The 115,343-nt window shown below is 67.8% G+C and carries 105 protein-coding genes and 2 pseudogenes (1 of these 107 only partly in view); 64 read left to right on the forward strand and 43 right to left on the reverse strand.

Annotation, left to right across the window (positions count from 1 at the left end):
• The 7 genes from alaS to F1D05_RS00545 form a co-directional block, all read left to right on the forward strand.
• A protein-coding gene (alaS, locus tag F1D05_RS00515; RefSeq protein WP_185445237.1) for an alanine--tRNA ligase crosses the window boundary here: on the forward strand, positions 1-1,515 show its 3' portion. Its footprint begins 1,155 nt before the window's first position; the window shows 1,515 of its 2,670 coding nt (coding positions 1,156-2,670); its start codon lies beyond the left edge, outside the window; it ends in the stop codon at positions 1,513-1,515.
• Position 1,516: 1 nt separating this feature from the next.
• Positions 1,517-1,981 carry a Holliday junction resolvase RuvX gene (gene ruvX / locus F1D05_RS00520; protein ID WP_185445239.1) on the forward strand — a complete coding sequence of 155 codons (465 nt, stop codon included), beginning with the start codon at positions 1,517-1,519 and terminating at the stop codon, positions 1,979-1,981.
• Positions 1,982-1,992: 11 nt separating this feature from the next.
• Positions 1,993-3,168 carry an endolytic transglycosylase MltG gene (gene mltG / locus F1D05_RS00525; RefSeq protein WP_246486335.1) on the forward strand — a complete coding sequence of 392 codons (1,176 nt, stop codon included), beginning with the start codon at positions 1,993-1,995 and terminating at the stop codon, positions 3,166-3,168.
• 100 nt (positions 3,169-3,268) lie between these two features.
• Positions 3,269-4,093, forward strand: coding sequence for a shikimate dehydrogenase (locus F1D05_RS00530; protein ID WP_185445242.1), 825 nt, complete (start codon positions 3,269-3,271; stop codon positions 4,091-4,093).
• Positions 4,080-5,546, forward strand: a complete 1,467-nt coding sequence (locus tag F1D05_RS00535) for an FAD-dependent oxidoreductase (protein WP_185445244.1) — start codon at positions 4,080-4,082, stop codon at positions 5,544-5,546. Before F1D05_RS00530 ends, F1D05_RS00535 begins: the two co-directional genes overlap by 14 nt.
• A 33-nt stretch (positions 5,547-5,579) precedes the next feature.
• The gene (locus F1D05_RS00540; RefSeq protein WP_185445246.1) at positions 5,580-6,629 is read left to right on the forward strand and encodes a DUF2330 domain-containing protein; all 1,050 of its coding nucleotides are present in this window, start codon (positions 5,580-5,582) and stop codon (positions 6,627-6,629) included.
• Positions 6,630-6,702: 73 nt separating this feature from the next.
• The gene (locus tag F1D05_RS00545) at positions 6,703-7,422 is read left to right on the forward strand and encodes a prepilin peptidase (protein ID WP_246486336.1); all 720 of its coding nucleotides are present in this window, start codon (positions 6,703-6,705) and stop codon (positions 7,420-7,422) included.
• Between the two features lie 98 nt (positions 7,423-7,520).
• On the opposite strand, the gene F1D05_RS00550 is transcribed toward F1D05_RS00545, so the two are convergent.
• Positions 7,521-8,642 (reverse strand): ADP-ribosylglycohydrolase family protein, encoded by a 1,122-nt coding sequence (locus tag F1D05_RS00550; protein ID WP_185445248.1) that lies wholly within the window; start codon positions 8,640-8,642, stop codon positions 7,521-7,523.
• Between the two features lie 146 nt (positions 8,643-8,788).
• On the opposite strand from F1D05_RS00550, the gene F1D05_RS00555 reads away from it, so the two are divergent.
• Positions 8,789-8,995, forward strand: coding sequence for a hypothetical protein (locus F1D05_RS00555; protein ID WP_185445249.1), 207 nt, complete (start codon positions 8,789-8,791; stop codon positions 8,993-8,995).
• Between the two features lie 104 nt (positions 8,996-9,099).
• Here F1D05_RS00555 and F1D05_RS00560 read toward each other — a convergent pair whose 3' ends face one another.
• Positions 9,100-10,245, reverse strand: a complete 1,146-nt coding sequence (locus F1D05_RS00560; protein WP_185445251.1) for an FAD-dependent oxidoreductase — start codon at positions 10,243-10,245, stop codon at positions 9,100-9,102.
• A 135-nt stretch (positions 10,246-10,380) separates the two neighbouring features.
• Here F1D05_RS00560 and aroC point away from each other — a divergent pair, with 135 nt between their 5' ends.
• The 3 genes from aroC to aroB are packed head-to-tail and all read left to right on the forward strand — an operon-like array spanning position 10,381 to position 13,240.
• Positions 10,381-11,586: a chorismate synthase gene (gene aroC, locus F1D05_RS00565; RefSeq protein ID WP_185445253.1), complete on the forward strand. Its 1,206-nt coding sequence runs from the start codon at positions 10,381-10,383 to the stop codon at positions 11,584-11,586.
• On the forward strand, positions 11,583-12,092 hold the full coding sequence (locus F1D05_RS00570; protein ID WP_185445255.1) for a shikimate kinase: 510 nt from the start codon (positions 11,583-11,585) through the stop codon (positions 12,090-12,092). Before aroC ends, F1D05_RS00570 begins: the two co-directional genes overlap by 4 nt.
• Positions 12,089-13,240: a 3-dehydroquinate synthase gene (aroB, locus tag F1D05_RS00575; protein WP_246486337.1), complete on the forward strand. Its 1,152-nt coding sequence runs from the start codon at positions 12,089-12,091 to the stop codon at positions 13,238-13,240. Before F1D05_RS00570 ends, aroB begins: the two co-directional genes overlap by 4 nt.
• Before the next feature lie 24 nt (positions 13,241-13,264).
• Here the strand turns inward: aroB and F1D05_RS00580 are convergent, their stop codons facing one another.
• From F1D05_RS00580 to F1D05_RS00590, 3 genes are all read right to left on the reverse strand, one after another.
• A complete protein-coding gene (locus F1D05_RS00580; protein WP_185445257.1) occupies positions 13,265-14,221 on the reverse strand; it encodes a hypothetical protein in 957 nt (318 codons plus the stop codon).
• The gene (locus F1D05_RS00585) at positions 14,218-14,823 is read right to left on the reverse strand and encodes an RNA polymerase sigma factor (RefSeq protein ID WP_185445259.1); all 606 of its coding nucleotides are present in this window, start codon (positions 14,821-14,823) and stop codon (positions 14,218-14,220) included. Before F1D05_RS00585 ends, F1D05_RS00580 begins: the two co-directional genes overlap by 4 nt.
• Before the next feature lie 216 nt (positions 14,824-15,039).
• Positions 15,040-17,178: a HelD family protein gene (locus F1D05_RS00590; protein ID WP_185445261.1), complete on the reverse strand. Its 2,139-nt coding sequence runs from the start codon at positions 17,176-17,178 to the stop codon at positions 15,040-15,042.
• Positions 17,179-17,268: 90 nt separating this feature from the next.
• Between F1D05_RS00590 and F1D05_RS00595 the strand changes: the two genes are divergently transcribed.
• Positions 17,269-17,922: a TetR/AcrR family transcriptional regulator gene (locus F1D05_RS00595; RefSeq protein ID WP_185445263.1), complete on the forward strand. Its 654-nt coding sequence runs from the start codon at positions 17,269-17,271 to the stop codon at positions 17,920-17,922.
• Positions 17,923-18,258: 336 nt separating this feature from the next.
• Positions 18,259-18,702 (forward strand): type II 3-dehydroquinate dehydratase, encoded by a 444-nt coding sequence (gene aroQ / locus F1D05_RS00600; protein ID WP_428995048.1) that lies wholly within the window; start codon positions 18,259-18,261, stop codon positions 18,700-18,702.
• A 759-nt stretch (positions 18,703-19,461) separates the two neighbouring features.
• Here the strand turns inward: aroQ and qcrB are convergent.
• The 4 genes from qcrB to F1D05_RS00620 form a co-directional block, all read right to left on the reverse strand.
• Positions 19,462-21,000, reverse strand: a complete 1,539-nt coding sequence (qcrB, locus tag F1D05_RS00605; RefSeq protein WP_185445268.1) for a cytochrome bc1 complex cytochrome b subunit — start codon at positions 20,998-21,000, stop codon at positions 19,462-19,464.
• Between the two features lie 185 nt (positions 21,001-21,185).
• On the reverse strand, positions 21,186-22,295 hold the full coding sequence (locus tag F1D05_RS00610; protein ID WP_185445270.1) for a glycoside hydrolase family 53 protein: 1,110 nt from the start codon (positions 22,293-22,295) through the stop codon (positions 21,186-21,188).
• A gap of 15 nt (positions 22,296-22,310) precedes the next feature.
• Positions 22,311-23,891 (reverse strand): glycoside hydrolase family 53 protein, encoded by a 1,581-nt coding sequence (locus tag F1D05_RS00615; protein WP_246486338.1) that lies wholly within the window; start codon positions 23,889-23,891, stop codon positions 22,311-22,313.
• A gap of 12 nt (positions 23,892-23,903) precedes the next feature.
• Positions 23,904-25,940 carry a beta-galactosidase gene (locus F1D05_RS00620; RefSeq protein ID WP_185445272.1) on the reverse strand — a complete coding sequence of 679 codons (2,037 nt, stop codon included), beginning with the start codon at positions 25,938-25,940 and terminating at the stop codon, positions 23,904-23,906.
• 157 nt (positions 25,941-26,097) lie between these two features.
• Here F1D05_RS00620 and F1D05_RS00625 point away from each other — a divergent pair, with 157 nt between their 5' ends.
• The 5 genes from F1D05_RS00625 to F1D05_RS00645 all read left to right on the forward strand — a co-directional run bounded on the left by F1D05_RS00625 (position 26,098) and on the right by F1D05_RS00645 (position 31,682).
• Positions 26,098-27,399 carry an ABC transporter substrate-binding protein gene (locus tag F1D05_RS00625; RefSeq protein WP_185445274.1) on the forward strand — a complete coding sequence of 434 codons (1,302 nt, stop codon included), beginning with the start codon at positions 26,098-26,100 and terminating at the stop codon, positions 27,397-27,399.
• Positions 27,396-28,322: a carbohydrate ABC transporter permease gene (locus F1D05_RS00630; RefSeq protein WP_185445276.1), complete on the forward strand. Its 927-nt coding sequence runs from the start codon at positions 27,396-27,398 to the stop codon at positions 28,320-28,322. Before F1D05_RS00625 ends, F1D05_RS00630 begins: the two co-directional genes overlap by 4 nt.
• Positions 28,319-29,215 carry a carbohydrate ABC transporter permease gene (locus F1D05_RS00635; RefSeq protein WP_185445278.1) on the forward strand — a complete coding sequence of 299 codons (897 nt, stop codon included), beginning with the start codon at positions 28,319-28,321 and terminating at the stop codon, positions 29,213-29,215. The genes F1D05_RS00630 and F1D05_RS00635 overlap by 4 nt, the downstream gene beginning before the upstream one ends.
• A gap of 14 nt (positions 29,216-29,229) precedes the next feature.
• Positions 29,230-30,243, forward strand: a complete 1,014-nt coding sequence (locus F1D05_RS00640) for a LacI family DNA-binding transcriptional regulator (RefSeq protein WP_185445280.1) — start codon at positions 29,230-29,232, stop codon at positions 30,241-30,243.
• Positions 30,244-30,335: 92 nt separating this feature from the next.
• Positions 30,336-31,682 carry a TIGR01777 family oxidoreductase gene (locus F1D05_RS00645; RefSeq protein ID WP_185445281.1) on the forward strand — a complete coding sequence of 449 codons (1,347 nt, stop codon included), beginning with the start codon at positions 30,336-30,338 and terminating at the stop codon, positions 31,680-31,682.
• A gap of 30 nt (positions 31,683-31,712) precedes the next feature.
• Here F1D05_RS00645 and F1D05_RS00650 read toward each other — a convergent pair whose 3' ends face one another.
• Entirely contained in the window at positions 31,713-32,492 is a 780-nt protein-coding gene (locus F1D05_RS00650; protein ID WP_246486339.1) for an EamA family transporter, read from the reverse strand.
• Between the two features lie 207 nt (positions 32,493-32,699).
• On the opposite strand from F1D05_RS00650, the gene F1D05_RS00655 reads away from it, so the two are divergent.
• Positions 32,700-33,197, forward strand: a complete 498-nt coding sequence (locus F1D05_RS00655; protein WP_185445282.1) for a MarR family winged helix-turn-helix transcriptional regulator — start codon at positions 32,700-32,702, stop codon at positions 33,195-33,197.
• A 4-nt stretch (positions 33,198-33,201) separates the two neighbouring features.
• Positions 33,202-34,410 (forward strand): methyltransferase, FxLD system, encoded by a 1,209-nt coding sequence (fxlM, locus tag F1D05_RS00660; protein ID WP_185445283.1) that lies wholly within the window; start codon positions 33,202-33,204, stop codon positions 34,408-34,410.
• Between the two features lie 4 nt (positions 34,411-34,414).
• Here the strand turns inward: fxlM and F1D05_RS00665 are convergent, their stop codons facing one another.
• Complete coding sequence (locus tag F1D05_RS00665; RefSeq protein ID WP_185445285.1) at positions 34,415-35,317, reverse strand: hypothetical protein; 903 nt, start codon at positions 35,315-35,317, stop codon at positions 34,415-34,417.
• Between the two features lie 235 nt (positions 35,318-35,552).
• Between F1D05_RS00665 and efp the strand changes: the two genes are divergently transcribed.
• Together efp and nusB are read left to right on the forward strand one after the other, a co-directional pair.
• A complete protein-coding gene (gene efp, locus F1D05_RS00670; RefSeq protein WP_185445287.1) occupies positions 35,553-36,116 on the forward strand; it encodes an elongation factor P in 564 nt (187 codons plus the stop codon).
• A 23-nt stretch (positions 36,117-36,139) separates the two neighbouring features.
• Positions 36,140-36,550, forward strand: a complete 411-nt coding sequence (nusB, locus tag F1D05_RS00675) for a transcription antitermination factor NusB (RefSeq protein WP_185445288.1) — start codon at positions 36,140-36,142, stop codon at positions 36,548-36,550.
• A 269-nt stretch (positions 36,551-36,819) separates the two neighbouring features.
• On the opposite strand, the gene F1D05_RS41720 is transcribed toward nusB, so the two are convergent.
• Together F1D05_RS41720 and F1D05_RS41725 are read right to left on the reverse strand one after the other, a co-directional pair.
• Positions 36,820-37,020 (reverse strand): hypothetical protein, encoded by a 201-nt coding sequence (locus F1D05_RS41720; protein WP_281389006.1) that lies wholly within the window; start codon positions 37,018-37,020, stop codon positions 36,820-36,822.
• Positions 37,021-37,186: 166 nt separating this feature from the next.
• Positions 37,187-37,333 (reverse strand): annotated as a pseudogene (locus F1D05_RS41725) (transcriptional regulator); the annotation flags it as partial.
• 203 nt (positions 37,334-37,536) lie between these two features.
• Between F1D05_RS41725 and pyrR the strand changes: the two are divergent.
• The 8 genes and pseudogenes from pyrR (at position 37,537) to pyrF (ending at position 47,420) form a co-directional block, all read left to right on the forward strand.
• A complete protein-coding gene (gene pyrR, locus F1D05_RS00685) occupies positions 37,537-38,160 on the forward strand; it encodes a bifunctional pyr operon transcriptional regulator/uracil phosphoribosyltransferase PyrR (RefSeq protein WP_246486340.1) in 624 nt (207 codons plus the stop codon).
• Positions 38,160-39,107, forward strand: coding sequence for an aspartate carbamoyltransferase catalytic subunit (locus tag F1D05_RS00690; protein ID WP_206686019.1), 948 nt, complete (start codon positions 38,160-38,162; stop codon positions 39,105-39,107). The genes pyrR and F1D05_RS00690 overlap by 1 nt, the downstream gene beginning before the upstream one ends.
• Before the next feature lie 76 nt (positions 39,108-39,183).
• Positions 39,184-40,476 (forward strand): dihydroorotase, encoded by a 1,293-nt coding sequence (locus F1D05_RS00695; RefSeq protein ID WP_185445289.1) that lies wholly within the window; start codon positions 39,184-39,186, stop codon positions 40,474-40,476.
• Complete coding sequence (locus F1D05_RS00700; protein ID WP_185445290.1) at positions 40,473-40,964, forward strand: hypothetical protein; 492 nt, start codon at positions 40,473-40,475, stop codon at positions 40,962-40,964. Before F1D05_RS00695 ends, F1D05_RS00700 begins: the two co-directional genes overlap by 4 nt.
• 11 nt (positions 40,965-40,975) lie before the next feature.
• Positions 40,976-42,157, forward strand: coding sequence for a glutamine-hydrolyzing carbamoyl-phosphate synthase small subunit (carA, locus tag F1D05_RS00705; RefSeq protein WP_246486341.1), 1,182 nt, complete (start codon positions 40,976-40,978; stop codon positions 42,155-42,157).
• A pseudogene (gene carB, locus F1D05_RS00710) lies at positions 42,157-45,490 on the forward strand (carbamoyl-phosphate synthase large subunit). The gene carA and the pseudogene carB overlap by 1 nt, the downstream one beginning before the upstream one ends.
• Before the next feature lie 5 nt (positions 45,491-45,495).
• Positions 45,496-46,566: a quinone-dependent dihydroorotate dehydrogenase gene (locus tag F1D05_RS00715; protein WP_185445292.1), complete on the forward strand. Its 1,071-nt coding sequence runs from the start codon at positions 45,496-45,498 to the stop codon at positions 46,564-46,566.
• A complete protein-coding gene (pyrF, locus tag F1D05_RS00720) occupies positions 46,563-47,420 on the forward strand; it encodes an orotidine-5'-phosphate decarboxylase (protein WP_219732985.1) in 858 nt (285 codons plus the stop codon). The genes F1D05_RS00715 and pyrF overlap by 4 nt, the downstream gene beginning before the upstream one ends.
• 319 nt (positions 47,421-47,739) lie before the next feature.
• Here the strand turns inward: pyrF and F1D05_RS00725 are convergent, their stop codons facing one another.
• Positions 47,740-48,594: a LysR family transcriptional regulator gene (locus tag F1D05_RS00725; protein ID WP_185445293.1), complete on the reverse strand. Its 855-nt coding sequence runs from the start codon at positions 48,592-48,594 to the stop codon at positions 47,740-47,742.
• A 68-nt stretch (positions 48,595-48,662) separates the two neighbouring features.
• On the opposite strand from F1D05_RS00725, the gene F1D05_RS00730 reads away from it, so the two are divergent.
• The 8 genes from F1D05_RS00730 (at position 48,663) to F1D05_RS42445 (ending at position 53,746) form a co-directional block, all read left to right on the forward strand.
• Positions 48,663-49,706, forward strand: a complete 1,044-nt coding sequence (locus F1D05_RS00730; protein ID WP_206686020.1) for an EamA family transporter — start codon at positions 48,663-48,665, stop codon at positions 49,704-49,706.
• A complete protein-coding gene (locus F1D05_RS00735; protein WP_185445294.1) occupies positions 49,676-50,047 on the forward strand; it encodes a hypothetical protein in 372 nt (123 codons plus the stop codon). Before F1D05_RS00730 ends, F1D05_RS00735 begins: the two co-directional genes overlap by 31 nt.
• Positions 50,048-50,183: 136 nt before the next feature.
• Positions 50,184-50,555: a hypothetical protein gene (locus F1D05_RS00740; protein WP_185445296.1), complete on the forward strand. Its 372-nt coding sequence runs from the start codon at positions 50,184-50,186 to the stop codon at positions 50,553-50,555.
• A 70-nt stretch (positions 50,556-50,625) separates the two neighbouring features.
• Positions 50,626-50,940 (forward strand): integration host factor, actinobacterial type, encoded by a 315-nt coding sequence (mihF, locus tag F1D05_RS00745; RefSeq protein WP_185445297.1) that lies wholly within the window; start codon positions 50,626-50,628, stop codon positions 50,938-50,940.
• A 41-nt stretch (positions 50,941-50,981) separates the two neighbouring features.
• Complete coding sequence (gene gmk, locus F1D05_RS00750; RefSeq protein WP_246486342.1) at positions 50,982-51,659, forward strand: guanylate kinase; 678 nt, start codon at positions 50,982-50,984, stop codon at positions 51,657-51,659.
• Positions 51,660-51,687: 28 nt separating this feature from the next.
• Positions 51,688-51,993 (forward strand): DNA-directed RNA polymerase subunit omega, encoded by a 306-nt coding sequence (gene rpoZ, locus F1D05_RS00755; RefSeq protein ID WP_185445299.1) that lies wholly within the window; start codon positions 51,688-51,690, stop codon positions 51,991-51,993.
• Between the two features lie 10 nt (positions 51,994-52,003).
• Positions 52,004-53,257: a bifunctional phosphopantothenoylcysteine decarboxylase/phosphopantothenate--cysteine ligase CoaBC gene (gene coaBC / locus F1D05_RS00760; protein ID WP_185445301.1), complete on the forward strand. Its 1,254-nt coding sequence runs from the start codon at positions 52,004-52,006 to the stop codon at positions 53,255-53,257.
• A gap of 204 nt (positions 53,258-53,461) precedes the next feature.
• Entirely contained in the window at positions 53,462-53,746 is a 285-nt protein-coding gene (locus F1D05_RS42445) for a DNA glycosylase AlkZ-like family protein (protein ID WP_343066664.1), read from the forward strand.
• Here F1D05_RS42445 and F1D05_RS00765 read toward each other — a convergent pair.
• A complete protein-coding gene (locus tag F1D05_RS00765) occupies positions 53,684-54,238 on the reverse strand; it encodes a carboxymuconolactone decarboxylase family protein (RefSeq protein ID WP_185445302.1) in 555 nt (184 codons plus the stop codon). The two genes, F1D05_RS42445 and F1D05_RS00765, sit on opposite strands and share 63 nt — an antisense overlap.
• Before the next feature lie 89 nt (positions 54,239-54,327).
• On the opposite strand from F1D05_RS00765, the gene F1D05_RS00770 reads away from it, so the two are divergent.
• The 3 genes from F1D05_RS00770 to F1D05_RS00780 all read left to right on the forward strand — a co-directional run bounded on the left by F1D05_RS00770 (position 54,328) and on the right by F1D05_RS00780 (position 58,176).
• Positions 54,328-54,651, forward strand: a complete 324-nt coding sequence (locus F1D05_RS00770) for a winged helix-turn-helix transcriptional regulator (RefSeq protein WP_185445304.1) — start codon at positions 54,328-54,330, stop codon at positions 54,649-54,651.
• A gap of 180 nt (positions 54,652-54,831) precedes the next feature.
• Positions 54,832-56,025: a methionine adenosyltransferase gene (gene metK, locus F1D05_RS00775; protein ID WP_185445306.1), complete on the forward strand. Its 1,194-nt coding sequence runs from the start codon at positions 54,832-54,834 to the stop codon at positions 56,023-56,025.
• A gap of 111 nt (positions 56,026-56,136) precedes the next feature.
• Positions 56,137-58,176 (forward strand): primosomal protein N', encoded by a 2,040-nt coding sequence (locus tag F1D05_RS00780; protein WP_185445308.1) that lies wholly within the window; start codon positions 56,137-56,139, stop codon positions 58,174-58,176.
• Between the two features lie 122 nt (positions 58,177-58,298).
• Here F1D05_RS00780 and F1D05_RS00785 read toward each other — a convergent pair whose 3' ends face one another.
• Positions 58,299-59,294, reverse strand: a complete 996-nt coding sequence (locus F1D05_RS00785; protein ID WP_185445310.1) for an ArsR/SmtB family transcription factor — start codon at positions 59,292-59,294, stop codon at positions 58,299-58,301.
• An 82-nt stretch (positions 59,295-59,376) separates the two neighbouring features.
• Here F1D05_RS00785 and F1D05_RS00790 point away from each other — a divergent pair, with 82 nt between their 5' ends.
• Positions 59,377-60,600 carry an MDR family MFS transporter gene (locus F1D05_RS00790; RefSeq protein WP_185445312.1) on the forward strand — a complete coding sequence of 408 codons (1,224 nt, stop codon included), beginning with the start codon at positions 59,377-59,379 and terminating at the stop codon, positions 60,598-60,600.
• Positions 60,601-60,647: 47 nt separating this feature from the next.
• Positions 60,648-61,271, forward strand: a complete 624-nt coding sequence (locus F1D05_RS00795; protein ID WP_185445314.1) for an HAD family hydrolase — start codon at positions 60,648-60,650, stop codon at positions 61,269-61,271.
• 56 nt (positions 61,272-61,327) lie between these two features.
• On the opposite strand, the gene F1D05_RS00800 is transcribed toward F1D05_RS00795, so the two are convergent.
• Positions 61,328-62,125: a hypothetical protein gene (locus F1D05_RS00800; protein WP_246486343.1), complete on the reverse strand. Its 798-nt coding sequence runs from the start codon at positions 62,123-62,125 to the stop codon at positions 61,328-61,330.
• A 56-nt stretch (positions 62,126-62,181) separates the two neighbouring features.
• On the opposite strand from F1D05_RS00800, the gene F1D05_RS00805 reads away from it, so the two are divergent.
• A complete protein-coding gene (locus F1D05_RS00805) occupies positions 62,182-62,394 on the forward strand; it encodes a hypothetical protein (RefSeq protein ID WP_185449865.1) in 213 nt (70 codons plus the stop codon).
• Positions 62,395-62,562: 168 nt separating this feature from the next.
• Here F1D05_RS00805 and F1D05_RS00810 read toward each other — a convergent pair whose 3' ends face one another.
• On the reverse strand, positions 62,563-63,921 hold the full coding sequence (locus F1D05_RS00810; RefSeq protein WP_185445316.1) for a hypothetical protein: 1,359 nt from the start codon (positions 63,919-63,921) through the stop codon (positions 62,563-62,565).
• A 320-nt stretch (positions 63,922-64,241) separates the two neighbouring features.
• Here F1D05_RS00810 and def point away from each other — a divergent pair, with 320 nt between their 5' ends.
• From def to F1D05_RS00830, 4 genes are all read left to right on the forward strand, one after another.
• Entirely contained in the window at positions 64,242-64,784 is a 543-nt protein-coding gene (gene def, locus F1D05_RS00815; RefSeq protein WP_185445318.1) for a peptide deformylase, read from the forward strand.
• A complete protein-coding gene (gene fmt, locus F1D05_RS00820) occupies positions 64,781-65,710 on the forward strand; it encodes a methionyl-tRNA formyltransferase (protein WP_185445320.1) in 930 nt (309 codons plus the stop codon). The genes def and fmt overlap by 4 nt, the downstream gene beginning before the upstream one ends.
• Positions 65,707-67,098: an RsmB/NOP family class I SAM-dependent RNA methyltransferase gene (locus F1D05_RS00825; RefSeq protein ID WP_185445322.1), complete on the forward strand. Its 1,392-nt coding sequence runs from the start codon at positions 65,707-65,709 to the stop codon at positions 67,096-67,098. Before fmt ends, F1D05_RS00825 begins: the two co-directional genes overlap by 4 nt.
• A gap of 78 nt (positions 67,099-67,176) precedes the next feature.
• On the forward strand, positions 67,177-68,169 hold the full coding sequence (locus F1D05_RS00830) for a DMT family transporter (RefSeq protein ID WP_185445324.1): 993 nt from the start codon (positions 67,177-67,179) through the stop codon (positions 68,167-68,169).
• A gap of 34 nt (positions 68,170-68,203) precedes the next feature.
• Here the strand turns inward: F1D05_RS00830 and F1D05_RS00835 are convergent, their stop codons facing one another.
• Complete coding sequence (locus tag F1D05_RS00835) at positions 68,204-69,178, reverse strand: DMT family transporter (RefSeq protein WP_185445326.1); 975 nt, start codon at positions 69,176-69,178, stop codon at positions 68,204-68,206.
• Positions 69,179-69,388: 210 nt separating this feature from the next.
• Between F1D05_RS00835 and F1D05_RS00840 the strand changes: the two genes are divergently transcribed.
• The 5 genes from F1D05_RS00840 (at position 69,389) to F1D05_RS00860 (ending at position 75,959) form a co-directional block, all read left to right on the forward strand.
• The gene (locus F1D05_RS00840; RefSeq protein ID WP_206686021.1) at positions 69,389-70,579 is read left to right on the forward strand and encodes a cysteine desulfurase-like protein; all 1,191 of its coding nucleotides are present in this window, start codon (positions 69,389-69,391) and stop codon (positions 70,577-70,579) included.
• Between the two features lie 34 nt (positions 70,580-70,613).
• Positions 70,614-71,627, forward strand: a complete 1,014-nt coding sequence (locus tag F1D05_RS00845; RefSeq protein WP_206686022.1) for a hypothetical protein — start codon at positions 70,614-70,616, stop codon at positions 71,625-71,627.
• A 122-nt stretch (positions 71,628-71,749) separates the two neighbouring features.
• Positions 71,750-73,330 (forward strand): hypothetical protein, encoded by a 1,581-nt coding sequence (locus F1D05_RS00850; RefSeq protein WP_185445330.1) that lies wholly within the window; start codon positions 71,750-71,752, stop codon positions 73,328-73,330.
• A gap of 54 nt (positions 73,331-73,384) precedes the next feature.
• On the forward strand, positions 73,385-74,668 hold the full coding sequence (locus F1D05_RS00855) for an ROK family transcriptional regulator (protein WP_246486344.1): 1,284 nt from the start codon (positions 73,385-73,387) through the stop codon (positions 74,666-74,668).
• Between the two features lie 7 nt (positions 74,669-74,675).
• The gene (locus tag F1D05_RS00860; protein ID WP_185445332.1) at positions 74,676-75,959 is read left to right on the forward strand and encodes a glycoside hydrolase family 125 protein; all 1,284 of its coding nucleotides are present in this window, start codon (positions 74,676-74,678) and stop codon (positions 75,957-75,959) included.
• Here the strand turns inward: F1D05_RS00860 and F1D05_RS00865 are convergent.
• The 4 genes from F1D05_RS00865 to F1D05_RS41730 are packed head-to-tail and all read right to left on the reverse strand — an operon-like array spanning position 75,956 to position 78,382.
• Positions 75,956-76,801 (reverse strand): ABC transporter permease, encoded by an 846-nt coding sequence (locus F1D05_RS00865; protein ID WP_185445334.1) that lies wholly within the window; start codon positions 76,799-76,801, stop codon positions 75,956-75,958. The two genes, F1D05_RS00860 and F1D05_RS00865, sit on opposite strands and share 4 nt — an antisense overlap.
• On the reverse strand, positions 76,791-77,705 hold the full coding sequence (locus F1D05_RS00870; protein WP_185445336.1) for an ABC transporter ATP-binding protein: 915 nt from the start codon (positions 77,703-77,705) through the stop codon (positions 76,791-76,793). The genes F1D05_RS00865 and F1D05_RS00870 overlap by 11 nt, the downstream gene beginning before the upstream one ends.
• Before the next feature lie 58 nt (positions 77,706-77,763).
• Positions 77,764-78,288 carry an NAD(P)-binding oxidoreductase gene (locus F1D05_RS42715; RefSeq protein WP_206686281.1) on the reverse strand — a complete coding sequence of 175 codons (525 nt, stop codon included), beginning with the start codon at positions 78,286-78,288 and terminating at the stop codon, positions 77,764-77,766.
• Positions 78,254-78,382 (reverse strand): hypothetical protein, encoded by a 129-nt coding sequence (locus F1D05_RS41730; RefSeq protein WP_281388888.1) that lies wholly within the window; start codon positions 78,380-78,382, stop codon positions 78,254-78,256. The genes F1D05_RS42715 and F1D05_RS41730 overlap by 35 nt, the downstream gene beginning before the upstream one ends.
• A 311-nt stretch (positions 78,383-78,693) precedes the next feature.
• Between F1D05_RS41730 and F1D05_RS00880 the strand changes: the two genes are divergently transcribed.
• Positions 78,694-82,104: a family 78 glycoside hydrolase catalytic domain gene (locus tag F1D05_RS00880; RefSeq protein WP_185445338.1), complete on the forward strand. Its 3,411-nt coding sequence runs from the start codon at positions 78,694-78,696 to the stop codon at positions 82,102-82,104.
• Entirely contained in the window at positions 82,085-83,374 is a 1,290-nt protein-coding gene (locus F1D05_RS00885; protein WP_206686023.1) for a trehalase family glycosidase, read from the forward strand. Before F1D05_RS00880 ends, F1D05_RS00885 begins: the two co-directional genes overlap by 20 nt.
• 81 nt (positions 83,375-83,455) lie before the next feature.
• Here the strand turns inward: F1D05_RS00885 and F1D05_RS00890 are convergent, their stop codons facing one another.
• From F1D05_RS00890 to F1D05_RS00950, 13 genes are all read right to left on the reverse strand, one after another.
• Positions 83,456-84,304: a carbohydrate ABC transporter permease gene (locus F1D05_RS00890; RefSeq protein ID WP_185445342.1), complete on the reverse strand. Its 849-nt coding sequence runs from the start codon at positions 84,302-84,304 to the stop codon at positions 83,456-83,458.
• Positions 84,301-85,125 carry a carbohydrate ABC transporter permease gene (locus tag F1D05_RS00895; RefSeq protein ID WP_185445344.1) on the reverse strand — a complete coding sequence of 275 codons (825 nt, stop codon included), beginning with the start codon at positions 85,123-85,125 and terminating at the stop codon, positions 84,301-84,303. Before F1D05_RS00895 ends, F1D05_RS00890 begins: the two co-directional genes overlap by 4 nt.
• A 209-nt stretch (positions 85,126-85,334) precedes the next feature.
• Positions 85,335-86,678 carry an extracellular solute-binding protein gene (locus F1D05_RS00900; RefSeq protein WP_185445346.1) on the reverse strand — a complete coding sequence of 448 codons (1,344 nt, stop codon included), beginning with the start codon at positions 86,676-86,678 and terminating at the stop codon, positions 85,335-85,337.
• Between the two features lie 219 nt (positions 86,679-86,897).
• A complete protein-coding gene (locus tag F1D05_RS00905) occupies positions 86,898-87,113 on the reverse strand; it encodes a hypothetical protein (RefSeq protein ID WP_185445348.1) in 216 nt (71 codons plus the stop codon).
• Positions 87,114-87,117: 4 nt separating this feature from the next.
• Positions 87,118-88,713 (reverse strand): hypothetical protein, encoded by a 1,596-nt coding sequence (locus tag F1D05_RS00910; protein ID WP_185445349.1) that lies wholly within the window; start codon positions 88,711-88,713, stop codon positions 87,118-87,120.
• A gap of 43 nt (positions 88,714-88,756) precedes the next feature.
• On the reverse strand, positions 88,757-90,766 hold the full coding sequence (locus F1D05_RS00915; RefSeq protein ID WP_185445351.1) for a hypothetical protein: 2,010 nt from the start codon (positions 90,764-90,766) through the stop codon (positions 88,757-88,759).
• A 123-nt stretch (positions 90,767-90,889) separates the two neighbouring features.
• Positions 90,890-92,896: a hypothetical protein gene (locus F1D05_RS00920; RefSeq protein ID WP_185445353.1), complete on the reverse strand. Its 2,007-nt coding sequence runs from the start codon at positions 92,894-92,896 to the stop codon at positions 90,890-90,892.
• A 24-nt stretch (positions 92,897-92,920) separates the two neighbouring features.
• Positions 92,921-94,378: a hypothetical protein gene (locus F1D05_RS00925; protein WP_185445355.1), complete on the reverse strand. Its 1,458-nt coding sequence runs from the start codon at positions 94,376-94,378 to the stop codon at positions 92,921-92,923.
• Positions 94,379-95,127: 749 nt separating this feature from the next.
• A complete protein-coding gene (locus F1D05_RS00930; protein WP_185445357.1) occupies positions 95,128-95,817 on the reverse strand; it encodes a hypothetical protein in 690 nt (229 codons plus the stop codon).
• Positions 95,814-96,236 (reverse strand): hypothetical protein, encoded by a 423-nt coding sequence (locus F1D05_RS00935; protein WP_185445358.1) that lies wholly within the window; start codon positions 96,234-96,236, stop codon positions 95,814-95,816. The genes F1D05_RS00930 and F1D05_RS00935 overlap by 4 nt, the downstream gene beginning before the upstream one ends.
• A 42-nt stretch (positions 96,237-96,278) precedes the next feature.
• Positions 96,279-96,944 carry a response regulator gene (locus F1D05_RS00940; protein ID WP_185445360.1) on the reverse strand — a complete coding sequence of 222 codons (666 nt, stop codon included), beginning with the start codon at positions 96,942-96,944 and terminating at the stop codon, positions 96,279-96,281.
• A gap of 181 nt (positions 96,945-97,125) precedes the next feature.
• Entirely contained in the window at positions 97,126-97,785 is a 660-nt protein-coding gene (locus tag F1D05_RS00945) for a response regulator (protein ID WP_185445362.1), read from the reverse strand.
• Positions 97,782-98,930 (reverse strand): sensor histidine kinase, encoded by a 1,149-nt coding sequence (locus tag F1D05_RS00950; RefSeq protein ID WP_185445364.1) that lies wholly within the window; start codon positions 98,928-98,930, stop codon positions 97,782-97,784. Before F1D05_RS00950 ends, F1D05_RS00945 begins: the two co-directional genes overlap by 4 nt.
• Positions 98,931-99,097: 167 nt before the next feature.
• On the opposite strand from F1D05_RS00950, the gene F1D05_RS00955 reads away from it, so the two are divergent.
• Positions 99,098-99,556, forward strand: a complete 459-nt coding sequence (locus F1D05_RS00955) for a DUF6069 family protein (RefSeq protein ID WP_281389003.1) — start codon at positions 99,098-99,100, stop codon at positions 99,554-99,556.
• A gap of 13 nt (positions 99,557-99,569) precedes the next feature.
• Positions 99,570-100,226, forward strand: coding sequence for a class I SAM-dependent methyltransferase (locus tag F1D05_RS00960; RefSeq protein WP_185445368.1), 657 nt, complete (start codon positions 99,570-99,572; stop codon positions 100,224-100,226).
• Here F1D05_RS00960 and F1D05_RS00965 read toward each other — a convergent pair.
• Positions 100,147-100,911, reverse strand: a complete 765-nt coding sequence (locus F1D05_RS00965) for a FadR/GntR family transcriptional regulator (RefSeq protein ID WP_185445370.1) — start codon at positions 100,909-100,911, stop codon at positions 100,147-100,149. The genes F1D05_RS00960 and F1D05_RS00965 overlap by 80 nt on opposite strands.
• Before the next feature lie 114 nt (positions 100,912-101,025).
• Here F1D05_RS00965 and F1D05_RS00970 point away from each other — a divergent pair, with 114 nt between their 5' ends.
• Entirely contained in the window at positions 101,026-102,237 is a 1,212-nt protein-coding gene (locus F1D05_RS00970) for an alpha-hydroxy acid oxidase (RefSeq protein ID WP_185445372.1), read from the forward strand.
• A 12-nt stretch (positions 102,238-102,249) separates the two neighbouring features.
• Here F1D05_RS00970 and F1D05_RS00975 read toward each other — a convergent pair whose 3' ends face one another.
• The 3 genes from F1D05_RS00975 to F1D05_RS00985 form a co-directional block, all read right to left on the reverse strand.
• A complete protein-coding gene (locus tag F1D05_RS00975) occupies positions 102,250-103,392 on the reverse strand; it encodes a sensor histidine kinase (RefSeq protein ID WP_246486346.1) in 1,143 nt (380 codons plus the stop codon).
• Positions 103,393-103,500: 108 nt separating this feature from the next.
• Positions 103,501-104,151 (reverse strand): pyridoxamine 5'-phosphate oxidase family protein, encoded by a 651-nt coding sequence (locus F1D05_RS00980; RefSeq protein WP_185445374.1) that lies wholly within the window; start codon positions 104,149-104,151, stop codon positions 103,501-103,503.
• The gene (locus F1D05_RS00985) at positions 104,151-105,473 is read right to left on the reverse strand and encodes an MFS transporter (protein ID WP_246486347.1); all 1,323 of its coding nucleotides are present in this window, start codon (positions 105,471-105,473) and stop codon (positions 104,151-104,153) included. The genes F1D05_RS00980 and F1D05_RS00985 overlap by 1 nt, the downstream gene beginning before the upstream one ends.
• A gap of 172 nt (positions 105,474-105,645) precedes the next feature.
• Between F1D05_RS00985 and F1D05_RS00990 the strand changes: the two genes are divergently transcribed.
• Entirely contained in the window at positions 105,646-106,077 is a 432-nt protein-coding gene (locus F1D05_RS00990) for a hypothetical protein (RefSeq protein WP_185445376.1), read from the forward strand.
• Between the two features lie 40 nt (positions 106,078-106,117).
• On the opposite strand, the gene F1D05_RS00995 is transcribed toward F1D05_RS00990, so the two are convergent.
• Entirely contained in the window at positions 106,118-106,525 is a 408-nt protein-coding gene (locus F1D05_RS00995) for an NUDIX hydrolase (RefSeq protein WP_185445378.1), read from the reverse strand.
• A 95-nt stretch (positions 106,526-106,620) separates the two neighbouring features.
• On the opposite strand from F1D05_RS00995, the gene F1D05_RS01000 reads away from it, so the two are divergent.
• The 3 genes from F1D05_RS01000 (at position 106,621) to F1D05_RS01010 (ending at position 110,764) form a co-directional block, all read left to right on the forward strand.
• A complete protein-coding gene (locus F1D05_RS01000; RefSeq protein ID WP_185445380.1) occupies positions 106,621-107,265 on the forward strand; it encodes an alpha-ketoglutarate-dependent dioxygenase AlkB in 645 nt (214 codons plus the stop codon).
• Between the two features lie 131 nt (positions 107,266-107,396).
• A complete protein-coding gene (locus F1D05_RS01005; RefSeq protein WP_185445382.1) occupies positions 107,397-109,205 on the forward strand; it encodes an HNH endonuclease signature motif containing protein in 1,809 nt (602 codons plus the stop codon).
• 167 nt (positions 109,206-109,372) lie between these two features.
• Positions 109,373-110,764 carry an amidohydrolase gene (locus F1D05_RS01010; RefSeq protein ID WP_185445384.1) on the forward strand — a complete coding sequence of 464 codons (1,392 nt, stop codon included), beginning with the start codon at positions 109,373-109,375 and terminating at the stop codon, positions 110,762-110,764.
• 246 nt (positions 110,765-111,010) lie between these two features.
• Here F1D05_RS01010 and F1D05_RS01015 read toward each other — a convergent pair whose 3' ends face one another.
• Positions 111,011-111,427 (reverse strand): SRPBCC family protein, encoded by a 417-nt coding sequence (locus F1D05_RS01015; protein ID WP_185445386.1) that lies wholly within the window; start codon positions 111,425-111,427, stop codon positions 111,011-111,013.
• A 51-nt stretch (positions 111,428-111,478) separates the two neighbouring features.
• On the opposite strand from F1D05_RS01015, the gene F1D05_RS01020 reads away from it, so the two are divergent.
• A complete protein-coding gene (locus F1D05_RS01020; RefSeq protein WP_185445388.1) occupies positions 111,479-111,892 on the forward strand; it encodes a MarR family winged helix-turn-helix transcriptional regulator in 414 nt (137 codons plus the stop codon).
• 71 nt (positions 111,893-111,963) lie between these two features.
• Here F1D05_RS01020 and F1D05_RS01025 read toward each other — a convergent pair whose 3' ends face one another.
• The gene (locus F1D05_RS01025) at positions 111,964-114,834 is read right to left on the reverse strand and encodes a S8 family serine peptidase (RefSeq protein WP_185445390.1); all 2,871 of its coding nucleotides are present in this window, start codon (positions 114,832-114,834) and stop codon (positions 111,964-111,966) included.
• A 161-nt stretch (positions 114,835-114,995) separates the two neighbouring features.
• Here F1D05_RS01025 and F1D05_RS01030 point away from each other — a divergent pair, with 161 nt between their 5' ends.
• On the forward strand, positions 114,996-115,334 hold the full coding sequence (locus F1D05_RS01030; RefSeq protein WP_185445392.1) for a YciI family protein: 339 nt from the start codon (positions 114,996-114,998) through the stop codon (positions 115,332-115,334).
• The last annotated feature ends 9 nt before the right edge of the window (positions 115,335-115,343 follow it).

A 115,343-nucleotide genomic window follows, 5' to 3' on the forward strand; every position in this document is an offset into this window, starting at 1 on the left:
ACCGCCCAGCTGGCCGGCGACCAGGCGTTCCAGCTGCACGACACCTACGGGTTCCCGATCGACCTGACCATCGAGATGGCCGCCGAGCAGGGTCTGCAGGTGGACACCGACGGCTTCCGGTCGCTGATGAAGGAACAGCGCGACCGGGCCAAGGCAGACGCACGGGCTAAGAAGGCCGGCCACGCTGACACCTCCGGCTATCGCGAGCTGCGGGAGAAGGGCGTCACCGAGTTCACCGGCTACCAGGAGCTGGCGACCGACTCCCAGGTCCGCGGACTGCTCAAGGAGGGCGTGGTCTCGACCTCTGCCGAGCCGGGCGAGACCGTCGAGGTCGTGCTGGAGAAGACCCCGTTCTACGCGGAGTCCGGTGGCCAGATCGCCGACGAGGGCCTGATCGTGGCCGACGGCGTGAAGCTGCGGGTGCTCGATGTCCAGCGTCCGGTCAAGGGCCTGATCGTGCATAAGGTCGAGGTGGTCGAAGGACTGCTGCGGCCCGGGCTCGACGTGCACGCGCAGGTCGACCACGAGTGGCGGGTCTCGGCCTGTCAGGCGCACTCCGGCACGCACGTCATCCACGCCGCGCTGCGGCAGGTGCTCGGCCCGAACGCGCTGCAGAGCGGTTCGTACAACAAGCCCGGCTACCTGCGGCTCGACTTCGCCTGGTCGTCGGCGCTGGACCAGGCGACGCGCAGCGAGATCGAGGAGGTCGCGAACCTCGCCGTACGGCAGGACCTCGCTGTCTCCGCGCAGTACATGACCCTGCCGGAGGCTCGGGAGTGGGGCGCGCTGGCGCTGTTCGGCGAGACGTACGACGAAGAGGTCCGGGTCGTCGAGATCGGTGGACCCTGGTCGCGTGAGCTGTGTGGTGGCACGCACGTCAAGCACTCGTCGCAGGTCGGCGCGCTGACGGTGACGAGCGAGTCGTCGGTCGGAGCGGGTGTCCGCCGGCTCGAGGCCTTCGTCGGCATGGAGGCGCTGCACTACCTCGGCAAGGAGCGCTCGCTGGTCCGGCTGCTGTCGGAGAACCTGAAGACCCGGCCGGAGGAGCTGCCCGCGAAGGTGGCGGACCTGGCCGAGCGGCTGCGGGTCGCCGAGAAGGAGCTGGAGAAGGTCCGCGCCGGTCAGGTGCTGGCCGCCGGGGCCGAGCTGGCGTCGAAGCCGAAGGACGTCTTCGGGGTCGCGTACGTCGGCCACCGGGCACCCGACGGCGTGAACGGCGGGGACCTGCGCAAGCTGGCCCTCGACGTCCGCGGCCGGATGCCGGCCGACAAGCCGGCCGTGATCGCGCTGCTGAGCGTGAACGACGGAAAGCCGGCCGTGGTGGTCGCGCTGAACGACATCGCGCGCGAGTGGCGGCTGAAGGCAGGCGACCTGGTCCGGGTCGCGGCCGAGCAGCTCGGCGGTCGTGGCGGCGGCAAGGACGACGTCGCGCAGGGCGGTGGCACGGACGCCGGCGGTGCCGACCAGGCACTGGCCGCTGTCGAACATTCCATCGGCCAGCTCGTCACCGGCTGACATGCGCCGGGGGGTGCGGGTGGCGCTGGACATCGGTGATGCGCGGATCGGGGTGGCGAGCTCCGATCCGCACGGCATCCTCGCGACACCGGTCGAGACCGTACGGCGTGGTCCGGGCGACCTGGACCGGATCTCCAGTCTCGTCGCGGAGCTCGAGGCGTTCGAGATCGTCATCGGCCTGCCCCGATCGCTGTCCGGCGCCGAGGGACCGGCCGCGGTCAAGATCCGTGCGACCGCGGAACTGGTCCGGCAGAATGTGCTGACCCGTACCGCGGGGGAGACTCCAGGCGTGCGGTTGGTGGACGAGCGGTTCAGTACGGTGACCGCCGAGCAGCAGCTGCGAGAACGTGGAAAGAAGGGCTCCAAGCGACGGGCGGTGGTCGACCAGGCCGCGGCGGTCGTGATTCTGCAACACGCGCTCGACTTCGAGCGTGAGACCGGCAACCCGCCTGGGAGGCCCTTGTGAACGGACCATCGGTGGACGAAGACGAACGCGAAGGCCTGCACGACGACCTGGGTCTGCGCCCGGAGAGCCGGGTCGAGCGGCGGGCGAACCAGCGCCGGGCCCGGAACCGGCGCGGCTTCGGCTGCTTCGCGGGGCTCGTCTCGCTGCTGGTGGTCGGCGGACTGATCGGTGGACTGGCGTTCGGCTTCGGCAAGGGCCGCGACGCCCTGGAGAAGGTCTTCTCGGCCCCCGACTACTCCGGCACCGGTACGACGGCGGTGACGGTCGAGATCACCCAGGGCCAGAGTGCGCAGTCGATCGCGGACACGCTGGAGAAGAAGGGCGTGGTGAAGAGCGCCCGCGCCTTCGAGCGGGCCGCCCGCGACAACGCGAAGTCCCGCTCGATCCAGGCGGCGACGTACACGCTGAAGAAGGAGATGTCGGCGAAGGCGGCGCTGGAGCTGCTGCTGGATCCGGCCAAGTCGGTGCTGGTGACCCGGATCGGGTTCCCGAGCGGGCGGACCAAGGCCGAGATCACCGCCATCCTGCAGAAGGCGAAGGCGGCCAAACTGCCGGCCGGTGCGGCCGCGGCCGCGATGTCGAAGCCCTGGTCACTCGGGCTGCCGTCGTACGCGAAGAACAACCCGGAAGGCTTCCTGTACCCGGGCACGTACGACGTACCGAAGGGCGCCACGGCGTTCACGATCCTGAAGCTGATGACGACGCAGTTCGCGAAGACCTCGGCGGTGATCAACCTGCCGGCGACCGCGCAGCGCAAGAAGGTCGATCCGTACCAGGTGGTGATCATCGCCAGCATCATCACCGCGGAGACGAACCGCAAAGAGGACTACGGCAAGGTCGCCCGGGTGATCTACAACCGGCTGGCGGCCGGTGAGAAGCTCCAGATGGACTCCACGATCCACTACGTCGTCGGCCGCAACGGCAAGGTCTTCACCTCGGACGCCGACCGGCAGATGGACTCGCCGTACAACACCTACCTGCACGCCGGGCTGCCGCCGACGCCGATCAACTCGCCCGGCCGGGAGACCTTGCAGGCCGCGTTGAACCCGACGCCGGGGGGCTGGAAGTTCTTCACCCTGGTCAACCTGGACACCGGCGAGACGGCGTTCTCCTCCAGCGCTTCCGAACACCAGCAGAACGTGAGGAAGCTCCAGGCCTGGTGCGCGGCTCACGCCGGTCGGTGCTGATGACTGTGTCATTGCCGCGCCTCCGGCACGGCGGATCATGGGGCTGTCACCCCCGTCCTTCCCTCCTCGCTTTGCTCGTCAGTGCAGGACGGGGGGCCCCATGACTCGTTGTGCCGTGCTGGGCTCGCCGATCGCGCACTCGTTGTCGCCGGCGATGCACAGGGCCGCGTACGCCGAGCTCGGGCTCGACTGGCGCTACGAAGCTCACGAGGTCGGCGAGCAGGAGCTCCGGGAGTTCCTGAGCACGTTGGGCGACGACGTCCGCGGGTTGTCGCTGACGATGCCGTTGAAGCGGGTCGCGCTGGAGTTGGCGGACACCGTCGATCCGGTGGCGGAGCTGATCGGCGCCGCGAACACGATGCTGTTCGAAACCGACGGGTCGAGGTCCGCCCACAACACCGACGTACCAGGTTTGATCGCTGCCTTTGCGGAGCAGGGGATCACGGCCGCCGACACGGCCGTAGTACTGGGTGGTGGTGCCACCGCGGCATCCACGTTGGCGGCGTTGCGTGGGCTGCGGGTGTCCGAGGTGACTCTCGTACTACGGGATCCGTCGAAGGCGAACCGGTTGCTCGATCTCGCGGCCGAGCTAGGGTTGAAGACGTCGGTCGCGGACTTCGGCCAGGTCGAGCAGATCGGTGGGTTCGATCTGTGCGTGTCGACCCTGCCCGGCGGTGCCGTGGATCCGTGGGCGGAGCATTTCGCTGCCGTCGCACCGGTGGTCTTCGACGTCGCGTATCACCCGTGGCCGACCCAGCTGGCGATCGCCGCGCACCGGATCGGTACAGAGCTGTTGAACGGCCTTGATCTGCTTGTGCATCAGGCGACTCTCCAGGTGGAGATGATGACAGGTAGGTCGCCCGCACCCCTGGCGGCCATGAGGGCCGCCGCGCGTGAGGAGCTCGACGATCGTGAGCCAAATTGACCGCCGCACACTTCTGAAGGCCGGCGGCGCGCTGGCCGCCGTCGCCCTGACGAGTTGTTCCGACACCAAAGCGGCCACCGCCGGGCCGGACGGACTGACAGCCGCGGCGCCGGACTGGGCCGGCTTCACAAAAGGCCTGACCGGCAAGCTCTATCGCCCGGGGGAGACCGGTTACGCGGCAGCGCACCAGGTCTTCAATCCCAGGTTCGACTCGATCCAGCCGGCCGGCGTGGTCCGGATCTCGACGGTTGACGATGTGCGCGAGTCGATCCTGTTCGCCCGGAAGAACAAGCTGGTCTGCGTCCCCAAGGGCGGCGGCCATTCGTACGTCGGCGGCTCCACGGTCAGCAACGGGCTCGTCGTGGACGTCGGCTCGGCCCGCGGGATCAGCTACGCGAGCGGCGCGGTGACCATCGGCGCCGGCGCGAAGCTGTACGACGTGCACGCGTTCCTGGACAAGTACGGTCAGTCGATCCCGACCGGGACGTGTCCGACCGTCGGTATCGCCGGGTTGACCCTTGGCGGCGGGATGGGGATCCACACCCGGACGTACGGGCTGACCCACGACCGGCTCATCTCGCTGCAACTGGTCACGGCCGACGGGGTGTTCAAGACAGTCAGCGCGACGCAGGAGCCGGAGCTGTTCTGGGCGCTGCGCGGCGGTGGCGGTGGCAACCTCGGGATCGTCACCTCGTTCAAGATCGCCACCATCCCGGCGAACAAACTCGGCTTCTTCAGGCTGACCTGGACGGAGGCGCAGGCGGCGGCCGTCGTACGAGGCTGGCAGCGGTTCGCGCACGAGGCGCCGTCGACGGCCTGGGGCAATCTGCATATCGATGCCCAGAGCAACGGAACGCTGTCGATCCACATCCTCGGCGTCTCCATCACCGGTTCGGCAGCGGCGGCCGCGGCGCAGGTCGAGTCGTTCGTCGGGGCGAAGGCGACGACCCGGTCCGTGACGGTGAAGACGCACATGGAGGCCGTCCGCTATCTCGGCGGTGGCACGACCAGTCCGCGGACCGGTTTCCTGGCGGGTTCCGACGTACTGCGTGGGCCGATGGACGCCGCCACCATCAATGGAGTGCTCGGCGCGGTGAAGACCGCGGCCCGGGCGAAGGTGCCGGCCGCCGCGATCTTCGATCCGCTCGGTGGTCAGGCCGCGAAGGAGCCGGCAGCGGGTACGGCGTGGCCGTGGCGATCCGCGCTCGGCGTGATCCAGTGGTACTGCGGGACCGCGGCGCACCCCACCTCGGCACAGCTCGCGGCGGCGCAGAAGTTCGTCACGGCCGGGCATCACGCCGTCACGAAGGCCTCGGCCGGGGGCTACGTGAACTACGTCGAGGCCGGCCGCTCGGTCAATTCGTACTACGGCGCCAAGCTCGGCCGACTGCAGGCCGCCAAGAAGAAGTACGACTCGACCAACTTCTTCCGCACCTCGTACACCCTTTCGTAGTTAGCGGCCCGTGGGGGCGGTTAGCCTTCCGCCATGAAGCTGTGGCGGATGGTTGCGGGAGTGTTGGGGTTCGCTGCGGTCGCGGTAGGGGTGACTCCTGCTTGGGCGTGTGCGTGTGGCGGGTACCTGGCGGATGCGGAGTCGCGGGCCCGGGTGTTCGGGGAGAACGCGCTGGTCCGGTTCGACGGCGGGCGCGAGGAGATCGTGTTGTCGATGAACGTCCATGGTTCGTCGAAGAAGGCGGCCTGGATCATGCCGGTGCCGGCCGCCGCCGAGGTCAGTCTGGGGGAGCCGTACACCTTCGAACGGCTGGCGAGCCTGACCGCACCCAAGGTCGTGGTGCGCAAGACGTACTGGCCGTTCCGGGACCTCGGGATCATGGCCGGCGGCCGGGACGGCTCGGTGGGCGCCGCGCCAGGTGCCGGTGCCGGGGTCGACGTCCGCCAGCAGATGACGCTCGGGCCGTTCCAGGTCGTCCGCCTCGGTGGGACCAGCGCGACCGCGGTGACGAACTGGCTGAAGGTCAACGGCTACGCGGTACCGGCAACGCTCGCCACCAACCTCACGCCGTACATCACCGAGAAGTGGGAGATCGTCGCGGTCAAGCTCGCGCCGAAGGAAGTGACCGGCAGCCTGTCCGGGGTGACTCCGCCGCTGCAGCTGAGCTTCGCCTCGTCGCGGATCGTCTACCCGATGCGCCTGAGCAAGGGCGCGACCATGGAGCAGACGGTCACGGTGTACGTCGCGTCGTCCCATCGCGTGGACGCCTCGCAACTGCCGGATCCGTCCGTACAACCGAAGCTCCTGTACGCCGGGCAGTTGACCGACGAGCCGGAGCTGACCGGATCGCAGCACTACCTGACCGCCTACTCGGTCACGTACGCCAACCCGTCGCGAATCACCAACGACTTCGCCTTCACCCAGGCACCCAACGACGCCGAGTTCCAGCGAGTCACCTACCGCACCGAGAACCACCCCTGGCTCAGCACGATCGGGATCCTCCTTGGCATACCGCTCCTGATCGGCGTCGGCGCGGCCCTGATCGCCCGCCGCTCGGTCCGGAGGTCTGCCCGCCGCACTTGAAACCCACCGGTTTTCCACAGGGCAGGCGCTCGGGGGCCGCTGGAGAGTCCCCGATCGTCTAGGCTCATGGATCGTGTCGGCAGAGAACGCGTTGCTCGCCGCGGGTGCCGGCGTGGTGCTCTGCGGACCTTCGGCGTTCCTGCTCGGGCCCTGGCTGATGCGCCGGATCCCCGAGCCGGTGCTGGATGAGGGCGAGACCAAGACTCCGTACGCGGCGCTCGCGGGGCGTGGGTCGGCCGGCAGCTCGGCGTACTGGTGTGGCGGGGCAGCGGCAGTCGCGGGTGGACTGCTCGGGTGGAGTCTCGGTACCTCGGCGGCGCTGGCCGCGTGGTTGCTGCTGGCCGTCGCGGGAGCCGTTCTCGGGTACATCGACACCCGAACGAGGTTCCTGCCGTCGGCGATCATCTGGCCGACGTACGGCGTGGTCGGTGCGGCGCTGATCGTCGGGGCGGCGGTGTCGGGGGAGTGGGGATCACTGCGCCGGGCCGCGATCGCAGGGGTGATCGGCTTCGGAGTGTTCTACTTGCTCTGGTTCGTGTTCCCGCGCGGCGTCGGCTTCGGTGACGTCCGGCTGTCCGGGCTGCTCAGCATGGCGCTCGGCTGGCTCGGCTGGGGACAACTCGTCACCGGTCTGTACGGCGGGTTCTTCCTCGGCGCGGTGATCGGCATCGTGCTGACGCTGGCGAAGGTCTTCAAACGCCGGCAACTCTTCCCGTTCGGCCCCTTCATGCTGGTCGGCGCCCTCATCGGCGTCCTGATGGGCAGCCCGCTGGAGCACCTCTACCTCGGCTGACGAGATGCCCGAGGACGTCGCGTATGAGGCGCCCAACAGCAACACCACCGGCAAACTCGAACTCCAGCCGGACGGAGCAGCTCTCAGGGCTAGCCCGACTACCAGCCGGGGTAACGTCGGATCCAGGCGGTCTGTGGGCCATACTCGCTGTGCAGCCTGGCGGTCTGGGTGAACTCGAGGACGAGGTCGTCGGCCAATTCCAAGATGGTGCCGCGGCCTTCGACGGCGTACACGAGCTCCGCCGGGAGAGCGGTCTCTCCGTGCAGAGCGCCGAGGAGGTTGCCGCAGATCGCGCCGGTCGAGTCGCTGTCGCCCGAGTGCGTCACGGCCAGGGCGAGGGCATCGAGGAACTGCTCGGGTTCGGGATACGCCAGAGCGGCGTACACGCCGATAGAGAGCGCTTCCTCGGCGATCCAGCCGCCGCCGAGTTGCTCAACCGTGACAGGGCCACGCCCAAGGTCGCTTGCCGCCGTCTGGCGTGCGCGGGCGAGCGCAATACTGGTCTCTTCGTGGTCTGGATAGCGGGCCAGCAGTGCCTCGGTCGTATCGAGAGCGGCGTTGAGATCGGCGCCCTGGCAGAGCTGGTGAACGATCGCGGCCAGTGCGCCCGAGGCGAGCTTGCCGGTCGGATGGCCGTGCGTATATCCAGCCGCCTGCGCGGCCGCGTCGAACGCCCACTCGACGTCGAACCAGGTCGCAGGTAACAGACCGAACGGCGCGGCCCGCATGACACCGCCGCAGCCCTTCGAGTCGTTGACCGCCTGCTCGCCGAACTGCCGGATCCGATCCTCGCCGTTCCGGGCCTGGCTGAGGGCTGACAGACAGGTGTTGCCGGGCGCGCGGCGTACGTAGAGCCACTGCTCCGCCTGCAACCACCCGTCGCGTTCGCCACTAGGTGCCGACAGCAACTGAGTGTCGAGCCACCGGTCGTACGCGTGCTGCACGACCGCCACGGTGAACCCGATCCCGCGATCGGTCCGTACGCCGGCGCGGATCAGCCCCTCGACGGTGAACAACGTCATCTGGGTGTCGTCGGTGACGGTGCCCGGGGGCCAATTGGCGCCCCCGGCAACAAACTCCCGCAGCCCACCCGGATGCTTGGCGACGATGGTCCGCCCGTCATCGAACTCGATCGGCCCACCGAGCGCGTCACCGATCGCGCCACCGAGCAGGCACCCCCGCGCACGGCTCCGGTACGCTTCGTCACTCTCCCGTGTCATCGACGCCTCCCAGTCCTTGAGCAGTCGCACGAGAGTAGCGGGGTAGTGCTAGCGCTACCCCCAAGACGGGTCCCAAAGCCAGTTCTTCCGGCGCCGCCGGCTTCTACGGTCGTAGTACAGAACAACCGGACCGCAAGGAGCACACCATGAGCACCACTCTCCGCCGCACCGCCACGCGACTGGCGGCCGCCGGCCTCGCCGCGATCGCCCTCGGCGGCGCAGCGGCAGTCGGCGCCCAGGCAGCCCTCCCGTCCACCACCCCCTGCAGCGCCAACCCGGTCAGCAAAACCTTCGACGTCCTCCTCACCCTCCGCTCCATGGACAACGACACCCAAACCTGCCCTTCCCGCTAACTTCCCGCCGTACTACGTCCCCCGCGCCTGCTTCTGCATCGCCCGCTCCTCGAGGCAATCGCCTTGGAGCGTGGGCGGCCGTCGCACTTCATCGCGGCTATAAATCAAGACTGCGCAAGCTCCGGCTCAGCCGCACCCGTGAAGAAGTTGATAAGCCCGTAAGGCGCGCTCTCGCCCAGGCAGAGGTCCAAGATTTCGTGGGCGTCCGCATAGAACTCCTCGCTTCGCGCGAACATCTCCACCTCGTACGCCGTGACAGCCGCCTCAACATCCCCAGGATTCGCCACGATCGCCCGAGCAAGTTCCGAGCCGTCGAACATCGCCAAGTTCGCGCCGTCACCGGAAGGCGGCATCAAATGAGCGGCGTCGCCGATCAGCGTCACCCCAGGGACGCGATCCCAGCGGTGTCCGTCCGGAAGCGTGTGGATCAGCCGCGCCACCGGCGCCGTCTCGCCATCGGTGATCAGCGCCAACAGTTCCGGCGCCCACCGATCGAACTCGGCCGCGACCCGCGCGCTCGCCGCAGCACCATCCGTGAAGTCGATGGACGAGATCCACTCCAGAGAGCGGTTGAGTTGGGCGTACGTGTGCAGGATGTTCCCCGCCTCGCGGTGCGCCGTGATCCCCTTGCCCGGAGTCAGTGCGTACATCGCGCCGGCGCCGACCGCCTTCGCCGTCGCGGCGTGCCGCTCATCGACGTCGTACAGGTAGGTCTCGACAAACGCAATGCCGCTGTACTCCGGCTTGGCATCGGACAGCAGCGGCCTGATTCTCGACCAAGCGCCGTCAGCACCGACGAGCAGGCTGCTGGTCGCGATCGACCCGTCGGCGAAGGTCAGCTCGTGCCGGCCGTCGCCAAGCGGTTTGACCTCGGTGAGCTTGTGTCCCCACTGGATCGTCTGGTCGGGCACGGACTCGATCAGGATCTGCCGCAGAGCTCCGCGGAGCACCTCAGGACGCCCCGCCGAACCCTCCTCGGGATCGTCGAACAGCACCGCGCCGTCCGCGCCGAGCACCAGCAAGGCCTCGGCGCCCTCGTGGATGATCGCGCGGAACTCGTCGGTGAGGCCGGCCGCCGCGAGCGCGGCCTGTCCGTCGTCCTCGTGGATGTCGAGCTGACCGCCCTGCGTGCGGGCGCCGGCCGAAGGATCCGCCTCGTAGACGGTGGCAGGAATGCCGTGGACGTGCAGAACGCGGGCGAGGGTGAGGCCCCCGAGACCCGCGCCGACGATCGTGACCGTTGTCCTCATAGTCCTGCTCCTTCCGAAGAAAACCGATTGGAATGTCGTTCCACGGCCTAGAATGGAATGACATTCCAGCCATGTCAACCCGACGCCGATGAGACTGCTCGAAAGGTCGCGACGACCCCGTGAAAGAATCGCCGCATGCTGCGCTGGCTCACCGCCGGCGAGTCGCACGGACAAGCGCTCGTCGCCGTACTCGAAGGTCTTCCCGCCGGGGTTCAGGTCACCACTGATGATGTGGCCGATGCCCTGGCTCGTCGTCGTCTCGGCTACGGCCGTGGTGCCCGGATGAAGTTCGAGCGGGACGAGGTGACGTTCGTCGGCGGGTTCCGGCACGGGCTGTCGCTCGGCAGCCCGGTCGCCATCCAGGTCGGCAACACCGAGTGGCCGAAGTGGGAGCAGGTGATGTCTGCCGACCCGGTCGATCCGGAGATCCTGGCCGACCTCGCCCGCAACGCCCCGCTGACCCGGCCGCGACCCGGTCATGCCGATCTCGCCGGGATGCAGAAGTACGGCTTCGACGAGGCCCGTCCGGTGCTCGAACGCGCCAGCGCCCGCGAGACCGCGGCCCGCGTCGCGCTCGGCGAGGTGGCCGCGCGGTTCCTCAAGCAGGCGTACGGCGTGACGATCGTCAGCCATGTCGTCGAGCTCGGCACCGTCAAGGCGCCGTACGGCGTGATCCCGTCGGCGGCCGACGTTGCCCGTCTGGACGAGGACCCGGTGCGCTGCCTCGACGCGGACGCGAGCAAGGCGATGGTCGCCGAGATCGACGCCGCGCAGAAGGCCGGCGACACCCTCGGTGGTGTCGTCGAGGTGATCGTCGACGGTCTCCCGCCGGGCCTCGGCAGCTACGTGCACTGGGATCGCCGCCTCGACTCCAAGCTGGCCGGCGCCCTGATGGGCATCCAGGCGATCAAGGGCGTCGAACTCGGCGACGGCTTCGAACTCGCCCGTACGCCGGGATCGCTCGCGCACGACGAGATCGTCGCGGCCGACGGTGAAGTACGCCGTACGAGCGGTCGCTCGGGCGGTACCGAGGGCGGCATGAGCACGGGGGAGACCCTGCGCGTCCGGGCCGCGATGAAGCCGATCGCGACGGTGCCGCGAGCGCTGCGCACGATCGACACCGTCACCGGTGAGGCCGCGGCGGCGCATCACCAGCGCTCGGACGTCTGTGCCGTACCGGCCGCGGGCATCGTCGCCGAGGCGATGGTGGCGCTCGTCCTCGCGGATGTCTCGATCGAGAAATTCGGCGGCGACTCGGTGGCCGAGTCCTCCCGTAACCACAAGTCGTACCTCGCGAACCTGCCGACCGCGATCAATCCGCGCGAGTGGGGCAACGAGTGAGCAACGCTGGGCCGGTTGTCGTACTGGTGGGGCCGCCGGGATCGGGTAAGTCGACGATCGCGGAGCTGCTCGCGGCGAAGCTCGGCAAGACGCATCGCGACACCGACACCGACGTGGAAACCGAAGCAGGTAAGCCGATCTCGGACATCTTCGTCGATTCCGGCGAAGCCGTCTTCCGTGCGCAGGAGCGGGCCGCGATCATCGCCGCGTTGAAGGACGACGACGCAGTACTGTCGCTCGGTGGCGGCGCGATTCTCGACCCCGACACCCGCGCGGACCTTGCCGGTCACAACGTTGTCTTCCTCAACGTCTCGGTCGGCGAGGCTGCCAAGCGCGTCGGCCTCGGCGTCGCCCGCCCGCTGCTGCTCGGCAACGTCCGCACCCAACTGCGCAACCTCCTCGAAGCCAGGCGCCCGTACTACGACGAGGTCGCCAAACTCACCGTGGACACCGACAACCGGACCCCGGCGGAGATCGCCGCCGAGATCCTGGAGCACCTCGGATGACAGACCAGCCGAACGGCGTTGATCACCCGAGCCGCGAGGACCAGCAGAGCCGTGAGGAGCCGCGCCGGATCCAGGTCGCGGCAGCAGCGCCGTACGACGTTGTCATCGGCAACAATCTCCTCGGTGAACTCCCCGGCCTGCTGGGAGACGACGTACGCCGAGTTGCCGTGATCCATCCTCGTGCGCTCCGGACCAGCGGCGACGCGATCCGTGACGACCTGACCGCGGCCGGGTTCACCGCCCACGCGATCGAGATCCCGGACGCCGAAGAAGCCAAGTCCGCGGAGGTCCTCGCGTACTGCTGGTCGGTACTCGGCCAAGCAGGCTTCACCCGGTCCGACGCGATCGTCTCGATCGGTGGCGGAACGACGACTGACCTCGCCGGTTTTGTCGCGGCCACCTGGCTGCGCGGCGTACGGGTCGTGCACATTCCGACCACCCTGCTCGGCATGGTCGATGCCGCGGTCGGCGGCAAGACCGGGATCAACACCGCCGAAGGCAAGAACCTCGTCGGTGCGATCTGGGAGCCGGCCGGCGTGCTCTGCGATCTGGCAGCGCTGGAATCCCTGCCACGCAACGATTACGTGAGCGGGCTGGCCGAAGTGGTGAAGTGCGGGTTCATCGCGGACCCGACCATCCTCGACCTGGTCGAGAAGGATCCGGCCGGCGCCTCGGCACCGGCGTACGAGCACACCGAGGAACTGATCGCCCGGGCCATCCAGGTGAAGGCGGACACGGTCGGCGGGGATCTGCGCGAGCGGACCACCACGGTCGGTGGCGCGATCGGCCGCGAGGCGCTGAATTACGGGCACACCCTGGGTCACGCGATCGAGCGCCTGGAGCGGTACAAGTGGCGGCACGGTGCCGCGATCAGCATCGGGATGGTGTTCGTCGCCGAACTCGCCCGGGCCGCGGGCAAGCTCGACGACGCCACGGCCGACCGGCACCGCGCAGTACTGGAATCCCTCGGCCTGCCGACTTCCTACCGAGCCGATGCCTGGTCGCATCTGCAGGACGCGATGAAGCTGGACAAGAAGACCCGGGCCGACCGCCTGCGCTTCGTAGTACTGGACGGCCTGGCCAAGCCCACCATCCTCGAAGCCCCCGACCCGAGCCTCCTCGTCGCCGCCTACGCTGAGATCAGCTAGGGCCGGCCTCCACCGCAGGCAGCCTCAGCGTGGTTTGGTGCCGTCGCTCTCCAGCATGATGGTCTTGCCAGCGCCTCCGTCGATCCGGGCGACATACCACTCGGTCAGCGAGGCGCCGACCGGCTTGCCGTCCTTGTCCAGGAACCGGGTCTCGAACCGGAACTTTTCGCCCGGTACGAGCTTCGCCTCGGCCCGGGCCTGAACGTAACCGAGGCCGTCGATCACCTCGCTCGTGAACCACGGGGTCGGCTTGCCCTTCACGACGATCCGGCGCTGGACCGTGACGGCTTCCGCCGGGGCAACGACCCAGCGGCTCGTGGACACCTTCGTCGGCTTGTGCCCGCTCAGGTCAATGACCAGCGCGAAACCACCGCCGCTACCGCCGAGGCCGTCCGGGTATTTGGTGCTGAAAGTCCCGAAGTCGAAGTCGCGCTTCACCCGGCCGTGCGCGTCTTGCGTCGGCATCCGGCCAACGCAGGCGTAGATGCGGTCGCCTGACTTGACCGCGACGGTCCAGCGCGTGCTGCCGACGGGAGGTCCGTCGGCCTGTCCCGCGATCCGGGTCGGATGCAGAATCCTGTCGACCTTCGCGCCGGCTCCGGGCCAGTTGAGCGGCGCCGTTTGGGAGGTCTGCCCGGAAATGTCCCTGGAACCGATCCACTTGGCGCACTCGGTCCCGAACGCCTTCGCCTGAGCGTCGGTCAGCCTGCCCCGGTCGATCGAGATGGTCTTCTCGGTCGGCTCGTTCGTCAGCGCCGTGTCCGTGCCGGCCGATCGACCGGCCGCGCCTGAGCCGTGATCGGATTTCACCATCGACGGCAAGGTGAGCGCGCCGACGGCGACCACGGCGATCGAGGCAGCGGCGGCGACCGGTAGCAACCAGGTCTTCCGTGCGGGCTTCTCGTCGGTGCAGGCGAGGACTTGTTCAAGGATGTGCTGCTTGTCCGGGAGCGGGCGCTCCGCGGGAATCTGCTTGGTCATTCGAGGCCCTCCGTGGTGCCGAGATCGAGGAGGCCGCCCAAGCGCGTCCGCGCCCTGGCCAGCCGGGATTTGACGGTGCCTTCCGGTACGCCGAGGGCCTTGGCCGCTTCGGCGATCGAGCATTCCGACCAGCAGACGAGTTCGACGACCTCACGCTGTTTGGCCGGGATCCGTTCGAGCAGCCGTCGGATCCCGCTCATCGCTCGTTCGTCGTCGACCCGGGCGACGGCCGCATTCGAATGGTCGGGAACGGTGCCGGTGTGGTCGATCAGCTCGATCCGGTCGGCCAATGCGGCCTGCCGCCGGGAGGATCGCAGTACGTTGCCGCACTCATGGCCGGCCATCACCAGCAGCAGCGGCCGGGCGGTATCGAGCGTCAACTGGTCGATCCGGCCGGCCCGGGCCCGTCGCCAGAGCGCGACGAACGTCGCCTGGACGACATCCTCGGCGCTCACCCACGACGACGTACGCCGGAAAGCGAAGTTGTAGACCGCGTCATTGTGGCGATGGAACAGGTCAGCCAGCGCCTGTTCGTCGGCGGTGCGGAGTCGTTCCCAAAGGTCCCGGTCGTCGATGACCGCATCCCTGGGTCTGACTTCCATCCGCCGCACTCCCATCGTTGCCGGTCTTGTACTCATACCGGGGAAGAGTCCGGCAGAAGGGCTTTGGTTCCATCGGGCCTGTGGAATCAACAGGATCGTCCGGCGCCGGGTCTGAGCTCAGCCCAGTTCGTCTGGCAGCGGGGTCTGAGCTCAGCCCAGTTCGTCCGGCAGCGGGGCCCGAGCTCAGCCCAGTTCGTCCGGCAGCGGGGCCCGAGCTCAGCCCAGTTCGTCCGGCAGCGGCCGGTGGTGCAGGACGTCCAGGCGGGAGACCGCTCTGGTCAGCACAACATAAAGACGGTTCAGCCCGCGGGCCTCGGCATCGACGATCGCGGCCGGTTCGACGGCGATCACATGGTCGTACTCGAGTCCCTTCGCAAGGCTCGCCGGTACCACGGCCACCCGCCCGTCTCCATCGGTGTGGACGGTCTCGATGCCGTCCTGCTGCAGCGCGGCGGTGAGATCGGCGATGGCGTCGTCGGCTGCGATGACCCCAACCGACCCTTCTTCTTTGAGAGCGGCCCGTACCGCGTCGACGCAGGTGCCGGCCAGGTCGTTGGTCTTCGTGAGCGTGTATCGGCCGTCCGTACGGAACGACCGGGTCGCCGGGACCTTGGTCCGGAGGCCCGCGAGCAGTCGGTTGGTGATGGCAACCACCGCCGCTGGGACGCGATAGCCGGTGGTCAGAGCGATCACCTCGGCTTCGGGTTTGCCGAGGTAAATGAGCTGCTCAGCCCAGTCGCGAGTGGCCCATGGCGTCGTACCTTGCGCAAGGTCGCCGAGGACAGTGATCGAGCCGTGCTCGCTGCGGCGCGCGATCGCCCTGCATTGCATGGGGGAGAGGTCTTGCGCTTCGTCGATGATCACGTGGCCGTAGCTCGGGCCGCGGCCCAGGAGAGCGCTGACCTCGTCGAGCAAGACCAGGTCCGCGGCCGTCCAGAGAGCGCTCGCCGGCTTTCTCGACCGTTTCCAGGCGATGGCTGCTTGCTCTCGTTCGCTGAGGATGCCGTCGCTCGCCTGGCTCGGATCGCTGAGAAACTCCGCCAGTACTTCGTCTGCTTTGACGGCTGGCCAGGCTTCGTCGACGGCCGGCGTAACCGCACGAGCCATCTTCCGTAGCCAGACGCCGTTGCAGTTCTGCCCTCTGGTCTCGGCCTGCCTCTGGAGTGCCGCCACCAGCCGCGAGATCACACGCTCCCGCCCGATCCCGTACGCCGTGGCTTCCGCGCGGGCATCTTCGACCATCTCCTCGAACTCGTACTGGTTGACCCGCCACCGGTACGAACTGTCCGGCACGACGACCGCGTCGCGCGGCGCCCGGAGTCGCCCGTAGAGCGCTCTCCGCAGTACGTCAGCCATTCGCCCATCGTGTTTCACCAATGCGGCCTCGGCTTCGTCGGTCGCCCGCACCTTGACCTTCTCGCCGATCAACAAGTCGTCTACCGTCGTCTGCTCGACATCCATCTCACCCAGCGTCGGCAGCACGGCGGAGATGTAATGCAGAAAGGCGCGGTTAGGCCCAAGCACCAGCACACCATTCCGCTGCAACCGAGCCCGATGCACATACAGCAGATACGCCGCCCGATGCAGCCCCACAGCAGTCTTCCCCGTCCCCGGCGCCCCCTGCACACAGATCGACTGCTCCAACTCAGCCCGAACCAACTCGTCCTGGTCCGGCTGAATAGTCGCCACAATGTCGCGCATAGGCCCCACCCGAGGCCGCTCAATCTCCGCCCGAAGAATCCCCCCAACCCCAGGAACACCTGATCCCGCCAACCCCTGCCCGCCCAGTCCGGCTCCCACGCCGTGCTCACCCGGTCCGGCTCCCACGCCGTGCCCACCCAGTCCCGCCCCCACGCCGGTTCCACCGGCGCCCGCCTCAACCGCAGCCGCGCCTCCGGAAACCTGGGTGTCTGGTTGGGGGAGGTGTTCGTCTTCGTAGCCGGTGAGGGTGGTGTTCGACCAGCCGTAGCGGCGGCGGACGGCGACGCCTTGCGGGTCTCGGGTGCCGGCCCGGTAGAACGCTGTCGACACCGGTGCGCGCCAGTCGATCACGAGCGGCGGTCGCCCGATCGCGTCCGAGATGTGCCGCCGGCCAAGGTAGTAGGCCTGACCTCGGTGCTCCCCGGCCGACTCGTCCGTCCCGTAGGCGATCCGCCCGAAGAACGGCGGACTGTCACCTTCGTCGCCAAGCTCGCGAGCCAGACTCTTCAGGTAGTACCCGAGCCGCTCAGCCGTATACCGATCCCCCCAGGTGACCTCACCGACAACCACGTTCTCCCGCGCCCCGGCAATCATCGCCCGCAACGCGTCGCCGCAGCGCCCGGCGTACTGCTGCTCCTCCTCGAGCCCCCGCATCCACCCCGCCCTTCTCGCCGGAACCTCTGTCGCAGAAAACTTAACCCGGTTAAATGTTTGTCCAGGTTAACACTTTGCTATTCTCAGCGCATGCCCGGACTACGGACCCGCAAGAAGCAGCAGACGTACGACGCGCTGTCGGCGGCTGCGATCGCCCTGTTCCTCGAACGCGGCTTCGACCAGGTCTCGGTCGCCGACATCGCCGCCGCCGCGAACGTCTCCAAGCCGACCCTCTTCAAGTACTTCGCCACCAAGCAGGACCTGGTCCTGCACCGCATCGCCGACCACGCCCACGAATCAGCCCGCCTCCTCCAGGAGGCCAACGCCGGCGCGATCCCAGCGGAAGGGCGAGTCGCGTGGGCGGCGGGGATACTGCGAGACGCGTTCGTTGCAGGGTTGGACAGGCGAGATCCGGTGACGGGACTGAACGACGATCCCGAGGTGCTGGCGTACTACCGGTTGGTGTTCGAGACGCCGACCCTGGCAATCCGGGTGCAGCAATTCATTGCCGAGGACCAGACGGCCCTGGCAGATGCCCTCGGCAACGACCTGACCGCCGAGGTCGCCGCCGCGCAGCTGATCTCCACCCAACAGGTCCTCGCCAGGCGCAACTACCGCGCGATGGCCGGCGGCATCACCGCAGCCAAGCAATACCCCACCGCCCACGCCGAAGCCCTAACCGCCTACAGCACCTTCCCAGGCACCCACCCAACCAAAAGCAACCTGCGCGAGAGCAAGTCCTGACGGTCTCGCCATCCAGCCAGCAGTCGGAGCGCCGCTCGCCGCCCTGAGAGACGGTGGCGGGACGAGGTGTTCGCGGGGGTGAGTGCGGTGGTGGGGCGAGGTGTTTGCGGGGGTGAGTGCGGTGGTGGGGCGAGGTGTTTGCGGGGGTGAGTGCGGTGGTGGGGCGAGGTGTTCGCGGGGGTGAGTGCGGTGGTGGGGCGAGGTGTTTGCGGGGGTGAGTGCGGTGGTGGGGCGAGGTGTTCGCGGGGGTGAGTGCGGTGGCGGGTTCGCGGTGTCGCGGGGATGAAGTTCGCGGTGGGTGGGTGGGGTGGGCACTAGGGTGTGGGTGTGACTGATTTGGCTGGTGGGCGGCGGGTGCTGGTGCTGAACGGACCCAATCTGGGGCGGCTTGGGTCGCGGGAGCCGGATGTGTACGGCGCGATGACGTTCGCGGATCTGGCTGCGGATTGTGAGAAGACCGGCGCCGAGCTCGGGCTCGCGGTCGAGGTCCGGCAGACCGACGACGAATCCGAGTTGGTCGGCTGGCTGCACGAGGCCGCTGATACCAAGACCCCGGTGGTGCTCAACCCGGCGGCCTTCACGCACTACTCGTACGCTCTCCGCGACGCCTGCGCCCAGCGCACCGCGCCGCTGATCGAGATCCACATCAGCAACCCGGCCGCGCGCGAGGAGTTCCGCCACACCAGCGTCGTCGCCGCCGTCGCCACCGGCACCATCGCCGGCTTCGGCGCCGACTCCTACCGCCTCGCCCTCCGAGCCCTCACCACCCTCGCCCAGTAACCCGCACGGCACCCCGTCCAAGCCCTAACCTGCGGTTGGCGGAACCGCCACCGGCACCACCGTCGGCTTCGGCGCCGACCCCTTCGCGCCGCCCCTCACCAGGCCGACCGAGTAACGCGTCACCGGACCGGGTGCCTCACCAGGCCGACCGAGTAACGCGTCACCGGACCGGGTGCCTCACCAGGCCGACCGAGTAACGCGTCACCGGACCGGGTGCCTCACCAGGCCGACCGAGTAACGCGTCACCGGACCGGGTGCCTCACCAGGCCGACCGAGTAACGCGTCACCGGACCGGGTGCCTCACCAGGCCGACCGAGTAACGCGTCACCGGACCGGGTGCCTCACCAGGCCGACCGAGTGCCTCGCCGGCGGACCGGGTGATTCCACCGCTGGGCCGTGCTGGGGTGCTCACGAAAGAGCTGGGCGGGGGTCTCTTTGGCGTTGACCAAGTCGCGCGGAGCGTTGATGGAGGAAGGAGGTTGGCCGGCTCCAGGGTCGGGGGTGCGCCTGGAGCCCCGGCCGCGGTTGCCCGCGCTACGGATGTCTTTGTGCACCCAGCTCAGTGTTCCGGACCGGTTCGGATGCTCATGCTGTGCACAAAGGCGCGGAACGCCTGCGTCGGTTGCCGCCCTTTGTCGCATCCGCGGCGAGCACTTTTCCGGGGGCGGAGTGCTCAAGTGGTGCACAAGGACGCCCGGACTGCGGGGGAACGGTCCGGACCGGGCCTCGCTCGGTCCGGCGGCCTACCTCCGGCTGCGATCAGTCCCGGAAGTAGAAAGCTGAGAGCCGGCTTCGGACCAGGTCGCGGCGTCGCTGTGGCGCTTCTACTCCGTTGTCATCGGTGGCCGGCGGAAGCTCGTACGGGATCTTCTCTTCGTGGGCGCTCAGCCGATACGCGTCGTACTTCGAGATCGGCGCGTGCTTCTCGACGTACTCGCCGTTCGGGAGCCGGAGGATGATGCCCGTCTCGCGGCCGTGCAGTACGCGCTCGCGATCGGCTCTCTGCAGCGACAACGCGATCCGCCGGGTGATCCAGAATGCGGCGAGTGGCCCGAGGAAGATCAGGATCCGGCAGATCCAGGTGATGGTGTTGATCGAGGAGTGGAAGTTGGTCGCGATCAGGTCGTTGCCGCTGTTCAGCCAGAGCACGCCGTAGAAGGTGATGATCGCGACGCCGATCCCGGTCCGGGTCGGCACGTTGCGGGGCCGATCCAGCAAGTGGTGTTCGCGTTTGTCACCGGTCACGAACTGTTCGATGAACGGATAGAGCGCCACGAACCCGATAAACAGAGGCGGCATCAACAGGGCCGGTACGACGACGTTCCAGCTGATCGTGATGCCGAACAAATGCGACTCGATGCCGGGCATCAGGCGGACCGCGCCATCGAGCCAGGCCATGTACCAGTCGGGCTGGGAACCCGCGGTGACCTCGGCCGGGTTGTACGGACCGTAGAGCCAGACGGGGTTGATCTGCAGGAGCGCGCCCATCATGGCCAGCACGCCGAAGACGACGAAGAAGAAGCCGCCGGCCTTCGCCGCGTAGACCGGCAGCAGCGGAAAGCCGACGACGTTCTTCTCGGTCCGGCCGGGGCCGGGGAACTGCGTGTGCTTGTGGTAGACGACGAGGAACAGGTGCACCGTGATCAGGCCCAGCAGGATTCCTGGGATCAACAGCACGTGCACGGTGTAGAACCGGGAGACGAAGTCGTCACCCGGGAACTCGCCGCCGAAGATGAAGAACGACATGTACGTGCCCACCACAGGCGCGGCCAGGACGAGCCCTTCGGTGATCCGCAGCCCGGTGCCGGAGAGCAGGTCGTCGGGGAGGCCGTAGCCGATGAAGCCCTCGACGATGCCGAGGAACAGCATCACGATCCCGATCAGCCAGTTCAGCTCGCGGGGTTTGCGGAACGCGCCGGTGAAGAAGGTACGCAGTAGATGAATGCTCATCGCGGCGACGAACAGCACGGCCGCCCAGTGGTGGATCTGCCGCATCAGCAGACCGCCGCGGATGTCGAACGAGATCCGCAGGGTCGACTCGTAGGCCTCCGACATGTGGAGGCCCTTGAGCAGGCTGTACGACCCTTGGTACTCCACTTCCCCCATCGACGGGGTGAACCAGAGGGTGAGGAAGATGCCGGTCAGGATCAGGATGATGAAGCTGTAGAGCGCGATCTCGCCGAGCATGAACGACCAGTGGTCGGGAAAGACCTTGCGCAGGTTCTTCTTCCCGAGCTTCCCGATGCCCAGCCGGTCGTCGAGCCACCGCAATCCCGGCGGGAACTCCTGGTTCGCCATCACTCTCACCTCCGTCGAACTTGCTCATAAGTTATGCATGCCTCGCGCGGTCGTGTAAAGCGGACCGCCTGAGCTGCATAAGTTCGGCCAGGTTCACGGGAGGTTGAGCGGGCGCAGTACCGGGTGGATGCCGTGGGCGATCTGGCGATTGCCCGGCGGGTACCGCGGCTGCGGCAGCGCGGGGGTCAGGAGATCCATCGGACGGCGGAGTTGAAGACGCCCGTCCAGTTGAAGACGGCCATGTTGTCCCAGCCGTCGCCGGATCCGTTGATGTCGGCGGGATCCCAGCCGTTGCCGGTGGTGGCGATCCAGGTCGGTTCCCAGTAGAAGACCCCGATCGCGCCGCCCGCCTTGGCCGCGTTCTGGACAGCGGTGAACGCTGCTCCTTGACCGGTCCAGGTCGCCGCGTAGCCCGAGCAGGCCGAGTTGATGCTGTTCGAGGTGCTGTCGGCATTCGCGAGCGTGAACGGCGCTGCTGTCTCTGCCAGGATCACCGGCTTGGCGTAACGGGTCCGGACATCCGAGACCACGCTGGTCAGGTTGGACATCGTGCCGTGCCAGTTGCAGTAGTACGACAGACCGGTGATGTCCCAGTTGACGCCCTTCGCGGTGATGCCGTCGTAGAACCATCGTGCGTTCGAGTCGCTGTCGGCGTCGGCGGTGTGGATGATCACCTGGGTCCCGCTGTTGCAGGCCTTGGTCGCGTTGTAGCCGGACTTCAGCAGGTTGCTGAGATTGGTGAAGTCGTTGTTGACGACCTTGCCGTCGTTCCACAGCATGCCGACGTTGATCTCGTTGCCGATCTGCACGCTGTCGGGTGTGGTGCCCTGCGCCTTGAGGCTGTTGCAGACGTTGTACGTGTAGTTGTAGACATCGGTGGTCAGCGCGCTGATGCCGTGGCTTGCCCAAGCGGCCGGCTTGGCTTGTTTGCCAGGGTCCGCCCAGGTGTCTGAGTAGTGGAAGTCGACGAGGAGTTTGAATCCTTTGGCCTTGACGGTCTTGGCGTAGGTCAACACCTTGGCCAGATTGTTGTAGCCGCTCACGGGGTTGTTCCAGATCCGCAGTCTGACGTAGTTGACGCCGGCCGACTTCAGCACCTCAAGCGGATCGGCCGCCACGCCGGCGGACGTGTAGTACTTCGCGCCTACCTCGATGCCGCGCTGCAACGAGGACACGTCAGCCCCTCGCATGGACAGCGTGCTGGTGACCTGCGCATCGGCACTTGCTGTCGTCCCTGTTGCTGCGAGCACTGTCACCAGCAGTGCTCCCAGAATCGTGACTTTCCTGGTGGACATGGCATCTCCTTGGGTTTAGCGGGGTGGGTCCGGGGCGAAGTCGTGGGCGGCGGGGAGCAGCCTGTCGTGGAAATCGAAGAGGGCCTGGTTCTCCCAGGCGTTGCCTGAGGTGGGGTCGGCCGGGTCCCAGCCGTTGCCGGCGGCGGCGGTCCAGGCGGGCTCCCAGTAGACGGTGCCGATTCCGCGCCCACCCGGTGCCGCGGCGACGGCGTCCTGTACTGAGCGGAACGCCGCTGCCTGACCTTGCGGGGTAGCCGGGTAGCCGGGCACCAGCTCGGAATCGAGGTCGATGATGTTCGGGTACGGTGCGTCGGCGTCATCCGCCAGCGTGAACGGGTAGGCGGTTTCGACCACCAGTACGTCGCGGTCGTAGCGGGCCGACAGCGTGCTGATCGCCGCCTGGAGATCGGCGAGACTGCCGTGCCAGTAGCCGTAGTAGGACAAGCCGATGACGTCGAACGGCACACCCCGGCTCACGACGTTGTCGAACCACCAGGTCAGCGAGTCGACGCCGTTGTTGATGTTCGTCAGGTGCAACAGGATCTGGGTCCTGGGGTCGACGGCCTTCACCGCCCGCTGACCCGCCTTGAGGAACGAGGCGAGGTTGTCCCACTGCGCTCCCACCACCTCGTCGTCCGGGTTGACGTCCCAGGTCTGCCCGAGCGGCCACAGCATGCCCGGATTGATCTCGTTGCCGATCTGGACGTAATCGGCAGTGATCCCTGCCGCCTTCAGCGCGGTGAGAACCTGGTGCGTGTGCTCGTAGACCTTCGTGGCGACCTGCGGAGCGGTGAGGCCCTGCCAGGCCGCCGGCATCGTCTGGCTGCCGGGATCGGTCCAGCGGTCGGAGTAGTGGAAGTCCACCAGGAGTTTCTGATGCGCCTTCTTGATCCGGCGCGCGGTGGCGACGACCTGCGAGGTGGTGTTGTACCCGTCGGCCGGGTCGACCCAGACCTTGAGCCGGCCGAGGTTCGCGCCCGCATCGGCCAGGATCCGTACTGCGTCACCACGGCGGCCGTCGGCGGTGCGGTAGACGGCGCCGAAGTCCTCGTTCTTCGCCAGGCTGGACAGATCCGCACCCCGGATCGCCCTGGTGACCCGGCCGGGACTCAGTGTCAGCCGGTTGAAGGTAGCCCAGTCGCCAGGACCACCTTTGGTCGTCAGGCGCACCGTGCAGCGCGAGCTGGTCACCAGCGCCGAGACGGCCACCCGGACCCACGCCTGGTCCTGGGCGGTCACCGGCGCGACGGCGTACCGGTCACTGCCGCATCCCTGCAGGCTGATCGTCGTCGCTCCGATCAGGCCGCCGGTCCTGACGTAGGCGGCGAACGTCCACCAACCACGGGACAACCCGACCACGTTCTGACTGGTGCTGACGGCGAAGCGGTCCGCTGAGCGATGTGCCAGCTGAGCGCCGGTGTCACCGGTCTCTGTCTTCGCGGCGGTGCGTGTGCCGGTGACCTGCCAGCCCGACAGGCCGGCCTCGAAGTCCCCATTCCGCAGTACGGCGGCGGACGCGTCGGCCCTGGCTATGCCGACGCCGCAGATCAGTGATCCGCCGGCCAACAGGACGGCGGCCTTTCGGGCGAGCCTCACGATTGTTCTCCTTCAGCTGGTGCGCAGGACCCGGACGGCGCCGGCCGGCACCGTGATCGTGGTCGCGTGGTCGGTGCCGGTGAGCAATTCGGTGCCTTGAGCAACGACCTCGGCGGGTTCGGCGGAGTTGTTGATGAGGAACAGGTAGTCACCGCGCTGGATGAGGTCGAGGTCGGCCGGCAGATCGCGCCGAGGGCCGATTCCCGCGTCGGCGTACACGGCAGACATCACGGTGGCGAGCGAATCCGAAGTGAACCGGGTGGCGACGTACCAGGCGGCGCCGTTCTGGTGGCGCCGGCGAGTGAGCGCGGGTCCACCTGCGACCGGACCGTCGACGAATCGCCCGAGCACTTCGGTTGCGTCCGAGGTGGGGACGACCTGCTCGCTCCAGACGTCACCGGACAGGTGGGCGTTCAGACCCTCCACGGTCAGCGAGTCGCCCGCCCGAAGTGGCGCGAATTCCTCGACAGTGAGCCCGAGCACGTCACCCAGCGGCCCGATCAACCCCTGCGGATGGACGCCGTCGTTCTCGTCCACGATGCCGGAGAAGTACGAAACGAGGAGATGGCCACCGGCGGCGACGTACTCGTCGAGGTTGTCCGCCGCGGGCTGGTCGAGCAGATACAGCTGTGGAGCGATCACCAGCTTGTACTTCGAAAGGTCGGCGGCCGGGTGCGCGAAGTCGACGGCGACCTTGTCCTGCCAGAGCCGCTGGTAGAACGCCTCGGTGCGCTCTCGATGGCCGAGATCGACGCTGGGCCGCCAGTCGAGGTCCTGTGCCCAGTTGGACTCCCAGTCCCACAGGATCGCGACGTCCGCGCTGCTCCGGCTGCCCCGAACCTCGCCGAGGGTTTCCACCACCTGGCCGAGGTCGACCACCTCGCGCCAGGTCCGCGTCGTGGCGCCACCGTGCGGCAGCATCGCCGAATGGAACTTCTCGGCACCCTTGCGGGAGGCGCGCCACTGGAAGAACAGCAGCGCATCGGCTCCACGGGCCAGGTGGGTCAAGGAGTTGCGGGCCATCTCGCCAGGCTGTTTCGCCAGGTTGCGGGGCTGCCAGTTGACCGCAGAGGTGGAGTGTTCCATCAGCATCCACGGGTTGCCCTGGGCAAGGGATCTGGTCAGGTCGGCGTCCATGGCCAACAGCACGTGGCTGTCAGGGCGTTCGGCGGTCAGGTAGTGGTCGTTCGCGACCAGGTCGACCTCTTGGGCCCAGGCCCAGTAGTTGATCCCGGGGCAGCTGGAAGCCATGAAGTTGGTGGTGATCGGCAGGCCGGGGGAGTGCTGCCTGATGAGGTCGCGCTCGAGGACGAAACACTGGCGCAGCGCGTGGTCGCTGAATCTGGCGAAGTCGAGTCGCTGGGACGGGTTGAGGACGCTCGCGGCCGCGGCCGGAGTACGGATCTCGTCGAGGTCGCCGTACCGCTGACCCCAGAAGTGCGTGCCCCAGGCCTCGTTGATCGCGTCCAGCGAGCCGTAGCGGTCGAGCAGCCAGCGGCGGAACGCGATCGCCGAGAACTCCCCGTGGCACTCGAGCACCGGAGCGCCGTACTCGTTGTGCACGTGCCACATCGCGACCGCGGGGTGAGTGCCGTACCGCGAAGCGAGGGCGCCCGTGATCCGGGCGACCGCGTCCAGGTAGGCGGGAGCGCTGGGACTCATCGCCCCTCGTGATCCCGGTCCCAGCCGCCGGCCGTCGGCGTCGACCACCCAGGCCCCGGGATGGGCGCGGTAGAGCCAGGCCGGCGGCGCCGCGGTCGGCGTGCCGAGATCGACGCGGATACCTGCCGCGTGCAGCAGTTCCAGGATCCGGTCGAGCCGGCTGAAGTCGAACTCACCAGGACGCGGTTCGAGCATCGCCCAGGAGAAGATCCCGACGCTGACCAGGTCGACGCCCGCTTCGCCCATCCGGGCGATGTCCTCGTGCCAGGTCGCCTCCGGCCACTGCTCGGGGTTGTAGTCACCGCCGAAGGCGAGGCCGCGAAGGCCCGGCGGCCAGGCGAGGACCAGCTCGGAACCGGTGAGCTGATCGAGACGGTCCAGACTCATGAAACTCCTTCTGCGCCGACCAGGAATGGGAACGGTCCCAATAGAAGCATGAGAGTTATTCCGTTGTGAAGAGGGGAATCTCGGCGTTGACATCTGCTGGGCATCCTGTCGTAATGGGACCGGTCACAGTCGAGCACGACAAGAACGGATGGGCATCATGGGCCGGAGAGGTTTCGCCGCGATCGTTATCGCGGCCGCACTGTTGGCGACCGGATGTTCGGGGCAGGATCAGCCCGAGCAGCAGGCGACCGGACCGGTCAGCCTGACGTTTTGGACCTGGGCGCCCAACATGGACAAGGTCGTCGCGTTGTGGAACCAGAAGAACCCGGACATCAAGGTCACCGTCAACAAGCAGGACGGCGGCGACCCTGCCGTCACCAAGCTGCTGACCGCGACGAAGGCGGGCAGTGGCGCCCCTGACGTCATGCAGGCGGAGTACCAGAAGATCCCGACCCTGGTCGCGGCCGAGGCGCTCGCGGACATCTCCAAGGACCTCGACCCGGCCGTCGCCAAGGCGTTTCCGGAAGCGGTCTGGGGCGGCGTGACGCTCGGTTCCGACGCCGTGTACGCCGTACCGCAGGACACCGGTCCGATGGTCTTCTACTACCGCGAGGACGTCTTCAAGCGTCTCGGTCTGCAGGTCCCGAAGACCTGGGCGGAGTACGCCGAGGCCGCGCGGAAGATTCACCAAGCCGACCCGAAGCAGTACCTCGGCACGTTCTCGGCGGCGGACGCGGGCTGGTTCGCCGGCCTCGCCCAGCAAGCCGGCGCATCCTGGTGGGGCGTCGATGGGCAGTCCTGGTCGGTCGCCATCGACAGTGAGGCGACGCGGAAGGTCGCCGACTTCTGGGGCGGCCTGGTCGAGGAAGGTGTCATCGGCAACAAGCCCATGTACACCCCGGCCTGGAATGCGGGCCTCAACAACGGCACCCAGGTCGGCTGGGTCAGCGCGGTCTGGGGACCGGGCGTGCTGGAAGGCAATGCGGCCAAGACGGCCGGCAAGTGGAAGCTGGCTGCGATGCCCCAGTGGGACGCCGGTAAGGAGGCCACTGGTGCGTGGGGTGGATCGGCCACCGGCGTGACGAGTCAGAGCAAGCACGCGGTTCAGGCCGCGAAGTTCGCCGCCTGGTTGAACACCGACCCCGAAGCCGTCAGGGCACTGGCTCAGATCAGTGGCGTCTACCCGGCCGCGACCGCCGGTCAGACCGACGCGCTGACCACGCCGCCGAAGTTCTTCGCCAACCAGCCCGACTTCTACCAGACCGCGGCCAAGGCGGCAGGAACCGTTGCCCCGTTCACCTACGGCCCCAACGTGAACGTCGCCTACAACGCCTACAACGACGCGTTCGGCAAGGCGGCCGACACGAAGAAGAAGTCGGCGTTCCTGACCGCGCTCACCTCGATGCAGGCGACGACGATCAAGGATCTGACCGACGGCGGCTTCACCGTCGCCAAATGAGAGCGTCAGCTCGCCGGCGTCCGCCCCGCAAGGTCGCACCGTACGTCTTCCTGGCACCGGCCATCCTGCTCTTCGCGGGCTTCATGGCCGCGCCGATCGGCTACGCCGTCTACCTGAGCTTCCGTGCGACGAAGGTGAGCGGTCTCGGTCTCGGCAAGGGCGCCCGCCGGGAGGTATGGGCCGGGTTGGCGAACTATCGACGGTCACTGGCCGATCCCGAGTTCGTCGACAGCGTGGGCAGGGTCGCCCTCTACGGCCTGTTACTGGTTCCGGTGATGATGGGCCTGGCCTTGCTCTTCGCGCTCCTGCTCGACAGCGGGCGCGCCCGTGGCCGCGGGTTCTCCCGGACGGCGATCTTCCTTCCGTACGCCGTACCCGCGGTGATCGCCTCGCTGCTGTGGGGGTTCCTCTACCTGCCCGACGTGAGCCCTTTCGCCCACGTCGCGGGCCAGCTCGCGCTGCCGTCGCCGGAGTTGATGTCGTCGCGGTACATCCTGTTCGCGGTCGCCAACATCGCCCTGTGGGGAGGCGTCGGCTTCAACATGATCGTGCTCTACACCTCACTCGGTGCGATCTCGTCCGACCTGTCCGAGGCAGCCCGGCTCGACGGCGCCGGCGAACGCCAGATCGCGCTGCGGATCAAAGTGCCGATCATCGCGCCGTCGCTGATCATGACGTTCGTCTTCTCCTTGATCGCGACGTTGCAGGTCTTCGCCGAGCCGACCACCCTGCGCCCGCTCACCAACAACATCTCGACCACCTGGACGCCACTCATGAAGGTCTACCGCGACGCGTTCACCCGTGACGACGTGTACTCCGCGGCCGCCACCTCCGTCGTCATCGCACTGGCGACCCTCGTGCTCTCGTTCGGCTTCCTCCGCCTGGTCGGACGCCGGGCCTTCGGTCAGGAGGCGCGGCCATGACGGACCTGCTGACTTCGACCGTTCGATCGGCGGAGCTGCCGATGGTGCCGGTTCGGCGCAAACGCCGCCGGAGCTGCCCATTGGCCACGGTGATCCTGCTCGCCGGTGCGCTCTACTGCCTCCTCCCGGTCGTGTGGGTGCTGGTGGCATCCACCAAGAGCGGCAGTGAGCTGTTCTCCACCTTCACCTTCGCACCGGGCACGAGTCTGCTGCACAACGTCGGCGACCTCACGGCGTACCGGGGTGGGTTGTTCTGGCGGTGGATGCTCAACACAGTCCTGTACGCCGGGGGCGGCGCCGCCTTGTCGGTAGTCGTCTCCGCGATGGCTGGGTTCGCCCTGGCGAAGTACTCGTTTCCGGGGAAGTCGGCGCTGTTCAATGTGCTGCTGGCCGGGATCTTGGTGCCGGGCGTGATCCTGGCGATTCCGCAGTACCTGCTGCTGGCGCACGTGGGGCTGACGAACACCTACTGGTCCGTGCTGTTGCCGAGCATCATCAGTCCGTACGGGATCTACCTTGCGCGGATCTATGCGGCAGCGGCCGTGCCGGATGAGGTGGTCGAGGCGGCCAGGGCTGATGGGGCCGGCGCCGCGCGACTCTTTGTCGATGTCGTGCTGCCGATGATGAGGCCGGGCCTGGTGACGATCTTCTTGTTCCAGTTCGTCGCGATCTGGAACAACTTCCTGCTGCCCTACATCATGCTCGGCAACGACAAGTTGTTCCCACTCACCGTCGGGCTCAACGGCCTGCTCAACCAGGGCGCCTCGCAGCCGGCGCTCTACACGCTTGTGATCACGGGGTCCTTGCTGTCGATCGTCCCGTTGACGGCTCTTTTCCTCAGCCTGCAACGGTACTGGCAGACCGACCTTGCGGCCGGTGCGGTCAAGGCTTGAGTAGCCTGGGGACCGTGCCGGAAACCTCGAAGCAGCGCCGCCCGACCATCCGGGACGTGGCCCGGGAGGCCGGGGTCTCCCGGGGTACCGTCTCGCGGGTCCTGAACGGCGGCCACATGGTCTCCAGCGAGGCGCTCGCCGCGGTGACGGCGGCGATCGAGCGGACCGGGTTCTCGGCCAACCAACACGCCAGGTCGCTGGCGACCGGCCGCGCGAACTCGATCGCGTTCTTGCTCACCGAGTCCCAGGATCTGCTCTTCGACGACCCGAACTTCTCCGCTCTGCTGCGTGGCTGCGCGGCGGCGCTCAGCAAGCTCAACATCCCGCTCGTGCTGATGTTCGCCAGCAGTGCGGAGGAACGCCGGCAGACCATCGAGTTCATCAGCGGCGGCCACGTCGACGGCGTGCTGCTGGTCTCGTCCCATGCGGGCGACCCGGTCCTGCCACAACTACTGAAGGCGCAGATTCCGGTGGTCGCCTCCGGCCGCCCGCTCGGTTTCGAACGCAAGATCGGGTACGTCGGCGCCGATGACTACGAGGGCGCCCGCCAGATGACCCAGCATCTGCTGGATGGCGGACGGCGCCGGATCGCGACCATCACCGGGCCGCTGGACACCTCCGGCGGCGTCGACCGGCTGGCCGGGTACAAGGAGGCTCTCGGCGACGCGGTCGATCCTGCCCTGATCGTTTCCGGGGACTACACCCGCCAGAGCGGTGAGAAGCGAATGCTGCAGCTCCTGGAGGTGGCACCGGACCTTGACGCTGTTTTCGTCGCCTCCGACCTGATGGCCGTCGGTGCGCTGACGGTCCTGCGGCAGGCCGGCCGGGACGTGCCCGCCGATGTCGCCGTCGCCGGGTTCGACGACGCGCCGCTGGCCAACTCGGTCGACCCGCTGCTGACGACCGTCCACCAGCCCCTCGACCGGATCGGCGCCGAGATGGTCCGGCTGCTCGTCGAGGTCATCGACGGCAACGAGCCACTCGCCGTCACCGTCCCCACCCACCTGGTGATCCGCCAGTCCACCTGAATCCCGAGCAGGCCCGTGCTCGCTGAAATCTCTGCACAAGTTATGCAGGTGAGATGCTGGCCTGGAGTTCTTCAGCATCGGAGGGTGTTCGGATGGGTCTGAACTACAGCAGCGTCGTTGCGGCTTCCCGGCCGGATGTCTACGCCTGGCACGAGCGGCCGGGGGCGATCGAGCGGCTCACTCCGCCGTGGATGCCGGTCCGGATCAAGCAGGAGGCGGCCGATCTCGCCAATGGGCGGGCGGTGCTGGGCTTTCCGCTGGGTTTGAACTGGGTCGCGCAGCACAGTGGCTCACTTCCGCCCGGGCAGTTCGTCGACGAGTTGACGTCCGCGCCGCTGAACTGGGCGGTGAACTGGCGTCACGTGCACCACTTCGAAGAGGTCGGACCTGAGCACACGCGGGTTACCGACCGCATCGAGAGCAACGTGCCCGGCTTCCTGCTCCGGTCGATGCTGAGCTACCGGCATCGACAACTGGCGGACGACCTGGCCGCCCACGCGCGGGCGCGCAGTACCGGGGCCAAGCCGTTGACGGTGGCAATGACCGGCAGTCACGGCACGATCGGTACGGCGTTGTCGGCGCTGCTCACGACGTTCGGCCATCAGGTCATCCACTTGGTCCGGCGTCCGGCAGAGCTGCCGACGGAACGGCAATGGGACCCGGCCGACCCGGCAGTCGATCTCCTCGACGGCGTCGACGCGGTGGTGCACCTGGCGGGTGTCTCGATCGCCGGGCGCTTCACCGACGACCATCGGCGGGCGGTGGTCGAGTCCAGGATCGCTCCCACGCGAGCTCTCGCGCAGCTCGCCGCGGACACCCAGGACGGTCCGCGGGTGTTCGTCAGCGCTTCCGCGATCGGCATCTACGGACCCGACCGTGGTGACGAGGTGCTGACCGAGGACAGCGAACGCGGCGATGGCTTCCTGGCCGACCTGGTCACCCGCTGGGAGGACGCCACCGAGCCTGCCCGTACTGCGGGGTTGCGGGTCGTCAACATCCGGACCGGACTCGTACAGACCCCTCGGGGCGGTGTCCTCAAGCTGCAGTACCCGTTGTTCGCCGCCGGCCTCGGCGGACCGTTGGGAGATGGGTCGCAATGGCAGGCCTGGATCGGGATCGACGACCTGGTCGACATCTATCACCGCGCGCTGACCGACGATCAACTCTCCGGACCCGTCAACGGCGTGGCTCCGGAGCCGGTCCGCAATCGTGACTACACCACGGTTCTCGCGGGGGTCCTGAACCGTCCCGCGTTCTTGCGAGTCCCAGCGTTCGGACCGCGCCTGCTGCTGGGCGAACAGGGTGCCCGGGAACTCGCCCAGGCGTCGCAACGGGTCGAGCCGACGCGGCTGATCGAGCTCGGCCACTTCTTCAGACACGAAACGCTCGAACCGGCACTCCGCCACCTGCTCGGCCGGGTCCTGGAACCCCGCACCTAACCAGCTCGGCCGTGTGCTGCAACCCCGCACCTAGACCGGTTCGAGCACTCGGGTGGAGGTGTCGACCGGCTTCGTCCTCTTCAGTTGCGCGGCGACAAGTGCACCGAGAACGATCAGGCCGCCGACGAGTTGTGCGCCGGTCAGGCGTTGGTCGAGGGCGAGCCAGCCGAGCAGGGTGGCGACCACCGGGCTGAGCAGGCCGAGGAAGGTGACATCGGTGGGGGACAGCGCTCGCAACCCGCGGAACCACAGCGCATAGGCGACAGCCGATCCGACGATCGTGAGATACGCGTACCCGGCCAGGTTCGCGGCGGTGAGAGACGCAGGGAGCGCTCCCTCGATGATCAGCGCGACCGGGAGCAGCAGTAGACCGCCCGCCACCAACTGCCAGCCGGTGGTCGCGAGCAACGGTGCGGGCGATTTCCACCTCTTACTGAGAACAACACCGGTCGCCATCACCACCGCGCCGCCCAGCGCGGCCAGGACACCCCAGCCGTCCAGCCGCGCATCGGCCCGGAGTACCAGGAGACTGACCCCGGCCACCCCGGCGATCGCGGCGAGAGTGGTCCGAAGCTTGAGGCGCTCAGCGAGTAACCCTGCCGAGAGAACCGCCACCAGCAAGGGTTGTAGAGCTCCGACCGTCGCGGCGACACCGCCGGGCAGCCGGTACGCCGCAACGAAAAGCAGCGCGAAGAACACCCCGATGTTGAGTGCGCCGAGTACGAATGCGCGAAACCACCAGATCCCGCGCGGGAGTTGGCGAGTCAGTGCTACCAGCAGCAGCCCGGGCCGGCAGCGCACGGATGACACCGGCGAGGAGCGGACGACCGGGCGGCAGCAGCTCCGTCGTGACCAGATAGGTACTGCCCCACAGGGCAGGCGCGATCGCCGTGGTCAGGATGAGGGAGAGTCGATTACTTAGCACTAAGACAATGTAGCTCAGCGCTAAGCGAGTTTCCAGGTATCTCATCGCTAAGTGATCTACCTCACTGCTAAGAGATCCCCTAGGCTGGCCGGATGGCAGACCACGTCGATGTCGTGCTGGCCCAGTGGAGCGAGCGGCGACCGGACCTGGACGCGTCGCCGATGGCGGTGATGGGCCGGCTCAAGCGGCTCGCCCAGCTGGTCGACGGCGAGCTCCGGCGCAATTTCGCCGCCCATGACCTCGACTCGGCCTCGTTCGACGTCCTGGCCACGCTCCGCCGCAGCAACGCCGAGCACAGCCTGACCCCGGCCGGCCTGATGCGGTCGTCGATGGTCACCTCCGGCGCGATCACCCAGCGCCTGGACCGGCTGGAAGCGCGCGGCCTGGTCACCCGCAAACCGAGTGAGACCGACGGCCGGGGCGTCCAGGTGACACTGACCAAGGCCGGGCTGGACCTGATCGACGCCGTCCTGCCGGCCCACGTAGCCACCGAGGACAGGTTGCTCGCGGGCCTGTCGGCCGAAGAGCGCACCACCTTGGCCGACGGTCTCCGGACCCTGCTCGAATCGCTCGGCGACAAGACGGACTGACCCGATGGATGCCCGGAGCAACCAGTACGCCGAGTCGCTGCGATCGGCTCTCGCCGGCCGAATGGTTGCCGAGGGCTCCCTTCGGGACGAGCGGGTGACGAAGGCGTTCCTGACGGTGCCACGGCACGAGTTCGTGCCACTGGTGCCGCTCGAGGTCGCGTACGCCGACGACGTGGTGCTGATGAAACGCGACGAGGACGGGGTGGCGATCAGCTCGGTGTCGCAGCCGTCCGTGGTCGCGCTGATGCTCGAACAGGCCGGACTCCAGCCGGGCCACCGGGTGCTCGAGATCGGCTCCGGCGGCTACAACGCCGCACTGCTGAGCGAACTGGTCGGGCCCGGGGGAGCGGTGACCACGGTCGACATCGACCCCGACGTGATCGAGCGGGCTCGGCAGGGATTGGCATCCACCGGGTACGAAGACGTGCGGGTGGTCCTCGCGGACGGCGAGTTCGGATCGCCGGAGAGCGCTCCCTACGACCGGGTCGTGGTCACCGTGACGGCCTGGGACATCGCGCCCGCCTGGGTCGAGCAGCTCGCGGGGAACGGGCGGATCGTCGTGCCGCTGCGGTTCCGCGGCCAGACCCGGTCGATCGCGCTCGACCTCGTGGAGGGGCGGCTGGAGAGCCGGTCGATGCGGCTGTGCGGATTCGTCTGCATGCAGGGCGCCGGGGCCAGCTACGAACGGGTGGTCCCGCTGGAGAAGGACACCGTGAGGCTCGGTTTCGACACCGACCAGCAGGTCGTCGAGCCACCTCCCGACGTACTGCGGCGTCCGGCGACCCAGGTCTGGTCGGGCGTCCTGGTAGATCGCGAGGAACCGCTCTCCGACCTGAACCTCTGGCTCGCCTGCACCCTCGACCGGTACTGCGTACTCACCGCAGATCGCTCAGCGGTGAAGAAGCGCCGCCTCGCGCCGATCCCAGGCTGGGGCACCGCGGCGACTGTCGCTGACGACACCCTGACCTACCTGACCTCCCGAGTGGCCAAGAACACGGAGACGGTGGAGCTGGGTGCCGTCGCCCACGGCCCGGCCGCCGCCGAGCACGCGGAACAGATGGTCCGCCAGATCCAGATCTTCACCACCCATCACCGCAACGGCCCGGGCCCGGCACTGACCATTCACCCGTCAGAACAGCTGACGGAAAGCCCGGACGACAAGGCCTGCCTGCAGATCGAGCGCCCGCATACGCGGCTGGTCGTCAGTTGGTGAGGAGTCAGGTCGTCGGCGGCTTCGGGCGGCCGGCGTTCTGGACTGTCTGCCAGAGTTCGTCGATGTCCGTGCGGTCCTCGACCTCGGGCTTCTCGACCCAGCCGCTGGCCCACACGTTGTCGTCGACGTGGTTGTCGAAGATGGACTCGGCGAACGCCGCGGACCCGACGTACCGGGTCTCCTCGTCGCCCTTCCCGATCGGGGGCTCACCGGTACTGCGTGCTTTGTCCGGCCCGGCGATCAGCGAGCGAGCGTACTTCTGCGCCTCGATGATGCCCAGGTCCTTCTCGTCACAGATCAACCGGACCGCGCCCACCTCGTTGCCGGTCGACATCATCGTGCGGATCCGGCTGTCGAGATCGCCCTTGTTCTGCGGCGCGCGGTTGGCAGGCGGCTGCTGATAAGCCGGCACCCACGGCGGCGGTGTCGGCGGCTGGAACTGGCCGGGTGGTGCGTACCCGCTCTGCGGGCCCGGGTACTGCTGGCCCGGGCCGGTCTGCTGGGGATATTGGCCCGGCCCGGTGATCTGCTGGCCGAAGCGGCCGGTCGTCTGCCCGGCCCGCATCAGTTGCTGGAGCATCCCCGACAACTGAGCCGACGCCTGCGCGCGGCCGGGGTCCTGCACCGGTCCGCTCGGCCGAACCAGCTGTCCCGCCGAGTTGACCGCTTGCCCGGTCGAGTTGACCCGCTGCCCTCGGCCGGCCGGCGGTCCTGAGGTCGGCTGGGTGAACTGGCCCTGGAACTGGATCGGCACGTTGCCGCCCTGCTGGGCCTGGATCCGCTCGATCAGCTTCTGCACCCGCGGGTTCGGCGCACCGGGATTCGTCCCGCCCGCCTTCTTCTTGTTCGCTGCCTTCACGATCAGGCCGACGACGATGAATACCGCGAAGATGATGAACGATGACACGATGCCTCCCGGCGGCCGACCGCGGACCGACTGATGAGGGGTCAACAGCCCCCTGCAGCCCAGCGTAGGCCCCGCTGGGGCCTGAGTGCCCCGCGTTGAAGGTTCTTTGGTGCGTGCCTGAACACCGCAATCACTCAAACAACTTCCAACGCGGGGCACTGGCGACTCACCTGTAAGGTGCGTCGACCGCTACAATTCGGCGTACCGCTGATCACTTTCGAAGGGGAATCCCCGCGTGGCATCGACGAACGACCTCAAGAACGGCATGGTGCTCAACCTGGATGGGCAGCTGTGGTCCGTCGTCTGGTTCCAGCACCACAAGCCCGGCAAGGGCGGTGCAGTGATGCGCACCAAGCTGAAGAACGTGCTGTCGGGCAAGGTCGTCGACAAGACCTTCAACGCCGACGTCAAGGTCGAGGTGGCCAATGTCGACAAGCGCGACATGACGTACCTGTACAACGACGGCGGTTCCTTCGTCTTCATGGACAGCTCCACCTACGAGCAGGTCCACATCACCCCCGAGGTGGTCGGTGAGGCGACGAACTTCCTGCTGGAGAACCAGGACGCCGTCGTCGCCGTGCACGACGACCTGCCGCTGTACATCGAGCTCCCGGCCTCGGTCGAGCTCCTCGTCGAGTACACCGAGCCCGGCCTGCAGGGTGACCGCTCCACCGGTGGCACCAAGCCGGCGAAGCTGGAGACCGGCTTCACCATCCAGGTCCCGCTCTTCCTGACCACCGGCGAGAAGGTCAAGGTGGACACCCGTACCGGTGACTACCTCGGCCGCGTCACATCCTGACCACCGGAAGCTGACAACAGAACATGTCTGCCCGTAGCAAGGCCCGTAAGCGCGCTCTCGACGTCTTGTACGAGTCGGAGGTGCGGGGACTGCCCGTCGGTGGCACCCTGGCCGACCGGGTGGCCGATGGCGACCCGCCGGTGAACGAGTTCACCGTGGCGTTGGTCGAAGGCGTTTCGAAGCACATCGACCAGATCGACGAGCTGCTCGGCGCGCACTCGGTCGGCTGGACCCTGGACCGGATGCCGGCCGTCGACCGCAACGTCCTGCGGATAGGGGCCTACGAGTTGCTGTTCGACGAGCAGGTGCCGGATGTCGTCGCGGTGAGCGAAGCGGTCTCACTGGCCCGGGATCTGTCCACGGACGAGTCGCCCGCGTTCGTCAACGGGCTGCTGGCCCGGTTGCTACAGCTCAAGCCGACGCTGGGCGTCTGACTGTCTGAGCCATACAGGCCCGGTACCGCCACGGTGCGGTGCCGGGCCTTGTCATTGTCCCCGTGCGCGGCGCGGGGGGAACGGCCCCGGCCAGATACTGCGGTTGCCCTGTACCGCTTCGGTACCGAGCACTGCTCTTGTACTGCGTACTGCCTGGTGCTGGTCCTTCATTCCTGCTCTTTCTCGGCGGCCCGTCCCCGTGAAGAGGGGCGGGCAGGCGGCCGCGGGCAAGCTGCTACGAGCCCCGGCCGTCTCTCATTCCCTCGGACTCAGGCGCCTGCTGCTTCGGCGTCCTCGACCTCTCCGCGGGCCTCCGGGTTCAGAACTCCCCAGGAGATGAAGCGCTCGGTCAGGGTGGTCGGCGACTCGTCGTAGATGACCGCCAGGGTGCGGAGGTCGTCCTGCCGGATCGACAGCACCTTGCCGTTGTAGTCGCCGCGCTGGGCCTGGATGGTGGCCGTGTAGCGCATGAGTGGGCCGGCCCTCGCTGGTGTCGAGGTGCTGGAGCGCCTCCAGGTCAAGGATCAACCTGGGCGGTGCGGCAGCGGCCGCGGCGGCACTGGCCGAGCCGGGCAGCAGCTCACGCATCGGCACGCCGAAGAAATCGGCGAGCTCCGCGAGCTTCTGAACGGTGACGGCACGATCGCCACGCTCGTACGAGCCGACGACGACCGCCTTCCAGCGACCCTTGGACTTTTCCTCGACCCCGTGCAAGGACAGGCCTTGCTGCTGACGGATGGCGCGTAGTTTGGCGCCGAGTGACTTCGCGTATTCGCTAGGCACGCTGGATCTTCCCTCCAACTTTGTCTTGTCCGGACCCGTTGGTAACGGGCCGGATGGTGAAACCCCCCATGATTACACAGAGTAACAATATTCTGGTCAAGAGGCCAGCGTCAAGACGGCGTGTCACTTCCGATACGATGTCAAGCGGTCCGAACGTCCTTTAAAGACCCGTCCAGAGAGGCGGGAAAGGAGGAACGGTAGCGATGAGCTCTGCCTCGGTACCCGTACCGCGCACAGTGCTGGATGCTTCCGACATTTCCCGGGCATTGACCCGGATCGCGCACGAGATCCTCGAGCGCAACAGGGGTGCCGACCCCGTGGTACTGCTCGGCATACCCACCCGTGGGGTGGGTCTGGCGACCCGCATCTCCGAGCGGATCGCCGCGGTCGAGGGGCAGAGCGTGCCGACAGGGTCACTCGATGTGACCATGTACCGCGACGACATCGGGCTGAAACCCGCCCGTGCGCTCGAACACACCGACATCCCGCCCGGCGGTATCGACGGCAAGGTCGTCGTGCTGGTCGACGACGTGCTGTTCTCCGGCCGGACGATCCGGGCCGCGCTGGACGCGATCGGCGACATCGGCCGGCCGAAGGCGGTCCAGCTGGCCGTCCTGGTCGACCGCGGCCACCGCGAACTGCCGATCCGGGCGGACTACGTCGGCAAGAACCTGCCCACCTCACTGGTCGAGCGGGTCACCGTGCACCTGACCGAGTACGACGGCGCCGACGCGGTGCTGATCGCCGACAAAACCCCGCAGACGTCCGAACCCCCGAGGGGCAGGACCAACGGTTCTTCGGACGCAAGGGATGAGGTGAGGTTCTGATGCGCCATCTGCTGAGTGCCGGCGACCTGAGTCGCGACGAGGCCAACCTGATCCTGGACACCGCCGAGGAGATGCGCTCGCTGGCGGACCGGCCGATCAAGAAGCTGCCCGCGCTACGCGGCCGGACGGTGGTGAACCTCTTCTTCGAGGACTCCACCCGGACCCGGATCTCGTTCGAGGCCGCCGCCAAGCGGTTGTCGGCCGATGTGATCAACTTCTCCGCCAAGGGCTCGAGCGTGAGCAAGGGCGAGAGCCTGAAGGACACCGCGCTGACCCTGCAGGCGATGGGCGCCGACGGCGTGGTCTGCCGGCACGGGTCCTCGGGCGCACCGCATCTGCTCGCGACCTCGGGCTGGATGACCGGCTCGGTCGTGAACGCCGGCGACGGGACGCACGAGCACCCGACCCAGGCGCTGCTCGACGCCTTCACCATGCGCCGCCATCTCGGCTCGCTGGACGGCCGCCGGATCACCATCGTCGGCGATGTCCTGCACAGCCGGGTGGCCCGGTCGAACGTCCTGCTGCTGGCCACGCTCGGCGCCGAGGTGACCGTGGTCGCGCCGCCGACGCTGCTGCCCGTCGACATGTCCGGCTGGCCGTGCGCCACGTCGTACGACCTGGACGCGACGCTGCCGAAGAGCGACGCGGTGATGATGCTGCGGGTGCAGCGGGAGCGGATGGGCGACGCGTTCTTCCCGAGTGCCCGCGAGTACACCCGGCGCTACGGGCTCGACGTGCACCGGATGGCGCAACTGCCCGACGAAGCGATCGTGCTGCACCCCGGCCCGATGAACCGGGGGATGGAGATCAGCGCCGAGGTGGCCGACTCCACCCGCTCGGTGATCGTCGAGCAGGTCACGAACGGCGTGGCCATTCGAATGGCCGTCCTTTATCTGCTGCTCTCGGGCAGTAACGACACCAACCCCACCGAGGAGCCCCAAGCGTGAAGGAGCGGAGCGAGTTCACCATCCAACACAGCCCGTTTGGTGCCTCATCGGCGCCCGGAGCGAAGCGAGGACGTCGATGAGTTCGTACTTGATCACCGGAGCGTCGATTGTCGGCGGTGAGGTGGCGGACCTGCTGATCGAGAACGGCGAGATCGTGGCCATCGGCAACGATCTGGCCCGGCCGGACGGCGTCGAGCTCGTCGACGGGAACGGCAAGATCGCGCTCCCCGGCCTGGTCGACCTGCACACCCACCTGCGCGAGCCGGGCCGCGAGGACGCCGAGACCGTGCTCACCGGCACCCGGGCGGCCGCGATGGGCGGGTTCACCGCGGTGTTCGCGATGGCCAACACCGACCCGGTTGCCGACACCGCCGGTGTGGTCGAGCAGGTCTGGCGCCTGGGCCGCGAAGCCGGGTACGCAGACGTCTACCCGATCGGGGCGGTCACGGTCGGCCGGCAGGGGACTCAGCTGGCCGAGCTGGGCGCGATGGCGGACTCGGCGGCTCGCGTACGGGTGTTCTCGGACGACGGCGACTGCGTCTGGGACGCGGCGCTGATGCGGCGCGCGCTCGAGTACGTGAAGGCCTTCGGCGGCGTGATCGCCCAGCACGCGCAGGAGCCGCGGCTGACCAAGGGCGCGCAGATGAACGAGGGCGCGCTCTCCGGCATTCTCGGCCTGACCGGCTGGCCGAGTGTCGCCGAAGAATCCATCATCGCGCGCGACATCCTGCTGAACGCTCACGTCGGGTCCAAGCTGCATATCTGCCACCTGTCCACCAAGGGATCGGTCGAGATCGTCCGGGCGGCGAAGAAGCGCGGCCTCGAGGTCACCGCCGAGGTGACGCCGCACCACCTGCTGCTCACCGAGGACCTGCTGACCTCGTACAACCCGGTCTTCAAGGTGAACCCGCCGCTGCGGACCAAGGCCGACGTCGAGGCGGTCCGCGAGGGGCTGGCCGACGGCACGATCGACATCGTCGCCACCGACCACGCGCCGCACCCGGTGGAGGACAAGGACTGCGAGTGGAGCGCGGCGGCCTTCGGCATGACCGGCCTGGAGACCGCTCTCTCGGTGGTCCAGCACGCGATGATCGACACCAAGCTGATGACGTGGGCCGACCTTGCCGACCGGATGAGCTACCGGCCGGCGGCCATCGGCCAGGTGAGCGACCACGGCCGGCCGCTCGAGGTCGGTGCGCCCGCGAACGTGACCCTGGTCGACCCGGCCGTCGAGCGCACCGTCGTACCGGGGGAGTCGAAGTCGCTGTCGCGGAACACTCCGTTCGACGGCATGAAGTTGCCTGGTCAGGTGGTTGCCACCTTCCTGAGGGGTACGCCGACCGTTCTGGACGGGAAGCTGACCCGGTGAAGACCGCACTGGGCATCCTCGGCACGCTGCTGGTGATCGGCGGCGGCTGGTTCGGCATGTACCGCGGCTGGCGCAATCGCAAGGCGCGGCAGGCCGACCTGGCGCCGCTGCCACCCGTGCCGCCGACCGGCAAGATCACCGGTGTCGAAGGCGTGTACGTCGCGACGACGACCGCCGGCGACTGGATGGACCGGATCGCCGTGCACGAGCTCGGCGTCCGCAGCAATGCCGACCTGGACGTCAGTCCGGCCGGCCTGATCTTCCACCGCCAAGGCGCCACCGACGTCTTCATCCCGGCCGACCACCTGACCGGCGTACGGACCGACCGCGGCATCGCCGGCAAGGTGACCGCCGAGGCCTCCGGTCTGGTCGTCGTCAGCTGGAACCACGACGGCCGCGAACTCGACACCGGCTTCCGCCCGCGCCGCAAGGCCGACGCCGCCGGACTGACCGAATCCATCTCGACCCTGATCGGAGCCGAGCAATGAGCCAGGCTGCCATGAAACCGGCCCTGAAGGCGGCGCTGCTGGTCCTCGAGGACGGCCGCGCGTTCGCCGGTACGTCGTACGGTGCGACCGGTGAGACCTTCGGCGAGGCGGTGTTCACCACCGGCATGACCGGCTACCAGGAGACGCTGACCGACCCGTCGTACCACCGCCAGATCGTCACCCAGACCGCGCCGCACATCGGCAACACCGGGGTGAACGACGAGGACGACGAGTCGACCAAGATCTGGGTCGCCGGGTACGTCGTCCGCGACCCTGCCCGGGTGCCGTCCAACTGGCGCGCGAAGCGCACGCTCGACGAGCAGCTGAAGACGCAGGGCGTCGTCGGGATCTCCGGCATCGACACCCGCGCGCTGACCCGGCACCTGCGCGAACGCGGCGCGATGCGGGCCGGGATCTCGACCGAGATCCTCGACCCGGCCGCGTTGCTCGCGAAGGTCCTCGAGCAGCCCGCGATGGCCGGCTCGGACCTGGCTTCCGAGGTGACCGTTGCCGAGGCGTACGTCGTACCGGCTGAGGGCGAGAAGCGGTTCACCGTCGTCGCGCTCGACCTCGGGATCAAGACGATGACGCCGAAGCGGATGGCCGAGCGTGGCATCGAGGTGCACGTGCTGCCGGCCACGGCCTCGCTGGAGGAGGTGCTGGCGGTGAAACCGGACGGCATCTTCATGAGCAACGGGCCGGGCGACCCGGAGACCACAGAGCACCCGACCACGCTGCTCAAAGCCCTGTTGGAGCAGGGGATTCCGTACTTCGGGATCTGCTTCGGCAACCAGGTCTTCGGCCGGGCACTCGGGCTGGGCACCTTCAAGCTGAAGTACGGGCACCGGGGGATCAACCAGCCGGTGCTCGACCGGGCCACCGGCAAGGTCGAGATCACCGCGCAGAACCACGGCTTCGCTGTCGCCTGGCCGGGCAGCGAAAATCAGCACAGTGCTGTGGATGCGCCGCTGGATGCGACCGTGGAAACGCCGTACGGGATCGCTGAAGTGAGTCACGTATCGCTCAACGACAACGTCGTCGAAGGGCTGAAGCTGACCGGCCGCGACGGGAAGCCGCTCGCGTTCTCGGTCCAGTACCACCCAGAAGCGGCGGCCGGTCCGCACGACTCGGCGTACCTCTTCGACCGTTTTGTAGAACTCATGACTGTGTCGACTGAGAAGGGTCGCAGCTGATGCCACGCCGTACAGATATCGACTCGGTGCTGGTGATCGGCTCCGGCCCGATCGTGATCGGCCAGGCCTGTGAGTTCGACTACTCCGGGACCCAGGCCTGCCGGGTGCTGAAGGAAGAGGGTTTCCGGGTCATCCTGGTGAACTCCAACCCGGCCACGATCATGACGGATCCGGAGTTCGCCGACGCGACGTACGTCGAGCCGATCACACCGCAGTTCGTCGAGAAGGTGATCGAGAAGGAGCGCCCGGACGTCCTGCTCGCCACCCTGGGCGGCCAGACCGCCCTGAACGCAGCAATCGCTCTCCATGAGAACGGCGTGCTGGAGAAGTACGGCGTCGAGCTGATCGGCGCCTCGGTCGACGCGATCCAGCGTGGCGAGAACCGCGAGTCGTTCAAGGCGATCGTGGAGAAGCTGGGCGCCGAGACCGCGCGTTCACACGTCTGCCACACGATGGACGACGTGCTCGGCGCGGCCGCCGCGATGGGCTATCCGCTGGTCATCCGCCCGTCGTTCACCATGGGTGGCGTCGGCTCCGGGATGGCGTACGACGAAGCGGACTTGCGCCGGATCGCCGGGGCCGGCCTGACCGCCAGCCCGACGACCGAGGTGCTGATCGAGGAGTCGATCGTCGGCTGGAAGGAGTACGAGCTGGAGGTGATGCGCGACAAGGCGGACAACGTCGTGATCATCTGCTCGATCGAGAACGTCGATCCGATGGGCGTGCACACCGGCGACTCCGTCACGGTCGCGCCGGCGATGACGCTGACCGACCGCGAGTACCAGACCATGCGGGACCTTGCCATCGGCATCATCCGCGAGGTCGGCGTCGACACCGGCGGCTGCAACATCCAGTTCGCGGTGGACCCGGTCGACGGCCGGCTGATCGTGATCGAGATGAACCCGCGGGTGTCCCGGTCGTCCGCGCTGGCCTCGAAGGCGACCGGCTTCCCGATCGCCAAGATCGCCGCCAAGGTGGCGATCGGCTACACCCTCGACGAGATCCCGAACGACATCACCAAGCAGACCCCGGCCAGCTTCGAGCCGGTGCTGGACTACGTGGTCGTCAAGGTGCCGCGGTTCGCGTTCGAGAAGTTCCCGGCCGCCGACGCGACGCTGACCACGCACATGAAGAGCGTCGGCGAGGCGATGGCGATCGGCCGCAACTACACCGAGGCCCTGCAGAAGGCGCTCCGCTCGCTGGAGAAGCCGGAAGCCCGGTTCTCCTGGGCCGAGCCGCCGGCCTCCGAACTGGAGCCGTTGCTGGAGGCAATCAAGACGCCGCACGACGGCCGGCTGCGGACTGTGATGGACGCGATCCGGGCCGGTGCGACGCCGGAGCAGATCTTCGACGCCACCAAGATCGACCCGTGGTTCGTGGATCAGATGTACCTGATCCACGAGACCGCTCTCCAGGTCGCGGCCGCACCGCGGCTGACTCCGGAGATCCTGAAGCTGGCCAAGCGGCACGGTTTCTCGGATCTCCAGCTGGCCGAGATCCGCGGGCTGGCCGAGGACGTCGTCCGGGGTGTCCGGCAGGCGCTCGGGATCCGGCCGGTCTTCAAGACCGTGGACACCTGCGCCGCCGAGTTCGCGGCCACCACGCCGTACCACTACTCGTCGTACGACGAAGAGTCCGAAGTGGCACCCCGTGAGGAACCGGCCGTGCTGATCCTCGGCTCCGGGCCGAACCGGATCGGGCAGGGGATCGAGTTCGACTACTCCTGCGTGCACGCGTCGATGGCGCTGCGCGAAGCCGGCTACTGCACGATCATGGTCAACTGCAACCCGGAGACGGTCTCGACCGACTACGACACCTCCGACCGGCTGTACTTCGAGCCGCTCACCTGCGAGGACGTGCTCGAGATCGTGTACGCCGAGATGCAGGCCGGCCCGGTCGCCGGTGTGATCGTGCAGCTGGGCGGGCAGACCCCGCTCGGGTTGGCGCAGCGGCTCGCGGACGCGGGCGTGCCGATCGTCGGGACGTCGCCCGAGGCGATCCACCTGGCGGAGGAGCGCGGCGCGTTCGGCAAGGTGCTGTCCGACGCCGGGTTGCCGGCGCCGAAGCACGGCACCGCGATGTCGTTCGACGAAGCGCAGGAGATCGCGGCGGAGATCGGCTTCCCCGTGCTGGTCCGGCCGTCGTACGTGCTCGGCGGGCGCGGCATGGAGATCGTGTACTCCGAGGGTGAGCTGACCGCTGCGCTGCGGCGGTTGAGTGGCGACGCGCTCGCGGCGAACTGGGAGCACCCGGTGCTGATCGACCGGTTCCTGGACGACGCGGTCGAGATCGACGTGGACGGGCTGTTCGACGGCACCGAGTTGTTCCTCGGCGGCGTGATGGAGCACATCGAGGAGGCCGGGGTGCACTCGGGCGACTCGTCCTGCGCGCTGCCGCCGATCACGCTGGGGAACGCGGACATCGAGAAGATCCGGCAGTCGACCGAGGCGATCGCTCGCGGTGTCGGCGTACGGGGTCTGCTGAATGTCCAGTACGCCCTGGCAGGCGACGTGCTCTACGTGCTGGAGGCGAACCCGCGCGCATCGCGAACCGTGCCATTCGTCTCCAAAGCGACCGCGACGCCGCTGGCGAAGGCGGCTGCCCGGGTGATGCTCGGGGCAACCATCGCCGTCCTGCGTGAGGAAGGCATGCTGCCCGCCGTCGGTGATGGCGGAACGCTGCCGGCCTCGACGCCGATCGCGGTGAAGGAAGCCGTGATGCCGTTCAACCGATTCCGGACCATCGACGGATCGTCGGTCGACACCGTGCTCGGGCCGGAGATGCGCTCCACCGGTGAGGTGATGGGCATCGACGAAACCTTCGGTACGGCGTTCGCCAAGTCGCAGGCCGGCGCGTCGCAGCCGTTGCCGAGCTCGGGCAAGGTCTTCGTGTCGGTCGCCAACCGGGACAAGCGGCACATGATCTTCCCGGTCAAGCGGCTGGCGGACCTGGGCTTCCAGATCTACGCGACCGAAGGCACTGCCGACGTATTGCGGCGCAACGGGGTCGAGTCGGTCACCGTTCGCAAGAGCAGCCAGGGGCCGGGTCCGAACGGCGAGCCGACGATCGTCCAGATGGTCCAGGACGGTGAGCTGAACCTGATCGTCAACACTCCGATCGGGATCACGCAGGGCGGTTCGCCGCGGATCGACGGCTATGAGATCCGGAGTGCGGCGGTGGCCCGGAACATCCCGTGCATCACGACGGTGCAGGGGCTGGCGGCCGCAGTACAGGGGATCGAGGCGCAGCAGGGCCGGGGACATCGGAGTGCGCTCGCTGCAGGACTGGGCGTCCCGGATCCACGGGATCGCGGATGTGGTGGTGGAGAGCTGAGCGCCATGTCCTTCGACGGGTCCTTGTACGGCAAGGTGGTCCGGCCGGTGCTTTACCGGCTGGGCAAGGGTGACGCGGAGATCGCGCACGAGCAGACGCTGCACGGATTGCGTCGGCTGAGTCGCGTTCCCGGCGCGGTGAGCGCTCTCTCGCGGACCTACGGGTCTCTCCCGGCCGGCCTGGCCCGGACCGTGTTCGGGGTGCGTTTCCCGAGTCCGGTCGGGCTGGCCGCCGGGATGGACAAGAACGGGGTAGCCCTGCCGGCCTGGCGGGCACTCGGGTTCGGCTTCGTCGAGGTCGGCACGGTGACGGCGCAGGCCCAGCCGGGGAACCCGAAGCCGCGGCTGTTCCGGCTGGTCGAGAGCGAAGGCGTCATCAACCGGATGGGGTTCAACAACCTCGGCTCGGCGGCGCTCGCGGACCGGCTGGCGGCGTACGGCGATCTCGGCTACCCGCTCGGGATCTCGATCGGCAAGTCGAAGGTGACGCCGCTGGAGGACGCCGTCGAGGATTACGTCACCTCGCTGCGGCGGCTCTACCGGTACGGCGACTACTTCGCGGTCAACGTGAGTTCGCCGAACACACCGGGATTGCGCTCTCTGCAGGACTCCGGTCACCTCCGGGAGCTCCTCACCGCACTGCATGCTGAGGCGACCTCGCTGTCGGCAGGTGGCCTGGAGCCGAAGCCGATCCTGGTCAAGATCGCACCGGACCTGACCGAGCCGGCGATCGACGAACTGCTCGGCGTCTGCACCGACGTCGGTGTCGCCGGGATCATCGCGACCAACACGACGATCGGCCGCGACGGTCTTGCCGCTACCGATCAGGTGATGGCTGCCGAGGCCGGCGGGCTCTCGGGACGGCCGCTGACCGAGATCTCCGCCAAGACGGTCGCGCACATCCACTCGGAGACCGGGGGAGCGCTCCCCATCATCGGCGTCGGTGGCGTCCTGGATCCTTCCGACGCCGCCCGCCTCCTGGACGCGGGCGCGAGCCTGGTCCAGCTCTACACCGGCCTGATCTATCGCGGTCCCGGCCTCGTACGCCGGACGAACCGCCTTCTGGAGCATCGATGAGAGAGCGAGATCTCCCCATGAGCAACCAGCCCTTCGGCACCCGTCTGCGCGCCGCGATGAACCAGCGCGGCCCACTCTGCGTCGGGATCGACCCGCACGCCCACCTCCTCGACTCCTGGGGCCTGCCCGACACCGCGGAAGGCCTTGCGTCGTTCACCTATGGCGTCGTCGACGCGCTGGCCGAGCACGTCGCCGTCTTCAAGCCGCAGTCCGCCTTCTTCGAGCGCTTCGGATCGGCGGGCATCGCAGTACTGGAACAGGCCACGATCCGGCTCCGTGAGGCCGGGGCGCTGGTGATCATCGACGCCAAGCGTGGTGACATCGGCTCGACCATGGCCGGGTACGCGTCCGCCTACCTCGCCGAGAAGGGTCCGCTGGCCTGCGACGCGTTGACCGTCAGCCCGTACCTCGGCTTCGGCTCGCTCCAACCGGCGATCGACGAGGCCCGCGCGGCGGGGGCCGGGCTGTTCGTGTTGGCGCTCACCTCGAACCCAGAGGGCCCGCAATTCCAGTCCGCCCGCACTACGGCCGGCCAGACCGTCGCCGGCGCAGTACTCGACGGCCTGCGCGAACTCAACGCGGAGGCCGACGACCTGGGATCGTTCGGTGCCGTCGTGGGCGCGACCATCAAGTCGACCGACGAGAACCTCGACATCCGCGGCCCGCTCCTCGCCCCCGGCCTGGGAGCTCAAGGCGGAACCGTTGCGGGGCTGACCGAGATCTTCGGTGCGGCCGTCCGCAATGTCCTGCCTTCCAGCTCACGCGAGATCCTCGGAGCCGGGCCGGACGCCACTTCCCTCCGCGATGCCGCCGCCCGCACCAACGAGTCCTTCAGAACCGTCCTGGGCTACTGACCGTACGGCCGTCGGTAGGCGCAACCTGCTCCTGGGATCGGGCGAGCCACCTCACCCGGCGCCACACCCTCCGCGGGCAAGGGCCCGGACGCCAGCAAGCACTTCGGTGGGGTTCGCCCCTCCGCGTTGGGGTTCGCGCCTCACCGGCGGGCGGGGGCTGCCCTCCGGACCGCCAGGCCATCAATGGGGGTCTTTCTGCCTGGTGGTGAGCGTTGCGAGTGCCAGTGGAGGTGGTCGGAAGCGGGGTATTGATGGGCTGGCGGTCCGGGACGTCCCCAGCGAGCCCGGGATCTGGTCAACCGTGGCGGACGGGGTGGGGCTAGGGCTTGGCGTAGAGCTCGGTGGCCAACGCGATGGCGGCGTGAGTCGCCGGGTGCGGGTCGTGACGGCGCCAGGCAAGGTGGACCGGGACCGGTGGGGCGTCGCGGAGTGGGCGGTAGACGATGCCGTCGCGGCGGTACTGGGTGGCGGTGGATTCCGGGGTCATGCCGACGTAGCGGCCGGTGGCGATCGCCGCCAGCCAGTCGTCGATGTCCTGGATGTACTCCAGTCGCGGCCGGAGACCTTCGGGCCACAGGTCGGCGCTCGTGGTGCCGGTGCGCCGGTCGAGCAGCAGGGTGCGCTCGCGGACCTCGTCGAGGGTGATCGAGCGGCGTCGCGCCCAGGGGTCGTCCGCCGCAAGTACGCAGTACCGGCGTTCGTGGGCGACGGTGACGTGCGCGAAGCGGTGACTGTCGATGGGCACCCGGACCACGGCGAGGTCGCAGAGGCCCTCGGCGAGGCCGCCGGTCGCAGTGTTGGTGCGGACGAGGAGTAGTTCGACGTCCGGGTAGCGGGTCGCCCAGATCCGCTGGAACTCGGCGGTGTGCGACCCCAGAGCCGACCACGCATGGCCGATCCGCAGCCGCGCATGACCGGTCGTCGCCTCGCGGACCAGATCCTCGGCCTCGGCCAGCAGATGCCGGGCACGGTGGAGCACCTGTACGCCGGCTGTGGTGGGCGTGATCGTCCGGCTGGTCCGGTGCAGCAGCCGTACGCCGAGCACTCGCTCGAGGCCGAGCAGATTGCGCGAGACGGCCGCCTGGGAGACGCCCAGCTCGATGGCGGCGTCGGTGAAAGTCCCCGCGTCGACGATCGCGACCAGGCACCGCAGTTGCCGCAGTTCCAGATCCATGACTCCAGCGTATAGATGGCCCCAATGATGCATTTTGCGCATGCTCGCCGCAGGCTCAGGCTCGCACCATGAGGACCGTGAGGCGGAATCTCCAGGTAGAGCCGGACGTCGGGACGAACCGGTCGGCTGGGGTGGCGATGATGCTGGGGAGTGGGCTGTCGACGCAGGTGGGGGCCGCGACGGCTGCGCTCGCGTTCCCGGTGATCGGACCGGCCGGAGTAGTGGCGATCAGGCAGTGGGTCGCCGCGGTCGTGCTGCTCGCGGTCGGACGGCCACGGTTCCGGTCGTTCACAGCCAGACAGTGGCGGCTCGTGCTGAGCCTGGCCGCGGTGTTCGCGACCATGAACCTGACGCTCTACACCTCCATCGACCGAGTAGGCCTGGGCCTCGCCGTCACGCTGGAGTTCCTCGGGCCTTTGGCGGTGGCGCTGGCAGGCTCGCGACGGAAGATCGACCTGTACTGCGCGCTGGCGGCTGCGCCGGCTGTCGTCGTACTGACTCGGCCGCAGGCGAGCACCGACTACCTGGGCATCGGGCTGGGCCTGGTGGCCGCGGCTTGCTGGGCTTGCTACATCCTGCTCAACCGGGCGATGGGACGGGAGTTACCCGGCGTACAGGGCTCTGGTGCCGCGGCTGCGGTGTCTGGGCTCGCCTACGTCCCGATCGGCATCGTCATGCTCGTCAGGCACCCTCCGACGCTCGCCACTATCAGCTACGCGCTGGCTGCGGGCGTGCTGTCGTCGGCCGTCCCCTTCCTGATGGACGTGCTGGCCCTCAGGAGGGGCCCTGCGCAGTTCTTCGGGGTGTTCATGAGCGTGAACCCGGTACTGGCGGCGCTGGTCGGTCTGGTGATGCTCGGCCAGCACCTGGACGGGCTCGCCTGGGCGGCGATCGCAGCGATCGTGGCCGCGAACGCTGTCGCCGCCTCAACTGGCTGGCGACGCGGCAGGTTACGGGGTGGTTCCAGTCCGGCGGTGCGACGTTCTTCACGGCGTGCCCTGCGGGCAGATGACCCCACCATTCGGAAGGGTTGCGGCGACGGGGAGAGCAGGTCTCTCCGCAAGCAAGAGTTAGGAACGGCATGCGTAAGGTTGCGGCCCTCGCGGCGGTAGTGACATTGAGCGTCGGCACGTTGACGGCGTGCTCGGGCGGCGACTACTGCAGCGAGCTGCAGAACTATGCCGAGGCGGTCAAGGGCCTCGACATCAAGGACACCGCGGCGGTCGACAAGCTGCGCACCGAGGCGAAGAAGCTGTCCAAGTCGGCGCCGGACGACCTGAAGGACGACTGGAAGACCGTGCTGGACTACGCCGACAAGGCGAAGGACGCGGGCGGCGACACGACCAAGCTGACCGAACTGGCCAAGAATGACGGCCAGAAGATCGCGGCCGCGTCGACGGCGATCGCCAAGCAGGCGAAGGACACCTGCAAGGTGAACATCGAAGGCAACTGACCACCAGTACGACGAATCGCCCGTACCGCGGGCCGGCCGGCAACGGGCGGTCCGCGGGGCCGGTTCGTGGGGTTGATCGCGACCGGTAGCGTCGGGGGTTCATCCCCGACCGACCGACAGCGAGGCCGAGAACCTGATGCGCACTGTAGTGATGACCGCCGCGATGATCGTGGCGGCCGCCGGCCTGACCGCGTGCACCGAGGAGCAGGCGTACTGCGTCGACCTCGCCGGCTACGCCGCGTCCGCGGTGAACGTGGACACGCAGAACGCCGCCGACTACGTGAAGATCCTCGCTGACGCCAAGAAGCTGCAGGACAGCGCACCCAAAGAGGTCAAGGACGACTGGGCCGCGATCGTGACGTTCGCGGAGAAGGCGCAGAAGGCTGGTACGGACCGCGTTCAGCTGGCTCGGCTGAGTAAGGAAACCGGCTCGGTCACCACGGCGTACCAGGCGATCGCCACGCATGCGAAGGACGCTTGCAAGGTGGATGTCCCCTCCCTGAACTGAGCCTGTCCCGAGGCTGTCCGAAGCCGTGTTAGGTTCACGTTCGAAGCCACAAAACGGGACAGGTGAAACGGTGCCACTTCCTTCTTTGACCCCGGAGCAGCGTGCGGCGGCCCTGGACAAGGCCGCGGCGGCGCGGCGTGAGCGTGCCGAGATCAAGAACCGGATCCGGCACTCCGGAGCGTCCCCGACGCAGGTTCTGCACGAGGGGCAGATCAACGACGTGATCGGCAAGATGCGGGTGAGCGCGCTGCTGCAGTGCATCCCCGGCGTCGGCAAGGTCCGCGCCCAGCAGATCATGGACCGGGCCGGCATCTCCGAGACCCGCCGGGTCCGCGGCCTGGGGACGAACCAGATCGCCGCGCTCGAGCGCGAATTCGCCGAGTGAAGCTGATGTCGACGGAACTGATCACGAGTACGGAACCGATCATGATTCAAACGGGGACGGCCGGGGAGATGGATTCGGACACCGGAAACGCAGCGAGCCGGGCAACGCGCCGGGACAGCGGCACGGCGACTCCGCGCAACAACCCCTCCGGCCGGACCGGCCGTGGACTCGGCGGCGCGCGGCTGACGGTGCTGGCCGGGCCGACCGCGGTCGGCAAGGGGACGGTGGCGGCCGACATCAGGGAGCGCTTCCCCGAGATCTGGATCTCGGTCTCGGCGACCACCCGCAAGGCGCGGCCGGGCGAGGTGCACGGGGTGCACTACCTGTTCGTGTCGGATGCCGAGTTCGACCGGATGATCGCCGAGGACGAGCTGCTCGAGTGGGCCGTCGTCCACAAGGCCGCCCGGTACGGCACGCCCCGGCAGCCGGTGCTCGACAAACTGGCCGACGGCCGGCCCGCGCTGCTGGAGATCGACCTGCAGGGCGCGCGGCAGGTGCGGGAGACGATGCCGGACGCGCATTTCGTCTTCCTGGCCCCGCCGAGCTGGGACGAACTGGTCCGCCGGCTGGTCGGCCGGGGGACCGAAACGGCCGAAGAACGGGAGCGCAGACTCCAGACGGCTACTCTGGAGCTGGCGGCCGAGAAGGAATTCGACGTCACGATCGTGAACGCCTCCGTTCGGGAAGCGGCCGATCAGTTGGTAAAGTTGATTCGATAACCCTCTCCATCTCTGGAAAGAGCTGAACTTGTCTGGCAACCAGCCCGTCGCCATCGGCATCACCTCACCGCCGATCGACGACCTGCTCACCCGTACCGACTCGAAGTACAAGCTGGTGCTGTACTCCGCGAAGCGGGCTCGGCAGATCAACGCCTACTACTCCCAGCTCGGCGAAGGCCTGCTGGAGTACGTCGGACCGCTGGTCGAGACCCACGTCCAGGAGAAGCCCCTCTCGATCGCCATGCGCGAGATCAACGAGGGCGTGCTGACCTGCACGGACATCGACCCCGAGGCCGAGGCGGAAGCCGCCGCAGCCGCGGAGAAGTCCGTCTAACCACCCAGTCATGACCGAGCCCACGACTGCGGCCCACCGGCCGTCTGTAGTGCTCGGTGTCGGCGGTGGCATCGCGGCGTACAAGGTCTGCGATCTGCTCCGCCGGCTGACCGAGTCGGGCCATCGGGTCCGGGTCGTGCCGACCGCGGCCGCGCTGGAGTTCGTCGGCGCGGCCACCTGGGCGGCGCTGTCGGGTCAGCCGGTCACGGCCGACCCGTTCGACGACGTGCACGAGGTCCCGCACGTCCGGATCGGTAAGGGCGCCGACCTGGTCGTCGTCGCGCCCGCCACCGCGAACCTGATCGCCAAGGCCGCCCACGGCCTGGCGGACGACCTGCTCACCAACACCTTGCTGACCGCGCGCTGCCCGATCCTGTTCGCGGCCGCGATGCACACCGAGATGTGGGAGCACCCAGCGACGCAGGCCAACGTAGCGACGCTGCGTTCGCGCGGCATCACCGTGCTCGACCCCGCCGTCGGGCGCCTGACCGGCGCCGATACCGGCCGCGGCCGGCTGCCTGAGCCCGCCGAGATCTTCGCGATCAGTCAGCTGATGCTCGCCGACGAGACCGCCCGGGCCGCGGGGCAGTCCGTCGCTGACCTCACCGGCAAACACGTCCTGGTCAGCGCCGGCGGTACGCGTGAACACCTCGACCCGGTTCGGTACCTCGGCAACTCGTCATCCGGCAAGCAGGGTTACGCCCTGGCCCGGATCGCGGCCGCTCGCGGCGCGAAGGTCACCCTGGTCGCCGCCAACTCGGAGCTGGCCGATCCGGCCGGAGTACAGGTCGTCCCGGTGACCAGCACCCGCGAGCTGTACGACGAGATCACCAGTCGCGCGGTCGACGCCGACGCCATCGTGATGGCGGCCGCGCCCGCCGACTTCCGCCCGGCCGATGTCTCCGGACACAAGATCAAGAAGACCGCCGACGGTTCGGTGCCGGCCGTCAGCCTGGTGCAGAACCCGGACATCCTCGCCACCATCTCGCACGACCGGCAGCGCACCGACCAGGTGATCGTCGGCTTCGCGGCCGAGACAGGTGACGCCGAGCACAGCGTGATCGAGCTGGCCCGCGCCAAGCTCGAACGCAAGGGGTGTGACCTGCTGGTGGTGAACGACGTCTCCGGCGGCAAGGTCTTCGGCAGCGACACCAACGAAGCCGTCATCCTCGACCGCGACGGCGGCGCCCTGCCCTTCCCCTCCGGCAGCAAGGACGCCCTCGCCGGCGTCATCTGGAACCTGGTCGCCACCCACTGGCGATAGTTCCCGCCCACCCCAGGACGCCGCTCCTTCGCCGGGGTGTGCCGATGGACAGGTAATGGTGGCCAGGTCCTAGTGCACTTGAGCGCGACCCGGCACCCGGCGTACGGCGTAGTGGGGTGCACTACCTGTCCTTCGGGACGGCTGTGGACGGTTGCCTTGGCTGCGTTGCCTCGGGAAGGGAGCCGGCTCGCGCCGGGGGTGCGGATGGCGCAGGAGCAGACGGGTCAGGTGGTCGACGGCATCGTCGCCGGGGTCTGGCATCACAGGCGCGCCGGCCGTCGTCTTGAGGTGACGGTCGAACCTCTGCGCGACCTGACCGCGAGGCGGCTCCGCGACCTCGACGATCAGGTCGCCCGGTTGGGCGAGATCGTCGATGCCACCCCGCCCTCACGATCGGCAAGATCACCGTCGGCGCGCACGCCTGGCTCAGCCGGGAAAGCGAGCAGCCCAGGCCTCCAGCGGGAGCTCTACCGCGTTGATGAGCGTTGAGAGGGTGCGGTACCAACCGACGAGCAAGATCAGTTCGATCAGCTGGGCATCGTCGTAGCGGACCCGCAGCGAACTCCAGGTCTCGTCTGACAGCGTCGCCCTGTCGTGCAGTTCATCCGCGGCCGTCACGAGGAGGAGGTCCGGACCGTCGAAAGCCGCATCCAACGGACCGAGCGCCAGCTTGTCGACGAGGTCGCGGTCGAGGCCGACCGCTTCGGCGAAGACGACGGCGTGGACGCCCCATTCGTACTCCGCGCCCGCGCGAGCCGTCGTACGGCTGATCAGCAGTTCGCGGTCCCGGGCCGGCAGCGATCCCTTGACCAGTAGGCCGGATGCCATCGGGTGGGCTCGCGATGCGAGGTCGGTGTTCAGCGCGAGGATCCGGAACAGCAGCAACGGTTCGTAGCCGGAGTCCGGCGGCATCAGCTTCGTCAGCAAACGCTTGACCGCGTCGCTGTACGGCGGTTCGACGGGGTGCAGCCTGGATGGCATCGGGCCTCCCGGAGACAGTGCTACGGTTTTAGTAGCGGAGGATCCCAGCATGCCGCTACGGATTCAGTAGCGCAAGAGAGGGAGATGCGATGACGCCGATGCCCGGGCAGCCGGTACGGGGGTCGCGGACCGGCCGGCCGATCATGGCCGCGTTCGATCTGCTCGGCCGGCGCTGGGTGCTGCGGATCCTGTGGGAACTGCGGGACGGCCCGGTCGGTTTCCGTGCCCTGCAACAGCAATGCGACGACATCTCGCCGACGGTGCTGAACACGCGACTGGGTGAGCTGCGCGAGGCCGGCCTGATCTGGCAGGACGACGCGCGGGCCCATGCGTTGACGGCGCTCGGGCAGGATCTGCAACGGGCGCTGAAGCCACTGCAGGCCTGGTCGGAGCGATGGTCCTCACAAGCCTGAATGTCCACCATTCGGTCACAGATTCCGCGATATGGATGAATTGACCCGGCGGACCTGACCTGTGACCGCTGGCCTGGCATACTGCCCAGGAGCATCGCTGGAGTCGGTGCGAGGTGGGGTAAGCCGTCAGCTGTGTGGCCGGCCCGCTGTGTGGCAGACAAGGAAACCTGAGGGAGAACCGTGGCGAGGCGCCTTTTCACGTCCGAGTCGGTGACGGAAGGTCACCCGGACAAGATCGCTGACCAGATCAGCGACTCCATCCTCGATGCACTGCTGGCCGAGGATCCGAAGAGCCGCGTCGCGGTGGAGACCCTCGTCACGACCGGCCTGGTGGTCGTGGCCGGCGAGGTCACCACGTCGGCGTACGTGGACATCCCCGGGATCGTGCGCAAGCGCATCCTGGAGATCGGGTACGACTCGTCGCTGAAGGGCTTCGACGGTGCTTCCTGTGGCGTCTCGGTCGCGATCGGCAGCCAGTCGCCCGACATCGCCCAGGGCGTCAACACGGCGTACGAGACCCGCGCGGACTCATCCGTCGACGAACTCGACCTGCAGGGCGCCGGCGACCAGGGCCTGATGTTCGGTTACGCGACGAACGAGACCCCCGAGCTGATGCCGCTGCCGATCACCATCGCGCACCGGCTCTCGGAGCGGCTGTCCGACGTCCGCAAGGACGGCACGATGGCGTACCTGCGTCCCGACGGCAAGACCCAGGTCACGGTCGAGTACGACGGTGACAAGGCGATCCGGATCGACACCGTCGTGGTGTCCAGCCAGCACGCCGCCGACATCAGCCTCGACTCGATGCTGACGCCGGACGTGAAGAAGCACGTCGTCGACCCGATCCTCGAGCAGTTCGAGATCGACTCGACCGACTACAAGCTGCTGGTGAACCCGACCGGCCGGTTCGAGATCGGCGGCCCGATGGGCGACGCCGGCCTGACCGGCCGCAAGATCATCATCGACACCTACGGCGGCATGGCCCGCCACGGTGGTGGCGCGTTCTCCGGCAAGGACCCGTCGAAGGTGGACCGCTCGGCGGCCTACGCGATGCGCTGGGTGGCCAAGAACATCGTCGCCGCGGGGCTCGCCGCGCGGGTCGAGGTGCAGGTCGCGTACGCGATCGGCAAGGCCACCCCGGTCGGCTTCTACGTCGACACGTTCGGCACCGAGACGATTCCGGTCGACAAGATCAGTGACGCGGTGCTCGAGGTCTTCGACCTGCGCCCGGCCGCGATCATCCGCGACCTGGACCTGCTCCGCCCGATCTACGCCCAGACCGCCGCGAACGGCCACTTCGGCCGCACCGGCGAAGACTTCACCTGGGAGCGCACCGACCGCGTCGAGGCACTCAAGGCCGCCGTCGCCAAGTAACTCCAGCACCACGCTCCGGCCCGTGCCCCTCCGGGGACACGGGCCGGAGCTTTTAGTGTGTTGCCCACAGGGCTGACGGCATCTGTCGGGTGGCGCGACTAGAGTTCCCGAGTGGCACAGAACGGGGACTCACCTGAGCAGTTGACGCTGCTCCGCGAGACCGTTCGGCGTTCCCGGACCAAGGCGCCTGCCGGGATCACCGCCGCGCTGCCGGTCGCCCGGATCGCGGTGGACGTCTCGCTGCCGCACCTGGATCACCCGTTCGACTACCTGGTGCCCGACGATCTCGCCGAAGCCGCCCAGCCCGGTGCCCGGGTGAAGGTGCGGTTCGCGGGCAAGGACCTGGACGGGTTCGTGCTCGAACGGCTGGAGTCGTCCGACCACGACGGCAAGCTGGCCCGGATCCGCAAGGTCGTCTCACCCGAGCGGGTGCTCACGCCAGAGGTCGCCGATCTCTGCCGCGCCGTCGCCGACCGGTACGCCGGGGTGCTGGCGGATGTGACCCGCCTGGCTGTGCCGCCCCGCCACGCGAAGGTCGAAGCCGAGTCGCTGCGATGCCCGCTGCCGGTCAAGCCGGTGGTCTCGTCGTCGGTGTCCGAGTGGTCGCCGTATCCGTCCGCGCCGGGGTTCCTCGACGCGCTCCGCCGTTCGGAGGCGCCGCGCGCGATCTGGACCGCCGTACCGGGAGCTGACTGGGCGACGGCCTTCGCGCAGGCCGCGGCCGTTTGCGCCTCGGCTGGGCGTGGGGCGTTGCTGCTCGCGCCGGATGCGCGTGATCTCGAGCGCCTCGCCGCCGCCTGCGCCGAAGTACTGGGTCCGGATGGGTATGTCACGTTGTCGGCCGATCTCGGTCCGACGGCGAGGTACCGCGCGTTCCTCGCCGCCTTGCGGGGCTGCACGCGAGTCGTGATCGGGACCAGGGCGGCCGCCTTCGCGCCGGTTACCGATCTCGGGCTGGTCGCGTTGTGGGACGACGGCGACGACTCGTACGCCGAACCGCGCGCGCCCTACCCGCATGCGCGTGAGGTGCTGTTGCTGCGGGCCTATCGGCAGAAGTGCGCCGTCATGCTCGGAGGCTTCGCCCGGTCGGCGGAGACCGCGGCGCTGCTGGAGTCGCAGTGGGCCAACGAGCTCATCGCGGATCGGGCGGTGATCCGCGCGGCTGCGCCCTCGGTGCACATCGCGGGGGAGTCGGACAGGGACCTTGCGCGCGATCCCGGCGCTCGTGCCGCGCGGCTGCCACATCGAGCCTTCGAGATCGCGCGGGAGGGGCTTCGGTCGGGGCCGGTGCTCGTACAGGTTCCGCGGGCCGGGTATCTGCCGAGTCTGGTGTGCCAGACGTGCCGGGCTCCGTCGAGGTGCTCGACTTGCGGCGGGACCTTACGGCGTACGGGCGGTTCTGGGCCGGCGAGTTGCAGCGTTTGTGGGCGGCCCGCGGCTGATCACCGGTGTACCGAGTGCGGGGACACCCGGATGCGCGCGGCCGTGGTCGGTGCGCGGAGAACGGCCGAGGAACTGGGGAGAGCGTTCCCTGGCGTTCTCGTTCGTACTTCGGGTGGCGACAACATGTTGGACACGGTCTCGGACGAGCCTGCGTTGATCGTCACCACGCCGGGTGCGGAGCCGGTCGCGGCGGGCGGCTACAGCGCGGCGCTGTTGCTGGACACGTGGTTGTTGCTGGCGAGGCAGGATCTGCGGGCGCCGGAGGAAGCTGTCCGGCGATGGTTCAACGCGGCGGCGTTGGTTCGGCCTGCTCGCGACGGCGGGACGGTGATCATGGTGGGGGAGCCGTCGGCGACACCGTTGCAGGCGGTAGTCCGGTGGAGTCCGGAGGGATTCGCGACGCGCGAGTTGAGCGAACGCCGTACTGCGCGGCTCGCACCCGCCGCCAAGCTGGCCGAGCTCACCGGACCCAACGAAGCGGTCGCCGATCTGCTGGCCAGACTGCGCCAGCTGATGGATCCCCAAGCAGGCTTGGAGATCCTCGGCCCTGTCGCGCTCGACGACGAAACCAGCCGAGCGGTGGTCCGGACGCCGCGTGCCTCGGGCTCGGCTCTCGCTCGCACGTTGAAAGAAGCTCAAGCCGCCCGCACCACGAAGAAGAACCCCGGCTCCGTTCGCATCCAGGTAGACCCAGTCCACTTCGGCTGACACCACCCCACATGGTTGGGGTGAGGGAAAGCGGAGTCGCTCAGGTGGTGCCCGCTGGTTGGGTGGGGGCGAGGGGGCCGGTCAGGTGGTGCCCGCCGGTTGGGTGGGGGCGAGGGGGCCGGTCAGGCGGTTTCGGCCAGCTGGTTGGGGGTGGAGATGTTGAGGAGTTGGGTGCCGATGGGGGTGCGGTAGTAGAGGACTGCGCGGCCGTCACGGCGGGAGTCGACGACGCCGGCGGCGCGGAGGATGCTGAGGTGGACGCTGAGTGTCGGGGCCGAGATGCCGAGTTGGTGGGCCAGGTGGGTGGTCGACATCGGCAGGTCGAGGTGGCCCATGATCGCCGCGCGGGTTCTGCCGACCAGGTCCGCCAGCGGCGACTCGCTCGCGTCGTGCTGGCTCTCCCACAACCGCCCGAGCCCCCGCGGCGGGTAGGTGATCGTCGGCACGTGCGGCGCCGCGGTCACCGGCAGCGCCGCGGGCCAGGTGAAGACGCACGGCACGAGCAGCAATCCCTGCCCTGGCAGCGGAACACCGTCACAGCTGTACGGCCGATCGATCTCGATCCGGTCGCCGCTGAACCGGACCGACGGATGCAGGTTCCGGAACAGCCGCTCGACCCCGCCGGCGGCCAGCTCGTCCAGCCGGAAGGCCAGGTCTTCTTGCAGTAGCGAACGCATCCGTCGCCAGTCCGGCTCGATCGTCCGCCGCCAGTAGCTGTCGAGCGCGGCCGTGATCCGGTCCAACGCCTTGGCCGGATCAGCCATCAACTCCGGCAGCACCGGATGCGGATGCTCCTCGTGCAGCTTCCCGATCTCCTCGACCACCAGGTGATGCGGCGTCGCGGCGATCGCGGCCAGGCCCGACTCGAAGCTCGTCGACCGCCGCGGCGGTGCCGGCGTGATGAAGTCGGGGATGTAGCCGACCGGCGGAATGAGTGCCCTGAGCAACGTCAGGTCGTCGCCCTCGGCAATCGGGCAGATCTTGCGCAGCCAGGGACCGTGCACGCTGCGGGCCGAGCTGTTGCTGAGCGCCCGGACACTCGTCACGGCCTCCCAGACCGGCGAGAACGCGAACCGGATCCGGCTCACGTCGTCCGCACTGAGCCTGATGGTGATCACTTCGGCACTCTAACCCGGATCATCTCGATTAGTTCTGTGCCTAATGTTCGACACGTCGCCGAGGAGGGTCGAAAGTAGTCCCATGACCACCACCGCTGTGCCAGAGAGCGCTCCCCGCCTTCCCCGGGCATTCTGGGCGCTCTGGGTCTGCCAGCTGGTGAACAGACTCGGCAGCTTCGTTCAGCCGTTCCTGGTGCTCTACCTGACCCAGGACCGCCACCTGTCCGCCGGTACTGCGGGCGCTGTAGCGGCGGCTGTCGGTGCCGGCTCGGTCGTCTCTCAACTCGTCGGCGGCTGGCTGTCTGATCGCTTCGGACGGCGCCGGACGATGCTGATCGGCTTTCTGGGTACCGCGGCCGCGCTGATCCTGCTCGGTTCAGCCCAGTCGATGCCGACCATCTGGGCATCAGCATTCATCGTCGGCCTGCTCGGCGACCTGTTCCGTCCCGCCGTGCAGGCGACAGTCGCCGATCTGCTCCAGCCGAAGGAGCGCGTCCGCGCGTACGGCCTGCTGTTCTGGGCGATCAACCTCGGCTTCTCCGTCTCGACGGTCAGCGCGGGCGTTCTCGCGAGCGTCGGATACAGCCTGCTGTTCTGGATCAACGCCGGTACGTCGGTGGTCGCGGCGCTGGTGATCTGGCGGATGGTGCCGGAAACCCGGCCGGTGCTCGACGAAGGCCCGCGGCGGCAGTTGCTGCCGGTCGCGTTGCGGGACACCACTTTCCTGCTGATGATCCTGCTCCAGATCGGGTACGCGACGATCTACTTCCAGGGCTACTCCACCCTTCCGCTGGCGATGGCCGCCGACCACCTGCAGAGTTCGACGTACGGGTTGGTGATCGCGCTGAACGGCGTGGTGATCGTCGTCGTGCAGCCGTTCGTCAACCGGCGGCTGGCCACCTACGACCGGCCGAAGCTGCTGGCGAGCTCGATGCTGATCGTGGGTCTCGGCTTCGGATTGGGCGCGATCGTGCACAGCTGGTGGGGGTACGGGCTGTCCGTGGTGGTCTGGACGATCGGCGAGATCGGTTTCGCGGCCGTGATCGGCGCGGTCTTCGCCGACCTTGCCCCGGTGGATCTGCGCGGCGGCTACATGGGGCTGGCCGGCAGCATGTCCTTCGGCCTCGGCTCCGTCATCGGCCCGCTGGCGGGCACCAATGTCCTCGAACACGCCGGCCGTACCACGGTTTGGCTCGGCTGCGCCGTCCTGGGCGCCATCCTCTTCGTAGGCCAACTGGCCCTGGCCCCAGCCCTCCACCGCCGGGCCAAGGCAAGCGCCCTCCTCCTCCCTGCGGAAGTCGCCTGACCAGACTCACCGACTGACTACGGACGGGGGTTTCGTAGGGTTGCGGCATGAGTGAGCAGAGGGTGGATGTTGTCGTGTTCGACATCGGCGGGGTGCTGCTGGACTGGAGCCCGGACTATCTGTACGGCGAACTGATCCCGGACGCGGCCGAGCGCGAGCACTTTCTGACCAACGTCGCGAACGGCGAGTGGAACAAGCAGCAGGACGCCGGCCGGAGCTGGTCCGAGGCGGTGTCCGAGCTCTCCGCGCTGCACCCCGAGCACGCCGAATGGATCGAGGCGTACGACAAGGGCTGGCTGAAGATGGTGAACGGCCTCTTCGAGGACACCGTCGGCCTCGTCACCGAGATCCGCGAGCGGGGGATCCCGAACTACGCGCTGACGAACTTCTCCGACGAGAAGTGGGAGGTGGCGAAAGCCTCATTCCCGATCCTGGCCGGATTCGACGGTGAGGTGGTGTCCGGGGTCGAGCTGACGACGAAGCCCGACGAGAAGATCTACCGGATCCTGCTGGAGCGGTTCGACCTGGATCCCGCGCGCACCTTCTACACCGACGATGTCCAGCTCAACGTCGACGGCGCCCGCGCTGTGGGCATCGACGCCGAGCTCTTTACCGACGCCGCCACCCTCCGCGCGCACCTACGAAAGCGCGGTCTCCCGCTCAACAGCTGATCCGAACGGGTCAAGATGGTTGTGACCCGCGCGGTGCGGGCGCCCCGGTAGCTGGTTCAGGCCGTGCTTGCCTGCAGGGATTCCGTGTACTTCGAACCGCCGCCGAGGTGGGCGGCTTCGACGATCAGGGTGTTGGCCTGGCAGCTGGGCGCGGTCAACGCCACGTCCGGTGGCGTCGCGTAGATCCGTTGCGGGCGGCCGATGCCGGGTTGCCAGCGCTGGATCTGGAAGGCCTCGGCGCCGTTGGTAACGGTCCGGACCTCCCAATGAATCCAGTTGCCACAGGCAACGATGGTGTCGGTGACGATCTGGCCGAGCGACTGGGCCGGGCTGTCGGCGCCGGTCCGGACGTAGGCCTTGCTCTGGTACTGGTCCGGATCCGCCGCGCCGACCTCCGACCAGATGGTTGCCCCGCGCAAAGAGACACCGCTCCACTGGATGCAGTTCTTCGCCGCCGCGATCGGCCGGGCCGGCCCGCCCGGCAATGCGGCCGTGAAGAGCCGCTTGCATCGCTGGGGAGTCGACGGCGCGGTGATCTGGCTGAACGTGACCGAGTCGGCAGACACGACGGGATCGGCGATGTAGCCCGGGTCGGCCACGCAGGCCACGCTGCGCGACTTCAACGTCGCCAGCTCCGCGACGATCAGGCAGGACCGACCGTGGCTGTCGGTGCTGCTGTAGGCGAACACCCCGTCGTACGCGCCGATCTCGGGTTCGGAGATGCGGGGGAGCGCTTTCTGCTTGGCGAGATCCGTTCTCGCACCAGAGGCGAGGGCGTACCGATAGGCACGGATCTCCTGCGAGGGGCCGTCCGAACGGATCTCCTCGACCAGCGCCCACCGGTCGTCGATCACCACCGGCGACTGAGCGACGAACCCGGGCCGGCGGCACATGCCGTACGACGACCCGCTTGCTCGCTCGATCGGTGATGGCGGTGGTCCCCGCCTCGTCGCTGCTGCGCATCACGAGGTACTTCGGCAGCGCCGTCACCACATGCTGCCCGTCCACCGGCTGGCGGGGCAGCTTCGTCCACGTCGGCGGGCCGCCCGGCTTGCCCGAGCTTCCCGGCGGCGTACCGGGCGTTGATCCTGGCGTGGTGGTCGGTGGGCCGCTCGGCGGCTGAGGGGTGCCCGGCGTGCTTGCCGTAGTACCGGAGGGACTTGGTGGGGGAGCGCTCTCCGGCGAGGAGGAGCAGGCGCTGACGAGCAACGCCAGCGCCACCACGGCCGCCGCGATCGACGGGCCCACGCCAAACGGCGTACCGGCTGGGGTGTTCTTCAGGTGCACGGGATCAGAGACCGATGTTCTCGAACGCGTTGGCGAGGGTGGCGTTGAACATGGCCGAGGCCGGGATGTTCTTCGGGCCGTCGGTGGTGTTCCCGCGGCTGTTGAAGCGGCGCTCGTTGAAGACCTCGAAGATGCCGATCGTGCCGTTCTTCATGTCATAGCCGCGGCCGACCTGGTAGTGACCGCTGTGGTTGAAGGCGAGGTACGGGAAGTACCGCTTCAGCAGCTGGACGTGCTCGATCACCGGGGCCGGAGCCGCGTCGCCGAGGTGCTTCTGGTGGATGGCGAGGAACTTCTGCGAGTTCCAGTGGCTGACGTTCTGGACGATATAGGTGCCGGCGGCAAGGTCCCACTTCGTCTTCAGGTTGGTCTGCTTGACCATCGACGAGATGCCGGTGCCCGAGTCGGACGAGCCGAGGTCCTTGGCCCAGGAGGCCTGGGTGTCCTTCTGCTTGTCGTCGGCCCAGTCGATCGACTGGAACGTCGCCGGACCACACCAGTAGCCCTTGTCCTGCGAGACCTGGAAGCCCTTCATGATGTACGCCGAACTCGGCAACGGCTTGGGCGTCGTCGGCGTGGTCGGACTCGATGGCGTCGACCGGGTCGGCTGAGGCGTGGTGGTCGGAGTCGGCGTGGGCGTCGGCGTCGGCATACCGGGAGTTGCGGGTGCTGTCGACGCGGAGTCGAACAGGCGCAGCGAGCGGGCCTTGGCGCGGCCGTCCCACGCGGTCTGCATTTCCTCGAGCTCAGCGGCGACCCGCAGGCCCTTCGGCATCGCGGCGCGCTCGGCAACGAACGCCACGGGGGACTGGTCACCCGTCGCGATGTCCTGCTCGACACCGGTCTCGCCGGTCGCAGAGCTGTCCGGTGCCGGCGCCGTGACGGCCGCACTGATCTGCGCGCCGGTCGGGATCTGGTCGACGAATCCGAGGCCGAGGCAGTAGTTCTCCTCGTCGAGCTTGAAGCAACGCATCACCTGGGTCGACTGCTCAGCGGTAGTGGCCCGGAGCACCTGGTCGTTCGGCGAGGTCTGCTCGACCTGCTGGGCCAGCTCGCTCCAGGAGCGCGCGACCGGCGGCCACTTGTCGTCCGCGGCGGTCGGATCCGGCCCGGGCGGGACCGACGGCGTGCTGGTCGGTACGGCGGTAGGTACCGTCGTCGGCTCACTGATCGGCTCACTGATCGGCTCACTGATCGGCTCACGGATCGGTTCGCTGGTCGGAGCCGGCGGCGGAACGACGGGCGCGGATCGGGCAGACGGATCGCGCGGCTCGTACGCGGCGGCGGTTCCGGCCAGGGGCGCCTGCGCGAGCAGAGCGCCGAGGAGGATCAGTGCTACTGCCCCCCGTGTCGCTGTGGGCATGGTGGTCTCCCGTGGGCGTTTGTGACTGTAGTGACTGTAGGTACGCCTGAGGCCACAGTACGTGCTCACGGCAACAATCAACAGCCCCGCCAGTCCCACCCACCCCACCGGCCTCCGGACCGCCAAGCCATCAGTACTGCGTCCGTCCGGTGAACCTCCTCGCCGTCGCACGCTCACCGTCCGCCAGATCGCGCCCTACTGATGGCCTGGCGATCCGCCTCTCATCTTCAGGTGCTTCGCAGGCCGCGGTGCGGGAACTGGCGGGCGAGGGGCGCACTAGACTAAGTCGGTCCCCTGTCTGTGACTGCTGTGGAGTATGTGTGTCGGTCCAACCCATCCGTCTGTTCGGCGATCCCGTTCTGAACACCAAGGCCGACCCCGTCGTCGACTTCGACGCCGAGTTGCGCCGGCTGGTCGCAGACCTGACCGAGACGATGCGGGAGGCACCCGGTTCCGGCCTGGCCGCGCCGCAGATCGGCGTCGGTCTGCGCGTCTTCACCTACTTCATCGAGGGCGAGCTCGGCCACCTGGTGAACCCTGAGCTGAGCGTGTCCGCCGAGGACCAGTTCGGCCCCGAGGGCTGCCTGTCGATCCCCGGCCTCACCTTCGACTGCCGCCGCGCGATGAACGTGATCGCCGGCGGCTTCAACATGTACGGCGACCCGGTGGTGATCGAGGGTTCGGACCTGCTCGCCCGCTGCATCCAGCACGAGACCGATCACCTGGACGGCGTACTGTTCGTCGACCGGCTGGACACCGAGACCCGCAAGGCCGCGATGAAGGCGATCCGCGAGGCGGAGTGGTTCGGTGCCCCGCCCCAGCTCAAGGTCTCGCCGCACCCCACGAACGGATTCGGTCTGTGAGAGTCGTTTTCGCCGGCACCCCCGAGGTGTCGGTCACCGCGCTGAAGGCCATCGTTGCCAGCGGCCACGAACTGGTCGCCGTGGTGACCCGTCCCGACGCCCCGGCCGGCCGCGGCCGCAAACTGGTCGCTTCCCCGGTCGCGCAGTACGCCGAGGAGCTCGGCGGCATCGAGATCCTCAAGCCGGTCAAGCCGAGCGACCCCGCGTTCCTCGCCCGGCTCACCGAGATCGCGCCGGACTGCTGCCCGGTCGTCGCGTACGGCGGGTTGCTGCCGCAGGCCGCGCTCGACATCCCGCCGCACGGCTGGATCAACCTGCACTTCTCCGTCCTCCCGGCCTGGCGAGGCGCCGCGCCCGTGCAGCAGTCGATCATCTCCGGCGACGACGTCACCGGCGCGAGCACGTTCCGGATCGTCAAAGCACTCGACGCGGGACCCGTGTACGGCGTCCTGACCGAGCGCATCGGCCCGAAGGACACGGCCGGCGATCTGCTCACCAGGTTGTCGGTCTCCGGTGCGAAGTTGCTGGTCGACACCCTCGACGGCATCGAGGCAGGCGCTCTCGTAGCCCAGGAGCAGCCGGCCGACGGGATCACGCTCGCGCCGAAGCTCACCGTCGAGGACGCCGAGCTGGACCTGGCCGCGCCCGCGCTGCGGGTCGACCGCCTCGTCCGTGGCTGCAACCCGTCGCCGGGTGCGTGGACCACCTTCCGCGGTGAACGCCTCAAGGTCCTTGTAGTCAGCACAGTCGATGACGAGCTGAAGCCGGGCGAGATCCGCGCCACCAAGTCCTCGGTGCTGGTCGGGACCGGGAGCAAGGCGATCGAACTGGTCACGGTCCAGCCGCAGGGCAAGAAGCCGATGGCCGCCGCCGACTGGGCGCGCGGCGTACGGATCGTCGACGAAGACCGGCTGGGCTCCGAGTGAGCGACCGCAGTCCCCGCAACCGGGCCCCGCAACGCCGTCCGGACCAGGTCCGCCAGCTCGCCTATCGGGTGATCCGGCAGGTCACGGCCGAAGACGGCTACGCCAACCTCGTCCTCAACAAGGCCCTCCGCGACCAGCGGATGAGCGGCCGGGACGCCGCGTTCTGTACCGAACTCGTGCACGGCACGCTGCGCTGGCAGGGCACGTACGACGCGGTGCTCGCGCGCTGCGTGTCACGTCCCCTGCCCGAGCTGGACGCGAACCTGCTCGACCTGCTCCGCCTCGGCACGCACCAGCTACTCCGGATGCGGGTCGACTCGTACGCTGCGGTGAACGAGATGGTCACGCTGACCCGCTTCGAGGCCGGCCAGAGCCGCAGCGGCCTGGTCAACGCCGTACTCCGGAAGGTCAGTCAGCGCACGCTCGACCAGTGGATCGCCACCATCGCGCCGTCACGTGAGGACGACGAATACGGCTATCTCGCGATCGCCAAGGCCCACCCGCGCTGGGTCATCGAGACGTTCGACGACGCGCTCGGTGTCCGTGGGATCGAAGGCGATCTGGTGGACCTGCTCGACGCCGACAACGACCCGCCTCGCGTCACGCTGGTTGCTCGTCCCGGCCTTGCCGAGCTGGATGAGCTGGTCGAAGCCGGAGCGACCCGCACGCGCTGGTCGCCGTACGGGGCTGTGCTGCAAGGCGGTGGTGATCCAGGGCGGATCGGTGCGGTCGCGACCGGGCGTGCTGGTGTGCAGGACGAGGGGTCGCAGCTTGTCGCGGCCGCGTTGGCCACTGCACCGCTGGAAGGCGAGGACGCTCGCTGGCTCGACCTGTGTGCCGGCCCTGGCGGCAAGTCAGCCCTACTGGCCTCCTTGGCGAACCAGAGAGATGCCTTGCTCACTGCAGTCGAGCCGCAGGAGCACCGGGCCGAGCTGGTGCGTTCCAACCTGCGTGCGGTGCCTGGTGATCACACGGTGCTCGTCGGAGACGGTAGGAACCCGACCTGGCCTGCTGGCTCGTACGACCGGGTGCTGGTCGACGTGCCGTGCAGCGGACTCGGCGCACTACGCCGTCGGCCGGAAGCACGCTGGCGGCGTACGCCGGAAGACGTCGCTGGGCTGCAGCCGCTGCAGGAGGCGCTGCTGGCGTCGGCGATCACCTCGGTGCGCCCTGGTGGAGTCGTGGCCTACGTGACGTGCTCGCCGCACTACGGGGAGACCCGGGCGGTCGTGGACGCCGTACTGAACGGCCGCAGCGACGCAGAGGTCGAGGACGCGCGGGAGCTGTTCCCAGGCGTGCCAGCGCTTGGCGGTGGGCCGGATGTGCAGCTGTGGCCGCATCTGCACGGCACCGACGCGATGTACCTCGCGCTCATTCGCCGCCACTAGTGCCCCATGTCGGAACACTAGTGTTCATTCTGCGGACCGGGTGTAAGGTGCGTGGTGGCCGACGGTCATGATTGAGGCGTGACGACGACTGAATCCCGCCCTGCCCTCGGTACGCGACAGAGTCAGATCATCGGTCTCAGTGCCGCCTTCGGCATTGGCATGCTGGTGGCGATCCAGTCCCGGATCAACGGCGAGCTCGGCAACCGGCTCGGCGACGGCGTACCGGCTGCCCTCATCTCGTTCGTCTCCGGCCTGCTGATCCTGCTGGTCGCGTGCCTGGTCATCCCGCGCATCCGTACGTCGCTCGGCAACGTCTGGCGGACCATCCGGACGAGCTCTGGCGAGCAGGGCCAGCTCCGGTGGTGGCAGTGCATCGGGGGAGTGGCCGGCGCGTTCCTGGTGGCTACCCAGTCCATCACCGTCTCGGTGATCGGCGTGGCTGTGTTCACGGTCGCAGTCGTCGCGGGGCAGGCCGTCAGCAGCCTGGTGGTCGACCGGCTCGGCTTCGGACCCGCGGGGCCACAGCCGTACACGACGCTGCGAGTAGTCGGTGCTGTGCTCGCACTAGGCGCAGTGGTGCTCGCAGTCTCCGACCGGCTGAGTCACCCGTCCGGCCTGCTGATCGCAGTACTGCCCGCATTGGCCGGGATCGGCACGGCCGTGCAGCAGGCGATCAACGGCAGAGTGGCGCGAACAGCGTCGTCCGATGCCTACGGCGCACTCGCCGCCGGCTTCATCAACTTCATGGCGGGCACGACCGCACTCGCTGTGGTCTTCCTGATCGACCTGTTGTTCCGCGGCCTGCCCCACAGCCTGCCGACCGATCCCTGGCTGTACTTCGGTGGCGCGTGCGGCGTGATCTTCATCAGCTCGGCAGCCGCCGTGGTGAGAGTCGTCGGCGTCTTCGTGCTGGGGCTCGGCACGATCGCGGGTCAGCTGATCGCCAGCCTGCTGATCGACCTCTTCCTGCCCGCCTCCGACCAGGCGGTCACCTTCCCGGTGGTCGCGGGTACCCTGCTCGCCCTCGTCGCCGTCGTGGTCGCCGCGATCCCCAATCTCAGGCGCGGCTGACCCTCAGGCGGCGGACATCTGCTGGGTCAGGACCTCACCCAACCGGCGCTGCCGTCGGCTCCGCGGGGAGCTTGGGCTTCCGGCCTCTCCGGACAGCGCGTAGTACCCCTTGGGACACCGCGACGCCGAACAGGACGATCAGCGCGCCGACCGGCTGGTACCAGGTGAGGTGTTCGTCCAGTACCAGGACGCCGACGATGATGGCGAAGATTGGCATCACATAGGTGACCATCGAGGTCATGCTGGCACCGACCAGCCGGATCACCCGCAGGTTCAGCACGAACGCGATCCCGCTGCCCAGGGCGCCCAGCGCGACGACGCTGCCGACCACCTTGAGCGAGAGATCCCACGGCATCGGCGGCGCGTGACCGGCGACGATCGGGGCCACGATCGCGAGCTGAACGCTTGCGCAGAGCAACAAACTCGCCGACAGGGCGGTGCCGGACAACTTGCTGCCGGCGATGAACCGCTTCTGGTACGGAATGGCCACGCCGTACGAGCAGGCAGCTGCCATGCAGAGCAGCTGGCCGGTCAGGTCGGCACCGCCGTGCAGCTGCCAGGCGCCGAGCACGACGAGCATGCCCAGGAAGCCGAGGAGCAGCCCGATCGCCCGCTGGGCCGTGAACTTTTCGGTTCTGAAGACCAGTACTGCGATGGGCAGCACCACGAGCGGGGTGATGCCGTTCCAGATGCCGGCCAGGAGCGACGGGACGCGCTGTTCGCCGTACCCGAACAGCGTCCAGGGCAGCGCGGAACCGATCGCGCCGAGCACGAAGGTGTGCATCCAGATCCGCGGCTCGCGCGGCAATGACTGACGCTTGAACGCGAGGACGACCAGCAGCACCGCGGAGCCGGCCAGCACCCGGCCGAGCGCGAGGTACACCGGGTGGAGTTCGCGGACCGCGACCGAGATGAACAGGAAGCTGCAGCCCCAGATCGCGGCCAGCAGGAGCATGGTCGGAAGCCAGGCGCGGATGGGAGGCATGTCAGGAGTCGTCTGGGTGCTCACTCCTGACATCCTGCAATAGATCGCCGACATTTTCCGCATCCTGCCCGGAATTGGGCAGCAGCCCGACTTCCACGCGGTCCTGCCCGACCCTCGCCCCGGCTTCGGGCCCGGGCTCCGCCGGCCCCCCGCGACGCGGGTGCCGGTCCGGACAGCACCGAACACGTGGTGACACCTGGCGGTTGGCCGGCATCCGTGGAGAGGATGGGCGGCATGGGTGCCTTCGAGGTTGATGCGGTCCGCAAGCAGTTCCCCGCGCTGAACGAGGGGGCCGCGCATTTCGACGGCCCGGGAGGGTCGCAGACGCCGCAGGTGGTCGCCGACGCGGTGGCCGCGACGATGGTGTCGGCGCTGGCCAATCGCGGTCAGCTGACGCCGGCCGAGCGTCGCGCCGACGAGGTGGTCCTCGGCGCTCGCCAGGCGATGGCGGATCTGCTCGGCACCGACCCGGGCGGCATCGTCTTCGGCCGGAGCATGACTCAGCTGACCTACGACTTCGCCCGCACACTCGCGAAGAACTGGGGACCAGGCGACGAGATCGTCGTGACCCGCCTGGACCACGACGCGAACATCCGGCCTTGGGTCCAGGCCGCGGAGGCAGCCGGGGCCACGGTTCGCTGGCTCGCCTTCGACCCCACGACCTCGGAACTCGACGATCTCGAGCCGTTGCTGTCTGACCGCACCCGGCTCGTCGCCGTCACCGGCGCCTCCAACCTGGTCGGCACTCGCCCCGATCTACCCGCCATCGTTGAGCTTGTGCACGCGGCCGGAGCACTCGTGTACGTCGACGGCGTGCACCTGACCCCGCATGCGCCGGTGGACGCTTCCTTCGCGGACTTCTACGCCTGTTCGCCGTACAAGTTCTTCGGCCCGCACTGCGGCGTGCTCTCGGCGGCGCCGTCCTTGCTCGACGGGCTGCGGCCGGACAAGTTGCTTCCGGCAAGCAACATGGTGCCGGAGCGGTTCGAGTTCGGCACCCTGCCGTACGAATTGCTCGCCGGAACGACCGCGGCCGTGGACTTCCTGGCCGGGCTCGGCGGAACGGGGGAGAACCGCAGAGAGCGTTTGCTGACTTCTCTCGCGTTGCTCGAGCTGTACGAGGACAACCTGCGGGAGGACCTCGAAACCAGGCTCGCCGCGATCGACGGCATCACCCTCCACGGCCACGCGCAACGCCGTACGCCGACTCTGCTCTTCTCCGTGGCCGGCCTTGAATCGCGTGAGGTCGCGGCCCGGCTCGCAGAGGCCGGCGTCAACGCACCGGCCGGGTCGTTCTATGCGCTGGAGGCCTCCCGGCATCTCGGCCTCGGCGACACCGGCGCAGTGCGAGCCGGCCTCGCCCCCTACACGAATCAGTCGGACGTAGACCGGCTGGTCGAAGGTGTCGCGCAACTGAGCACCTGACCCTCCATCTCCACCGCCCCGAGGAGAACCGCCCATGCTTACCAAACTCCTGACCTGTATCACGGCCCTGCTCATCGCTATACCGTCGACTGCTGTTTCTTCGTCGGCGGCAGCTCCTCCCTCGGATCCGGCGCGGGCCGAGTTGCGGGGGATCGTCGAGAACGTCACCGGCGCGACCGGTAAGCGGTACGGCGTACATGACGACGCCGGTCACGTGATGGACACCGTCAAGATCATCCAGGACTCCACCGGCGGCTACCTCGCCGTCTCGCACCACCTGGCGAGCGACGGCCATTTCCGTGTCAACCTCGCGACCTCGACCGATCTGCTCAACTGGCACTGGGTCCGCGAACTCGCCGGCAGCAACACCGGCCCGGCGTCGCAACCGACCATCGCGCAGGCGTCGAACGGCGGGTTCGTGATGGCCTGGGAGCAGGAGAAGCCGGGCGGCGGAGACAACCATCTCGCCTTCCGGTACTACGCCGGCAGGACCGACCTGCTGGCCGGCCGGGTCGGCAAATCGTTCGACGCGGCCAGGCGGCTGTCTTCGTGCGCCGAGGGGACGCCGAACATGTACAAGATCACGCTCTCTCCCGATATCGAGCACTCCACGATCGACATCGGCGGCCACTACTACTGGAACTGCGACCGGGACCGGCAGCAGCGCGGCCAGTTGACCAACTTCAACTCCTGGACGAACTCGGCCCAGTCGAACTACGACAACGCCCTGCTCTACTGGGGCGTCGGCGGCAACATCGGTGACCGCGACCAGGTGTCCTTCCGCGGCTACAGCTTCGGCCTGATCGAAGGCCAGTACACCAAGGGCGACTTCGGCTCGTGGCGCACGTTCGTCTACGACTACCAGACCGGCAACGCCGACCGCACGACGATCCGCACCGACGCTGGCAGTACGGCGTTCGCGAACCCCACAGTGAGCGCTCTCCGCGCTCCGAACGGCCAGTCCGCCATCCTTGTCACCCTCTTCATTCCGAGCGAGGGCGCCGGTGCGGGGGAGTCGGGCGAACTCATCTATTACAAGACGTTATGACCTTCTCCGGACTGGGTCCCCGAAGCCTTGACTGCTCTGGAAGTTAATAACTAAAGTCAATGGGGTAAGTCGGTCCCCGCTTGCGGCTGACTTCCGGAACACGATCTGGAGGAGTCCGCGGAGTGAACGAACCGACCAACGTCTTCGTCCAGGCGACAGCCGGCGACTCCCTGATCGCCGCTACAGGCAATGGCCAGACCTGGGCCGCCGCCGGCATCGAGGTCAGCTGGACCGATCCCGACATCTTGGTGAGCGCGACCCGCGACATCTCGCGGGTCGCGCTTCGCTGGGACCAGCCGATGGCCCCGGAAGTACTGGTCCTCGGTGACGCCTGGGAACGCTCGTACGGCGATCTCCAGTGGCGTCATCTCCAGCCGGAGCGCCTACTCCCGTGGTACTGGCTGGCGCACGACCGTCAGAGCGGCTCGACCACCGGGATGGGCGTCGACGTCCACCCCGCCGCCTTCTGCTCGTGGACGGTGGATCTCGGCGGCGTGACTCTGTGGCTCGACCTCCGCAACGGTGGTGGACCCACCCGGCTCGGTGGCCGTTCCCTGGTGGCCGCCAGTGTCCGGCGGTTCGAGGACGCCGGTACGCCGTGGCTGACCCTGGGGGCCGCGATCGAGTCCATGAGTTCCCGGCTACCGGCGCGACCTGAGCCCGTGCCGGTAGTCGGGGCGAACAACTGGTACTACGCGTACGGCGAAGGCTTCGACGAGAAGGCCGTTCTCCAGGACGCCGCGACCGTGGTCGAGTTGGCCGATGGGCATCCGATCAAGCCGTTCTCCGTGGTCGACGACGGCTGGAACCCGGGCGGCAACGCCTCGGGCGGTCCCTGGGAGAGCGGTATCTCCGGGATCTTCGACGACATGGCCGGTACCGCGGCCGCCGTGAAAGAGCTCGGCGCGCGGCCGGGACTCTGGTTCCGCCCGCTGCTGTCGCGGGAGAGCGGCCCCTGGCAACGCACCGGCCAGACCGACGGCTTCGGCCGCGCACTCGACCCGTCGTACCCCGAGGTACTCGACCTGGTTCGCGCGGATCTGCACCGGTTCCGCGACTGGGGGTACGAGCTGGTCAAACACGACTTCAGCACGTACGACATCTTCGGCCGGTTCGCCCCGGCGATGGGCGCGCGGCTGACCGACGACGGCTGGCAACTGCACGACACCACCCGCACTACGGCCGAGATCGTGCTCGCGTTCTATCGCGAGATCCGCGCGGCGGCGGGCGACGTCGTACTGATCGGCTGCAACACCGTCGGCCATCTGGCCGCGGGACTGGTCGACATCCAGCGAACCGGTGACGACACCTCCGGGCGGGACTGGGAGCGGACCCGGAAGATGGGGGTCAATTCGCTGGCCTTCCGGCTGCCGCAGCACAACCGGCTCTTCACTCTCGACGCCGACTGCGTGCCTTGCACACCGCAGACGCCGTGGGAGCTGAACCGCCAGTTCCTGGATCTGGTGGCCCGATCGGGGAGCGCTCTCTTCGTTTCCATCGATCCCGCCGCCCGGACGGAGCGGACGGATCGCGACCTGAGCGACGGTATACGGTTGACATTGAACGGCGGCGACGGAGTCGAGGGTGGGATCGAACCGCTGGACTGGCTGGTGAACAGCACGCCGAACGTCTGGCGGGCCGGTGACGGCGAGGTCCGGTACGACTGGTCGCGGCTCTGGGGCGCCGACCCGGCTGCGGGCTGAGGGCGCCGTGGTGCGAGGACAGGGGGAGTGGTGAACACCGAACAGCCTCCGGCCGTGGTACGCCGGGGTACCAACCTGGATCGGGTGGGCGGCTTCAACGACACCGTGGTGCTGGACGCGATCCGGCGCGCGGACGGACTACTGAGCCGGGTCGAGATCGCGGCGGCGACCGGTCTTTCCGGCCAGGCCATCTCCAACATCACCCGCCGGCTGCTGGAAGCCGGCCTGGTCCGCGAAGCCGGCCGGCAGAAGAGCACCGGTCTCGGCAAGCCGCGGACCCTCCTCGAACTCGAACCCACCGGCCAGTACGCCGTCGGCGTGCACCTGGACCCGGCCGTCGTCACGGTGGTCGTGCTCGATCTGACCGGCCAGGTGGTCGCGCGCCGGCGGACCGAGACGCCGGCCAGCACCGACGATCCCGATGTCATGATCGCTGGAATCGCTGCCAGCGTGGAAGAGGTCATCGCGGCGGCCGGTGCGCCGAGGGAACGTGTGGTCGGGGTCGGGATCGCTGCTCCTGGGCCGATCGACGTCGACCGTGGTGTCGTGGTCGACCCGCCGAACCTGAGTGCGTGGCACCTCGTGCCGCTTCGCGACGCCCTGCGTGAGCGGACCGGCCTGCCGGTGCTCTTGGACAAGGACGTGACCGCCGCGGCCTCGGCCGAGAAGTGGGCCGGCGGCCCCAACGGTCGCGGCAGCTTCGTCTTCTTCTACCTCGGCACCGGCGTCGGCGCCGGTCTGGTGATCGGCGACGAGGTGGTCCGCGGTTCGTCCAGCAACGTCGGCGAGATCGGTCACGTCATCGTCGACCCCGACGGGCCGCTCTGCTACTGCGGCCGGCGCGGCTGTGTCGGCGAGACCAGCCAGCCCCGGTACCTCGTCCAGCAGGCGGTGCACGCGGGAGTACTTGCCCAGGGCATCGATATCGACGATCGGCACGCCGTCGACGTCGCGTTCGCCGAGCTGTGTTCGCAGGCGGGGGCCGGCTTCGGCGCCGCCCGTGACATCATCACCGCGCTGGCCGAACGGATCGCCAAGGTGGTCGAGGACATCGCGAACCTGCTCGACCTGGAGCGGGTGGTGTTCGGTGGACCGCACTGGGACCAGCTCGCCCCGTTCTTCAACGAGTTCGTCCGGGCCGCATTGGTGGAGCGGTTCCTCGTTCGTTCGGTGCATCCGTTCGTCGTGGCCGGGACGTCGCTCGGTGCGGACGTCGGCGCGGTCGGAGCGGCCAGCCTGGTCCTCGACCACACGTTCTCGCCAAACCCCTCCGTACTACTGCTCGGACCCGTGGAGAGCGCTTCCGCCGCGATCCAGCTCGGATCTGCTGAAAGGTGATGTGTTGATGACCGGTATCGATCGCAACGTTCTGGCCCGCGCCGTCGAGGAGGTCCGCCGGGCGACCGGCGACCCGATGATCGCCGGGATGTTCGAGCGTTCGATGGCGGAGAACCTGCCGGCCGTCGCGGAGCGGCTGCCGGACGGGACCACCTTCGTGCTGACCGGCGACATCCCGGCGATGTGGCTGCGCGACTCCGCCGCCCAGCTCCGCCCGTACCTGGTGCTCTGCGGCGACGATCCCGCCTTGCAGGACACGCTGATCGGCGTACTGCATCGCCAGCTCGAGTACATCGCGATCGATCCGTACGCGAACGCGTTCAACCGGGCCGCCGACGGTGCCGGACACACCACGGACGAGACCGAGATGTCCCCGTGGGTGTGGGAACGCAAGTACGAGATCGACTCGCTCTGCTACCCGATCGAGCTCGCCTATCGGCTCTGGCGGATCACCGGTCGCAAGGACGTGATCGACCACCGCTTCGTCGCGGCGGCGACCGCGGTGCTGGAGTTGTGGACGATCGAGCAGAACCACGAAGAGAACTCGAAGTACCGGTTCCAGCGGCATGACGACCGGCCCACGGACACGCTGGTCCGGGAAGGACGCGGGCGGGTGACCCAGCCGACCGGGATGTCGTGGAGCGCTTTCCGGCCCAGCGACGACGCCACCGAGCACGGGTTCAACGTTCCGGGCAACATGTTCGCCTCGGCCGTGCTCGGCTACCTGGAACTGATCGCCCACGAAGTGCTGGACGACGATTCGCTGGCGGCCCGGGCGAAGGAGCTGAAGGCCGGTATCGACGACGGGATCGCCCGCCACGGCATGGTCGATCACCCCACGTTCGGCCGGGTCTACGCCTACGAGGCCGACGGTGCCGGTGCGCAGTTGCTGATGGACGACGCGAACATGCCGAGCCTGCTGTCTGCACCGATGTCGGGGTTCGCCGCGCCTGACGACCCGGCGTACCTGGCGACCCGGAAGCTGTTGCTCAGCCCGGAGAATCCCTACTACTACAGTGGATCCGCCGCGGCCGGAATCGGTAGCCCGCACACGCCGCCGGACTACGTCTGGCCGATCGCGCTCGCCGTCCAGGGCCTGACCAGTACGTCGGCCGACGAGCGGCAGCACCTCCTCGAGGTCCTGCGCGACACCACCGGCGGGACCGGGCTGATGCATGAGGGGTTCCACGTCGACGATCCGACGAAGTTCACCCGGGAATGGTTCTCGTGGGCGAACGCCATGTTCTGCGAACTGGCACTCGCCCACGCCGGCCACCGGTTGCCCGACTAGGTCACATCGCGGCGGCGGGTGGTGAACGCGGCTACGGCGACGAAGACCAGGCCGTAGCCGAGCAAGGTCAGGAGAGCGCGATCTCCGCCGACGGCATCGCGTACGCCGGGGGGTGCGTCGGTCGCGGACATCCCGGTGACGGCGTAGATCAGGGAACCCGCGTTAGCGCCGGGTAGCGCGTCGGACAGGAACTCCAGGCCCGGCAATAGGCTGCTAACCAATCCGGCCAGCAGCGCTTCGATGCCGAGGATCCAGACCACGCCCAGGCCGATCGGCAGGGCGACGTTGCGGAAGGCAATCGCCAGGGCGGCGCCGGCCAGGCACCACACTGAGAGCACCAGCCAACCGCCTGCCAGACCTTGCAGCAGGTCGAGCGGACCCGGCCAGTTCATCTCGGCGCCTTCGCCGACGGCGATCCCGAGGCTGCAGAGCGAGCACGCTACGAAGATGCCGAGAACCCAGACTGCGATGGCCGTGCACAGGCCTAGTAGCTGGCCTGCCAACAGTGCGCCGCGTCCGGGACGCTGGGTGAGGATCGTCTTCAGCGTGCCCCAGGTGTACTCGCTGCCGATCACGACCGCTCCGAGGACGAGAGCAAGCGCTCCCGCGAAGACCGGGAACCCGCCGAGCGTGTTGTCCAGAACGTGTTCCGGCAGCACGCCGCGCAGTACTTCGGCGCGGGGGATCCCGTCGGTCTGCTGGTTGCCGTCGCCGGTCACGTAGCCGAGGTACGGCAAGACGTAGCCGAAGACGAGGCTGAGTACGAGGCCCGCGCCGAACAGCACCCAGACGGCGGATCGCTTGCGGAGCTTGAGCAGCTCGGCTCGATAGCTAGCCAACATCAGCCTTCTCCTTGCTGGTGGTGAGTTCGAAGAACACGTCCTCGAGCGCTCGTTCGGTACTGCGCAACTCGGAGACCGCGATCCCGGCCTGCACCAGGATCCGGTTCACCTCGGCCGCTCGAGCGGGATCGACGGTCACCCGCAACGTGTCGTCGTACTGGTGGACGACGTCGCCGAGAGCATCCCGGAGTACGGAGTGAGCGCTCTCCAGCGGCGCTGCGCGGATCACGAGTTCCTGTTGCCCGCGGAGCTCCTCGACGTCGTGCTCGGCGACCATCCGGCCCTCGCTGATGATGCCGACGCGGTCGCAGATCTGCTGTACCTCGCCGAGCAGATGACTCGACAGCAACACGGTCCGGCCTTCGGAGCCGAGCTCGCGGATCAGCCTGCGCATGTCCCGCATCCCGGCGGGGTCGAGGCCGTTGGTCGGCTCGTCGAGGATCACCAGTTCGGGATCCTTCAGCAACGCGGCCGCGACGCCGAGCCGCTGCTTCATCCCCAATGAGTACGTCGAGAAGCGGTCGCGGGCCCGGTCGGCGAGGTCGACGAGTTCGAGGACCCGCTGGATCCGGGATCGCGGCACTTCGGCGTACTCGGCGAGCAGTCGTAGGTTGTCGAGCCCGGACAGGTACGGGTAGAAGGCCGGTGACTCGATCATCGAGCCGGTCCGGGCTAGTACCTGGGCCTGACCGGGCGAGCCGCCGAGGACCCGCACGCTGCCGCTGGTCGGCGCGATCAGGCCGGTGAGGATCCGCAGCGTCGTCGTCTTGCCGGCGCCGTTGGGACCGAGGAATCCGTACACCTCGCCCGGTTGGACGAGCAGATCGACACCGTCGACCGCGAGGGTGTCGCCGTAGCGTTTGGTCAGGCCGGTGATCTCGACCAGCGGGGCAGTTTCACTCATACCTGAACCCTGCCGGTCGACTACCGGTTGCCGCGTCGGCCCGGGGGAGTGACCCCGCCTACCGCCGGGGGAGTAGGTCACCCCGAGGCACCCCGGAGCCGACAGGTCCTACTCGGCGAGGGTTGGAGCGGCGTGTGTCCACCGGCGGTTCTCGATCTCCTCGATGATGAAGCGGGCGAACGTCGGTGCGGGTCACCTGCCAGCCGCCCTCGGGCGTCTGTCCGTCCAGTACACGACAGGTGCCGGTCGGCGGGTCGTCCAGCAACCGGGTCGGGCGGACGAAGGTCCAGTCGAGTGAACTCACCCGCACGATCGACTCCATCAGCCGCCTGTCGTCGTACGCCTCCTTCATCAGCGTCGAGGCCAGGACGCGATAGCTCAGCTTGAAGTTCGGATCGTCCCGCCGTACTCCGGCCGACGTGATCGCGATCAGCCGCGCACCCGCGGTCGCCTCGAGCGCGGCAACCAGCGCCCGCGCGGCGTCGGAGTACAGGCCGGAAGCCTTCCGCCCGGACGGCCGATCGCGGAGACCACCACGTCCTGCCCCTTCACGGCTGCCCGATCGAGGCAGGATCGCGCAGATTCGCGGCCACGACCTCGACCCCGGGCAGTTGCACGGGTGTCCGCATCGCCGCCGTCACCGCATGCCCGCCGGCCGCCGCCTGTCGACCAGGCACCGCCCGGTCGTCCGCCCGCGCCGAAGATCACGACCTTTGCTCTTGCACTCCCCGATTGTCGAACACTGTTCGTCTTACGACACTTTACTGCGCCAGCTCCAGGCGCTGCGGGTGTGGCCACCGACTACGCGTGCCGCAGCCTTGCTTCTTGTTCGACAAACTGACGCACGGTTGGAATTAGTGGCCGGATCCGGCCACGAAGGTCCCAACGGGTTGTCTGCGAGGTATTTCGATTGATAGAAATGAAACGATTCATGACTGTTCGTTGAGCACGCCCGGCCGCCCACACGCCCGTCCGATGGAGCAATCGAGTGCAGACAACAGCTGAGAGCCCGGCGCCGCAGTGGCTGCGTGTCGAGGATCATGACGCGCGTCAACCCTCGGCCGGTCGTGCGCTGTCGACCGCGCATTCGTCCCACCCGCGGCTGTCGTGGGTCGTGCCGCTGGTCCGGCAGGGCCAGCGCCAGATCGCTTACCGGGTGATCGCGGCCGCAGGTGATGGTGACCCTCGGGAGATCGCGGAGACGGCGGCGGAAGCACTCCTGCTCGACACGGGCCGGGTCGAGTCGGCTGAAAACGCTCACGTCAGGTGGCCGAGCCGGCCGATTGTCGCGCACAGCAGACTTCGCTGGGCAGTGCAGACATGGGACGAGCACGGTACGGCGTCGTGCTGGAGCGAGCCGGCCGAACTGGTGCTGGGACCGCTCGAGCTGACCGATTGGACAGCAAGCTGGGTGGCGGTCTTGCCGACCAAGGCAGTCCGCCGCAGCTTTCGCACCGATCAGGCTGTCGCCAGGGCCACCCTGCATCTAGCCGGGCACGGGCAGTTTCGGGCCGCGATTGACGGTACGCCGGTCAATGCCGACGCCTGTGACCCGTCCCGCACTGCGCTGTCCCGGGCGACGGTGCGCAGCTACGACGTCAGCTCGCTGCTCGAGAGCCCGGCGGAACACGTGGTCGCGGTCGCGGTAGGGATCGGCCACTACCGGTTGGCGCTGCAGGCGGCCCGAGTGCTCGCCGAGCTCGTCGTGGAGTTCGCGGACGGCAGCGTACGACGTATCGGCACAGGGCCGGACTGGCGGTACGCCGACAGCCCCGTCACCACGGACGAACCCTTTTATCTGGAAGCACATGACGCCCGCCGCGGCCGAGACTGGGCCAGTCCAGGTGCGGATAGCTCCGGCTGGCCGACGGCGCGGCCGGCAGAAGGTCCGGAGACCGTGACTCCCGACGCCGGGCCGCCCGTCTGCGTGGTCGAGGAAATCGTCGCGACCCGCGTCGCGGAGTCGTCGGGCGCGGTGTATGACGTGGGTCGGAACGTCGCGGCAAGGAGCCGAGTCGTCCTCCACGGCGTCGAGCCCGGAACTGAAGTGGAGATCGTCCACGGCGAGAAGCTGGATGCGGCAGGCCAGGTCGACACCCTGAACATCCGGCTACCGGACGATGCGGATCGCGAGCGCCAACTAGTGCGCTGGATCTGTAGGGGTGATCACGAGGTGATCGAGGCGTGGTTCGCTGTGCATGGCTTCCGGTACGTCGAGGTCCGCGGGCTGCCCGCCGGAGCGCGTGCCGAAGTGGTGGCCCGGGTGCTCCATTCGGACCTTGCTTCGACGGGTTGTTTCCAGAGCGACGATGCGCTTCTGGACCGGATGGTGGAGATGGCGGCGCGGACCCAGCGCAACAACACGCACTCGCATCCGGAGGACTGCCCGACCCGTGAGCAGGGTGGTTGGACAGGGGACGCGTCGGTATCCGCCGAGGCGGCCTTCTGTCACCTGGACATGGCCGGCGTGTATCGGCACTGGCTGACCGATGTGATGGCTGACCAGCGCGCCGACGGCGGCATCCTGGGCGTCACGCCACACCTCCAGGGGGAGGCCCTGGTTCAGCCCGCCGATCCGGTGTGGGGATCGGCGATGACCGAGATTCCCTTGCAGCATTGGCGAAGTGTGGGGGATCCCAGTCTGATCGAGCTGACCTTGCCTGCGATGCGCCGGTGGGTCGAATGGCAGCTGGGGACAGTCGAAGGCGGCGTTGTGCGGCACGCGGACATCAGCTACGGCGCGGACTGGCTGGCGCCGGAGCAGACACCGCCCATACTGCTGCAGACGGCGGCGGTCATTCGCTCACTCCGAGCGCTCGCCGAGCTCGAACGTGCGGTGGGTAACGAAGCGCACGCGGCGGACCGTGACCGGCAGGCTGATGACCTGGTGGGCACAAGCCGATCACAGTTCCGCGACCCGGTGACGGGAAAGTGGGGGAACGGCAGTCAGGCCTCCGGCGCGGTTGCGCTGATCAGCGGCATGGCGAACGGGTCGGAACAGCGGCAGCTCACAGAAGCGATCGCGGTAGACATGCACCACCGAGACAATCGGCTCTCGAGTGGCTTTGCGGGTACCCAATCCGTAGTACGGGCGATGAGCGCCGCGGACGGTGGGATCTCGCTCCTGGATGCCCTCCATCAGCCGACCCAGCCTGGGATCGGCTCGATGCTGGTGGACGGCCCCGGAACATTCTGGGAAACGTGGTGGATCGACGACGGAAACGTCGGCGTCGCCTCGCTCGATCATGTCGGCCTGGCCGCGCCGTTCGCAGCCTGGGCCTGGAGGACCGTGGCCGGCATCGCACCGCTGACCGCCGGGTATCGACGGTTCGCGATTGCGCCACGGCTGCTCGGGCCGGTGGGCCACTGTCGGGCGCAGTTGGAGACTGGCCGGGGCCGGATCGAAGTCGTCTGGCAGCTCGACGGCACGGAGCTGACTGCCGAACTGGTCGTTCCTGTCGGCGCCGTGGCTGTGGTGAGTCTGCCAGGCGTGGAAGCCGAAGATCTGCTGGTAGACGGACGTCCGGCCCGCGATCATCCGCGGGCGAAGCTGACTGCCGGCGGGACGGAACTCGAAAGCGGTCGGTACCTCCTGGTTGCTTCAGGAGTGGAGCGAGCGGAGCGAACTGCCGCCATAGGCGCCGCACCGGACGTCCCACCGGGTGGATCGTGCCGCGTGCCGGTGATGGCAGCCGAGAGGACAGCGGCGACGATCAAGTCGGGCTGGAAGGTGTCGCAGGCTGACGGCCAGCTGCTCGTCACCGCCGGACCTGACGTGACGGTCGGCGACAGTGCCGAACTCGCCTTGATCGACGCGGACGGCCGACCTGTCGCACGGCGTACGGTTCGCGCCGGTGTGAGCGGCACGTGGTTGTCGAACGGAGTCTGTGATCCACGCTGGACAGCGGACGACTCGATGACCGTGGAGGTTTTGGAGAAGACCTACGTCTGTACGCCGGTGTACCACGGACCGATCCCGTCGCCCGTAATCGAGGCTCGGCTCCCGCAGTTGCGAGCCGGCGAAACCCGCTGGCTGAGGTTGCCGTTCGCGGACCCGGTCGATCTCGGCCCAGCGACGGTTGTGCACGCCGAGTTCGACCTCTGTGGGCCCTATCTGCCGGGCCGCACGGTGATACCGGTACTCCGGATCACCACCGCGCCTGGGGAACGCCGGACCGGGACGACCCGGGCGCTGCCGGTGAGCTGGAACCGGGTGGCCGTCGACGTGGCTGGGTGGCCCGGCGCGAAGGAGATCACCGAGATCGCGGTCGGCCTCGTCTGGAAAGACGTGCACGACTGGGCCCGCGGGCCGAAGTACGAGATCGGGGCGGTCAAGGCCGCCGATACCTTGTTCCGGGTCGGCAGAGTGGGGTGGACGAGTGCACCGCGCACGTGGTGAAGAGCCGGTGACCGCCGACGAGTGGTTGTCGCTCGACGACACCATCCGCGCCCAGTGGGATGACGACGTCGTACCGGGAGATGACGCGATCCTGCGGGACTGTTGTCAGTCGATACCGATGCCGCGCCCCTACGTCGCTGGTGGTGCGCCGACTTCTCCGCCGTGGTACCGGACGATGTTCAGCTGGGACGCGTACTTCTCGAATCTGGCGCTGCTGGCGCATCGTCGCCTCGACCTGGTGAAAGACGCGATCGAGAACTACCTGGCGATGATCGACCGGTTCGGGTACATGCCCAACGGCAATCAGGTCCCGCTGGCGACCAGATCGCAGGTTCCGCTGTTTCCCGACAGCATCGCCCGGTATCTAGCCGCGAGTGCTGATGGTGACCTGCTGGAACGTGCCTATCCGAGGTTGGTCGAGGAGTACCGGGGCTACTGGCTCGCCGACCATCATCGGACGCCGGCCGGCCTGGCCACGAACCGCGATCTTGGGGATCCGAACCTGGATCCGCGACTTGCTGCCGAGGCCGAGACCGGACTCGACTTCACCAGTCTGTTCGAGGGAAATGTCAGCAACACGGTGCCAGTGATGACCAACTGCTCTCTGGTGCGCTACGCCCAGGTGCTGGCGGGCATGGCGGCCAACCTTGGTCTTCGCGGCCATTCGTCCCAGTGGAGGGCTGAGGCGGCCCAGCGCGCAGAGCGTATTCGTGAGCTGTGCTGGAATTCCGAGGCCGGATTTTTCTACGACTATGACTACGTCGCTGAGCGGCACGTCCGGCAGGCGTCTCCAACTGGGTACTGGCCGCTGTGGGCAGGCGTCGCCACGGCGGAGCAGGCCCGCAGTTGCGTGGACTTTCTGCCGCGGCTCCTCCAGCCGTTCGGATTGGTGACCACCGACACGGCTGCCGAGTCGCCCTTCGGTGCCGCACTAGGCAATGAAGGTTTGCAATGGATGTATCCGGCCGGCTGGCCGCCGCTGCAGATCATCGCCACATGGGGGCTGGAGCGCTACGGCCACGTCGAGCCGATGCGGCGGATCGCGATGCGCTATCTGGAGATGGTGGTCCGGAACTTCCGGCACACGGGCGAGCTGTACGAGAAGTACAACGTGATCGACGGCGGTATCGAGCTACCGAATGCCCGCTATGGCACCCTGCCGCTCCACGGCTGGACCAGCGCCTCGGTGGTGCTGATCGGCAGGCAGCTCTTCTTCGATCAGCCGATCGATGACCAGGTCCCGGAGTTCGCGCCTCCGTGGTCCGACTGACCAGGTGCAGTCGGGCCGTCAACCCAAGAGCCCGGAGCTGGGAGCCGTTGCCGGCTTCCAGTTCCGGGCTGTTGCGCGGGGTCAGTCCACGCCGGTGCCGACGATTCCCTTGATGTACCACTTCTGGAACAGGAGAAAGATGGCCAGTACTGGTGCCAGGCTGATCACGGCAGCCGCCAGTCCGACGCTCGGCGACACCAGTGAGTACTTTCCTGAGGCGAGCGGAGCCAACGCCACGGTCATCACCTGGTGGGCCGGATCGGGGGCGACGACCTGCGGCCAGATGTAGGTGTTCCAGGCGGTCAGGAAGCTGATCGAGCAGTACGCCGCCAAGGCCGGTTTGGCCAGTGGGACGGCGATCGAGGCCAGCACGCGAAGCCAACTGGCACCGTCCATCCGGGCCGCCTCGATCAGCCCCGCGGGCAGGCTGGTGAAGGACTGCCGGAAGAGCAGCGTCGCGAAGGCTGTCTGCCCGGCGATCGGCAGGATCATCCCGGCGTACGTCCCGACCAGCCCCAGTTGATGGGTCACGATGAACAGCGGGATCAGGGTCATGTTGCCCGGAACGAACATGGGGACGACCAGCACACCCAGCACGGCGGCCGTCCAGCGGAACGGAATCTTCGCGAGCGCGAATCCGGCAGGCAGCGAGACGGCGAGTTGAACAGCCACGATGCCGATGCTGAAGACAAAGGAATTGACGATTACCCGTGCGGACAGGAAGTGGTACGCCTCGACGTAGTTGTGCCAGACGACATTGGGCGGTACCAGATGCGGCGGATAAGCGCGGACGTCGGCGGCCGACATCAGCGACGCCGAGACGAGGTAGATCAGTGGCGCCGCCATGACCAGCCCGAGTGCTGCGATGGCCGCGTATCGCCCGGCCGAGTTCAGCCGGCGCCGGCCGCCAGCAGTCAGTTGTGTGCTCATGATGGTGTCCTGCGCAGTCTCTGGACTGTTCGGATGATGACGATCAGCGCGGCGATGATGGTGAGCTGGAGCAACGACAGCGCGCTGGCGTACCCGATGTCGCTGGACTCGAACGCCGTCAGGTAGGCGTAGAGGGCTAGCGTCTGGGTGTGGCCCAACGGTCCTCCTTTGGTCATGATCAGCGAGGTCTCAAAGGATCCGCTGACAAAGTTGATGGTCTGGAGAACCGTCACCAGGACCGTGGTGGGGACAACATTGGGCCACGTCATGCTCCACAGCTGGCGCCAGACTGTGGCGCCGTCGAGGGAGGCAGCGGCGTAGATGTCGTCCGGGATGCGCTGCAGTCCCGCCAGGTAGAGGATGATGACGAGCGGCAGTGCCAGCCAGATCAGCATCAGCACCAGTGCCGGCAGGGCCCAGGTTGTGTCGGTGAGCCAGTCCTTGCCGTCGGCCCCGAACAGGCTGAAGAGCCAGTTCGCGACACCCGAGCGCGGGTCGTACATGTACGACCACAGCACCGCCGCAACAGCCGATGATGCGAGCATGGGCGCGAAGTACAGGATCCGGAGTGCCCCGACCCCGCGCAGCCGGCTGTTGATCAGCACGGCGAGGACGAAGCCGACGACGACGGTCGGCGCGACGCCGAACAGGACGAACTCGGCGGTGATCTTGAGCGAGGTCCAGACCTCGGGATCGTCGAACAGACGCTGGAAGTTCGCCAGCCCTACCCACGCCGGCGGCGTGAACAGATCCCAGGCAAAGAAGCTGAGTCCGAGTCCGGCCAGTGCCGGGACCAGGACGAACAGCGTGAACGCGATCATGCTGGGGGTGATGAACGCGACCGCGGTCCAGTGGTCCCGGCGCCTGCGTCGGCGGGCTCCGGGCGAAGTGGGCCGTGGGCTCTGAGCCGTGGGAGCGCTCGGGGTACCGCGTGGCCTCGGTGGGCTCACTGTTGTCACGACTTCCTCCTCGAAAGCGCCGTCGCGGTCTCCGCCTCCGTCCTGACGAACGCGGGGACCGCGAAGCCGGGCTACTTGGCTGCCTGCAGCGCCTGATTGACCTTCTTTTCAGCGTCACCGAATGCGTCGGCCACCGAGCGATGCTGCAGCACGACCTGCTGGATCGCGGTCAGCACGCTGGCGTCCAGCTCTCCTTGCGCCTTACCTGGCAGCTGCACTGCCAGCACTGCGGTCTTCGCCGCAGAGACGAAAGCCTGGTCGTTGGCCGGAGGCGGTGTGGCATCTCGCCAGCTACCGCTGTCCAGGCCGTCGGCGGTGGGCGGAACCACCTGGCCGGTCGCCTGTGCCAGCTTCATGCCTCCGTTCCTGTCGTAGAACCAGCTGAGGAATGCCCAGGCCGCGTTCTTGTGCTCGCTGGTCTTACCGATCGACAAGCCGTACGAACCTCCGCCGGCGGTCGGCTTGCCGTCCACCGTGGGCATCGTCTGCACGTCCCAGTCGTCCTTCAGCGTCGACTTGACGGTGGGTACGGTGGCATGGACGCTGAACGCCATTGCGACGTTGCCGTTCTCGAACTTGGCCTGGGCCGAGTCGTTGGCGGAGTACGCCGGCGAGGTGTGGCCGTAGGCGTTTAGCAGTTCCGTCCACGCGCCGACTGCAGCCGGCTGCCCGATTCCCGACTTGTTGGTCTTCGGGTCGTACACGTATCCGCCGTGGGCCTGGATCACCGGGTTGTAGATCTCCGGGTGCGTCCCAGCGCCCAACGGCGCGGCAAGGCCGATCGTCTTGCCCCCGGACTTGGTCTGGACGTTGTTGGCGACGCGGTACAGATCGCTCCAGGTCCAAGAGGGGGATGGTATCGGTTCGCCGTACTGCGCGAGCAGCTTCTTGTTGTAGAACAGCACTACCGCGTCGGCGCTGACCGGCAGGCCGGTGATCTGCTCAGGGTGATCGAGAGGCCGGTACTGGCCGAGGAACTGCGGCAGGAAGTTGCTGCCCTTCAACCCAGCCTTGCCTTCCTCCAGCCAGGAAGCCAGGTCGGACGTGACGTTGGCCGCGGCAAGCCGGTTCGCCGCGTTGTCGACGTTGAAGACCAGGTCCGGCAGCTTGCGACTCAGCGCCTGGGTCGACAGTTGCTGGATGAAGTCCGGTCCGCCGTCGGGCAGTGACTGGATGGTGACCTTCCGGTCGGGGAACTGCTTCTGGTAGGCGTCGACGTACTTCTGGAATGCGGGAACCAGGCCGTTGACCATGCCGAAGGAGATCGTGCTGCCGTCGACGGGATCATCGGCGGCGCTCACACCCCCGCCGCCGCTGTTGTCGGGGCCGCAGGCAACGGCTGCCAGGAAGGCGGGGAGAAGCACGAGCGCGGCGATGAGCCGGTGACCGCGTCGTGCTGACTGGTGAATGGGCATCTGACGTGTCCTTCGGTTGATGGCCACCCGCCATGGAGCGGTGGCCATTTGAAAGCTTTCAAGCAGCATGCGGGGAAGGCCAAACTGCTGTCAAGAGGTGAATGTCGGCAATTGGGTGCGCGAATTCTTCCCTTTCTTATAAACCAAGGAAAAGGGCGCGACGCAGCGACCGCGACGGTCGCGGTCGTCCCATTTATAGGTATTCCTGAAACTGGTCTTTTATCGCCCGAACACGACTCGCGAACGCGCCATCTCCTCCGAGTTCTCGAAGGCCAAGCCGATTGGACCGACGGCGCGGCCGCCCAGCCCGTAGTGCGCCCAGGTGCCGGTCGCGCCGTCCAGCAGAACGGGCGCGACGTCGTAGTCCTCATGTTGTAGCCGGGCAAGACTGGCTGCGATGCGCGGATCGGCCAGAGCGGTTGAGAAGCGCGGCATGGTGTCAGGGATAGCGGGTATCCAGAGTGACTGCCGGGAACGGTTTTCCGGCGCGGTACTGGTCGACGAGGTCGCGGACCAGCTTCAGGTAGTAGAAGCCCCAGCCGTCCGACTTGGCCCCGGCAAGTCGGGTCACCTTGGTCGGTTCAATATCGTTGCTCCCGGCAACGCTGTATTGGTCGGGGCGGCCGAACTCGTTCCATTGCTGGACCATCAGGATTTCAGGCTCATATTCGTAGGCGGCCGTCATCATCTCGACCAGGTAGGCGCCGCTGTTGCGGTTGTGCGCGTCCCAGTTCAGATAGGCGCCCGGCGCCTGGTTTCCGGCGTTGGCGACGACGGTGGTCATCTGCTCGGGCCGCTGCTGGACCGGGTTGCTGAAACCCATCCAGCCGGTCAGCCCACCCGAGGTCGAGTTGTTCACGGCCTGGAAGACGACCTTGCGGCCGACGAGGTCCGCAACGTTCCATTGCCGGACATAGAACCTGTCCTCGTCGCCGGGCGGCGTCGTGTGACGCAGGATCTCGTTGGTTGCCGCGTCCCGCAGCAGATAGACATTGCGGCCGTTCAGGTTCGGCAGGTCCGCACCGGAGTCCATGTCGAAGCCGATCGCGTTGAACGCGATAGTGCGTTGGGTGATCGTGAACGGGGGACTCGTCAGTGTGCCGACCCGCTGCTCGCCGCCGTCGGCCGGCTTGCTGGTTGCGGCGGTGACCTCGATGTCGACTCGGAGAGCCTGGTGGGTCTTGATTTTCGACACCGCCCATTCGCCGGTCGCCACCCAACCCTCGAGGCCGTCGGTGGCGAAGTCGGCGATCGGGGTCTCGACCCCGTTGGCGTATGCGACGCGGTCGATCCAGCTCCATTGGCCACCGGGATTGAGGACGATCTCACGGAAGGCGCCCATCCAGCGCACGGTCAGGGCCGGGTCGCTCCAGGTCGGCGGGTTGGTGGTACGAGCGCCGGTGTAGACGGACACGAGCGGTTTGCCGTCGTGCAGCAGGAACATCTTTCGGTACGCCGGGTTCGCCAGGTACTTCGTCTTGATCCGCTCGATCTGCGTTGCGAAGTTGGGAGTCCCGGCCTTCCCGTCGTCCAGTCCGAGGAGGAGGGTGACGTCGGGCCTGGCGTCTTGCGGCATGGCGGCGTACACCTCGAGCAGGGTGTCGGTGCCGGCCATGATCTTCTCCGCCGTGCCGCTGGTCCAGTTGCCGCCGAGGTTGTTGGACCAGTCGATCAGGATGTGGTCGATGCCGGTGTAAGTGATCCATTCGGCGTGCTGCCGGATGACGTCTCGGTCTTGGGAACTGTAGGTGCCCAGGATCGGGACGGCTTCAGGACGGCCCCAGCCGACGGCGTCGAACCAGGTCTCGTACCCGATGCCGATGCGGGTCTGGCGGCGCGGCGCGGCGCGGTTGCGGGAGCGTGCGGGTCGGCCGAGGTCTTGGGGGCCGATGAAGCTGGGTGCGGGGGCGGCGGCGGCCGGCTGGAGTCCGGTGGTGGTGAGTGCGGCGCCTCCGGCGGTGGCTGCGGTAGCAGCGAGGAAGGACCGGCGGCCTACGCCGCTCGACGGCTTCGGTGCGTCAGACTGGTTGCTCATACTTGTTCTCCTTCGTGAAGGTGGTGTGATTCGCCGGCCTGGTTCAGCGGAATTCGTGGCCGCGGACCAGGTGGTCGGCCTCGTGGACCCGTAGATGTCCGAACGCGCCGGAGACGGGATCGCCGTCGCCGTCCATGCTCAGCTGGATGAATCTGGTGTTCGGGCCGACGGGAACAGGCAGGACCATCGGGTGGGGGATCCATCCGGAGGGGTGTGGAGCGTCCAGCGTGCCGACCAGGCCGGCGGCGAGGTCGTAGACGCGATAGTCGGAACCGCTGCTCGACAAGATGTACCAGTGGGGGCCGATCTTCGCCATCTTCGTGCCCTCGTAGTAGATGCCGGCGTTGTCGTTGACACCGGCAACCATTGGCTCGCGGAAGTCGTCGTCGCCGAAGGCGTACGAGTAGGTGCGTCCGGACAGGCTCAGCGCCAGCCGCCATCGGCCGTCCACGCGTACGGCGTACGGATCGATGCCCTGGGCCACAATCTTGGACCGGAGGAGGTGCACGCCATGCAGTACGTCGGCTCCGCTCGTGGTGTACTCGGTCGCGAAGTCGCCGTAGACGTCGGCGTCGCCGAAAGTCACCGCAAGCACCCGGAAACGCCGGATCGCAGGATCGTAGATCACCTGTCCGGCATGGTCACCGAGTACTGCGCCGTCGCGGCGCTGTTGGTAGATCTTGCCGATCTCCTCCACACGCGTGTAGTCGCGAAGATCCATCCGGAACACGCCCATGTGCGCAGCTGGTATGCCCCCGGCGAGACCGTGGTTGGTCAGCGTGAAGTAAAGCTGGTGACCGCGGATGTAAGGCCTGCCGTCCGGAAGCGAGACAATGACGGGGTCGCGAATGCCTGCCTGGCCGTAGTAGCCCGCCTGGACACGGCTGAGGACGATCGTCCCGGCATCGGCTCGCACCCCGAACCCGTTCCGGTACGCGGCGAGCATCTGCTCGGCCGATCCCGCCGGCGGAAACATCACCCGGATCGTGCGGTCGCCGGTCACCGGTCGGCCGTTCTCGTAGGCCTGTCCCCAGGCGATCACGTCGTCGCTGTTGCCCCACCAGGACAGCTTGCTCGACGGGTTGGAGACTTCGAGGTAATAGGTGCCGGCCGGCAACGGCTCCGCGAGGTCGAGATATTGCCACGAATTGTCGGGGACGTCGGTCAGCCGCGATCGGGTGACCTCGGCGCCCGCCGGCCCCTCTCGGCGAAGAGTCAGCGTGAACGCGCAGTCGGTCGCCTGCCACGTGCCGAACATGGAGCCGACCTTGGTGAACGGCTCGTCGACGGTGAACAGCTGCCCCTGCGTTCCGTCAGCGGGGACGACGGGCGCCGTGTCGAATGCGGCATTGGCGATCCAGCGGCCGAGTCCGCGCAGGTCCAGGAGCGTCCCGACCTGATCGGAGCCGGTGAGCACCCGCCATCCCCGGGCGTTCTCCTCGTCGCGCACGAAGACGTTCGCGCCCGGACCTGTCGCGGTCAGGGCAAGTCGGAACGGGGTGGTGAGCTCCGCGGTCACCTGCCCGAGCGTGTGGACCTCGCCGTCCACGCACACATCGATGCCCGTCGTCCGGCTGGCGTGGTTGTACCAGCCGAGGAGATAGTTGCGTTCGTCGCGGACGAGGCCGGTCAGGACGGTGTTGTGATGCAGTGCCTCCTCGGCCAGGGACTCGACGTCGACGATGACCGCGCAGTACGGCGCCTCCTGTCCCGTGGACGACTTCACCAGGGTGAAGTAGGGCTCGCGGCCGTTGGCTCTGAATGCTCCGTCGCCGACGCTCACCCCGGCCGCACGTTCGGCCGTCGGCCGCAGCAGCTCGGACTGCGGGGAGCGGCCGTCGGCGAAGGAGTCGTCGAGCCGGACGAAGTTCGGCGAGATGATCGAATACGGGACGCTGAGAGCAGTGGTCGAGAAGGACAGGTCGGACGGCTGCAGGGTCCGTACGTCGAGCTCGGCGTCAGCGGCGACGGCGTGAGCGGGCCAAGCAGCGGGGGCAGCACCTGCCGCCATGCCCAGCATCGCGAGCGATTTCAACGTTGTACGACGGGTCAAGCCTCGCTGCAGCTCGCGTTCGTTCGGCTGGTCAGGTGCACCTGACTGATCTGACACTGGCACTTGCGACTTCCTTCCGTGCGGCATCGCGTGAACGACAACCGGTCGAGGATCAGCCGTGGACTAGGGGTAGCGGGTGTCGAGGCGGACGGCCGGGATCCGGGCGCCGCCTCGGTACTGCTTGATGAGCTCGCCGACCAGGTCGAGGTAGTAGGTGCCCCATCCGTCGGAGTCGGGTCCGTCCCTGCCCGACATCCTGGTCGGCTCGATGTCGTTGCTTCTCGCAACGTCGTACTGGTCGTTGTGCACGAACTCGTTCCACTGCTGGATCAGCATGACCTCGGGCTGGAACGCGAAGATGTCCTGCAGATACCAGACCAGCGTGGCTCCCGACATCCTCGGTTTGGCCGAGTAGGTGGACCAGTCGGCGAGTCCCGGCGTGGTCTCCGCCGAGGCCATTGCCATCGCGGCGACGGAGAACTCGGCCACCTGCTGGGAGATGTTGCAGACCGCCATCCAGCCGGTTCCGGTCGCGTTGCGGTTGTCCGCGGTGAAGACCACCTTCCGGCCGAGTAGTTCGCGGACGTCCCAGCTGATCGGCACGAAGTAGTCGGCGGTGTTCGGGGTGTGCTCGCGGCGCAGGACCTGCCCGGTGGTGGCGTCCTTCAACAGGAAGTAGTTGGACCGGCCGCTGTTGTCGGGCTGGTCGATGCCTGCGGCAAAGAAATGGATGAAGGTGCCACTGACCTCGAAAGGCGGACTGCTGAGCACACCGGGTTTCGTCGCTCCCCGCGTCGTCGGGTAGGCGCCCTCGGGCGCCTTGAGCCCGGACTGCGAGTTCGGTGACAACGTCCAGCCAGGGCCGACCTGCCAGCCGTTGAGTCCGCCCGGGCCGTCGGCGGTCCCGTAGAAGGTGAAGGTCATCAGTCGGCCGGCCGACTGCTTGACGCGGTTGAGGTACTGCGATCCGCCCACGTCGGGAAGGCTGTCGCCACTGTCGAACCACCAGGCCGGCGTACCGGCAGGGTCGGAGAGCTCGAGGTAGTACTGGCCCGCCGGTGCACCCTCGATCACCAGGTCTTGCCAGGAGTTGTCCGCGAAGTCGGTGAAGGTCCTGCCGGCGATCTTCTCGAGGGCGCCGTCCGGCGTCCCGGAGTACAGCGTCATCGTGATCCCGCTGGTTGCCGAGCCGTAGGTGGCCAGCAGGACGCTGAGTTTGGTCAGCGAGCTGCCTGAGAAGGTGAAGGACTGGCCCACTGTCTCGCCCGTCTTCAACGGCGGCGTGGCTCCGCCGTTCTTGGGCTGTCCTCCGGTGACGACTCCCGACCCGAACTGTGACACCGCGGTCGACGTGCCGCTGATCATCGGCGCGCGGTCGATCCAACTCCACTGGCCGCCAGGGTCACCCACCACCTCGTGCAGTGCGGTCATGTACCGGAGGGTGAAGTCGGAGTCGTCCCACGTCGGCGGTGGTGCGCCGTTCGGACCGCGGTACACCGACAGCAGCGGCTTGCCCCGGAACTCTTGAAGGAGCGCTCGGTACTGCGGGTTGCCGAGGTACTTCGCCCTGATCTCCCTGAGCTGCTCCCGGAAGTGCTCGGTGTCGACCGCCCCGCCGGAGTCGGTTCCGATCAGAAGAGCGATCTTGGGGTGACGAGGCAGCCGAACGTACTGCGCGAACACGGCGTCGGTGGCATCGATGATCTGCCGGGCCACGCCATTGGTCCAGTTGTTGTCGCTGAGGTTGTTCGACCAGTCGATCAGGATGAAGTCGAAACCCGCACCCGAGATCCACTCGGCGTGCTGGCGGATCACCTTGACATCGTCGGAACGGTAGCGGCCGAGCACCGGAATCGCCTCGGCGGTGTTCCACGTTGCCACCTTCGGCATGAACCAGGTTTCGTAGCCAATGCCGATGAGTGTCTTCTTCCGCGCATCGAGGGAGACCGGCCCGGTAATGCGTGGCCTTGCGGCGTAGGGGTTGCTGCCGGCCGAAAGGGGCGTGGCAGCGGCAATGCCGGTGCTGCCGAGAGCCAGGCCGCCTGCCGCGGCGGCCGACCCGAGCAGGACAGACCTGCGACCTACACCGCCGCCGACGGCAGTGACCGTTGGCCGTTCATGATGTGTCATGGGGTTTCCTCCGTCGGAAAAGAATCAGCTGATGCCGTAGCCGAGTAGAGACTCCTGGACGGCGCCTTCGCAGCTGGCCGAAGTGCTGACGAAGTGGTCGACCATGGTCCGGCATCGGTAGAGCGGCACGGTGATACCTGCTGACGGGGTGGCAGCGGCGTAACCGGTCAAGCCGAGTTGGCGTTGTCCCTCGCAGGTCGCGTCGGGGGAGAGGAAGTAGTCAGCCGAGCCTGCCTTGCAGGCGTACAAGGCGCGATTCGCCTGTGAGCGTGGGGCTTCGTACAACGAGGCGAGCCTGGCCTCGGATCGGTATCTGGTCGTGTCGACCCAGCCAGTACTGACGATGTGTGAGTTGAGGGACGCGCTGAAGTAGCGAGTCAGTGGGAGCTCCGGGCGCCCCGGTCGCCAGGTGATCGTTTTCAGGTCCCACTGGTTGGGATCGGCGCTGGCACCCGCTGCGGCGGGTGAGGCGTCGGCTGCGGGACGGGGGTTGCTCGCTGCGTAGTACAAGGTGATGTTCGGATAGCTGCCGATATTGACGTTGCCGTAGCTGTCGCGAACCATCGATGGGATGAAGTTCAGTTCGTAGCCGGAGCGGTCGGTGTCAATGGTGGTGAGTTCGGTCCATGCGCCGCCACTGGTGAAGCCGGCCGCGGGGATGCGGTAGAGCGTGTACGAAAACGCCTCGCGCTCAGCGATGCCGCCGGTCGTGGACGCGGGCCTGAAGCCGATCTCCATGGCCACGTACCACGAGTTCGTCTGCGAGTCGTAGCCGAATGTGCCATTGCTGGGGTATGGCCAACCGTTCTCGCTGATCTGCTGGCGTGCGCCGAAGTGTCTGCCGTCCGAGGATGTCACCCGGTAGTAGTGATGTGCGGTGGTGTCCCAGAACATCAAGTGGATGCCGGCTTGGCCGTCACCGTTGTACGGCGTGGGCTGGGCTACGCCGTACGCGCCTGGGGTGGGATTCGCTGCGGTGACGACCGGCGAGGGGTCCTTCTTCCAGGTGACGCCGTCGTTGGAGAACGCGACACCGATGGAGTTGGCGCTGCCGTCCGGCTCGGCGGTGCCGACGTAGTACATCGCGAGGTGATAGGTGATCCCGTCGCCCAGCGGGTTGCTGAAGGTGCCTCCAACCACACCCGGATTGCAGGTGAAGACGTGGTCCCAGGCGCCGGCCGTCGGACCCAGTACTGCGACCGGAGTGCTCTGGGCGCCGGTGGCGGTGTCGTAGGTGGCGTACAGAATCGCGTCGGTGTTCTGGCTGGGATTGCTGGGGTTCGCAGCCTGACCGCACCACCAGATCCGCTGGACCGAGCCTTGCTGGATCACCGTCGGCGTGTAGTCGTAGGCCGGGCCGCCGTTGTTGAGGTGAGAGACCGTGATGCCACCGTCCACTGTGTCTGCCTGGCCGGCTGCTGTGTTTGTGATCACCAGGACCAGCGCGATACCGGTGATGACGAGGGCGCGAATGGTGCGCATGTTCCGGCTCCTTCCATGGCGAGTCGGCTTGCTCTGACGCGAGCCAGCCGGCAGGAACGACGGCCACATTCCTCGTTGCTTTCAAGGGATTCAAGACCGGACAGGCCTACTGACCGGATGCGGCCACCGGCCGGTGAAGGCAGGTGCGGGCATGGCGAAACTCACCTGTGGCGCAGGTGAGGTTGCCCTCGCTGAGTGGTCGACTGAGACCACTTTCACCTGACTTGATCGTTGCCCTTGGCTACAAACTGGGCACGCATCAGGTTGCTCGGATGTGGACGGCTATGCGGATGTTGGGATCGACGTTTTGGCAGTGGATGCTGATGGTGGCGCGGCCGGTCCAGCCGCGCGGGCAGTTTGATGCGGCTGTCACGTCATGCGGCGCCGGATGGCCGGGTAGCCCGGTAGCCGCCGTCGAGAGAGTCTCAGATGTCCTCCAGGAGGGATCACCCCGCCGAAGCGAGGAAGATTCGCAGCTCCAAATTCTTACCACGTGGCTTACCACGTGGTAAAGATGTGGGAACCTCAGTCTTCGAACTGCTGGAAATCGGCGCCAGAGCGTGGTGACCGACGGTGGGCAAGATGAGCGTGGAGCCGCGGCGACTCCCGAACCAGCCGCGCGAACCAGCCGCGCGAACCTGCTCGGCGCGGACCAGGCCCTTCAGCGCGGTTGAGGTGGCTGGTTGCGTCGCGATCCGTTCCGGATCAGGCCCAGGATCGCCAGCTATGAGCCACTAGGACGGTGTCAGCTACGCGGAGATCCCCGGGTTTCGACGTGGGCCCTCGTGGCAGGCCAGGGTCCCTCCGGAGGCACTGATGATCTGGCTGTCGGCCAGTGTTCTCCCTTCCTGTGGGGCGGTGAGTTCCAGCCGGTTGTTCGAGTCCTTGCTGATCAGGAACATCGGTTCTGGCTCGATGTCGACGCCGATCAATGCGGCCTGCTCGGCGAGCACCTGGTCGTTGGTCTCGCGGTCGAGCACCGAGTAGAGGCCGTCGGTGTTGGTGGAGATGATTCGGGCACCGGCGAGCGTCTGTGCCTGGCCGATTCGCCAGCTGAGGAGCTGACCGATGATGCGCATCGAGATGATCTGGTTGTTCATGCGGATCGGGTTCTTGTGTGATGCGTCGCCCGCGCCGGACGCGGCGTTCAGGATGAGTTTCGTCCCGTTGCGCAGGGTGGTCAGGCGCTCCTTGCCCGACCGGTCGAGTCCGGGCTGTTTGAGATCGCGTCCGAGGCGCTCTTTGTCGAAGAAGGTCGTTGCGTAGCGGTCCTCTCCCAGCTCGGGGTTGTAGAACGCTCTCATGTTGCGCAGCAGGTTCGGGTAGTAGCTCGTGAAGTCCTGGTGTGTGACGAGGTCGGCCGAGGTGCGTGCGTATTTCGGGTGCGGCTTCGTGGAGGCGTCCTCCCTCACGATGAACAGCTCGGGTGCCTTCTTCACAGGGTCGGTGCGGTATTCGGCCGATCGGGCCGCGGACTTCGCCAGTACCGCCTTACCCCGGATGACGAAAACCCGCCGGGGCTCATGCCGTCCGCGATCGCTACGTCCAGGGCTTCGTCGTCCGGCCGCTGTGTCGCGAGGAGCTCTGCCGGGTCAGGGACCTGTGTTCGGGCACGTTCCGGCTGCCCTGCCTGGACCGGATCGTCCTTCTTTGGTCTTCGATACCTGACTTTGCCCGGATCGGATCCGAGGAGCACGATCCGTTTGTCGACGGTTGTGCCGTCGAGCAGCGCGAGCGTGTTGTGCTGGCGTTTCGCTTCGGCCACGAAGTCCCTGGGGTCGGGGCAGAGGCGCCGGGCCAGGCCGAGCATCATCTTGATCGCGCGGTGCTCCGCGCGGTCTCGATGGAGCGTCTCCACGTCGGCCTCGGCCGCCCGTCGCTCTGGAGAAGAGGCGTTTGGTCAGCCGAGCCAGCCGGGGCGGACGAGGCCGGTTTGGTAGGCGACGACGACGAGTTGGGCGCGGTCGCGGACGCCGAGCTTCACCATCGCGCGGCTGACGTGGGTCTTGGCGGTGGCTGGGCTGAGGACGAGGCGGGCGGCGATCTCGTCGTTCGAGAGACCTTCGCCGACCAGCGCGACGATCTCGCGCTCGCGCTCGGTCAGTACGTCGAGTTCCTTGCTCGCGTGCGGCTGCCGACTCCGCGTCGCGAACTCCGCGACCAGCCGCTTGGTCACCCCAGGCGACAGCAGCGCATCCCCCCGCGCGACCACCCGCACGGCCTGAAGCAGCTCAACCGGCTCAGTGTCCTTCACCAGGAACCCACTCGCCCCGACCCTGAGTGCCTCGAACACGTACTCGTCCAGATCGAACGTCGTCAGGATCACCACGTGAACCTCGGAGAGCGCTTCATCGGCCCCGATCTGCCGCGTCGCCTCCAGCCCGTCGGTGCCCGGCATCCGGATATCCATCAACACCACATCAGGCTTCTCCGCCCGCGCCACCTCGACCGCCGCGGCACCGTCAGCGACCTCGCCGATCACCGTGATGTCGTCCTCAGCATTGAGTAACGACCGGAACCCGGCCCGCACCAACGCCTGATCATCAGCCAGCAACACCCGAATCATCCCCCTAACCTAGGCCACCCCCCGGCCACCCAGCCCACGCCAGTCACCCAGCCCACCCACCCAGCCGACCCACCCCAGCTCACGCCAGTCCAGCGCACCCACCCCAGCGCACCCACCATTCCCGCACAGTCCGCGCGGTCCGCACCCCCTCGCCTTCCCTGACCCGCACTCCGACTGCGAGCTAAGCCAGCCCGGCATCGTGCGCCAGCAGAGCGATCTGGGTGCGGTTCCCCAGATCCAGCTTGGTGAGGATGTGGGAGATGTGCGCCTTCACCGTCGCCACGCTCATGAACAGCTCGGCCGCGATCTCCGCGTTCGCCTTGCCCTGGGCAACGGCCAGCATCACGTCGTACTCGCGCGGACTCAGCCGCTCCAGCGCCGCCCGCGCCTTCGTGTGCGAGTCCGCCTCCGTCGCCGCCCGATCCATCAACCGCCGCGTGATCGCCGGTGACAGGATCGGATCGCCGGCCGCCACCCGGCGTACGGCCTCGACGATCTGCGCCGGGGGAGTGTCCTTCAGCAAGAACCCGCTCGCTCCGGCCCGCAACGCGTGCAACACGTTCTCGTCGGTGTCGAAGGTGGTCAGCACGACCACCTCCGGCGGATTCTTCCGAGCCCGCAGCCGCCGCGTCGCGACGATCCCGTCGACCCGCGGCATCCGCAGATCCATCAACACCAGATCAGGAAAGTGCTTGTCGATCGCCGCCGGTACCTCGTCCCCGTCGGCCGCCTGACCCACCACGGAGATCCCATTCGCACCGTCGAGCATCATCTCGAGACTCGCCCGGACCAACGCGTCGTCGTCCACGACCAGCACCCTGATGGTCTCCGAGTTGCTCATGCGGGCCACGGTAGCGAGGCGTGCAGCCGGAACCCGCCATCGGCCTCGCCGTGATCCAGCGTGCCGCCCGCCAACTGCACCCGCTCGGTGAGCCCGACCAGCCCGGTACCACTACCAGGCGTCAGCGGTACTCCGTTCCCCCGCGGATTGGTCAGCTCGATCTGCAACGTCCCACCCGGCTGCCCTTTCACCACCAACGTCACCGGCCGCCCGGCCGCATGCTTCCGCGCATTGGTGAGCCCCTCCTGCACCACCCGGTACGCCGTACGTCCGGTTGCTGGGGGCAACGATTCCGGCGCGGTGACGGCTTCGTCGTACCGGATCTCGGTGCCCGCGTCGCGGGACTCGTCGACCAGCCAGGTGAGATCGCCGAAGGTCGGTTGCGGTCGCCCGCCTGGTAGCTCCTCGATCTCGCTGTCCCGCAGCACGCTGATCACCTCGCGCAGCTCGTCGAGCGCCTGATGGACCCCCGCGCGGATCACGCCGGCCGCCTGCGCCAACTTCTCCGGTGAAGAATCAGGGCGGTATTCCAGCGCGCCGGCGTACGTCGCGAGCAAGGACAACCGGTGCGCGAGTACGTCGTGCATCTCGCGGGCCATCTTCGTCCGCTCGAGCGTGCGCGCTTCGGCCACCCGGCGACCTTGCTCGTTCTCGGCCCGGAGAGCGCGTTCTCGCAGCGAATGGAGCAGCGCCCGCCGAGCCTGCGTCCATTGGCCCCAGCCGAGCAGGGCCGCGTGGACGGCGATGTCGAGGACGAGATACCAGCCCAGATTCAGGCCGTGGATCGGCCGCCAGATTCCTTGGACCAGATGGCCGAGCGTTCCCGCGAGTGCTATCAGCGCGGCGATCCGGAGGGGGCGCCGCTGCGCGACCGTCAAAGTGCCGACCGTAGAGGACGGGGTCGCCGCGGGGGAGAGCATTGCCAGCGCCGCAAGCGCCAAGGACGCCTGGATCGGCCGGCGGCCGAGGAACAGAATCGACCCGCAGGCAACCACACCGACCACGATGTCGAAGATCAGCCAGCCGGTCGACTCGGAACTCGACTGACGGCCCACGAGGGTTGTCGCGGTGAGCAGGCCGATCGCGCTCACCGCGATGATGTTGGCCCTTCGGCTCGGCCTCGCGACCACGCAGCTCTCCTCCATGCCGCCGACAGTAGGCCGCGGGGGAGCATCGCCGCCACCGACCAAAGTCGAAGCCGCGACGACCTTGGGTGGTAGTGGCGCAGCCGCCCGGCCGATGTCAGCGGCGGGCGCTCTCCCGGATGGTTGGCGGCATCAGAACAGATGGTCGTCAGCAGAGAGGCAACGAGATGAGCATCAGAGAGAACAGTCAGAGTGAAGCTACGCAAAGCGGAAGTGACCGCCCTCGTCGGGTGGAGGGCCGTAGCCGGCTGGTCGTAGTGGGCATCACGGTCGTGGCGGCGGTCGCATGGTGGGCTGTGCTGTCGCAGGTTGCGGGGATCGAACTGCAGGCGAGGCAGGGTACGGTCATGCGGATCAACGGGGTCTCGGTGTTCGTCGCCGCGACAGCGATGGCCTTTGCTGGTTGGGGATTGCTGGCGATACTTGAACGCCGTACGTTGAACGCCCGTAAGGTCTGGACGGTGGTGGCGATGATCGCCTGTGTTACCTCGCTCGGCAGTCCGCTCTCCAGCGGCATCGGAGTGGGCGCCAAGCTCGGGCTGGCCTCGCTGCACCTCGTCGTCGGCGTCGCGGTCATCCTGGGCCTACGCCGCACCACGCTCGGCGTCACGGAACGCTGTGTCTGAAGGAGTGCAGCGGATGACGATGCGAGCGACCGAAGCGCCCTGGGGCGACTACGAGGTGGCGAAAGCAGAACTCATCGGTGGCCTGCGCGGAACAGTTCTCGAACTCGGCGCCGGACGAGGTGCCAACTTCAGCAGACTGGCCGCGGACGTCGAGTGGATCGGGCTGGAGCCGCACGCGAGTACTCGCCGGGCGTTGGTCAGGACGGCGGGCTTCGGGCGACTGAAGAGCGCGAAAGTCCTGGCGGCTCCGGCCGAGAACATTCCATTGCCCGAGGCAAGCGTCGATGCGGTGCTGTCGACGGTGGTGCTGTGCTCGGTGACCGACCTCGTCGCAGTACTTGCCGAAGTACGGCGAGTACTGCGACCCGGCGGGCAATTCGTCTTCTTCGAGCACGTTGCGGCGCCGCAGGGCAGCTGGCTATACCGGCTGCAACGGGTCGCCGCACCGGTCACCCGAAGATTCGACAAGGGCTGCAATCCCGCCCGAGACATCGCCAGTGCGATCCAGCTAGCCGGCTTCGCCTCGGTCGATCTCCACCGCTACGTCAGGCCGGGCCCGCTTCGCATTCCATTCATCGCGGGCACGGCTGTCAGAGCCGCGCTGCGCGGTAGAAACCTTCGATGTGGTCCACGACCAGCTTCGACGCCTCGTCGGCCTGACCTGACCTGATCGCCGCGACAATCGCACGATGCTCGGCCCGCAGACCTCTCGCCGTCGCATCCCAGTCCGGCAGATTAGGCACCGCCGCCAGCACGTACCCGTGAATGGCCGTCCGCAACGACGACATCACCGCCGCGATCAACACGTTCCCGGCCAGCGCCGCCATCGCCACATGGAACTCCGCATCCAGCAGATGGAACTCCTCCGGCGACAGCCCCGCGGCATCCATCCGATCCAGCAACTCCTCGGCTACCCCCAGCCGAACCCCATCGACCTCGCCCCCCGCCCAACTGTCGTCCGCACCTGCCTGCACCTCGCTGTCGGCGCCCGCCTCTCTCCGTCCGGCTGCTTGGCGTCCGGCCGCTTCGCGGGCGGCCCACGATTCGAGCAGGACGCGGGTCTGCACGATGTCACCCATCGGCAGATGGTTGGTTGCCAGATGCAACCGCAGCAGCGCGGTCAACGGCGAGGCCGGCTCGGCGACGATCACCGCTCCCGCCTCGGGCCCGGACCCGGTCGCCGTACGGACCACACCCATCGCCTCCAGCACCCGCACGGCCTCGCGCACGGACGGCCGGCTGATCCCGAGTTGCTCGGCCAGAGATCGCTCTCCCGGCAGCCGCTCCCCGAGCCGCAACCGCCCCGCCGCCAGATCGGCCTCGACCCGGCTCAGCACCAACTCGTAGTTCTTCACAACGCCCCACCCGACCCGGCCGCACTTCTCATGGGTGGAGTGTAGCTGTGTGGTCGGACCACAGGTTATGCTGTGGTCCGACCACAGAGATCCCCGGCTGAGAGAGCGTTCCCGATGACTGATCGACAGCTGCCGCGCTGGTCCGAGCTCAAGCCGCTGCTGCGGGCCAAGCCGGTCACCGTCAACCCGACCGAGCGGCGACTCGAGAAGGCGCTCACCATTGCCGACCTGCGCGCGATCGCGAAGCGCCGTACGCCGCGCTCGGTGTTCGACTACACCGACGGCGCCGCCGAGGGCGAGATCAGCCTGGGGCGGGCCCGCCGGCTCTTCGCCGAGATGGAGCTCCAGCCGTCGATCCTGCGCAACGTCGCCGACATCGACCTGGGGACGACGATCCTCGGCAAGCGCACGGAGCTCCCGTTCGCGTTCGCGCCGACCGGGTTCACCCGGATGATGAACCACGAGGGTGAGAGCGCGGTAGTCAAGGTCGCCGAGCGGCTCGGGATCCCGTACGCGCTCTCCACGATGGGAACGACCTCGATCGAGGACGTCGCGGCGGTCGGCCCGGACGCGCGGAAGTGGTTCCAGCTGTATGTCTGGAAGGACCGGGAATCCGGCGAGGACCTGGTCAAGCGATCGGCTGCCAGCGGGTACGAGGCGCTGATGCTGACCGTCGACGTGCCGGTCGCCGGCGCCCGGCTGCGGGATGTGCGGAACGGTTTCACGATCCCACCGTCGCTCACCGTCAAGACGGTGCTGGATGCGTCCATGCATCCCGCCTGGTGGGCGAACCTCCTGACCACCCGGCCGCTGACCTTCGCGTCGCTGTCGAGCTGGGACGGGACGGTCGCGGAACTGCTGGACCAGCTGTTCGATCCGACGATGACCATCGACGACCTGAACTGGATTCGCTCGATCTGGGACGGCCCACTGATCGTGAAGGGCATCCAGACCGTCGAGGACGCTCGCCGGGTCGTGGACGCCGGCGCGGATGCGATCGTGCTGTCGAACCACGGCGGCCGCCAGCTGGACCGGGCTCCTACACCGCTGCGGATCCTCCCGGAGGTCCGGAAGGCTATCGGCAGCGACGCCGAGATCTACCTGGACACAGGGATCCTGAGTGGCGCCGACATCGTCGCGGCGATCGCGCTGGGCGCGGACGCCTGCCTGGTCGGCCGCGCCTACCTGTACGGACTGATGGCCGGGGGGGAGCGCGGCGTCGCGCGGGCAGCAGAGATCCTCACCAAGGAAGTACGCCGGACCATGGCTCTGCTCGGCGTTTCCAGTGTGGCCGACCTCAACCCGTCCCACGTCCGCCTGCCCTGACCCGGGGCTTCGCTAGAGGTCGGCCGGTTCCAGTGGTAGGTGGGCGACGATCCGGAGCCCACCTGTCGGAGTGCGGCTTGCAGTGAGCGTTCCGCCCAGTGCTGTGGCCCGCTCACGCATCCCGATGATCCCGTTGCCTTCCTTGGGCGGTCCGGCCAGAGACCGGCCATCGTCATCCACCTGTACTACGAGCGCGCGCTCGCCGTACTGGATGCGCACTGTCGCAGTAGACGCCTTGGCATGCCGTACGACGTTGGTGAGCGACTCCTGAACGATGCGGAACGCGGCACGATCCAGGCCGGTAGGTAGCGATCGCGGATCGCCATGGATCGTGCTGTGTACCTCCAGCCCGGCCATCGAAGTACGGCTGATCAGGCTGTCGAGGTGTTCCAGCCCCACCACGGGTTGCCGTGGTGCTGCTTCGTCCGACTGCCGCAGGATGCCGACGATCGACCGCAGCTCGACCAGTGCTTCCTTGCTGGCCTCCTTGATCGCTGCAAGTGCTGGAGCGGCCTGCTCTGGTTGGCGATCGGCCAGGTGCAAGGCGGTCGACGCCTGCACGTTGATGAGCGAGATGTGGTGTGCCACGACGTCGTGCAGCTCCTGCGCGATCCGCAGGCGTTCCTCACCCGCCTTGCGGAGCTCCTCCTCGCGCCGCGTCTCGTTGGCCGCCATCACCCGTTCCCGATGGCCGCGGAAGAGCTCGGCGATGAACCCGAGGACGACGAAGCAGGTGCCGACCAGGAGAACCTGGTAGATGCCCTGACCACTGATCCCGAGTGCCAGGCGGCCCAGCACGTGCCCGGCGTACAGGGCGACCAGCGCTGACCAGCCGGCCAACCGATAGCCGCGCCGGATCGCTGTGAAGACAGCGATGACGAAGCTGAAGATCACCGGGCCGTATGCGTACTGCATCAACATGTAGATGAGGGTCGAGCCGACAGTTGCCCACAGCACCGGGATCGGCTTCGTCCGGAGCCAGTAGAGCGACACCGAGCCGAGTAGCAGAAGCACGACCATGAACCAGTCGGCCGCCCGGCGATCTGTCTCACCGCGAGAGGCGCCGAATGAGCCGACAACCGCCACGATGCTGATCACCGCAGGCAACAGCACCCGCCTCAAGCGGTCGGCGTGCAGCGGTTCGATACTGGTCACTCTACGAACCGTAGATGGCCACCGCACCCGCTGTCATCGTCGCCACGTGGTACTTCGCCCTGCTCCACCTGCAGTACGCCGTGGGGTCCGTGCCGCGAACGCCCCGGCTCAGTACTTCGTCTGGTAGATGCCCGCCTCGTACTGCAGGCCGTAGTACTTCTCCAGGTCGGCCAGGTCGGCGTCCTTGCGGTCCAGCGCCTTCGCGATCTTCGCACGGCTCGGCACCGCATCGGGGTCCCACGTCTCGGGCTTCCAGAGCTGGGAGCGCAGGAAGGCCTTCGAGCAGTGGTGGAAGATCTCCTCGATCTCCACCAGCAGCGCCAACTGCGGCCGGCTGCCCTTCACGATCATGTCGTCGAAGAACGGCGCCTCGCGGATGATCCGGGCGCGGCCGTTGATGCGCAGAGTCTCGCCGCGGCCCGGCAGCAGGTAGATCAGGCCGACATGCGGATTACTGAGGATGTTGATGAAGCCGTCGACGCGGCGGTTGCCCGCGCGCTCGGGGATCACGATGGTGGTGTCGTCCAGCACCTTCGTGAAGCCGGCCGGATCCCCCTTGGGGGAGACGTCGCAGCCGCCGTCCGCGTCGGAGGTGGCGATCAAGCAGAACCGCGATTCGGCGAGCCACTGCCGGTCCAGCTCATGCAGTTCCTTGCGAACCTTGTCGGCGGTGCTCTGCAACGGCGCCGGGACCACCTCGCGTAGCTCTTCGTACGAGGTGATCTCGACCAGTTCTGCTGTCTCTGTCAGGCGGTCCATCAGGCGACGCACTCCCCATTGAGCGACGGTTCGACCACCTGGCTGGCGGGCCGTGTCCGTGCCGCCCATCGTACGGTGGGACCAATCGCGACACTGGTCCCCAGGAACAGTGCACCGACGACCAGCCAGCCGATCGGGCCCCAGCCGAGTACCAGCGTCGTCAGCAGCGCCGGGCCCAGCATGCGGGCGATCGCGGGGCCTGTTCCGAAGAAGCCCTGGTACTGACCCTGCTGGTCGGCGGGGGCGAGACCGAAGCTGATCTCCCAGGCACCGGAGGCGAGCTTCATCTCGCCCAAGGTCAGCAGAGCGGCTGCGACTGCCAGTACTGCGGCGGCGCCGACCGGCGTCATCCCGAAGGCGGTGAGGGCGAAGACGCTGCAGGCGGCCAGCATCGCGACGCCGGCGAACCGGACGGAGCGGGTCGCAGTACGGAGGTCCGTGACGCTGCGAGCGATGCGTACCTGGAACAGCGTGACGCCGAGGGTGTTGACGATCAGCAGTGAGGCGACCACCCAGCCGGGGGCGTTGGTGCGCTCCACTATCCACAGCGGTGCGACCAGGCTCAGCAGTGGCATGAACATGAGCATCACTGCGTTGAGCAGCGCGAGTACGGCGTACGGGCGGTCGTGCAGGACGGCCAGGCGCGGCTCTCCGGCGACCCGGAGGGCGACTGTGACCTGCGGTACTCGGTGGATCAGTACCGCGGCGATGAGGAAGCTGGTTGCGTCGATCGCGAAGACAGTCAGGTAAGCCGGGGCAGTGTCGAACCGCAGTGCGACTCCGCCGAGTGCAGCGCCTACGGCGAGGCCTCCGTTGACCGTGGACTGGAGGAACGCCCGGATGCGGGTGCGCTCGGCCGGGGCGACCAGTCCGGCCAGCAAGGCCTGCCGTGCGGCGGTGAGGCCGGTCTGGCTGCTGGCGTAGGCGATCGCGGCGATCAGGAAGAGCGGGAAGCTCCGGACGAAGAGGAACGAGCCGACCGACAGTGCGGTGGAGAACGCCAGGAGGATGGCGACGCCGCGCGGGCCTTTGCGGTCGGCCAGGTTGCCGAGCGGTACTCCGGTGAGGAAGCCGACCAGCCAGGCGATGGTGAGGCCGAGGCCGACCTGGGCGGTGGAGAGGCCGACGACGCGGGTGAAGAACAGCGCCGAGGTGACGATGAAGGCGCCGTCACCGACGGAGTTGGCCAGCTGGGCCATCGCGAGGTTCCTGGCGGCACCGGCGGGCGGGAGGAGCCTGCTCAGCCGGCTTCCGGTGGCCTCGGTCGCTCCGGTCGAGCCGGTGGCTTCGGTGGCGGTCCGGTCAGTGGCGGTGCTGGTCATCGTCGGTCTCCTTGCTCGCGCTTCGTTGTCTTGAGCCTAGGAGTACAGCGGCCCAGAGGTCAGGTCCATTTCCGCCGCATCTTGGTGGGCCAATTGCATTGGGTCCTGGTTGCGCCCGGATTGCCCTGTGGACAACCGTCGGACGGGCTTCGGATCGCGGCACTTTGTAGGTATGAGCTTCGAAAATCTCCCCAGAAACTGGCCCGAGTGCCCACTCTCGGACTCCACCACTGCCGCTGACGTCGTCGACCTGTGCCTGAGCGAGGGGGATCGACGTCTCGGCCTCCTCAAAGTGATCTTCTGCGACGAACAGAACCGCTTCCACGGCTGTGTCGACATCGAGTTGCGCGACCGTTTCGGCCAGCTCCAGCTGGACGACTGCCGCACAGTTCTCAAGCCGGTCGTCGCAGCCGTCCGAGCCAGCCCCGGAATCGGCCTGCTCCTCGCGCTAGGCCGCCCGGGGCCCGAGAGCTGGCCTCCGATCGACAACGAGTGGGCCGAAGCTGTCACCACGGTCTGCGCCGAGGCTGACATCCGCTTGGTCGCCTTCTACGTCGCCAGCGCCGGCCACGTCCACCGCGTCGAGGCGACGGTCGATGCCTGAACCGCGCCGGTACAGATCACTCACCCGGCGGATCGCCCGTTCACCACGAGTAGATGAGCAAGGGCACCGGAGAGCCGCCGTGCTCACTCTTCAGCGGAGGTGTCTCGACCCAGTCCAGACCAACCATCCGCGGGCAGTCGCAGTCGAGGTCGTCAACACCAAGTCGCGGCTCCCCGTCCGCGACCTCGACCCGGAATACCGTGGTCACCCCCGATGGGTAGGGCACCCGCGCGACCTCCCGCGCTCCCACCACCTCGAGGCCGACCTCTTCCAAGACCTCTCGACGCATAGCGAGCGCAGGCTCCTCACCCGGCTCGATACCTCCGCCGGGCAGGGTCCAGTATTCAGGTCCGTCGTGTCGGCCAGGCTCGGTCTGAACCCGCTCCCGCACCATCAGAACCCGGTCGCCCCGTTGAATCACAGCTGCAACCCGCATGCGCTCGCTCATTGCGACACCCTCACACCTCGGAGGGTCGGCGCTCGGGTGAGCCGGAAATGGATCCGTACTAGAACACGCGTTCGAACGTCTGTACTGTGGTGGTTATGGCTGGAGGGCTTCAGGCTTCGTTGCTGGATGCGTTCGAGGATCCCGAGCTGGGATCGCTCGACGGGGTGCAACGAACGGAATTGGGTCAGGGCGCGTGGATCGACGTGCTCCCCGGTTGGTTGGCGGGGGCCGATCAGGTCTTCGATCGCCTTGCCGTCGAGGTGCCCTGGCGGGAGGAACGGCGGCAGATGTACGACCGGGTGGTCGACGTACCGCGCCTGTTGTGCTTCTACGGCGAGAGCGACAACCTCCCGCTGCCCGTCCTTGACGAGGCCCGGGAACTGCTCAGCGACCACTATATGGAGGAGCTCGGCGAACCGTTCCGCACCGCCGGCCTTTGCTACTACCGCGACGGCCGGGACAGCGTCGCCTGGCACGGCGACAAGATCGGCCGCGGCGCCCGCGAAGACACCATGGTCGCCATCCTCTCCGTCGGCGAACCCCGCGTCCTCGCCCTCCGCCCCCGCCCCGGCAGCACCACCGGCAAAGTCGCCTCAACCATCCGCTACCCGCTGGGCCACGGCGACCTCATCGTCATGGGCGGCTCCTGCCAACGCACCTGGGAGCACGCCATCCCCAAATCCACCACCCACACCGGCCCCAGAATCAGCATCCAATACCGCCCCCGAGGCGTCCGCTGAGTAACGGCTGCCATCCACAACCTGGCTGACCTTGTGGACAACATGGCCGGATCTTGACGATCGAGAATCGCCTTGAAAACAAGGGTCTTTCGGTTCGGAAACTGTCGGTGGATGGGTCTAGGGTTTGGGGTATGGACCTCCTGGCGGATGCGCGGCCCGCGTACACGATGAGCGGCGAAGAAGCAGTCGCCGCTCTCGATGTCGCGCATGCCGAGATCGCGCGGCTGGAGACCTACCGGCTGAAAGTCACCGCCCGCCTGGACGAGACCGGCTACACCAAAGAAGCCGCCGGCCAAGACACCGCCAGGTTCTTGTCCACGAGGTACCGCCGCAACCTGTACGCCACCCGCCAGGACCTCACCCTGGCCAAAGCCCTCCCGAAGTATCCAGCCGTCACCACAGCCCTCCCCGACCCGTATACACCGGCCGACCACGAGGCCACCATCCACTCCGCCGACGCCGCGAGCATTACCGGCACCGACGCCACCGACGCCACCGACGCCAGCGGCAATGGCGGTAGTGCCGGTGCTGGTGGAGACAACGAGGAAGCCCTTCCGGTGCTGCTGCATCCGGAGCAGGCCGAAGCGATCGTGTCCGCGCTTGAAGCCGTCCCGGCAGCTGCGATGGTCTCGGTGGAGACTCTGCGGGTCGCCGAAGAACAGATGGTCGAAGCCGCCCGGCACCTGGCGCCGGCTGACCTGAAGAAGTTCGGCCAGCGGATCCGGGAGATCCTCGACACCGACGGCCCCGAACCCGCCGAAGGAGCCGCTGAGCGGCGCGAATCCCTCCGCCTCACCAACGCCGACCACGGCGTCAAATTCTCCGGCTACCTCGCCAACGCCAACGCCGAACTCCTCAAGACCCTCATCGAAGCCGCCGCGAAACCCCGCAAAATGGACGGCGAACTCGACTGCCGCTCCCGTGACAAACGCCAAGCAGACGCCCTCACCCAGGTCCTCACCATCGCCGCCGGCACCGGCGACCTCCCCAGCCACGGCGGCGTCAAGCCCCACGTCACCGTCACCATCGACTACACCGACCTGAAAACGATGGGCCGCGACGCCACCGGCAACCTCCAATTCGGCGACAACCTCTCCGCCGCCGCGGTCCGCTGCCTCGCCTGCGATGCCGGCATCATCCCCATCGTCCTCGGCTCCAACTCCGAACCCCTCGACGTAGGCCGCGAAGAACGCTTCGTCACCAAGGCAATCCGGCGGGCCTTGAACAAACGCGACAAGGGTTGCGTCGTCTGCGGACTACCCCCGCGCTACTGCCACGCCCACCACATCGTCCACTGGATCGACGGCGGCCCTACCTCGCTGGACAACCTGGCGTTGTTCTGTGGCACCGACCACAAAGGTGTGCACGCTGGCCACTACACCGTCACCATCACCAACGGCAAAGTCCACGTCACCCGCCCCACCTGGGCCGCCGCACCTCGCCTGACCAAACCACTCGGCAGACCGTCGACACCACAAGGCCACCCCTACAAGAACGCGCCCACCCCGGACGGGCTCGCCAATCCAAGCGGGCGTGCTGCCCCGCGCGCGAACACTGATCTGGACACGAACGTCGAGCTGGACGCGGACGTTGATGTTGGCGCGCTTACCGGCCCGGGCACATTCGCCGCCCGGAGCGGGCAAGCCACCATGGTCGCGAACTCAGATCTGGACGCGCACACCGCCTCTGGCGGACACGACGGCGTCGCAGCGACCACCTGCGAAGACGACTCCTGCAATCACAGCCACACCCCGGGTGCCGAAGCCGAGACCAGTTCATTCACCGGAACCGACAACGACCCGTTCTGGGGGCAAGGCCGCTCCAATCGGACCCATCGCCCGGTCCGCGTCTTCTCGCTGGTCAATGACCCACCACCACTAGCCGCGCAACGCCCTGCCGACTTCGACCCCTGGGCCCCAGAAACACTCGACACCGGATAGCCGCCCCGCGATGGTTGGCGCCGCCGGGTAGGTCGCACGCTGCGAGTCTGGCGGCATCAGCTTTCTGGGTGCAGTTGGCCTGCTCACTCGATCCACCAGTTCGGCTGAACCGCGGATGGCTGAGACTGGAGCGACGTGCGACGTGCGACGTGCGAGCTGGAGGATGCATGCGGGAACTGGTGGTCCGGAACTGTTCTGTCCTGGTGGTCCCGGAGGTGGGGGAGTGCCGCGTTGACGAAGCGCAGGACATCCACATCCGGGACGGCGCGATCACTGCGATCACCGCCACCGGCGCGCAGCCCGACGGCCTGTTGGATTCCGCTGACGCTCGGTCGGCGGATGATGTCGAGGTGCTCGATGCGACCGGTCTGCTCGCCGTGCCGGGGCTGACCAACTCGCATACGCATAGTCCGATGGTGATGATGCGGGGCGCGGCCGAGGATATGTCGATCGACGACTGGTTCAACCGCAAGATCTGGCCCATGGAGGTTAACCTCACCCCTGAGCGCGTGAAGGTCGGTGCGCGTCTCGCCTGTGCCGAAATGCTGCTTGCGGGGGTCACCACTTTCGTCGACCACTACTCCCACGCCGACCAGATTGCCGAAGCGGCCCTGGAATCCGGCATCCGCGCGGACCTGGCGCCCACCTTTTTCTCTTCCACCGGCACAGAGGGACGAGACGCCGCGTTCGCCGCAGCCCGCGAGATCCGCACCCTAGGTCTATCGGTCGCGAACGGCCGCCCTCCGCGCATCACGGCCAGCCTCGGCCCGCACGCGCCGTACACGGTTACCGACGAAGACCTACGCCGTACTGCGGAAGTCGCGCGAGCCGAAGGATTCCGGATGCACCTGCACGCAGCCGAAACCGAGGATCAAACTCAATCGTCGATCGACCGCCTCGGCGTCACTCCGATCGAGGTGCTCGCGCGAACTGGCGTACTCGGAGCCGGCACCCTCATCGCCCACGGCTGCGGCATCCGCGACTCGGACCTGCCACTGATGGAACCCTTCGCCGACCGTACGGCGATCGCCTGCTGCCCCAAGGTCTACCTCAAGCTCGCGATGGGCTCGACCACTCCCATCAAGTCCCTCCAGTCGATCGGCATCCCCATCGGCATCGGCACGGACGGAGCCGCCGTCCACAACACCCTCGACGTCTGGGAGTCCCTCCGCCTCGTCGCCCTCACCCAGAAACAACGCGAACAGGAAGCCGAGTGGATGACCGTCTCGGACACCCTCCGCCTAGCCACCCGTGGCGGTGCCACCGCAGCCGGCCTCACCCACCTGACCGGCGCCATCGAACCAGGCCGCCGCGCCGACATCGCCCTGCTCGACCTCGCCGCTCCCCATCACCAGCCGATCCACGATCCCCGCGCGAGCCTCGTCTACTCCACCCGCGCCAGCGACGTAGTCCACGTCCTCGTAGACGGCGACGTGGTAGTCCGCAACCGAACCCTCACCACCGTCAACCTCCCCGACATCATCGAAGACGCCCGATCCCTCGCCCACACCCTCGTAGACCTCTCCGCCAACTCCACCATCCAGACCTACGCCCCGTGAACCCCCAGCACCTCGGTCCCGCGAACCCCCCAGCACCTCGGTCCCGCGAACCCCCCAGCACCTCGGTCCCGTGAACCCCCAGCACCTCGGTCCCGTGAACCCCCAGCACCTCGGTCCCGTGAACCCCCAGCACCTCGGTCCCGCGAACCCCCCAGCACCTCGGTCCCGTGAACCCCCAGCACCTCGGTCCCGCGAAACCCCCAATGCCTCGGCCCCGCAGGACCTCACCCTCGGACCCACGACGTACTAGGCCTGAGTCGGCGAGTCGCCTTCGCAGAACTTCCGCACTGCTTGGAGTTCGTCCTCGATAATCTTCAGTTGATCGGCGACGGCCGTTTCGGGGGTGCCGGCAGGAAAGAAGATCGTGAACTGGTACTCGCTGCCGTCCCCGTTCGGCAGCACCCGAGTGAACCCGCCGACCCGGTGGTCCTGCGCGCGAAGAATGTCGACCGTCCCGTGCTCCCGCGAACCACGCACGATGAGCCTCAGTTGATCGGTGCCGTTGTCCACCACCCACTCATCACCACTGGGCTCGATGGTGGGCGCGAACCCAGGTGCCCAGCGAGGCAGGTTCCGCGCATCAGCGACGAAGTCGAACACCTCGGACGGCGTTGCAGCAATGGAGATCGTCCGCGTCTCGGCGCGGCCCGCAATAGTAAGCATATGTAGATCATATGCTAATGCGTACGATATGCTACTGTTTACCATGACCGAGTGGAACGCGAAGACTTCGGAGCCCTGCTAGCTCAGGTGATGCGCCGCGTCATGGACGCCGAGCGCCCCATCCTCACCGCCCACGGCCTCTCCATGTGGGCTTACAGCGTTCTCTCGCGCCTGGCAGACCGCCCGATGGAAACGCAACAGGCTCTGGCAAAGTCCATCGGCTACGACAAGTCCCGCCTGATCGCCCTCTTGGACGACCTGGAACGCGACGGCCTACTGACCCGCCAGCCCGACCCCTCCGACCGCCGCGCCCACACCGTCACCCTCACTCCGGCCGGCAAGGCCCGCCTCCACGCCGCCAAGACCGACATCCACGCCATGGAAGACGACCTCCTCGCGCCCTTGAGCCCCACCGAGAAGCGCCACCTGCTGTCGGCCCTGCCCAGACTCGCCCAAGAACCGTGACCAGAGGCATGCACAAACGAGCCGGTCCCCGGCTACCGAAGTAGCCGAGGACCGGTCGTTCGTACTACGGGTTAGTTGACCGTGAAGGACTTGGCGGGGGAGACCGCCGTCGCGTGGTCAGCGTCGGCCTGGAAGACGACGCGGTAGGTGTAGGTGCCCTTGGCCGTCGGCTTGATGGCGAAGGCGTAGTTGCCGGTGGTGTTGAGCTTGGTCGAGGTGATGGTTGACCAGGTCGAGCCACTGAGGCGCTGCAGGTAGACCGGCGAGCCGGCGTGCTGCGGGCGGACGTAGCCGTAGAAGTTGGTCGTGGCACCGAGCTTGATCGTGGCCGGGGAGACGTTCGACGTGATGGTCGGACGAACCTCGACGGTGAAGTTGCCGGTGCGGGAGCCCAGCAGATCGGCTGAGCCGTTGTAGCCCCAGGCGAACACGGTGGAGACCGAGGGGGCGTAGCCGACGACGCTGAAAGTGCCGTCTGCGGCCGTGGTCTTGCGGGTGATCTCGCGCCATACCGTGCCGTTCTTGTCACGGCCGTAGAGCGAGATCGGTACGCCGGCCAGGGCCGCGTGCGTGTCGATCCGGGTGACCTTGCCGCCCAGCGTGACGCCGCCACCGAAGTCGATGATCGACTTGTCGGCGGTCAGCGACGTCGAGCTGCCGATCAGCTGAGTGGTGGCAGCAGTGGCGCTGTACTTGCCGCTCCGGTCCTTCACCCAAGCGCTGAAGGCGTAGCTGGTCGCGTTGGCCAGGCCGGTCGCCGTACCGGACGTCGTAGCGCCAGCAGCGTAAGCGGTGCCGGCAGTCGGCGACGCAGGCGGAGTGGTTCCGGCTGCGCCGCGTACGACGACCTGGTCGAGGTCGGTCAGACCCGGCAGGGTCCAGCTCAGCGCGGCCGTGGTGTAGGCGCCGGTCGCGTCGAAGCCGGTGACCGCTCCGGGAGCGTTGTCGACCGTGCGGAACACCGAGGTGAAGTTCTCGCCAGTCGCACCGCCGGTCTCCTGCACGCCACTGACCGAGATCCGGTACGGCGTGTTGTCGAGCAGGTCCGCCGTCGGCGTGATGGTGATCTGCTTGGTGTCGGCCGCGTACTCGGCAGTGCTCGGCACAACCGCGCCGGTCTTGCCGTTGAGCAGCCGGACGGTGCTGTCGATGACGCTGGCCGGCGACAGGTCGGTCGCGGAGGTGATGACCGGCTTGACGCTCAAAGCGACACCGGTCGAGTACTCCGGCACCGACGAGTTCTGCACCCAGGTGTGGTCGAAGGCCGCGGGTCCGGCCGACGAATCGGCGTACGAGACGGTGTAGGCCCGGCTGTCACGCGACCCGTTGTAGTTGCGGACCGAGATGTAGTTGTCGCCGGCCACCAGGTTGACGTTGACGCTGGCGGTCACCGGCTCCGGGTTCTCCGGCTCGGAAGCGACCTCATCGCCGCCGATCTGCTGGAGGTCCTTGTCGTACACCTTCACGACAGGGGCGAAGTTCTGAGCCCGGTTCAACCAGTCGTAGGTCGGGCTGGTGACGTTGATCGCCACGCTGCGAGCTGCCGCGCTGGTGATCTTGTACCAGTCGACGTCGCCCTCGATGCCTGTCGCGCCGGTGATCGAGCTGCCGGTGATGGCAGTGGCGCGAGCCGGTACGTCGTTGCCGTCCGGTCCGGCGCTCCAGAACTCGGGCGCCCAGGCGCCACCGAGAGCGTTGTAGGCGTCAAGGATGCCGGCGCCGTAGAACGGGTCGAGACCACGCGGGCCTGCGTCACGGGCAGTCGACTTCAGGCGGTCCATGATCTGGGCCGGCGTATAGCTCGGGAACTTGTTCCGCAGCAGCGCCGCGACGCCCGCGACCATCGGGGCGGAGAACGACGTGCCGCTGTTGGTCCAGTACGGCAGGTAGCCCGCCGGGGTCAGGCCGCGCGGGCCGGTGGAGATGATGTTCCAGCCGGGGGCCGCGATGTCGACCCAGTCGCCCTGGGTGCTGAAGCTGGTCAGCGCGCCGTTGTTGTCGGTCGCGGCGACCGACAGGACCTCGGGGTACGACGCGGGGAAGTGCGGCACGTTGACGCCGGTGTTGCCGGCCGCCGCCACGACGACGACGCCCTTGGCGACCGCGGCCTTGACCGCGTCGTGCAGCAGGCTGTCGTCACCGTCGCCGCCGAGGGACATGTTGATCACCCGGGCGCCGTTGTTCGCGGCCCAGTTGATGCCGGCGATGATGACCGAGTCGGGGCCGGAGCCACTCGAGTCGAGCACCTTGACCGGGAGGATCTTGACGTTCCAGGCGACACCCGCGACGCCGGCACCGTTGTTGGTGTTCGCGCCGATGATGCCGGCCGTCATCGTGCCGTGGCCGTTGTTGTCGTTCGGCGTCGTGCCGGGCTGGATCTCGTTCCGCCCGGCCAGCACCCGGCCCGCGAGATCCGGGTGACCGGCGTCGATGCCGGTGTCCAGTACGGCGACCGTCTGCGCACCTGCCGTCTTGGTCAGGTCCCATGCCTGCGGCATCCGGATCGCCGACATCGCGCCGGCCTGGTCCGAGCCGTAGTACGTGTCGTTCGGTACGGCGGACGCGGTGCGGATGTAGTCCAGGGACGCCTTCTCGACGCTGGCGTCGGCCTTGAGCGCCTTCAGCATGTCCGGCGCTGCCTGGTCGCTGGTCACCGTGACGAGGTCGGTACCGACGGCGGCCGAGGACCGGCTCTTGACCTTGCCGAGTGCCCTGGACTTCGCGGCGGCAGACGCGGTCTTCTTGAACTTCACGAGCACCGTGTTGGGCGCGTACGCGTCCTTGGCCGGCTTCGCGGTGCGCGCGAAGGTGGGCTTGACGGCGTACGGGCCGGGTTTCGGCTGAGCGGCGTTGCCGGACGAACCGGTGATGGTGACCAAGGTGGCAGCTACCAGAGCAGCGGGCACAGCAAGGCGCAGCAGATGAACTGGGCGGATGGGCACGGACCCCCCCAAGGGTCTCAGAGTGACTTTGTTGCAGGAGTATCTCAGAGGGTGGGAGCAACTTTCCCGACCGCTGGATTGTCAAAAGCTGCAATTTCGCTCCGACGTCCCGGCCGGACCGCCTGAACCGGGCGGGATTGAGCTATAAGGCGAGGAGAACCATGAAGTACATGCTGTTGATCCGCCCGGACGTCGATTTCTCCGGCGAGGTGCCGGCCGAGATGGTCGCGGCGACCGTGGCCTGGGTGGAAGAGATGACAGAGCGTGGCGTCCGGTTACACGGTGACGCGATCCGGCCCGCGTCCGAGGGCGTCGGCGTCAGTCGCCGGGCGGGCAAGGTGATCACCACCGACGGCCCGTACGCGGAAGCGAAGGAGCAGATGGGCGGCTACGACATGCTCGAGTGCCGCGACCTGGACGAAGCGATCGAGATCGCCTCCAAGCACCCGGTCGCCGAGATCGGCGTAGTAGAGGTACGCGCAGTCGCCACAATCGAGTAGCTGTTGCCC

The organism is Kribbella qitaiheensis (assembly GCF_014217565.1).
In the GTDB taxonomy this organism is placed as follows: domain Bacteria; phylum Actinomycetota; class Actinomycetes; order Propionibacteriales; family Kribbellaceae; genus Kribbella; species Kribbella qitaiheensis_A.

Coding starts and splice junctions, on each gene's coding strand:
- ruvX (WP_185445239.1), top strand. CDS start 1,517: ATGCGCCGGGGGGTGCGGGTGGCGCTGGACATCGGTGATGCGCGGATC.
- F1D05_RS00530 (WP_185445242.1), top strand. CDS start 3,269: ATGACTCGTTGTGCCGTGCTGGGCTCGCCGATCGCGCACTCGTTGTCG.
- F1D05_RS00540 (WP_185445246.1), top strand. CDS start 5,580: ATGAAGCTGTGGCGGATGGTTGCGGGAGTGTTGGGGTTCGCTGCGGTC.
- F1D05_RS00550 (WP_185445248.1), bottom strand. CDS start 8,642: ATGACACGGGAGAGTGACGAAGCGTACCGGAGCCGTGCGCGGGGGTGC.
- F1D05_RS00555 (WP_185445249.1), top strand. CDS start 8,789: ATGAGCACCACTCTCCGCCGCACCGCCACGCGACTGGCGGCCGCCGGC.
- F1D05_RS00560 (WP_185445251.1), bottom strand. CDS start 10,245: ATGAGGACAACGGTCACGATCGTCGGCGCGGGTCTCGGGGGCCTCACC.
- aroC (WP_185445253.1), top strand. CDS start 10,381: ATGCTGCGCTGGCTCACCGCCGGCGAGTCGCACGGACAAGCGCTCGTC.
- aroB (WP_246486337.1), top strand. CDS start 12,089: ATGACAGACCAGCCGAACGGCGTTGATCACCCGAGCCGCGAGGACCAG.
- F1D05_RS00580 (WP_185445257.1), bottom strand. CDS start 14,221: ATGACCAAGCAGATTCCCGCGGAGCGCCCGCTCCCGGACAAGCAGCAC.
- F1D05_RS00585 (WP_185445259.1), bottom strand. CDS start 14,823: ATGGAAGTCAGACCCAGGGATGCGGTCATCGACGACCGGGACCTTTGG.
- F1D05_RS00590 (WP_185445261.1), bottom strand. CDS start 17,178: ATGCGGGGGCTCGAGGAGGAGCAGCAGTACGCCGGGCGCTGCGGCGAC.
- F1D05_RS00595 (WP_185445263.1), top strand. CDS start 17,269: ATGCCCGGACTACGGACCCGCAAGAAGCAGCAGACGTACGACGCGCTG.
- qcrB (WP_185445268.1), bottom strand. CDS start 21,000: ATGGCGAACCAGGAGTTCCCGCCGGGATTGCGGTGGCTCGACGACCGG.
- F1D05_RS00610 (WP_185445270.1), bottom strand. CDS start 22,295: ATGTCCACCAGGAAAGTCACGATTCTGGGAGCACTGCTGGTGACAGTG.
- F1D05_RS00620 (WP_185445272.1), bottom strand. CDS start 25,940: ATGAGTCTGGACCGTCTCGATCAGCTCACCGGTTCCGAGCTGGTCCTC.
- F1D05_RS00625 (WP_185445274.1), top strand. CDS start 26,098: ATGGGCCGGAGAGGTTTCGCCGCGATCGTTATCGCGGCCGCACTGTTG.
- F1D05_RS00630 (WP_185445276.1), top strand. CDS start 27,396: ATGAGAGCGTCAGCTCGCCGGCGTCCGCCCCGCAAGGTCGCACCGTAC.
- F1D05_RS00635 (WP_185445278.1), top strand. CDS start 28,319: ATGACGGACCTGCTGACTTCGACCGTTCGATCGGCGGAGCTGCCGATG.
- F1D05_RS00645 (WP_185445281.1), top strand. CDS start 30,336: ATGGGTCTGAACTACAGCAGCGTCGTTGCGGCTTCCCGGCCGGATGTC.
- F1D05_RS00655 (WP_185445282.1), top strand. CDS start 32,700: ATGGCAGACCACGTCGATGTCGTGCTGGCCCAGTGGAGCGAGCGGCGA.
- fxlM (WP_185445283.1), top strand. CDS start 33,202: ATGGATGCCCGGAGCAACCAGTACGCCGAGTCGCTGCGATCGGCTCTC.
- nusB (WP_185445288.1), top strand. CDS start 36,140: ATGTCTGCCCGTAGCAAGGCCCGTAAGCGCGCTCTCGACGTCTTGTAC.
- F1D05_RS41720 (WP_281389006.1), bottom strand. CDS start 37,020: ATGCGCTACACGGCCACCATCCAGGCCCAGCGCGGCGACTACAACGGC.
- pyrR (WP_246486340.1), top strand. CDS start 37,537: ATGAGCTCTGCCTCGGTACCCGTACCGCGCACAGTGCTGGATGCTTCC.
- F1D05_RS00690 (WP_206686019.1), top strand. CDS start 38,160: ATGCGCCATCTGCTGAGTGCCGGCGACCTGAGTCGCGACGAGGCCAAC.
- F1D05_RS00695 (WP_185445289.1), top strand. CDS start 39,184: ATGAGTTCGTACTTGATCACCGGAGCGTCGATTGTCGGCGGTGAGGTG.
- carA (WP_246486341.1), top strand. CDS start 40,976: ATGAAACCGGCCCTGAAGGCGGCGCTGCTGGTCCTCGAGGACGGCCGC.
- F1D05_RS00715 (WP_185445292.1), top strand. CDS start 45,496: ATGTCCTTCGACGGGTCCTTGTACGGCAAGGTGGTCCGGCCGGTGCTT.
- pyrF (WP_219732985.1), top strand. CDS start 46,563: ATGAGAGAGCGAGATCTCCCCATGAGCAACCAGCCCTTCGGCACCCGT.
- F1D05_RS00725 (WP_185445293.1), bottom strand. CDS start 48,594: ATGGATCTGGAACTGCGGCAACTGCGGTGCCTGGTCGCGATCGTCGAC.
- F1D05_RS00730 (WP_206686020.1), top strand. CDS start 48,663: ATGAGGACCGTGAGGCGGAATCTCCAGGTAGAGCCGGACGTCGGGACG.
- F1D05_RS00735 (WP_185445294.1), top strand. CDS start 49,676: ATGCGTAAGGTTGCGGCCCTCGCGGCGGTAGTGACATTGAGCGTCGGC.
- F1D05_RS00740 (WP_185445296.1), top strand. CDS start 50,184: ATGCGCACTGTAGTGATGACCGCCGCGATGATCGTGGCGGCCGCCGGC.
- gmk (WP_246486342.1), top strand. CDS start 50,982: ATGATTCAAACGGGGACGGCCGGGGAGATGGATTCGGACACCGGAAAC.
- coaBC (WP_185445301.1), top strand. CDS start 52,004: ATGACCGAGCCCACGACTGCGGCCCACCGGCCGTCTGTAGTGCTCGGT.
- F1D05_RS42445 (WP_343066664.1), top strand. CDS start 53,462: ATGGCGCAGGAGCAGACGGGTCAGGTGGTCGACGGCATCGTCGCCGGG.
- F1D05_RS00765 (WP_185445302.1), bottom strand. CDS start 54,238: ATGCCATCCAGGCTGCACCCCGTCGAACCGCCGTACAGCGACGCGGTC.
- F1D05_RS00770 (WP_185445304.1), top strand. CDS start 54,328: ATGACGCCGATGCCCGGGCAGCCGGTACGGGGGTCGCGGACCGGCCGG.
- F1D05_RS00790 (WP_185445312.1), top strand. CDS start 59,377: ATGACCACCACCGCTGTGCCAGAGAGCGCTCCCCGCCTTCCCCGGGCA.
- F1D05_RS00795 (WP_185445314.1), top strand. CDS start 60,648: ATGAGTGAGCAGAGGGTGGATGTTGTCGTGTTCGACATCGGCGGGGTG.
- F1D05_RS00810 (WP_185445316.1), bottom strand. CDS start 63,921: ATGCCCACAGCGACACGGGGGGCAGTAGCACTGATCCTCCTCGGCGCT.
- F1D05_RS00840 (WP_206686021.1), top strand. CDS start 69,389: ATGGGTGCCTTCGAGGTTGATGCGGTCCGCAAGCAGTTCCCCGCGCTG.
- F1D05_RS00845 (WP_206686022.1), top strand. CDS start 70,614: ATGCTTACCAAACTCCTGACCTGTATCACGGCCCTGCTCATCGCTATA.
- F1D05_RS00860 (WP_185445332.1), top strand. CDS start 74,676: ATGACCGGTATCGATCGCAACGTTCTGGCCCGCGCCGTCGAGGAGGTC.
- F1D05_RS00865 (WP_185445334.1), bottom strand. CDS start 76,801: ATGTTGGCTAGCTATCGAGCCGAGCTGCTCAAGCTCCGCAAGCGATCC.
- F1D05_RS00870 (WP_185445336.1), bottom strand. CDS start 77,705: ATGAGTGAAACTGCCCCGCTGGTCGAGATCACCGGCCTGACCAAACGC.
- F1D05_RS00890 (WP_185445342.1), bottom strand. CDS start 84,304: ATGAGCACACAACTGACTGCTGGCGGCCGGCGCCGGCTGAACTCGGCC.
- F1D05_RS00895 (WP_185445344.1), bottom strand. CDS start 85,125: ATGATCGCGTTCACGCTGTTCGTCCTGGTCCCGGCACTGGCCGGACTC.
- F1D05_RS00900 (WP_185445346.1), bottom strand. CDS start 86,678: ATGCCCATTCACCAGTCAGCACGACGCGGTCACCGGCTCATCGCCGCG.
- F1D05_RS00905 (WP_185445348.1), bottom strand. CDS start 87,113: ATGCCGCGCTTCTCAACCGCTCTGGCCGATCCGCGCATCGCAGCCAGT.
- F1D05_RS00910 (WP_185445349.1), bottom strand. CDS start 88,713: ATGAGCAACCAGTCTGACGCACCGAAGCCGTCGAGCGGCGTAGGCCGC.
- F1D05_RS00920 (WP_185445353.1), bottom strand. CDS start 92,896: ATGACACATCATGAACGGCCAACGGTCACTGCCGTCGGCGGCGGTGTA.
- F1D05_RS00925 (WP_185445355.1), bottom strand. CDS start 94,378: ATGCGCACCATTCGCGCCCTCGTCATCACCGGTATCGCGCTGGTCCTG.
- F1D05_RS00940 (WP_185445360.1), bottom strand. CDS start 96,944: ATGATTCGGGTGTTGCTGGCTGATGATCAGGCGTTGGTGCGGGCCGGG.
- F1D05_RS00945 (WP_185445362.1), bottom strand. CDS start 97,785: ATGAGCAACTCGGAGACCATCAGGGTGCTGGTCGTGGACGACGACGCG.
- F1D05_RS00950 (WP_185445364.1), bottom strand. CDS start 98,930: ATGGAGGAGAGCTGCGTGGTCGCGAGGCCGAGCCGAAGGGCCAACATC.
- F1D05_RS00955 (WP_281389003.1), top strand. CDS start 99,098: ATGAGCATCAGAGAGAACAGTCAGAGTGAAGCTACGCAAAGCGGAAGT.
- F1D05_RS00960 (WP_185445368.1), top strand. CDS start 99,570: ATGACGATGCGAGCGACCGAAGCGCCCTGGGGCGACTACGAGGTGGCG.
- F1D05_RS00970 (WP_185445372.1), top strand. CDS start 101,026: ATGACTGATCGACAGCTGCCGCGCTGGTCCGAGCTCAAGCCGCTGCTG.
- F1D05_RS00980 (WP_185445374.1), bottom strand. CDS start 104,151: ATGGACCGCCTGACAGAGACAGCAGAACTGGTCGAGATCACCTCGTAC.
- F1D05_RS00985 (WP_246486347.1), bottom strand. CDS start 105,473: ATGACCAGCACCGCCACTGACCGGACCGCCACCGAAGCCACCGGCTCG.
- F1D05_RS00990 (WP_185445376.1), top strand. CDS start 105,646: ATGAGCTTCGAAAATCTCCCCAGAAACTGGCCCGAGTGCCCACTCTCG.
- F1D05_RS00995 (WP_185445378.1), bottom strand. CDS start 106,525: ATGAGCGAGCGCATGCGGGTTGCAGCTGTGATTCAACGGGGCGACCGG.
- F1D05_RS01000 (WP_185445380.1), top strand. CDS start 106,621: ATGGCTGGAGGGCTTCAGGCTTCGTTGCTGGATGCGTTCGAGGATCCC.
- F1D05_RS01005 (WP_185445382.1), top strand. CDS start 107,397: ATGGACCTCCTGGCGGATGCGCGGCCCGCGTACACGATGAGCGGCGAA.
- F1D05_RS01010 (WP_185445384.1), top strand. CDS start 109,373: ATGCGGGAACTGGTGGTCCGGAACTGTTCTGTCCTGGTGGTCCCGGAG.
- F1D05_RS01015 (WP_185445386.1), bottom strand. CDS start 111,427: ATGCTTACTATTGCGGGCCGCGCCGAGACGCGGACGATCTCCATTGCT.
- F1D05_RS01030 (WP_185445392.1), top strand. CDS start 114,996: ATGAAGTACATGCTGTTGATCCGCCCGGACGTCGATTTCTCCGGCGAG.